Source organism: Methylocella silvestris BL2 (genome assembly GCF_000021745.1).
Lineage (GTDB): Bacteria > Pseudomonadota > Alphaproteobacteria > Rhizobiales > Beijerinckiaceae > Methylocapsa > Methylocapsa silvestris.
In genome coordinates this window covers 1-112,163 of record NC_011666.1, presented here as the reverse complement: position 1 = coordinate 112,163, position 112,163 = coordinate 1, and the positions used below count along the sequence as shown (strand labels likewise).

Below are 112,163 nucleotides of genomic sequence, written 5' to 3'. Positions count from 1 at the left end.
CGCAAAACCTTCTTTTGCCTGTTCGCCTTCATGTGCCTTATCGGGCAGTATGTTTATTATCCGGGAGACATGAGCAGCCTCGCCTTTCTGAGCCTGTCTCTCTACTTCGTCCTGCAGGAAAAATTCATTCCCGCCGCCATATTCATGCTGGCGACCGGGCTCTTTCGGGAGAGCGCCTTCCACGTCGTTTTTTTCGTGGCTGTGTGGGCCGCTTGCGATTGGCGCATGCCGCTGAAAAACCGCGCTGCGCTCGTGCTCGGCTTCGCCGTGCTGTTCATCGTCGAATATAAATTGATCCGATTGTTTTATCCGGCCCCGATCTCTGTCGTTGCGAGCGAGACGGGTATTGAAACCTCGATCACAAAGATCTTTTTCGAGCACGGGCTCTGGTCGCTGACGACGGTCGCCACGCTCGCGCTCCATTTTTTGTTTTTGGCCTATTATTTCGTGACGCGCGACGGGCGAAAACCCCCCTCCTGGCGCGATCGTTTCTTCCTCGTTAACTGCCTCGCCCTGCCCCTGTGGATTATTTTTTATCGGATGTTAGGGGGCAATATCAGTGAGTTTCGGCTGCTGTTTCCGGCTCTGCTGCCGATTGTCTATGGCGTCGCCTACAACGCGCGGAGCGAATGGCCGACCGATACAGCCGCACCGATCGCTACGTCGAAAAGCGCGGCCTGACTCATTTCGGGCGCGATCTTGCTTCGCGAGGATGATCTATCGCGGCCCGGCCAAATTGAAGAAGCGTCTTCGCCTCGCAGCGCAATGCATTGAACGAATTGGCAATCGAAGCGTTACCACAGGCGTCCGGAACATGCGCGGCTTAACAGTCCGCATAGGCCATTCTGGCGGAGGGAAAAGATGAGCACGCTTCTCATAATCATTATTTTAATAATCTTGTTCGGCGGCGGAGGCGGCTATTGGGCCTATGGCTCCTACGGCGGCGCAGGTCTCGGCGGGGTGCTCGGCACCGTCCTGATCATTTTGCTGATCTTGTGGTTGCTCGGCGCTTTGCGTTGAGCGGCGTCTAAGCACAAAAAAATGCCCGGCGTTTTAGCCGGGCATTTTTCGTTAGCGCGAAAATTTCTTGTATTTCATCCGGTGCGGAATGAGGCTTTCCTGGCCGAGGCGGCGTTTCTTGTCCTCCTCATAATCCTGGAAATTCCCCTCAAACCATTCGACATGGCTGTCGCCTTCATAGGCGAGGATGTGGGTGGCGATACGGTCCAAAAAGAAGCGGTCATGCGAGATGATGACCGCGCAGCCGGCGAAATCGGTCAGCGCCTCCTCGAGCGCGCGCAGCGTCTCAATGTCGAGATCATTGGTCGGCTCATCGAGCAGCAGCAGATTGGCGCCTGATTTCAGCATCTTTGCAAGATGCACGCGGTTGCGCTCGCCGCCCGAAAGCTGGCCAACCTTTTTCTGCTGGTCAGGACCCTTGAAATTGAAGGCGCCGGTATAGGCGCGCGAATTGATCTCGCGCTTGCCGAGATAGATCACTTCGGCGCCCTCGGAAATTTCCTCCCAGACGTTCTTCTTGGGGTCGAGCGAATCGCGCGACTGATCGACGTAACCGAGATGGACGGACTCCCCGACCGTCACCGTGCCCTTGTCCGGCTTCTCCTGACCGGTGATCATGCGAAACAGCGTCGTCTTGCCCGCGCCATTCGGGCCGATGACGCCGACGATGCCGCCGGGCGGCAGCTTGAAGGTCAGATCGTCGATCAGCAATTTGTCGCCAAAACCCTTCGACAGATGCTCGAAATTGACCACCGTATTGCCGAGCCGCTCGGCCACGGGAATGACGATCTGTCCGGTCACCGCCTGCTTGTCGTTCTGCTTGTTGACGAGGTCCTCATAGCGCTGAATGCGCGCTTTCGACTTCGCCTGCCGCGCCTTCGGGCTCGACGAAATCCAGCCGGCTTCCGCCTCGATCGCGCGCATGCGCGAGGCGTCCTCGCTCTTTTCCTGCTGCAGGCGCTTTTGCTTCGCCTTCAGCCACGCCGAATAATTGCCCTCGTAAGGAATGCCCCGGCCGCGGTCGAGCTCGAGAATCCAGCCCGTCACATTGTCGAGAAAATAGCGGTCATGGGTCACGATCAGGATCGCGCCCGGATAGGCCCGCAAATGACCTTCGAGCCAATTCACCGTCTCGGCGTCGAGATGGTTGGTCGGCTCGTCGAGCAACAAAAGCTCCGGCTGTTCGAGCAGAAGGCGGCACAGCGCGACGCGGCGGCGCTCGCCGCCGGAGAGCTTGTCGACCGCCCAATCGTCGGGCGGGCAGCCGAGCGCGTCCATGGCGAGCTCCACCTGCGCGTCGAGATCCCACAGGCCCTTGGCCTCGATCTCGTCCTGCAGCGTCGTCATTTCATCCGCCGTCTCGTCAGAATAATTCATGGCGAGGTCGTTGTAGCGTTCGAGGATCGCCGTTTTCGCCGCGACGCCCTGCATGACATTGCCGCGCACGTCGAGCGTGGAATCGAGCTGCGGCTCCTGCGGCAGATAGCCGACGCGGGCGCCTTCGGCGACAAAGCCCTCGCCCGTATATTCCTTGTCGATCCCGGCCATGATCTTCAAAAGCGTCGATTTGCCCGCGCCATTGACGCCGAGCACGCCGATCTTGGCGTCGGGATAAAAGGAGAGATTGACGTTTTCGAGGATCTTCTTGCCGGTCGAAAACGTCTTCGTCAGGCCTTGCATATGATAAATGAATTGCCGCGCCATAAGGGCTCCGCGTCCGCATTCGAAAGTTTCGTGGGTTTGGACGCTATGTAGACGCAGCAGCCCGGTGGGTCCAGATAAATGGGCGACTTTGACGACAGGCCGGCCTTGGAGCGCGGCCGACTGGCGTGACCTTGGCGGCGCAGGCCGCCGCCTGAAACGATCGCCGCGCGTTGCCGGCGCCGGAGCCTCGATGACCGATATCGCTCAAGGATTTCGCGACGCGGACGGCGGAATGCTGCAGGAGCTGACGCATTGCCTCGGTGTCCTGAACGACCTGCCGCTGTTCCGATCGTATAAGGCGCGCACATGGGCGGCGCTCGGCGTCCGGGATGGCGACAAGGTCGTCGACGTCGCCTGCGGGACCGGCTTTGACGTCATCGAAATGGCGAAGCGCTTCCCGGCCGCGGAGATCTTCGGCGTCGACCGGAGCGAGGGCCTTCTTGGCGCCGCGCGCTCCCGCGCGCAGGGACTGGGGAACGTCAGATTCCTGCAGGCGAACGCCGACCGCCTTCCGTTACAGACGGACGCCTTCGATGGCGCGCGGATCGACCGCGCGCTGCAGCACATCGAAGATCCGCGCGCGAGCCTGCGGGAAATGGTTCGCGTGACGCGTCCCGGCGGGCGGATCGTCGCCGCCGAGCCTGACTGGGGAACCTTTGTCCTCTATAATGGCGCTGGCGCCGCGAGCGCAAAAATGAGCGAAGTCTGGCTGCGATCGTTCCGCAACCCGTTCGTCGGGCGCGAGCTCGGCGTCATGCTCGACGAATGCGGCGTCACCGATCTGCAATGCGAAGCCCATGCGCTTGCGACGACCGATCTGGCCTGCGCCGACGCCGTCTTTGACCTGCCGCGCCTTTGCCGCAATTGCGTCGAGGCCGGCGTCCTGACGCCGCAGCAGGCGGACCTCTGGCGCGAGAACGCCTTGGCCGTTTCGGAAAAGGGCGCATTTTTCGCCGGCGTGAATATTCTGACATTCCACGGGACTGTTTCAGCCTAGCGGGCGCGAGACCGGATCAAACAACGGTGAATGTGGCTTTGCCAGCCGGGCGCGACAGTTTTCGTTCGCGGCGCGTATGGGCTAGAACATCCGGGACTCGATAAGGAACATCAGCCTTGCCCGACATCGGATTACGAAATCTCGGATCTCTCATTCCCGGCGCCAAGGCGGAGCCCCCGCCGGCCGCGCCGAAAGCCGGGAGCGTAAAAATCGAGCCCAAACTCAGCGGCGCCCTGCCGCCCGGGCCGACGCCCGCGCCGGCAAAATCCGTCGCTGCGACGACGCGGCCGAAAGGCGAAAGCGCGCTTTTTGCCGCCGACGTCGGCGACGACAGCGCCGCGCTCGGACCGGCCGACGCGCCGCTGGCGTTGCTCGCCGAGCTCGCGCTGCATCGCAGGACGCAGACCCCTTTCTCGATCGGCCTCCTCGGGCCGTCCGGCAGCGGCAAAAGCGTCGCCCTCAGCCGGCTAATCGAGGGCGTCGAACGTCTGGCCGCCGCGGCGCGCGGCGCGACCTCCTCGCCCTTCCTTGCAAATATCCTGACCCTGCGGGTCGACGCCGCCGACCTCGACGGGCCGGCCGCGACCGCCCTCGCCGGCGCCCTTTACGCCCGCCTCGCGCTGGATCAGCCGCAGCTTGCGGTCGAGGCCTCGCACGCCGCGCGCGATCCGGGGCTCGCCACGCGGGAAGCCTTCGAGCGGCTCGACTCCGTCAGCCGCAAGCTTGAATCCGAGCGCCGCCTTCTCGAGGAGGCCGACGGGCGCCGGGCGCGGCTTACCGACACCGTGCTTTACGAGACGCCAGGCTCTAAAATCGACGCCTTTGCGGCGCGGACGCGCGGGCGCATCGCCGCGACCATGTCGCGCTTCGGCGCGCCAGGCGATCCGCTGCTCGCCTATAAGGATAGGGTGCGCACGCTGGCTGACGCGCGCGGCCCGTCGCGGCTCGGCTTTTTCGCCGACGCCTTCTGGGGCCTCAAGGGGCAGTCGAGCCGGATCGTCTGGGCGATCATCTTTGCTTTGGCCGGGTTCGGCCTTGGCGTCGCGCTCGCCCATCAAGCGACATGGCTCGACTGGCTTCGCGCACAGCCGCAAATGGCAGTGGCGGCCGAGTGGATCGCCGCCCATATCGATTGGCTCGCAACATTCCGCGGCGCCTTTTATGTCGGCGCCGGCCTGATGCTGTTGAGCAATCTTTGGCGCGGCCTGCGGCTGCTGCGGCTCGTCTTTCGCGGCGAGCAGCTGCTGAATGCGGACCTGCTCGAACGCCGCCGCGAGGCCGACGCCTTTCTCGGCCATCAGTCGCGCCGCGTGCAGGATCTGGCGAGCGAGGTCGATCGGCTGAGCCGCAAAGCAGCCGAGGCGGAGCGACGCGCGGGCGGCCTCAACATCGCCAATCCGGCGCTGGCCGAACCCTCGCCCTTCGCCGCCGACCTCATCAAGCAGCAGGCGCAGCGCTTCCTCGCCGCCGTTGGGGCGCTCGTGCAAAAACAGGCCGAAGGCGCTGAAGCCAAATCGTCTGGACCGTCCGGCGGCGCGGCGCAGCGAATTATCCTTGCGCTCGATAATCTCGATCTCGTTCCTGCTGCCCGCGCGCTGGAAATTCTAAGCTGCGCGCCCGGACCCGGCTTTGTCAGCCTGATCGCGGTCAACCCGGCCCGATTTGCCGATGCCGAGATCGACCTCGAAAAATGGATTTCAGCGCCCTTTTCGATCGGTGAACTCGCGGCAAGGCGCGATCCCGCCGCTCAGGTCCACAACCTTCTGAGCGCGAGCTCTGAGGCGTCCAATATCGCGGCGCCCGACGCCGCGCGATGCGCGCTCGACGAACCTTTGAGCGATTTTGAGACGCGCCTCCTTGCGGCGCTAGCCCCCGTGGCGGGTCCGTCGGCGCGCAGGCTGAAGCGCTTCGTCAATCTCTATCGCCTCCTGCGCGCGCAATGGCCAAACGACCCCGAAAGGCGCGCCTGCCTCGCCTTGGCTCTGGCTCTCGACGCCGGCGGAACGAAAGAGGATCTCAGCGCGCTGGAGGCGGCGGTTTTGGCGCCGGGCGAGCCAGTATTCGATCACCACCGGGTCAGCCAGCGTCTCGGCCTTGCGCTGCAGGCCGCGGCCACGACGCAGGCGCGGCTCACCAGCGAGGCCCTGTGCGACGCGCTCGACGCCGCGAGGCTGTTTTCCTTCAACGGGTAACTGCTGCGAAGGCGTCCTTTGTGGCGCCTTCTATGCCTGCGAAAAGCCGCGGTCACACAGGGAGGCGATCCGTGAAGCGAGACGAACTCACCGAGAAAATTCTCGACATCAAGCGCGCCAAAGGCTGGAGCTGGAAACATATCACGACAGAGATTGGCGGCATGTCCGAGGTTCTTGTCGTCGGCGCCCTGCTCGGCCAGATGAAGCTCGTCAAGCCCCTGGCGAAGAAGGCGGCGCAGCTGTTCGAGCTTTCCGAGAGCGAAGAGCGCATGCTGAACGAGACGCCCTATCGCGGCTCGCCGATGCCGCCCACCGACCCGCTGCTGTACCGTTTCTATGAGCTCATCATGGTCAACGGGCCGGCGTGGAAGGCGCTGATCGAGGAGGAATTCGGCGACGGCATCATGTCGGCGATCGATTTCGACATGCAGATCGAGCGGGAGCCCAACGCCAAGGGCGACCGCGTCCGCATCTCGATGTCGGGGAAATTCCTGCCCTATAAATATTACGGCGCCGAACAGGGCATTCCCGAGCTCGGTTACAAGGAAGACTGAGCCCAAAAAGAAAGGGCGTCCCGGGGGACGCCCTTGTAATCCAGATCTTAAAATTCGATCAGAACATCTTTGCGGCGCTCTCGAGCGCCTTCCAGACGCCCCACAGAATCGGCAGGCCGACCAGCGCCCATGGAATCGCCGTCGTGGCGCTGAACCCCCCTGGGCCAATGGCCGAAACCGGCGCAGCGACATGCTTCGCGCCAAGGGCCGCCGGCGCGGCCGGCTCGTCTTTCATCAGCCATTTGCTATTGACAGGACGCACCAACGCATTGGCCAAAAACCCGACCGCAAGGAAGCCGGCGAGGATGTACATGGTCCGGTCATAGACAAGCGCGCGCTCGACGCCGGCCGCAATCTGCGCGTCGCGGATATAGCCGACGACGACCGGACCGATGATGCCCGCCGTCGACCAGGCGGTGAGCAAGCGGCCATGAATGGCGCCCACGTAGCGCGTGCCGAAGATGTCGGCGAGATAGGCCGGAACCGTGGCGAAGCCGCCGCCATACATCGAGAGGATGATGCAGAAAGAGGCGACGAACAGCAGCTTCGATCCCATATGGGCGAAGCTCGGGGCCGCGGCGTAAAGCAGAATGCCGAGGCCGAAAAAAGTGAAATAGGTCAGCTTGCGGCCGAGCTTGTCCGAGAGCGAGGCCCAGAAGAACCGGCCGCCGATGTTAAACAGCGACAAGAGGCCGACAAAGCCCGCCGCGACTGTCGCGACCGCCGCCTTCTGGCCCGTGTCGAGCGCCGAAAAGCCGACGTCGGGGCGGCCGACCAAAGAGCCTGCGAAGATTTCCTGCAGCATGGGCGAGGCCATGGCGAGCACGCCGATGCCGGCCGACACGTTCATGCACAACACAATCCAGATCATCCAGAATTGCGGCGTTTTATGCGCGTCCTTGAGGTCGACATTGCCGCTGGTGACAAGGGCGCTCTTGTGCTCCGACGGCGTCCAGCCCCCCGGCAGCCAGTCTTTCGGCGGCACGCGATAGCCGAAGGCGCCGCACAGCATCGCGACGAGATAGATAAGCCCCATCGTCAACAGTGTTTGCGACACGCCGACGTCGGTCGGCGTCTTGAAATTGTTCATGAGGATGTTGGCGAGCGGCGAGCCGATCAGGGCGCCGCCGCCGAATCCCATGATGGCCATGCCGGTCGCCATGCCGCGGCGGTCCGGAAACCATTTGATCAGCGTCGACACGGGGGAAATATAGCCAAGGCCTAGGCCGATGCCGCCGATGACGCCGATGCCGATCCAGAGCAGCCAGAGCTGGTGAATATGGACGGCATAGGCGCCGATGAGGAACCCGCCGCCCCAGCAGACCGCGGACACGAGGCCAGCCTTGCGCGGACCCGCCCGCTCGAGCCAGCCGCCGAACAATGCGGCCGACAATCCGAGGAAGACGATTCCCAGTTCGAACACCACGAGCAGATCGCTGACGCGCCAGTCGCAGCTCGTCGTGAAAAGCGCAGTCGCGATCGACATGTCGGGGCATGCAATCGCCTTGTCGTGTCCCAGCGCGCGCGACAACGGCAGCCAGAATACGCTGAGGCCATAGGCCATGCCGATGCAAAGATGGATGGCGAGGGCGGCGGGAGGCACGAGCCACCGGTTGAAGCCCGGCTTCGCCACCGTGGCTTCGCGCGAAAGAAAACCGGGCGCGGGTCCCCCGCCCTTAAGATCGACTGTTGTAGACATTGGCCCTCCCAAGCCCTGTTTCCGCCGCTCTCGCTGGCGGCTGGACGCAAGTCAAGAGACGCGAAGGGCGAGCCGCAGCCCGCCCCTGGTCATCAGACTTGACGTTTGCATTCCAGCGATTCTAGCGAAGGAGCTAGACCGGCACAACCGGAGTCTTGCTCTGCGCCATTTTGCGCAAGGTATCGACGTCGATATTGAGATGAGCCGACACAAGTTCATGCGGCACATTGTTCATCCATGACGCCAGCGAGATGTCGGCATATTTGGCCGAGGTGAAGACTTCGAGGAAACGCAACGTATCCTTGCCGATGTTTTTGACATAATGGCCGATCGACTGCGGCACGTAGCCGACGTCGCTTGGGTGGAATTCGACGGTGTTGTTGCGTCCCTCGCCGTGGAAAATGCCCATTTGCGCGGTTCCGCTGATGTAATACTGCCATTCGTCCGAAAGCGGATGCCAGTGCAATTCGCGCATGCCGCCGGGCGCGATTTCGACAAGCGCGGCCGCCATTGTAGTTGCCGGAAAATTCTCCGAATCGGCGATGCGGACGGCGCCCCCCGCCGATTGGAACACCGGCGTCTGATCCCCGAGCGGGAACGCGTAGGCGTTCGGCACGAAGGGCTGTTTGCTCTGGGCGAGGTCGGCGGAAAGATCGCCCGGCAGAGGCGCGCCGAAGATCCATAGATCCTTCCGGTTGGTATTGTCGAAGGTCGCGGCGGGGACGCCGAAATTCTTGGCGAGCACGTCTTTTGGCGTGTGGTTGAACCAGTCGGTGATCAGGAAGGTCGAGTCCTCGGAGAAATTGCCGTCATTGAAGACGAGGACGAATTCGCAGCCGTCCGGACCGAGGCCCTGCACCGAATGCGGCACCCCGCCGGGGAAGAACCAGAGGTCGCCCGCCTTCACATCGGCGACGAATCTTTGCGCGCCGGAGTCGACGGCGGTGATGCGGCCTTGTCCATAGGTCACGAAGGCCCATTCGGCCGGAACATGCCAATGCAGCTCGCGCACCGCGCCGGTCGGCAGCCGCATATTGACGCCCGCCATGTTCTTCGAGATCGGGAAATTGCGGACAGTGACCTCGCGCGCCCAGCCGGCGTCCGTATGGCGATTGTGCACCTGCGAAAAAGAATGCCGCAACGTGCCAAGATTGCCATGATCGGTCGGGAGCCCCTGCCACTCGAACGGATTGATGGCTTCTTCGGCGCCGTCGCGCGGGCCTGGGTCGCTCATGGCCGCGGCGGAGTAGGTTTCCGCCGCCGCGCCGCTCGCGGCAGCCGCTGCGATGAGGCCGCCGGCCGCGCTGGTCGCAAGTAGCTTGCGCCGGGAATAGAGCGTCATTTCATCCTCCTTGTCTTTTCTCGTTGGAAGCGCCAACTGCAACGCGCGCATTATCGTCGGCGGCCTCGCCGCGTGAACGCGGATTATCGTGATGAGTGCAATGGCTTTTTCCGATAGCCTCCTGCTGGATCCGGTTTGCCTCAGGACGTTCCTTGTCATCGCCGAGGGCGCCAGCTTTTCGGAGACGAGCCGGCGCCTTGGCCTGGGGCAGCCGACGGTGAGCGAGCATGTGCGCAAGCTCGAGAAGGCGGTCGGGCGCCGCCTGTTCATCCGCGACACTCATTCGATCACGATGACGCCAGAGGGTCAGGCGATGGTGGCCTTCGCCCGCAGCATTCTCGAAACCAATGAGCGGGCGAAGCGCTATTTCGCCGGCGCGAAGCTGCGCGGGCGCCTGCGCTTTGGCGCGTCGGAGGATCTGGTTCTCTCGTGGCTGCCCGAGATCCTCGCCGGGTTCGTGCAAAACCATCCGCTGGTCGATCTCGAATTCACGATCGGCCTCAGCAGCACCCTGATCAATCGCTTCGACGCGGGCGAACTCGACCTTGTGCTGTGCAAGCGCTGGCCGGGCGAGGACCGCGGCGATCTCGTCTGGCGCGACAAGCTCGTCTGGATCAGCGGCGAAAAAGAGCCGCCGTCGCAGACCGACCAGGCGCCGCTCATTCTCTATCCGCCGCCCAGCCTGACGCGCTTTATGGCGATTGCGGCGCTCGAGCGCGCCGGCGCGTCCTGGCGGATCGCCTGTACAAGCGGTAGTCTCTCGGGTCTCGTCGCCGCCGCCGAAGCCGGCCTCGGATTCATGGCGCATTCGCGCAAGCTGATCCCGAAAGGACTCATCGAACGCGCGCCACGTGAGGGCATGCCGCCATTGGGCGAGCTAGAATTCGTGATGCTGCGCTCACGCCGCAGCGCGCAGCCGGCCGTCGCCGAATTGAGCGCGGCGATCGCCGTCAAGGGCGAGAAGTTTTAGGAAAGCGGGCTGCTCGCCGCGTTCCAGCCAGGCGGGCCGGCATCAATGACAGGTGACCGTCATATCACGCAGATTGGCGCGGGACGAAGCCCGCGCCAATGTCAAGGAAATCAGCGGCCCGGGAGCCCCGCCCGTCAGGCCGCGAACCGCCGTCGCATCGGCCGCAGCAGCGCGATCGCCAGCAATGCGGTGATGATGTTCAGCGCCGCGGCGATCCAGAACGTCAAATGCCAACTGCCGGTCGCGGCGGTGAGCATGCTGGAAAAAGGAACCAGCAGAGCGGCTGTTCCCTTCGCTGTGTAGAGCAAACCGGCGTTGGCCGCGGCGAATTTGCCGCCAAAAGTGTCGGCGCAAGTAGCGGGAAACAGGCTGTAGATTTCGCCCCAGGCGAAAAACACAAGGCCAGTCAGCAGAACGAACATTCCCGGCGTGTGGCCGAATTTGCTGAGCGCCAGAATAGCCAGCCCTTCCAGCCCGAAGGCGATAAACATCGTGACTTCGCGCCCGATCTTGTCGGACACCCATCCGAAAAAGGGACGCGTCAGGCCATTGAGCACGCGGTCGATCGAAAGCGCGAAGGTCAGCGCCGGCAAGGTCAATCCGAGAATGCTGACCGGAACGCCGGCGACGCCGAAATCCTTTGCGATCGGCCCGAGTTGCGCCGTCGCCATGAGGCCGCCGGCCGCCATCATGACGAACATGGCGTACATAAGCCAGAACACAGGCGTGCGCGCCATCTCCCAGGGATTATACTGCCGCCGCTCGCCGACGACCGCCATATCGGCGGCTTTTGTGACGTCAATCTTCTCGGGAGCTTTCAGGAAAATCGCGCAAACGCAGAGCACAATTCCCTGTAGCAGACCGAAATATAGGAACGCCTGCTGGAAGCCCTGATTGGCGATAATCGACGCGATCGGGATGATCGTCAGCGCCGAGCCCATTCCGAAACCCGCCGCGGTGACGCCCGCCGCGAAGCCGCGGCGATCCGGGAACCATTTCAAAGCGCTGCCAATGCTTGCCCCGTAGACAGCGCCGGCGCCAACGCCGCCGATCGCCTGAGCAAAATACAGCATGGGCAGGCTTGTCGCCTGCGAATTCAGCACCCAGGCGAGGCCGCACAGCAACCCGGCCAGCAGGACGACGACCTTTGGTCCCATCCTGTCGACGACATACCCGTGCAGCGGCACGAGCCAGGTTTCGGCGACGATGAAAATCGTGAAAGCGATCTGAATAGCGGAGCGGTCCCAGCCGAACTTTTCCTGCATGGGATTGACGAACAGGGTCCAGCCATATTGCAGGTTGGCGATCATGGTCATGCAGAGCACGCCCAAAACAAGCTGCAGCCATCGATTTGGCGCGGCCCGACTTCCAACCAACACAGACTCTTCGGCCACTTGGTCAAATCCTCAGCTGACAACCCAGAGCGCGTCTGGCGCAGAAGTTTTGATTGCCGCAGCAAGTTTGGGCAAGCAATTTTTTCTTGTGAAAGGCCAAGAATATTATGGTTGAAAGAGAATCCCTCTTGGGTGCATTGCGGCATAAACTGCGCGACGATTGAGCGGGGATGGGGAGCGGGCTCCTGAAGCTTCGGGCGCGCCTGAGCGGAAATTTTCGGGATTGACCGAGCGGCCGATTTTTGCGCTTCCTGCGGCGTCGGCGCAGATTTTTGCGATTTCGACCTCTCGGACTGGACATCACGCCGGCGGATCCGGCATGGAACGCGCTTCGCGAAAGCGGCTATTCCCCTGCAAGATAGGACGAATGGAAATCGATCGATGAAAATCTGCGTAATCGGCGCCGGCGCGATCGGCGGCCTCCTCGCCGCCAAACTCGCCCATGCCGGCGAAGAGGTCAGCGTCATTGCGCGTGGCGCGCACCTTCTGGCCATTGCGAAAAATGGGCTGACCCTGATCGAAGAGGGCGACAAGATCGTCGCGCCCGTCGCCGCCTCCGACCGCATCGCCGACCTTCCCCAGCAGGACCTGATCATCCTCGGCATGAAGGCGCATCAGGTCGCGGCCGTCGTCGGCGACTTGCCGGCGATCATGGGCCCGAAGACCACGGTCCTGACGGCGCAGAACGGAATTCCATGGTGGTACTTTTTCGGGCACGGCGGTCCGCATGAAGGCGTGCGCTTGCAGAGCGTCGATCCGGGGGGGATCATCGCCGACAATCTGCCGATCCGCCATGTCATCGGCAGCGTCGTCTATCCGGCGGCCGAAATCGAGAAGCCCGGCGTCATCCGCCATATCGAAGGCAACCGGTTTTCGCTCGGGGAGCTCGACGGCTCCAAAAGCGAGCGGATCACGCAAGTCTCCGAGGCGTTTACGAAAGCCGGCTTCAAGGCGCCGGTGGTCACCGATATTCGCTCCGAGCTCTGGACCAAGCTCTGGGGCAATCTGAGCTTCAATCCGATCAGCGCGCTGACCCATGCGACTCTCGAAGACATTTGCCGCTTTGCGCCGACCCGCGCGCTGGCCGCCGAGATGATGCGCGAGGCGCAGACGGTCGGCGAGGCGCTCGGCATCCGATTCCGCATTTCGCTCGAAAAGCGCATCGCCGGCGCCGAAGCCGTCGGCGCGCACAAAACGTCGATGCTGCAGGACGTCGAAAGCGGACGCGCGATCGAGGCCGACGCGCTGATCGGCTCCGTGATCGAGCTCGGCCGCACAGTCGGCGTCGCGACGCCTCATATGGACGCCGTCTATGCGCTGGTTAAGCTGCTGGGCGAAACGCTGACCCGCGCCAAGGGCAAGCTCGCCGTGACGCCCGTGTGAGGCGGCCGCGGAATTTGAATGGTTTGGGAGTATCTGGAAATGACCTCAGTGCGGACATTCGAGGGATTGTTTGCGGCAGGGCGCGGCGGCGACGTCGCAATCGCGGCCTCCAATGCCGCGCCTTTAACCTTTGACGGCCTCCGAGCGCTTGTCGCGGAAACGATCGCCTCGCTGAACGGCCTCGGGATCGGCCGCAACGACCGCGTCGCCATCGTCCTGCCGAACGGCCCGGAGATGGCGACGGCGTTCATCGCGATCGCCTCCGGCTCGACCTCCGCGCCGCTCAATCCATCCTACAAGATGGACGAGTTCGAATTCTACATGAGCGATCTCAACGCCAAGGCGCTTGTGGTCGAGGCGGGAAGCACGTCGCCGGCGATCGAGGCGGCGAAGAAGCTCAACATTCCGCTGGTGACGCTGACGCCGGATGCAAAACGCGGAGCCGGCTATTTCACGCTCTCAGGCGAAGCGAACGGAACCGCCGCCCTGCCCGGCCGCGCCGAACCCGACGATATCGCCTTGATCCTGCACACCTCCGGCACGACGTCGCGTCCCAAAATCGTGCCGCTGACGCAGGCCAATGTCGCCAAATCGGCGACCAACATCGCGGCGACCGTGGAGTTTTCCGAGAAGGATCGCGGGCTGAATATCATGCCGCTGTTCCACATCCATGGCCTCATCGCCGGCATATTGGCGCCGCTGTCGCGCGGCGGCAGCGTGTTCTGCACGCCGGGCTTCAATGCGCTGAAATTCTTCGCGGCGATGGAAGAAGCAAAGCCCACCTGGTACACGGCGGTTCCGACGATGCATCAGGCGATCCTGACGCGGGCAGCGAACAACAAGGAAATCATCGCGCGCTATCCGCTGCGGTTCATCCGCTCGTCGTCGTCTTCGATGCCGCCGCAGGTCATCACCGAACTCGAGGCGACCTTCCATTCGCCGGTGATCGAATCCTACGGCATGACCGAAGCGGCGCATCAGATGGCGTCGAACCCGTTGCATGGCGTCAGAAAGCCGGGCTCCGTGGGACTTGCCGCGGGGCCTGAAGTCGCCATCATGGATGAGACCGGCGGCTTCCTCCGCGCAGGCGAAATCGGCGAAATCGTCATCCGCGGCGAGAATGTCACCGCGGGCTATGAAAACAACCCGAAAGCCAACGCCGAGGCTTTCACGAACGGCTGGTTCCGCACCGGCGATCAGGGCGTAATGGACGAAGGCGGCTATGTCACTCTGACCGGGCGCCTCAAGGAGATCATCAACCGGGGCGGCGAGAAAGTCTCGCCGCGCGAGGTCGACGAAGCCCTGATGGATCACCCGGCGGTGTTGCAGGTTGTGACATTCGCCGTGCCGCACGACAAGCTCGGCGAGGATGTGGCCGCGGCTGTGGTGTTGCGCGAGGGAACGACGGCGACCGAGCAGGAGCTGCGCGCTTTTCTGTCCGAGCGGATCGCGGCGTTCAAGACGCCGCGCAAGATCCTGTTTTTAGCGGAAATCCCGAAAGGCGCGACGGGAAAGCTGCAGCGCATCGGCCTCGCGCAGAAACTGGGCCTCGCCTGATTTAAACTTCCGCGCCTACGGGTTTTTTCGAACAGGGCGTGGATGCGGCGGCGGTTGCGAAAGCAATTTGCCGCCGCTTCGTATCCAATCGACCCACAAAAAAGCGGACCGTTCGCTAAAGCGATTGGTCCGCTAAAAACTTCGCCGTCTTGCTCAAGGCAAGGCGGCGATCGATGGCGCAGATTTAGCGCGAGTAAAATTCGATCACCAGATTCGGCTCCATCAGAACCGGATAGGGCACGTCCGCCGGCAGCGGAATGCGCGTGATCTTCGCCGTCATCTTATTATGATCGACCTCATAATAATCCGGCACGTCGCGCTCGGCGAGCTGCTTGGCCTCGAGCACGATCAGGATCTCGCGCGAGGATTCCTTGACCTCGATCACATCGCCGACCTTGACGAGGTAGGAAGCGATGTTGACGCGCTTGCCATTGACCTTGACGTGGCCATGGTTGACGAACTGGCGCGCGGCGAACACCGTCGGCACGAATTTGGCGCGGTAGATCACCGCGTCGAGCCGGCGCTCCAGCAACCCGATCAGATTGTCGCCCGAGTCGCCGCGAAGGCGAATGGCTTCGGCGTAATATTTGCGGAACTGCTTTTCCGAAATATTGCCGTAATAGCCTTTGAGCTTCTGCTTGGCCTTGAGCTGCGTGCCGAAGTCGGAGAGCTTGCCCTTGCGGCGCTGGCCGTGCTGACCGGGGCCATATTCGCGGCGGTTGACGGGGCTTTTCGGACGGCCCCAGATATTCTGGCCCATCCTTCGGTCGATTTTATATTTTGCTTCTGCGCGCTTTGTCATCGCGTGTCCTCGATCATCATTGCATCGGCAATGAGGACGCGCGCGCAAACGCCCGGCGCTTTATCGAAAAGCGCGGCGCTCAAAACTCGCGTCCTCCCGCCAATAGGGGGAGGAACGCGCCCTCCTCTGCCCCACCGCTTTTTTGGCGGAGCCGACAGGCGCCTGCTCTTCATGACAGGTCCGGCGAACCGGACCTCGCGAAGAGGCGCCGCGGGTGCGTTAGGACCGGAAAAAACCAGCCCAAAAATTTACCGCGCAAAAGCGCGGCAAGCGGCGTTGGTTAAAGGAGTTTTGCGGGCCCGTCAAGGCGACGCGCTCAAATCGAGTGAAGCCCCACCCGCGCGGCGAGCTTTTCCGCCTCCTCCTTGCGCTCGCTGTAGCGGTCCGTCAGATAGGCGGAGGCGCCGCGGGTCAGAAGCGTAAACTTGACCAATTCCTCCATCACGTCGACCACGCGATCATAGTAAGGCGAGGGAAGCATCCGGCCAGCTTCGTCAAATTGCTCATAGGCCCTGGCCACCGAGGATTGGTTCGGAATGGTGATCATCCGCATCCAGCGGCCAAGGACGCGAAGCTGATTGACCGCATTGAAGGATTGCGAGCCGCCGCTGACCTGCATCAGCGCGAGGGTCTTTCCCTGTGTCGGCCGAACCGCGCCGATCGAGAGCGGAATCCAGTCGATCTGCGCTTTCATGATGGCGGTCATGGCGCCATGCCGCTCGGGCGAGCACCAGACCTGCCCTTCGGACCAGGCCGAAAGGTCGCGCAATTCCTGGACCTTCGGGTGCATTTCGGGCGCATCGTCCGGCAATGGCAATCCGCTTGGATCATAGATCCGGGTTTCCGCGCCAAACGCCTTCAAAAGACGCTCCGCTTCAAGCGTCAGGAAGCGGCTGTAGGACCGCTGCCGCAAGGAGCCATAGAGCAACAGAATGCGCGGCTGGCGTATCTTGCCTGTTTGCAGCCTGTCCGCGTTGGGGATCTCGAAAGCGGAGGGCGAAATATTCGGCAACTCATCCAAACGATTTATCCCTCCGCCCGTCGCGGCGCCGGCGCCGGCTCCGCGCGCTCATACCAGCCGCGGCTGGCGTTGACGATATAGACAAGAGACAGCATCGCCGGGACTTCGATCAGCACGCCGACGACCGTCCCCAGCGCCGCGCCGGACCGGAAGCCAAACAGGCTGATCGCGGCGGCGACGGCGAGCTCAAAAAAATTGCTGGCGCCGATCATCGCGGAGGGCCCGGCGACGCAATGCGGCTCGCCGACGATCCGATTGAGCAGATAGGCAAGCCCCGCGTTGAAATAAACCTGGATCAGGATCGGCGCGGCGAGCATCAAAATAACCAGCGGCTGAGCGGCGATCTGCTCGCCCTGGAACCCGAACAACAGCACCAAGGTCGCGAGCAATGCGGCAAGCGACAATGGCTGTAGAATGGCCAGGACGCGCGCGAAGGCGTCGGCGCCGCCGGCAAGCAGCGCGCGCCGGGCCAATTGCGCTGCAATGACAGGAATCACGATGTAGAGCCCGACAGACAAAGCGAGCGTGTCCCATGGCACGACGATCGCCGACAGGCCGAGCAGAAGCCCGACCAGGGGCGCGAAAGCCACAACCATGATGACGTCATTCAGCGCCACCTGACTCAGGGTGAAATGCGGCTCTCCCTTGACGAGATTGGACCAGACGAAAACCATCGCCGTGCAGGGCGCCGCGGCCAGAAGAATAAGGCCCGCAATATAAGAGTCGATTTGATCGGCCGGTAGAAACGGCCGGAAAAAATGGCCGATAAACAGCCAGCCGAGCGCCGCCATCGAAAAGGGCTTCACCGCCCAATTGATAAACAGCGTCACCCCCATGCCGCGCCAATGACGCCGCACTTCGCCGAGCGCCGCAAAATCGATCCTGAGCAGCATGGGAACGATCATCAGCCAGATCAGCGCCGCAACGGGCAGATTGACCTTGGCGATTTCGATCGCGCCGATAGCCTGGAATAGCCCCGGCGCCAATTGGCCGAGAATGACGCCCGCAACGATGCAGGCGCATACCCACAGGGAGAGCGTGCGTTCAAAAAAGGACATGTTGATGTTCCTGCGGGCGCCCGCGGCGGCGATCCGCGCCGTCAGGCGCTCGCCACGTGGCGTCCCTTTTCATCGACGACGCGCTCGCCGTCTTCCTTGAAGAATTCGCCTTGCTGCGCCGGCAGAAGATCGAGCACGAGTTCGGAGGGGCGGCAGAGCTTCACGCCCTTGGGCGAAACCACGATGGGGCGGTTGAGCAGCACGGGATGCTTTTCGATGGCGTCAAGCAGCGCATCGTCCGACACATCGGGCTTATCGAGGCCAAGGCTCGCGAAGATCGCTTCCTTGTCGCGCAACAAGGCGCGCAGCGGCTGGCCTGTGCGCGCCGCAAGCTGGCTGATCAACAGCCGGGTTGGCGGCGTTTTCAAATATTCAATGACATGCGGCTCTATACCAGCGTTGCGGATGAGGCCAAGCACGTTGCGCGACGTGCCGCATTTGGGGTTGTGGTAGATGATGACATCCATGACGGATTCCTTTGTCGAGGTTGCAACTGTGTCTCAATTTTCAGACGCCTCGAGCCGCGTCAGGTCGGCGAGAAACGGGGCGCAGGCGCCGGGACGCCCGCCGCAGCAATCCTCCACGAGATAGGCGGCCAGGCGCCCAATTGCCCCAAGATCGGCGCGGTAGATGATCGAGCGGCTCTGACGTTCGGAGCGGATCAGCCCCGCCCGCGCGAGAACCGAAAAATGCGTCGAAAGCGTATTATGCGGAACGCCCAGGCGACGAGCGATTTCGCCAGCGGAAAGGCCGTCAGGCTCGTGCCTCACCAACAAGCGAAACACATCAAGACGCGTCGCTTGCGCCAACGCAGCCAGACTTTCAATCGCGGTATCACTCTCCATATGTCGATAATAGCCGACATATAGAAATAAACAAGCGGCAGTCGCCTAGCGCCCTGTTTCGAGCACGATCTTGCCGGTGTGGGCGGACGATTCCATCAATTCATGCGCGGCCCAGGTCTGTTCCAGCGGAAACGTCGCATGAACAAGCGGCCGCACCTTGCCCGCTTCGATCAGCGGCCATACGCGCTCGCGCACGGCAGCGGCGACTGCGGCTTTCTGCGCCAGCGTGCGGGCGCGCAAGGTCGAGCCGGTCAGCGTCAGGCGGCGGATCAGCACGGGCCAGAGATTGAACGCTTCGACGCGCCCGCCGCCGGAGCAGGCGATCTCGACCAGCCGGCCCTCGAAGGCAAGAAGCGATAGGTTTTTGGCGAGATAGGGCGCCCCGACCATGTCCAGAATGACGTCGACGCCGTGCTCTCCGGCAAAAGCCTTCGTCTCGGCCGCGAAATCCTGCGTCTTGTAATTGATGGAGAGATCCGCGCCGAGCGTCCGGCAGAAGGCGCATTTGGCGTCCGAGCCCGCCGTCGCGATGACAATTGCGCCGGAGGCCTTGGCCAGCTGGATCGCGATCGAGCCGATGCCGGAGGAGCCGCCATGGACCAAAAAAGTCTCGCCGGCCGCCAGGCGCCCGCGCGTAAATACATTGTCGTAGACGGTGAAGACATTTTCCGGCAGCGCCGCCGCCTCTTCGAAGCTGAGGCCCTGTGGCGCCGGCAGGCATAGCGGCGCGGCGGCGACGGCGTAATCCGCATAGCCGCCGGAACCAAGCAGCGCGCAGACCGAATCGCCAGCCTCAAAACCGGTCACGCCCTCGCCAAGAGCGACAATGCGGCCGGCGACCTCAAGCCCCGGAATGTTCGATTCGCCCGGCGGCGGCGGATAGGAGCCGGCGCGCTGCATGCAGTCCGGACGGTTGACGCCCGCCGCGACGACTTCGATCAGAACCTCGCCGGGCCCCGGAGCCGGCCTCGCCGCCTCGCCAATCCTGATGACCTCCGGACCGCCTGCTCCGTCGAAATAGGCATAGCGCATGCGAGCCTCGATCTCCGTCCGGCCCTCAAGGCGTCTTGAGAAAGAACAGGACGGTGAGAATCAGCCCTATCATAATGACGAAACCCTTCACAATGCGCGTCGGCAGGCGGCGCGCCGCGTGGATGCCGGCGTAGCCGCCGATGATCGCCGCGACCCCCGCGACGATGGTCAATTGCCAATATACGAGACCGGCGACGATGAAGGTGACGACGGCGGCGGCGTTCATCAGCACGGCGAGCAGGATTTTGAGGCTGTTCATCAGCCAGATGTCGCGCATGCCGTAGAGCGTCAGCGCGGCGAGCATCAAAATGCCGATGCCGCCGCCGAAATAACCGCCGTAGATCGAGACCAACGCCTGCGCGAGATAGATCCCGACCGTATTCAGCTTAAACAGCTTGCTATCTTCGCGGATCGCATTGCCGCCCGCGAAAATGACTGTTGCAAACAGAATGAGCCAGGGAATCAGCCGCGCGAAAATCGCCGGCGGCGTGACAAGCAGCAGCAGGCCCCCAATGAGGCCGCCGATAAGGCTGATCGCCGCGAGGACTGGAGCGTTGATGCGGGGGTCCTTCGCCGCCGCCGCAATGCCGTCGCGCGCGGATAAACCCGTGGCGATCTGGCCGGGAAACAGCGCGACCGTGCTGGAGGCGTTCGCGGCAATCGGCGGAACGCCCGCGGCGATGAAGGCGGGCAGCGTCAGAAAGGAGCCGCCGCCGGCAAGGGCGTTGATGAAGCCGGCCGCAAAGGCCGCGAGCGCGACGATAGCGATTGCGAGCAATAAAAAGGCCCTTTCGATGCGCCAGCGCGCACGAGGATCGCGCAGCCGCCTCAGCGCGGCCTCGGAAGGGCTCTTTCTAGAGCGCGATTGTTTCAGAGGAAAGCCGTCTCGCTTTCAGATCGATCGCCGCCTCTTTTTCAATCGAGCGCCTGAGCGCGCGTGGGATCAGGCGTCCGCCGGCCGGGCGCGATTTAAAATCGGCGGCGTAAGCATGACGAAAAATCAAGCTCCGTCTGGGCCACGTGCCAGAGACGCCAACCGCCCGGAAAGGCGAAGCCTTCCGAGCGGGGCTGCGTTTGCCGATGCCCTGGACTTTCGACGGACGGCTGCGCGGCGCAACCGTCCGGGCGCCGGCCGCTTATTCCGCGGCTTCGACGACGGTTTCGACGGGGGTGAGGCCAGTGGCCTCCCGGATCGAAGCTTCGAGCTGGCGGGAAACTTCGCCAAGAGCGAAATGGATGGAGCCGGCTTCCGCGCTGCGATGACGGCCGAGCACATAATGGCGGACGCCGCATTTGCGATAAACCCGCGCCATCGGCGCCTCATAGATCGCGATCAGCTGCGACACGCCATGCTCGAGACCGAACAGGCATGTTCCAAGCATGATTTCGCAGGCGGCGCGCGACACGCCATTGGGTTGGATGCGCGGGTCGTCCGGCACGGCGAAACGCGTCGCTTCCCAGATCGTGGGCGAGCGAACCGTCAATTCCGGAAACATCTCCTTGAAAGGCCCGTTGGCCATGTGATCGGTCAACGTATTCAAAAGACGGACCGAGCCAGCGAGCGAACCATCCGGCCGCAGGCTGCAGACATAGACCGTATCGTCCCGGTCATATTCGTCGATCTCGAATTCTCCGTCAGTAATCTTTAGATCCCATTTCTTTTCGTCGACGAAGACTTGCTTGCGCTGGCGGAACATTTCCTCGAAGAGATCGCGTCGCTCTTCGCGCTCATAACCATAAACAACAGTAATCATATCAGGGCTCCCGTTCGGGTGGATGCCCAACTATGCTATCGGCAGGAGTTTAAGGATATTCCCCCGATCGGGGATATGCGGCGCACACAGGACGTGCGTTATGAACCGACTCCCGCCGATCCCACGCCCCAGTTCATGCTGAAGGCGTCACCGGATGCTTCGATGATCGAAGAAAATGTCGCCTGTGCGGCAATTTGCTTAGGGCGCGTAACGAACGAGCCTGTTCCGCTCAGCGGCTGGCTTGCGAGTTCGACCCCGCGAGCCCTGAGTGGTCTATCGGATCAGGCCGGCCCGAATCGCCTTGGTCACCGCGTGGACGCGATTCAGCGCGCAGAGCTTGTAGCGCGCCGAATCAAGATGCGCCTTAACGGTTTCGACCGAGATGCGCATCAAAATCGAGATATCGGCGAGCGATTTGCCTTCCGCCGACCATTCGAGCGCCTCGATCTCCCGCTTGGTGATGGCGTTGAGATCGATCTCATCTTCCTTGGCGTGCAGCTTATAGGCCCGCTGATGCACATAATGAGCGATATGCACCATGTCCTTGGTCAGTTCGAATCGGCGGCGCGCCCATTCTGTATCGGCCTCGTCCGAAGTAACGCTGAACAGAGCCCAGAGCCCATTGGTCGGACCGCGGACGGGAATGGTCAGCCCCTGCCTGCCCACCCCGGCGTCGGCGGCTTCGCCGAACATCCGCTGCACTTTCTTCTCGGCGCGCGGCAGCCGCGCCCAGTCGAGCGGCAGAACCGAGCGGGCGCCTATATTATGGACGGGATCAATCAGGCCGTAGCCTTCATCCTTGTAGTGTTCGACCCATTCCTCGCGATATGTCAGCGCCATGAAGGGATCGGCGACCGAGCGGCCGCGGAAGGACGGGCAGAGATAAGCGATATTGGCCAAGCCGTAGTGGTGACGGATATATTCAATGAATCCATCCAGGGTTTCGTCGCTTAGGTCGGTCTCCAGCTGGAGCAACGTCCTGATGTCGACATCCTCTAATCCCTGCATTCCGCACCGCTCCCGAATTTAATCTAACGACTATTTGCACACAGCCGCTCCGCGAACGCCAGAAAAAACCGTCAAATGCGCGGCGACGGGATTGCTGGCTCTCTTGTTGTGATAAGTGAACGTTAAAGAAGCCGCACTGACCAGTGACAAAATAGCGCGTAAAATACTTATCTAGAACAAGTCGGTAGCGAATATTGTAATAAACAATAAATTCTTTTGACAAGCGGCTTTCGCGAGCGCGAAACGCTCGACGCAACAGCTATTTACGGGCATAACGGCGGAAATTCACGATTCGCGCAGATGTGGAAGTCAAACTGCAAAGGTTACGTTAACGTGCATTTGTGTCCCATATAGGTGAAGCTTTTCATGCCGAAGCGTTGTAAGGTCCTCCCTGTCAATTGGGGATAGCGATAGAATGAAAATCGTCAGCGAACAAAAGGAAACCGATCCGCACCAGAATATCGTGGAAGTTGCGGAGCGTTTGTTCAGCCAGATCGGATTTCAGAAGACTACTGTTGCGGACATCGCCCGTGAACTGCGAATGTCGCCTGCCAATGTCTATCGTTTTTTTTCGGCAAAAGCGGAAATAAACGAGGCGGTCGGACGACGACTGCTGACAGAGACTGAAGCCAGTCTCGAGGCCATTTCAACCCAGCCGGGCTCCGCAAGCGAAAAACTCCGCAGCGCCATCGCAGCGCTCGAAAAGGCGAACGCCCAGCGCTTTGTCGCCAACCGCAAGCTGCATGAATTGCTCGAGACGGCGTTCAACGAAAACTGGCCGATCGTGCAAGATCATTCGAAGAAGCTTAACAAGGTGCTGACGAACATCATTTCGGAAGGCAATAGCGCCGGGGAATTCCATGTCAGCGATTGCGAGCTTGCCGCGATTCTGGTGCGCAGCGCCTGCATCCGATTCTGTCACCCGAGACTAATGGTCGAATGCGCGCAGGAGCCGGAGCCGACGCTCGACCAAATGGTCGACTTCTGTCTTGTCGCCCTCGGCTAGGCTAGAGCTGGGTCGACCGGATCATTCGGCCGGAAAGCGCTTCAAGTCTTTGTTTTAAATTATTTTCTCGACAAGACAGTCAACAGCCTTCGCTCAAAGCTCTAAAATAATAATTGTTGCGGAGGATCGTCCTGTTGCGCCGGAGCGGACGGCGGCGCGGCTCCCGCGACTGGCTCCTGCAGCTCCTTATAATCATTCGCGGCTTTGTTGACCTCCGGCCCGATTGCAAAGAATTCGAGCGCGTCATTTTCGGGCGGCCGCAACTGACTCAGGGCGGCCTCAGTCGTCGCCTCGTCCGGGCAAAGCCAGGTCTCAAATGATTCGCGCGCGATGATTGCGGGCAGACGGTCGTGAATGGCGGCGGTCGATCCATTCGCCGCCGTCGTGATGATGCAGGCCGTGTCGAGCTCCTCGCCATTCGGTCCGCACCAGCTTTCCCAAATTCCGCCAAGAGCCAGGGGCGCTCCATCGGCGCGCCGGAACAGATAAGGGCGCGCGCCCCGCCCTCGCGAGCCAGCTTCGCGGCGCCATTCGTAAAACGCGTCGGCGATGAACAGGCAGCGGCGGCGGCGGAATGCGGCGGCGAAACTTGGTTTTTCCAGCAAGGTTTCCGCCCGCGCATTGATGATCAACGGAAAATTTCGCGGATCCTTGGCGAAGCGCGGCAAAAACTCCCACCGTACGAGATCAAAGCAGCGCTCGAGGCGATGGTCGGCGTCGAATCGCCCGCGCACGATCGGCACAGGCTGCGTCGGCGCGATATTGTAGCGCGGCGGAAAGTTAGGCTGCTCCAGATAGCCGAAGAAACGCCGCGTCGCCTCAGGCGGCGAGGTCATGGCGAAGCGACCGCACATCAGGGCTGAGCTTCGGGGAAATGGGTCAGCTTGTGTTGGCCCGCAGGGGCGGATTTGACGCCGGCAGGATCGATCCAGGCGCGAAACTGCTCAAGGCAAGTCTCGCGCGCGAACATCTGCGCAAGACGCCGGCCATCGCCCAGCGCCGGATGCGCGCCGTCGGCCGCGAGCCTGCTGATCTCCGCGGCCATCGCTGCGCTGTCTCCGGCCGGCACCAATATGGCGGCGCCCTGCAGAACCTCGAACAGCTCGGTGCCGGCGTCGGCCGTCGCAAGAACGGGCTTGCCGCTTGCCAGCATGCCGCCAAGCTTTGAGGGTAAGACGAGATCGGCTGCGCCCCGGGCCTGCGGCAAGACATGCAAATCGGCGAGATTAAGCAATTCGCACAGCCGAGCCTCGGGCTGTAACGGCAGAAAATGCACGCCGGGGAGGCCGCCATAGTCGCGCATCAGCCGCGCCTTCTCGGGTCCGTCCCCGGCGATGACAAAATGGATGGCTTTTGCGCCGCCAAGCGCGCGCGCCGCGTCGAGAACCACCTCAAGAGCCTGTTTAGCGCCGATGTTGCCGGCGTAAAGAACAACGAAAGCGGCGCTCAGACCAAGCTCTGCGCGAAAGCCGTTGCTGCCTTCGAGCGGCCGAATCTGGTCAAGATCAACCCAATTGCGGACGATGCCGATACGTTCGGCGGCAACGCCCTTTTCAATAAGGCGCTTGCGCATCTGGCCCGAAATCGTGACCAGGCTGTCGAACCGGCGCAGCAGCCAGGATTCAATTGAGAAGATCGCCTTCTTCAGCGCCCCACCCTGCAAATGGCCGACGGCGAAGGCGGCGTCGACCTCGAGATCCTGCACATGCAGCAGCACGCGGGCCCCGAATATCTTGCCGAGGAGGCCGATCGGCGCGGCGGCGAGGGTTGGCTCGACGCACAGCACGACATCCGGTCGCCGCGTCACGATCTGCCAGAGCGCGACAGGAGCCGCCGTCAACGCAAAGCTCACCGGCGCGATCAACCGCCAGACGCCGCGCATATCCGCGCGAAGCAAGATCGGGCAGCGCAACACCGCGACGCCGTCTCTGGTCTCGCGCGCATAGCGTCCCGCGTGAAAGGGCGGTTTGACGCTCCAGCCCGGATAATGCGGCGGCGCGGCGACCGCCGTGACGTCATAGCCATGCTCGGCAAGATAGGCGCCGATCTCGCCCGTGAATCGGCCAACACCGGTCATCTCAGGCGCGTAATTCTCGCCGATGATCAAGATTTTCAGGCGTTTGTTCGTGTCGGCGGCAGATATCTGCATCGAGTCCCGTCGAAGTGACACGCGGGCTGAAACAGCTCAAGGCGCAAAGGACGAGCTCCCCTTGGCTAGAACATGACGCCGGAAAGCAGCAAGGCTTTCGAACCGACCTCCTGCTCTAACCCCGAAGGATCGATCACGTTTCATGATCCTGGATGGATGAGAATTCAAAATCATCGTGATCGCAGAACAGCTCTGCCAGTCGCTCCATGAGGCCGCAAGCCCTGCGGGGGGGCAAGATCTCAACGGCAAGATCTTCAATCGAGCGGTCAAATGCAAGCGTTGCGCCGAATCTTCCCGTGGACCGGAAGCGCGGCGCTTCGCCTCATGCCTGCGACGCGAGCCGCAGGGCGCTATTGAACGACTGCGGCGCCCGCCAGCGCGTGGCCATGAATCGCCGCCGAAGCTGTCGGCACGCCGACGATGGCCGTGGTCGTGACCGCCGACGCTGAGGCAACCGTATTGACGAAGTTGAAGAATTTGCTGAGATCATTCGACTGGGCGTTGGAGACGTAGATCACGTCGCCGTTGCGCATTTGCGTCCGCGTCGCAATGAAATAGCCGCCCGGATCGCGCAGATTGACCTGGAAGATGACCGGCACCAGATCGCCGGCAAAGCGGCCCGTATCGACGCCGAGCAATTTTGCGACTTCCCTCGGCTCCCTGCGATACAAGAACACGGCGCTCGCATCGGCGCGGGCGTCTTGCAGGCCGCCGGCCTTAGCCACGGCCTCGGCCAGATTGATGCGCCAGGCGTCAAAATTAAACTCGCCCTGGCTACCGATCGCGTCGAGGGCGCCGGTCGCGCCGAAGGCGATGAATTTCTGTTGCTCCTGATAGACGTAAATACGGTCGCCCGGCTGGATATAGATGTTGTTGGACGCATTCATGACCAGATTTTCGAACGGCACGGTGGCGCGTTTACCGCCGCGCTCGAGCATGACCCAGGTTGAGAAGCCCTGCCCCTTGATGCCTCCCGCGCGGGTAATGGCGTCGAGAATGCGATCGCCGGCGCCCGTCGCCGGAACGGCAAAGCGCAGCGGCGTATTTACTTCGCCGATGACGCTGATCAGCGAAGTCCGCTGCTGCGCCAGCGTTATAATGACCTGAGGCTCGATCGCGCGATTTTTGATCCGTTCGACGATCTCATTCTGGATCTCGACGTTGTTGCGGCCTGCGGCGCGTATGACGCCGGCGAAAGGGAACGAAATATTGCCATGGTCGTCCACCGCCTGATCCGGCAGGGTGACGAAATTGCCGGGGCGCGCGCCGGCGTCGAGCGGAATGAATAGGCCGCCGGCGGTCGCCTCGAAAACCGTCGTCGAGACGATATCGCCGACGCCAAATTTGATGTTGGACGCCGGGCGACGGTCCGTGAAGGTGCCGGCGAGGCCCTTCGGCTCATAGGCGGCGAGAATATCCACGGTCTCAGGCGTGAGCTTTACGAGGCCGTAGGGAACAATGTCCGACTTTTGCGACAGCACATCGACCGAAGCCGGCCCGTCCTGGGGGAAGAAGGAACACCCGCCGACGCCGATCAGCGCTGTCGCCAGTAAGGTGATGCCGCTCAATCGCAATCCGGGCATGAACTCTATCCTCTCCGCCTTTCCTGACAGATACCCTGACGGCGTGGATCGGACTAGAGCAACGGGACGATTGCCGCCTTATTGACAGGCAGTATGTCAAAACTTGTTACAAAATTGGCACAGCCGCGGTCGAGCCGGTTCTTCCCAAGTGGACAGCAAAGGGTCGAACGCGCGATGGGCGTAGCGCAGCCGCCGTTCCGAGGAGCGAAGCTGGGCCTGCTTCGCAGCCTCGCCGCAATAGTCGGCCGCTACGATAAGCCGATCCTGTGCGGCTGCGGCAGGACCGGGCCTGGAGGCGCGCCCCCAACCGCCCCGCTGCGGCGGGTGGAGGCAGCAGCCGATGAACCGGATCAAGGGAACGAAGCCAAGGCGCCTCCAGACGCGCGTGGCGTCCAGACGAAGCTCTGGAGTGGAAACGGCGATGCATGCGTTCGCAGTTTCGTACCGAAATGGCTCCCTGAGCAGGACTCGAACCTGCGACCGATCGATTAACAGTCGATTGCTCTACCAGCTGAGCTATCAGGGATCACGCGCCGGCAAGACGCCACGGCGACCGGGCGGCATATAGCAAGCTTGCCGCCCGTTGCAAAGAGCGAATCGCCAGCTTGCCGGCGCAAGACGGCGGGGCGGCCTCGCGCCGGGACGCATGGACGCCAATATTCGGGCGCGACGGGAATCGAAATCGCCCTCTCGCAGCTCCCCTCGCGGCCTTCGCGCCCGCGGTCGAACATTTCTTGCCTCCTAGCCGCTTCCTTTGCTATAGCCGGTGGCGCGCTTTCGACGCGACGGAGGCCTCGTGGCGGAGTGGCTACGCAGAGGACTGCAAATCCTTGCATCCCGGTTCGATTCCGGGCGAGGCCTCCAATTCATCATCAAACCCTTGATATCATTGCATTTTCGAGGCCGCGAGCCTTCGCCGCCGCGCGACGGCCCTTGCGGCGCGCTTCAAGCCAAACCCGGAGTTCATGACATGCCGCCTCGCGCTTTGCCGCTTCTTTGTCTCGCCCTCCTGCTTGGCGGCGCGCCGGCCGGCGTCCTCGCCGCCGAAGAGGCAGGCGGGGTCACGACGCACGACCACGGCGGCATGAAAATGGACGCCCCGGCGACGGGCGCCGGCAAGGACTCGGCCGACGCCGGCTATATGAGGGCCATGAGCAACATGGATAAAACGATGAGCGCTCCGATGACCGGAGACGCGGACGTCGATTTCGTCATCATGATGCTGCCGCACCATCAAGGCGCCGTGGATATGGCGAAGGTCGCGCTGGATCACGCCAAGGATCCGTTCGTGCGCAAGCTCGCCGGCGATGTCGTGCAGTCGCAGGAGGCTGAGATCGCCGCCATGAAACAATGGCTTGCGGCCCATCAGACCAAAGGGAAGGTCCATTGACGCGATCGGCGAGGCTGCGTGCGCCAACGTTGGGCGAAAATTTCGCCGCGATCAAGAAGCGTCGGGAGAGCCGCGGCGCCATCGCGCTGCTGGCGGCGGTCGCTCTTGCCGGTCCGCTGCGCGCCGAGCCGGCCGACCGCGCCATGACGGTCAGCGTCGTCAAGACGAAGACCCAATGCTTTGTCGATTCGATGCGGCTGAACGGCAGGATCGTCGCGCGGGACGAGAGCCTAGTGCGGCCCGACGTCGAGGGGCTGCAAATCGTGCAGGTGCTGGTCGAGGATGGCGCGAGCGTGACCGCCGGCCAGCCGCTGGCGCAGCTCGCCCGGCCCGACTGGCTGCCGGGACTGCCGACGAAGGCGACGATGACCGCGAGCGCAAGCGGCCTCGTCGTCTACGGACGGCTGCCGGTCGGCATGCCGGCGTCCGCACGCGGCGAGCCGATGTTCCGCATCATTCGCGACGGACAGCTCGAACTTTTGGTCGATCTGCCGCTGCCGGCGCTGGCCCGGATCAAACCCGGGCAGATCGCGCAAATCGAGGCTCTCGACGAGAGCGAATTCGCCGGCACCGTGCGGCTCATCCTGCCCGAGGTCGATCCGCTTACGCAGCAGGGCCGCGCGCGCATCCAGCTCAGCTCCAGCGCCGGCCTGAGGCTCGGCGCCTTCGCGACGGCTGCGATCGACGCCGGCCAGAGCTGCGGCCCGGCGGCGCCGCTTTCTTCTATTCTTTACGGGCCGGAAGGCGCTATCGTGCAGGTCGTGCGCGACAATCGCGTCGAGACGCGGCGGGTCAAGGTCGGGCTGTTCGGCGGCGCGGAGGCCGAGATTCGCGAGGGGCTTGCGCCGGGCGACGTCGTCGTCGCGCGCGCCGGCGCGTTTTTGCGCGAAGGGGACATTGTGCGGACAGTTCCCTAGCGCATGATCGTTTCCACGAAAATGCGCCGCGCATTTGAGGCAACAGGCATAAAATTTGAGCGTCCAGACATATGAAGTCGCCGAAGATGAGGATGGGCTGCGCCTCGACCGCTGGTTCAAGCGCCGCATTCCCGCGCTGTCGCTCTCGCATCTAAACAAGATCGTCCGCACGGGACAGGTGCGCGTCGACGGCGCGCGCGTGAAAACTGCGACGCGGCTGGCGCAGGGCCAGAACGTCAGGGTGCCGCCGCTCAACCTCGAAGCCGCGCCGGAAGCCCCAGTGTTCAGGATTTCCGAAGAAGATCAGCGCGATCTGCGCCAGATGATCCTGTTCGAGGACAAGGATCTCATGGTCCTCAACAAGCCCTATGGCCTCGCCGTGCAGGGCGGCTCCGGCATGCGCCGCCACATCGACGGCATGCTCGCCTCCCTGCCCAACGAGCGCGGCGACCGGCCGGTTCTGGTGCATCGGCTCGATCGCGACACCTCCGGCGTGCTGCTGATCGCCAAGACGCGCAAAATGGCCGCCGACCTTGGCGAAATTTTCCGCTCGCGGCAGGCGCAGAAAATCTATTGGGCTCTGGTCGAGGGCGTGCCGAAACCGGCGCAGGGCAAAATCTCGCTTTTTCTCGCCAAGGGCGAGGGCATGGATGCGCGAGGGCCGCGGCGCAGCGACGAAGAGCGCGCTTCCATGGAAAAGATGCGCGTCGCCAAACATGGCGATGAGGACGCGCAGCATTCGGTGACCTATTACGCCACCGTCGATACTTTTTCGCCTCGCGCCGCCTGGCTGTCGATGAAGCCGATCACCGGCCGGACGCATCAGCTGCGCGCCCATGCCGAGGCGATCGGCCATCCGATCATCGGCGATCCCAAATATGGGCTGCGGCCCAAAACCGATCCACGCCGGAACGATCCGCTGCGCGCCATTCCCGAGACCATCGAGCGCAAGCTGCATCTGCTGGCGCGCCGCCTGGTGCTGCCGCATCCGCGCGGCGGCGTTTTGGACGTCACCGCGCCGCTGCCGCCGCATATGGCGAATTCCTTCGAGACGTTCGGCTTCGACGTCAAGCAGTACGACCCGATCGAGGGCGCGCCGGAATAGTTTTTGGACTTGGCGCAGCCCGCCTCCGCCAAACTTACCCGCTCTCCTCTCTGATTTGTTCATGGTCTGTTTTGGCCATGCGGCCGTTTGCGCTTAAGCTGCTGACCCGAATCCCGATCTCGCGAGGGGGAGCATTTGGCAGAGCTGGCGGAGGAAATTTCGCGCGCATTCGAGGAACGGACGCGGGCGGACCGGATCGCGTGTCGGATGGAGATCCGGGACGAGGGAATCGTCCTCGGGCCTCGCGTCATTCTCGCGGGTATGGAAAAACACGCTGGCGGGCGGCTCCCTCGTCCTTGACGAAGCGCGCGCGGCGGCGCTGCTCGCCACGGCCTATCAGCGACCCATCCATCGCGCATTTCTGGCAAAACTGCGGCGCGCCACCGCTCTCTTCAACGCCGGCGATACGAGGTCACTACGCAAGTCGGACCTTATTCCGTGATTGTCAGAGGTCGCGTTCTTGACGGTAAGCGTCGAATCGGATCGGTGTTTATCCCATGGACACACTAAATCAAATTGAATCCGCCATTCTTAAAAAGATGCTAAGCGGAGATGAATCCAATTTCAAAATATTGCGTGAGCAATATATGCCTGCAAAAGTAACTCAAAGAGAGAATGCAGGAGTGGGCTTTTTTACCAACTTTTTTATTCCCCCCGATGCGCCACGCCTTCCTGATTCTGTCGGCCTCGAAATCACAAATGTTTCGGCAGATGTTGAGGGACTCGTAAATGGCGCAGATTTTATCCTTTTCGTCAGGGATGGCGCCATCGCAATGCTTGAAGGCTTCGCCTATGATGGGCCTTGGCCCGAGGATCCAAAGCTGCTTCGATTGTTCTACAATGAACTTTCTTCTCGGAGACTCAATGATGGTCGCAATCCACCAAGTGGATCAGGCAGCTAAGGGACCGTTTGAAAATTCGATCTTCCTTATCGCTGAAGGTTGGTGATCGGCGCCAAGGCGATCGATCATCCGATCATCGGCAATCCGAAATATGGGCTGCGGCCCAAAACCGATCCGCGCCGAAACGATCCGCTGCGCGCCATTCCCGAGACCATCGGACGCAAGCTGCATCTGCTGGCGCGGGGCCTGGCGCCGCCGCATCCGCGCGGCGGCGTTTTGGGCGTCACTGCGCCGCTGCCGCCGCATATGGCGAATTCCTTCGAGACGTTCGGCTTCGACGTCAAGCAGTACGACCCGATCGAGGGGCGCGCCGGAATAGAGGCCGGACGCCGATCCATGCGATTTCAATTCAAATCCGCGGCGAGCCGCCCCACCTCTGACAATACCGCATCGCGTTCGACGGCGGATGCGCGAGCTTCCGTGTAATAGGCAGTCACGATCAGTGGCGCGCGCTGAGGCGGCCAGATGATGGCGATGTCATTCGTCGTATTATTCTCGCCGGAGCCGGTCTTGTCGCCGACCCGCCACCCTTTTGGAGCGCCGGACCGCAAACGTTGACCGCCGGTCGTATTGGCGACGAGCCACGCGATCATTTGTTGACGAGACGGGGCGGATAGCGATGTCCCCAGAACGGTCTTGTGTAGAATCTCGAGCATCGCAAGCGGGGTGGTCGTGTCGCGCGGATCGCCGGGCGCGGCTTCGTTCAGCTCGGTTTCCCGTCGATCGATCCGCGTGAAATTATCCCCAAGCGAACGCACATAGGCGGTCAATCCGGCCGGTCCGCCAAAACTGTCGAGCAGCAGATTGCCCGCCGTATTGTCGCTGACGGTCACCGCGGCCTCGCAGATCTCGCCGACAGTCAGACCATCGCCGCCAACATACTTCCCGGTAATTGGGGAATGCGCCACAAGCACATCGCTCGCATAGATAATCCGGCGCGCAAGGCTTTCCTCTTTGCGATCCACCCGCGCCAGGACAAAGGCGGCGGCAAGAAACTTGAACGTGCTGCAGAGGGGAAAACGCTCGTCGCCGCGACGTGCGATCAGCCGCATCGTTGCGGTATCGAGAATCGCAACGCCAAGGCGCCCGCCATGCTTTTGTTCGAGATCGGCAAGAGCCCCTTGCAGCTCGCCATCGAAATCAAAAGCCGCGGCGCGAAAGCCGAACAGGGCGGCGCCGGCAAATAGCGAGCCGATGAGCAGGTCTCGGCGGGCGATCATGCTCTACCGCCGTCTCGCATATTGACGGGCGAAATCCCGCGCGGCTCCGGCCTGGCAGACGGCCGCGAAACCCTGATACATTGACCCTTCGTTCCGCTCTGCGATCTTGTCGCAGCGCTGTCGCGCCTTTTTATAGGCCTGCTTCGTGGCTGGGCTGGCTCTTACCAGAAACAAGGGCTCGCATTTCGATCGCACGATGTCGGACAGCGCATTGTCCCCCGAGGAGCCGAGCTGACAGGCTGCGAGCGCTTTATATGCCCGCTCGCAATTTGGCGCGTCTTCCAATGCGGCTTTGACGGCGTTCGCATAGCCGCCGGCTTTCTCAGCGGCGATGTCGCCGACCGGACATTTTTCGGCCGCTGTCGCCGGCGCCTCGGCGAATGCAATGAAGCAGGAGGCGAAGGCGGCTATCTTGCGCATTTTCCGCTCGAAGGACGACGTCGGCGCTTGACGGATCAATCGAAGGGCGCCGATCGAAAAAAAGCGCTTGCCGAACGTGCGCCTTCTATTTGTTCTGGCTAACGCCGTAGCAGCTTTTCGGGAGGCTCGGCGTGTTGAACTTGATCGGGTCGCCGCATTTGTCGCATCCGGCGAGCGCGAGACTCGCCAGCATGAGACCGCCAAGCGCCAGACGCGCGGGAGAGACTCCGCGCCGGACTGCATATTGCGAAAACTTCGCTCTCATCGCCGATCCTTAAGCCGATCTGCCGCAGTCAAGCTGGCCGCATCTGGCAAAGCACGCCGAGCCGCCGCAGGCAAGAGGGGCGGCCGCTTGCTTGAGCGGACGCGTCCGTGAGCATGAGGTTGAAATCTTGCTAGACCGTAGCGATCTGGCGAAATCCGCCGCCGCTCCCGTCGAGATCCTCCGGGCCGGCCGGGCTTGCCTCGACGCGCGTGACCCGCGCGGCCCGCGGTCCGCGCCATAATAGCGCGCAAAGCGCATCGACCGCGGCGGCCGAGCCGGCAAGAACGGCCTCGACGTCGCCGTCCCTGCGGTTGCGCACCCAGCCTTTGACGCCGCGCGCCTTGGCTTGGTCCTGCGTCCAGGCGCGATAGCCGACGCCGTGCACGCGGCCGCCGATCCTCACGCGGACGATTCGTTCCGGCGCCGGCGCGCCCTGGCCTTCTGCATCCGTCACGAGCGGCCTTCCCAAATCCGCTGGCCGTTACACGGCGATATTGTCGATGAGCCGCGTCTTGCCGAGTTTTGCGGCGGCAAGCAGGCGGATCGGCTCGTCCGCGACGCCGCGCAAGGGCTCAAGCGTTTCGGCGTTGCGCGCCTCGACATAATCGATGATGAATCCGGCCTTCGCGACGGCGCGCCTTGCGTCATCGAGCGCCGCATCGACGCCGACGCCGGCGCGGATCGACGCGGCGCAGGCGGCAAGGGCGCCGTAAAGGGCCGGAGCCGCCACGCGCTCGGCCGGCGAGAGATAGACGTTGCGCGAGGACATGGCGAGGCCGTCTTTTTCACGCAAGGTCGGCGCCGCGAGGATCTTGACGTCGAGATCGAGATCGCGCGCAAGACGCGTGATGACCTTCAGCTGCTGATAATCCTTCTCGCCGAAGACGGCGATATCGGGCCGGCACTGATTGAGCAGTTTGGCGACCACTGTCGCGACGCCGGAAAAATGCGTCGGCCGCGCGCGGTCTTCGAGCCCCGCAAGCGCCGGCCCGGCGACATGGATTGCGGTGGCGAACCCCGCGCCATACATCGCCTCGACCGCCGGCGCGAAAACGATGTCGCCTCCCGCGGCCTCGAACGCCGCGACGTCGGCCTCGAAGCTGCGCGGATAGGAGCCGAAATCCTCGCCCGCCGCAAATTGCGTCGGATTGACGAAGATCGACATGACGACGCGGCTGGCGTGCCGTTTCGCCATTTCGACCAGCGAGACGTGGCCAGCGTGGAGGGCGCCCATCGTCGGCGTCAGGGCGATGATCTCACCGGAGGCGCGCCATCCGGCGACGGCGAGGCGGAGGGCGCCGATGTCGCGCAGGATCAGCGCGCCTTCTGGTTTTTTGGGCCCCATGGCTCAGTCGTCCGCGCCGGCACAATCAGGCCCGCGTCGCGTCCGCGCGATGAGACTGGAGCAAGGCTGACGCCGGGGCCGGCTCCGCCTGGATTGCGAGGTCCCGCCGATAGACTTCGGCGCGAAGCCAACGTATCTCATATGAAGCCTTGAATGCTCGACGCTCAATCATAAAGTCCGCAAAAAGGACATCCCGAATGGCCCAGCCCATGACGTCGGAACTTGCCTCCAGCGCACTCCATTATCATAGCTCGCCGCGCCCCGGTAAACTCGAAATACGCGCGACCAAGCCGCTCGGCACGCAACACGATCTTTCGCTCGCCTATACGCCCGGCGTCGCCGCGGCCTGTCTCGCCATCGCCGCCGATTCGGCGCAGGCGGCGGAATTGACGGTGCGTCAAAACCTCGTCGCCGTCGTCACCAATGGCACGGCAGTGCTCGGCCTGGGCAATATCGGCCCGCTCGCCGCCAAGCCAGTGATGGAAGGCAAGGCGGTGCTCTTCAAGAAATTCGCCGGCATCGACGTGTTCGATATCGAGATCGCGGAAAACGACGTCGATCGGCTGGTCGATATCGTCGCCTCGCTGGAGCCGACTTTCGGCGGCATCAATCTCGAGGATATCAAGGCGCCGCAATGTTTCGAGGTCGAGCGCAAGCTTCGCGAGCGCATGTCGATCCCCGTATTCCACGACGACCAGCACGGCACCGCGATCATCGTCGGCGCGGCCGTCCTCAACGCCATGGAGCTGTCCGGCAAGACCCTCTCGGAGGTCAAGATCGTCAGTTCGGGCGCCGGGGCGGCGGCGCTCGCCTGCATCGACTTCCTCGTTGAACTTGGCGCCAAGGCCGACAACATCACCATCACCGACGTCGACGGGGTCGTTTATAGGGGACGCCCTTCGATGAACGAGCGCATGGCCGTCTACGCCCGGGACACCAATGCGCGCCGGCTCGCCGACGTGATCGGCGGCGCGGATATTTTCGTCGGCCTTTCGGCGCCCGGCGTGCTGACGCCCGACATGGCGAAGACGATGGCGCCGCGTCCGCTCATCATGGCGCTCGCCAATCCGACCCCGGAGATCGAGCCGGAGGCGGCGCGCGCGGCGCGGCCCGACGCCATGATCTGCACCGGACGGTCGGATTATCCCAATCAGGTCAATAACGTCCTTTGCTTTCCCTTCATCTTCCGCGGCGCGCTCGACGTCGCGGCGACGACCATCAACGAGGCGATGAAGCTCGCGGCGGTCAAAGCCATCGCGCAGCTCGCGCATGAGCCTCCGTCCGATGTCGTGGCGCGCGCCTATGAAGGGGAGTCGCGTCAGTTCGGCGCGCTGAGCCTCATCCCCTCCCCGTTCGATCCCCGCCTCATTTTGCGCATCGCCCCGGCGGTGGCCAAGGCTGCGATGGCGACCGGAGTCGCCAAAAAGCCGATCACCGATTTTGTCGCCTATGAGGAGACGCTGTCGCGCTTCGTCTTCCGCTCCGGCTTTATCATGAAGCCGCTGATGCAGGCGGCCAAAGCCGACCCGCGGCGCGTCATTTACGCCGAGGGCGAGGACGAGCGCGTGCTGCGGGCCGTGCAGACCGTCGTCGAGGAAGGGATCGCCCATCCCATTCTCATCGGCCGCCCGGACGTGGTCGAGACGCGTCTCGAACGCTTCGGCCTGTCGATCAGGCCCGGCCGGGATTTTGAGCTTGTCAATCCGCAGGACGATCCGCGCTACCGCGACTATGTCGCAAGCTACCTCGAAGTCGCCGGCCGGCGCGGCGTGACGCCGGACAATGCGCGCACCAAGGTGCGGACGAATTCGACTGTGATCGCCGCGATCGCCGTCAAGCGCGGCGACGCCGACGCGATGCTCTGCGGGCTGGACGGGCGCTTCAACTCGCGCCTCGCCTATATTCGCGAAATCATCGGCCTCGCGCCGGGCGTCACCGATTTCGCCGCCATGAGCCTCGTCATCACGAGCAAGGGCCCGCTTTTCATTACCGATACGCATGTCCGCCATGATCCCGCCGATTTCGAAATCGCCGAGACGGCGTTGATGTGCGCGCAGCATGTCCGGCGCCTCGGCCTCGAGCCGCGCATCGCCTTTGTGTCGCATTCGGATTTCGGATCGGACGAATCGCCCTCGCCACAGAAGATGCGCCGCGCCCTCGAAATCCTGCGCAAGCGCGCGCCGGACCTTCAGGCGGACGGCGAGATGCAGGCAGATGCGGCGCTGTCGCAGGCGATCCGCGACAACATCCTGCCGTCGTCGACCTTGAAGGGAGAGGCCAATATTCTCGTGATGCCCAATCTCGACGCCGCCAACATCGCCTACTCGATGACGATGATCATCGCGGATGCGCTGCCGGTCGGGCCGGTGCTGCTCGGCGGGGCGCTGCCGGCTCATATCATCCGGCCTTCGACGACGTCGCGCGGCATCGTCAATATGACGGCTTTCGCCGTCGGCGAGGCGCAGAGTCAGAGCCGCGTCGCAAAGACGCAGGCGGCGACTTTGGACCGCGCCATCGCCTCGTAAGGCGCGGCTTTTGCTCGTCTGGCGATGTTGCTCTGGCGGATATTTCAGCGTCTGGCGCCTCCACCAAGACACCAATCGTAAAAGTTGCAAGTTTTAACGATCAGAAATACGATAAAACAATGAGATAAAGTATTTTCGCGGTTTTGCCAGTTGTGCAAACGCCCTAAGCTGGCCAAGACCGCGCGTTTCTGCTATGGCTCCCGCTCTACTTAACTCCCGGATTTGCGCGCGCGATCCGCAAGAGCTCAAAGGTATTCGCCGCTTATGACTGCAAAAAAAGTAGCCTTGATCACCGGCGTCACAGGTCAGGACGGCGCTCTTCTAGCCGAACTTCTGCTTTCCAAAAATTATATAGTTCATGGCGTGAAGCGGCGCTCCTCGCTGATCAACACCGATCGCATCGATCATCTCTATCATGATCCGCATGAAGAGGATGTCGGCTTCTTTCTTCATTATGGCGACCTCACCGATTCAACGAACCTGATCCGCATCGTCCAGGAAGTGCAGCCTGACGAAATCTACAACCTTGCCGCGCAAAGCCATGTGCAGGTCAGCTTCGAGACGCCGGAATATACAGCCAATTCGGACGCGCTCGGCACGCTGCGCATCCTAGAGGCGATGCGCATCCTCGGCCTTGGCGCGAAGTCGCGCTTCTACCAGGCCTCGACTTCCGAGCTCTACGGCAAGGTGCAGGCGATTCCCCAGAGCGAGACGACGCCGTTCTATCCGCGCTCGCCCTACGCGGCGGCAAAGCTTTACGCCTATTGGATCACGGTCAATTACCGCGAAGCCTATGGCATGCACGCCTCGAACGGGATCCTGTTCAACCATGAAGGCCCGACGCGCGCGGAAACCTTTGTGACGCGCAAGATCACCCGCGCCGTCGCGGCCATTCATCTCGGCTTGCAGGACAAGCTGTTCCTCGGCAACCTCGACGCCCAGCGCGACTGGGGCAACGCCAAGGACTATGTCGAAGGCATGTGGCGCATCTTGCAGCAGCCGGAGGCCGATGATTATGTACTGGCCACGGGCGAGATGCATACCGTGCGCGAATTCGTCGAACGCGCCTTCGCTGAAATTGGCGTGACGATTGGCTGGAAGGGCGAAGGCGTAGACGAGCGCGGCTTCGACACCAAGACCGGCAAGGCTCTGGTCGAGATCGATCCGCGCTATTTCCGTCCGACGGAAGTCGAACTTCTGCTTGGGGATCCGACCAAGGCGTTCGAGAAGCTCGGCTGGAAGCACAAGACGACCTTCGCCGAGCTTGTGTCCGACATGGTCGCCAGCGATCTGGTCGTGATGAAGGCGCGCGGGCGGGTCTGACCGCAGCCCGCAGCAAAGAGGGTCGGCGCCGCCGCAGCGACGCGGGCGCTCCGTGCTTCCAACTGCAAGACATAAACACAAGGAGACGTCATGGCCGATGCTTCGACGGGAGCAACCCGCAACAGGCGGATCTGGGTCGCCGGCCATCGCGGCATGGTGGGGTCGGCGATCGTGCGCCGGCTTGCCGGAGATCCGGTCGAGATCCTGACCACCTCGCGCGCGGAGCTCGATCTGCGCGACCAAGCGGCGGTCCGCGCATGGGTCGCCAAAGAGCAGCCCGACGTCATCATACTCGCCGCGGCGAAAGTCGGCGGCATCCTCGCCAACGACACCTATCCGGCGGATTTTCTCGTCGACAACATCGTGATCGAGGCCAATGTCATCGAGGCGGCCCATCGCGCCGGCGTCGAGCGCCTCGTCTTTCTCGGCTCGTCCTGCATCTATCCGAAATTCGCGCCGCAGCCGATCAAGGAAGAATCGCTGCTGACCGGACCGCTTGAGCCGACCAATGAATGGTACGCGATCGCCAAGATCGCCGGCATCAAAATGTGCCAGGCCTATCGGCGCCAGCACGGACGCAACTATATTTCGGTGATGCCGAGCAATCTCTACGGCCTTAACGACAATTTCGACCTCGCCAACAGCCACGTCCTACCCGCGCTTATCCGCAAATTCCATGAGGCGAAACAGGCCGGCCGTTCCGAGGTCGTGGTCTGGGGCACCGGAACGCCGCTGCGGGAGTTCCTTTATGTCGACGATCTCGCCGACGCCGTCGTCTTTCTGATGGATCATTACGACGGCGACGAGCCGATCAATTGCGGCGCGGGCTGCGACGTCACCATTCGCGAACTGGCCGAAATCGTCGGCCGCGTCGTAGGATTTAGCGGCGAACTCGTGTTCGATACGTCAAAGCCCGACGGAACGCCGCGAAAGCTGATGGATTCGGGACGGCTCGCAGCGCTGGGCTGGCAGGCGAAGACCGGCCTTGAAGAGGGCATAACCGAAGTGTACCGCTGGTTCCTGCACGAAAAGGCCGGCGAACTCGCAACCGCATGAGGCGGACGGAAGGCCCGGCCGCAACCTCAAAACAACGAACGTCAGGCATCGCTGCGGCCTCGCGCAGCATGTTCAGATCTATCGCTAAGCGTTTGTTTTATTATGAACGCGGCATCGCAAGCGCCGTCTTGAATATTAGCCAGCGTTGCGATAACAGTCAGGCAATCAACCGAAAGCGATAAAGCTAGATTTATTCAGTTCGGAATTGTAATCGCGATCGATTTCAATAGTCTGCCGTCTGGCTTCAATCCGAAAACGCTGCTGCTTTCGGACGGGCGTCAGGCTCCCGGCTCCGCCCGCCGACGGCAAGACGGGCGGTTATTTCCATCTCTTTTGACAAGCGATCGCCATGTTCGTCGCCCTTGGCTTCCTGCTCGGACTGATCGCCCTCTGCCTCGTGACGCCTTTCGTCGACGGAGCGGCGCTTGCGGCCTTCATCCCGCTTCTGGTCGCGGTGGGCCTCCTCCTCGTCGCCTTGCGGCTGCCGCCGCTGGAGACGGCGCGTTTCGGCGTGCTGGTTACGCCGGTCGTCCTTGGCGCTTTGATTCCGGCGATCTGGATTCTGCTGCAGATGGCGCCGGCTCCGGCTCCGCTGGCCCATCCGGTCTGGGCCAGCGTCAAGGCAGGGTTTCCCACGCCGATCTGGGGGAGCATCAGCGTCGACATCGGCGCGACGGCGCTGGCGCTGGTCCGCTATCTTAGTCTCGTCGGCGCGCTTCTGCTGACGACGGCGCTGACGATCAATCGCGATCGCGCCGAAGTCACTCTCACCGCTCTCACCGCCGCGGCGACGCTGATATCGCTTGCCTTCATCGTGATCGAAGCCGTCGGCGCGCCGAGCAGCGCGGATCTACGCGAAGAGGCGCAGAGCTGCGCCTGTCTCGGCGTCGTTCTCGCCGCCGCCTGCGCCTGTTTGATTTATGAGCGCCATGAGACGCGGCGGGCGAAGCTCGGCTTCAGCAACGCCAAATTCATCTATCCCATGGCCACCGCGCTGATCGCCTTTTTCATTTGCGTAGCCGCCGTCGTGCTCGCCCACTCAGGCTCGCTGATTTTCGCGGCCTCCTGTGGACTCGTCATGTTCGTCGCCGTCTTTAGCGTGCGCCGGCTTAACCTTGGCCGCTGGGGCGCCGGCGCGATCGGCATTACCGGAGCGGTCATTGTCCTGGCTCTCGTCACCGGCGCCGCCGGGAGCAATTCCGATCCGCGCCTGGCTTTCGTCAAGAAGGACACGGCCACGATTGAACTAACTCAGCGCATTCTCGCCGATACGCCCTTTTTCGGCGACGGCGCCGGCGCCTTCAGCTCCATCCTGCCAATCTACCAATTCGGCGACGCCGAGGGTCAGGAGCGGCGCGCCGTCACCGCCGCGGCCAAGCTTTCGATTGAGATGGGACGCGTCATTCTCTGGGGCGCCGTGATCGCGGCTCTTCTCCTCGCGGTGGATTTCATCCGCGCGGCGGGAAAGCGCGGCCGGGACTCCTTTTACTCCGCGGCGGCGGCGTCCTGCCTTGTCTCGCTGGTGATCCTCGCCTTCGTGAATGTCAGCCTGTTCGGCCCGGGGCTGCCGCTGCTCGCCGCGATCATCGTCGGTCTCGGACTCGCGCAATCGCAAGGCCGGTCCGCCTGAGATTTCCGGCCTCGCCGCCCCTTGCGCAAGCCCGCGTCCCATTCCACCTACCCTGACGGCGGCGACTCTGCGCCGTCCTCGCTGCGAAGGATTTAAGGTGGGCGACAAGGACCAGCAGAGACTGGACCGGCATCTCGACGGTTTTCAGGACAAGCTGCCCGAAAGAGCGGCAGGTTGGGTGTCCTGGCTGCGGCGGCCCGCCTCCCGGGCGGTTCGCATCCCCGCGGGTTTCCTTTTAATATCCGGCGGTATTTTTGGTTTTCTGCCGATCCTCGGACTTTGGATGCTGCCGCTCGGCATCCTCCTGCTCGCGATCGACGTCCCCCTCCTGCAGCGGCCAACCGGCCGCGCGCTGGTGCGCGCCCGCCTGCTTTGGAGCAAGTGGCGGAGGCGGCGCTCCGGACAGGGGGTCCCTTGAAGAATTACAATTCGCGGCCCCGTTGATTTTGTCGCGGCGCGCCCATAGAGCAAGGGCGCGCTTGCCGACCTCGGAGACGGTCTCGCCGCAGGGGTCAATTGAAAAAAAGAGGATGACATGTCCGATTTGAATCAGCCGAAATCGCTTGGGTTCGGGTTGGCGCTTGCTTTGGGTCTTGCGCTTCCGCTCGCATCGCCCTTTGCCGCCGTGGCGGAAGGACCTTTCGCCGGGCTCTCAGGCTATTGGACGGGCGGCGGCACCATCAGCCTGGACAATGGCTCCAGCGAACGCATCCGCTGCAAGGCGGTCTATGCCGTCAATGATGCGGGCAATGCGCTCAACCAGAGCCTGCGCTGCGCCAGCGACAGCTACCGCCTCGAAATCAGCGGCAATATCTCCGTCAGCGGCGGTCAGGTCACGGGAACCTGGGGCGAGGCGACGCGGCACGCCAATGGAAATATCTCGGGCCACGCCTCAAATTCCGAGATCCAGGCGCGCGTCGACGGCGCCGGCTTTTCCGCCGGCCTTCAGGTGCGCTTTCGCGGCAACAAGCAGAGCGTCTCGATCCGGCCGACATCCGGGACCGCAATCACCAATGTCGCCATCACCCTCGGCAAGGGCTGAGCAGTCGGCGATGCTTGTGGCCTGAACGACGAGGCGGCCCGACCGGCCGCCTTTTTCGTTGATCTATCGCGGCGCCGCGCCCGCGGCGCCGCCGCGCCGCCACGCCGCCAAACGCTCGGCGGCGCTGTGCAGGAACATCGCGGTCGGCCGTAGAATCAGCAAATCGGCGGTGAGCGCCGCCATCATCGCAAAGGCGCTGAGCCAACCGAACAGGCGCAGCGAGGGCAGGTCGGAAAAGACCGTCACCGCAAGGCCGCAGGCCAGCACGATCGAGGTCAAGATCAACGCCGGACCGACGAGGACTGTCGCCTGCTCGACGGCAAGCGCATAATTCTCGCCGGAATCGCCTTCGATCCGGAGCCGGTTCAGGAAATGAATCGTCGCGCTGAGGCCGAGGCCGAAGGACACGGTAAGCGCGACGACGCTGGCGAATTGAAGCCCCTGCCCTGTGATCGCGAGGAGGGCGCCCGAGGCGACGACAGGAAAAATGCCCGGCAGCACGCAGGCGAGCCCGACGACGACCGAGCGGAACGCCAGCCCAATAAAGGCGGCGACAAAGAAGAATTCGATTGTGAGGCCGCGCGTCAGCTTGTCGATCATGCTGGCGCTATTGCGCGCGGCGATCGCTGAGAGGCCGGTCACCGAAATCGTGTAGCCGGGGTAGGCCGCGCGCAGGCTTTGCAGCGACTGATCGACCGCATCGACCACCGGCAGCAATTTGCTGGCGTCGGCGTCCGGCACGCGGCCCGAGACGACGACGGCGTCCCGCTTGGCGTCGATGAAGCGCTGCGTCAGATGCTCGGGTAGAAGATCGACATATTTTTTCAAAGTGCCGACGTCAGAGGCGCCCATCTTGTCCTGCAGCCAGCGGCGCAGCGTTTCGAGCGACCACACATTGCCGACGCCCTTTTGATGTTCGAGCAGGCTGTGCGTCTTGGCGATGACGGCGAGCGTTTCCGGGGCATAGAGCGAGGCGCCCTGCGGAAATTCGATCAGGACGTCGATCGGATTGGCGCCGGTCAGCTTGGCGTCGAGGCGCCCGCTCGCCGAGACCGCCTGCTCCTTGTCGGGGACCTGGTCGGCCAGACGATAGCGCGGCTCCAGATTGCCGAAGACGGCGCCAAGGGCCGCGACCACGATCAGCCCGACCAGGCTATAGAGGCCGGGATGGCGCACCATGCGGGCGGCGATCCAGAAACAGAAGGCGCGCAGCGCCTCGACGCCAAGATCGCCGCGCCGACCTGTCGCGGCCAACCTCGCCTCGTTGCGCAGCAAAAGCATGCCAAGCAGCGGCAGCAGCAGCAGAACCGTGAAGAGGGCGATCAGCGTCGCGATCAGTCCCGCCTCCCCGAAGGTGCGGATCAGCTCGGAATCGGAAAACAGCAGCGCGACAAAGGACAACGCCGCGGTGGCGTGGGTCAGGACGCAGGCCGGGCCGACGATCAAAATGGCGTTGCGCAGCGCTTCCTGCTTGCTCTGGCCGGCGAGGATTCGGTCGCGCGTCGCAAAGGTCAGCTGCATGCTGTCGGAGAAGCTGATGACCATGATGAGCGGCGTCATCACGTTCAGGAACATGTTCAACCGGAAATCGAGCCAGCCGAGCGTCCCAAGGGCGAGAATGATCGCGAGCAGCGGCGGCCCCGCCGCAATCACCATGAAGGACAGACGGCGAAAAAACAGAATGGCGATCAGGCAGCCGGCGATGAAGCCGGTCGCATTATAGACAAGACGATCGCGCTCCACCGCGGTGCGGATTTCGAGCTGCATGACCGGAACGCCGGAAAGCTCCGCCTTGAGGCCGGTCCTATCCAGATCCTCGGCCATCGTCTTGCGGATCTCGCCGACGGCGGCGTCGAGCCCCTTGCCGCCGACGATTTTCGGATCGAGCGCCAGAACGACAAGGGTCAGCTGACCGTCTTCCGAGAGGATCTTGCCGCGGATGATCTCATTGCTCATGACGCGCTTCACAAGGGCGTCGTAAGCGGCGCCCTCCGGCAGCGGGTCGGGGAAGAGCGGCGCCGGCGTATCGCCGTTTTCCGGCGGCTGGCGCGCCGAATAAAGCGAGATCACGCCTTGAACGCCGTCGATCAGCTGCACGTCGGTGACGAAATTGCGGAGCTTGTCGAGCGAGTCTCGCTCGAGCAGACTTGGCCCTTCGATCACGGCGAGCACGTCATATTCGCTCGACGGGAATTTCCGCGTCACTTCCTCATATTGCCGGAACTCAGGCGTATTGGAGCGAAACAGCTGGCTCAACGAATCATCGACCTTGAGCCGCGTCAGCCCAAACCCGGCCGCGATCACGAGCGCCAGCGCCGCAAGCGCGACAAACAGAGGATAGCGCAGCGAGATCAGCCCGGTCCGCTCGATCCCAAGCGCCAACCCCGCGCGCTTGCCGACGCTCGAAGAGGCGAGGTTCAGATCGGCCGCGTGCTCCTTTTGTCCTTGATCGGTCATCGGCGCAGGCTTCTCCGGAGTTGGCCTTAAGCTTAGGCCATGACGCCCAACGCGATCATGCCCAAATTATCTATAGGAAGCGGACTTTAATTTCAGATGAGCCGCAGGGCGGATTCCTCCAAGATCATCGGCTCCGGCGGCATGGACGCGGACGCCAGATCTCGGAAGGACCGCCCGCTTTCAGGCGTAAGACTCCAGAGCGCCATGGCCTTCGCGCATAATTGCGCCGGAGCTGATGCTTCAAACGCCTGCTCCTGAAAATTGACTAAATGGCGACAAGGCCCTTTGCGTAGCGCCGCCAATTGGCGACGTAACGGTTGGCGCTTTCCTTGAGCCGCGCGACGTCGATCTCGTCGAGTTCGCGAAACAGTTTGGCGGGACTTCCAACGATCAGCGAATTATCGGGAAAAATCTTCCCCTCCGTGACAAGGGCGTTGGCGCCGATAAGGCAATTGCGGCCGATGCGCGCGCCATTCAAAACGGTCGCGCCCATGCCGATCAGGCTGTTATCGCCAATCGCACAGCCATGCAGGATGGCGTTATGCCCGATCGTGCAGCCCTCGCCGATCGAAACCGGCGAGCCCGGATCGGTGTGCAGCACGCTATTATCCTGGATATTGGAGCGGGGCCCGACAAAAATTTCTTCATTGTCGCCGCGCAGCACGACGCCAAACCAGATCGAGGCGTCGACTCCAAGTCGGACCTTGCCAATCACCTGCGCGTCGGGCGCGATCCAGAACGCGCCAATCGGCGGCAATTGCGGCTCAATACCGTCGATCGCGTAAAGCGGCATCGATCAATTCCGGCTTGCCGCGGCGGGGGTCAAACAGCGTCTCCCGCGCGGGTTTCAATAGGCCTCGAGATCGAGGTCGAGAATGGCCATTTGCAGCGTAAAGCTTCGGCCCTTCGGATCGTCGGCCGAAATGACGCCAAGAAAGTCATCGCCGCGGTTGAGCTCGACCGAATCGGTCTTTTTGGCGCGCGGCACGATCTTCAGCTTGTCGGTCTCGAACAGGCGTCGCAGATAATCCTGCAGCACCGGCCGCTCGACAGGAATCGGCATGGCGAAGGCGAAAGACCGGTCGCCATCCTCGTCGTCGACCGTAATCACGCCGATCTGCTTCTGCCCAAAGAACACGTCGGCGTCATCGGGATTGTGTTTGCCCTGCGCGACCTTGATCCCGTCATTGCCGAACGCCTCACGCAGGAAGCCCTGAAGCTTATGCAATTCGGTCTTGTCCAATGCGACTCCTCCTAAAGCCGGGCGGCGCGACGGCCCAGCGCCTGCGCCGGCTTGTGCGGGCCGGTCAATATGTTTCAGGCAGCTGCCTTTGCCAGAAAACGGCGGACCCCGCAACTGCGCGCCGAGGGCGGCCGCGCCCAATCACGGCCGCTCGGCGAGAAAGGCCAGAACGCCCTTCTTGAAGATCGGATCTCCGACCGCGCGATTGTGATCGCGCCCCTTGATGTCGAGCGCCTGCCCGTTCGGAAAAATCGCCGCCAGCTGCTTCGGATCGCCGGCGACATCGTCCTCGCTGCCGGTGGCGACGAGGACGGGGGTTTTGATTTGCCTTGCTTCCGCTTCGCTGATCAATTGCCGCGCGCCGCGGATGCAGGCGGCCATCGCCTTGAGATCGCTTTTGGTCGCTTCCGCGAAGTTGCGGAAAAGGCGCTGATTTGGCGTCATGAGATCGTTCACGGAGGGCGCCTCCATCGCGTCGGCGATGCCGAGCGGAAGGCCGGCGCCGTCGATCAAATGATGGCCGAGCCCGCCAAGAATGATCGATCGCGCCCGCTCCGGGTGGGCCTTGGCGAAGAAGGCGGCGATCCGCGCGCCCATCGAATAGCCCATGATGTCCGCCGTCTCGATGCCGAGATGGTCGAGCAGGCGGCGGCAGTCCTCGGCCATTTTGGGGACGGCGTAGTCCTCGGGCGAATAGAATTTCTGGCTGCGGCCATGGCCGCGATTGTCGAAGGCGACGACGCGCCTGCCGTCCTCGGTCAGCGTCTTGACCCATTGCGGGAAGAACCAGTTGACCGCATGATTCGACGCAAAGCCATGAATGAGAATGATGGGCTCGTTGCGGTCGTGACCGACCGGCGGCTCGTCCACAAAAGCGAGCCGCGCGCTCCCATCGGCAAAATCCAGCATCGGCGCTCCGTCTTCAGGATCACGATAATTTTTGGATTTCAATCAAATCGAAATCGCTTTTTCTAGTCCGCATTGCGTCGCGGCCCGCGGCGCCCCTGCGGACGCTAAGCCCGGCGAACGTAAAGCCCCCGCCTCGAATTGGAAGCGCAATCTTGAAAAATGGCGGAGGCGCAATCGAACGCGGCGCGGGCCTGTTCCGAAGTGCTTGGCGAAACGGCAATAATTGCGTTATGGTTACCGCCGCTTTCGGAAAATTGAGCACGAGATTCATGAACCGTTATGAACGCCGCCCCGTGGCCGCCGGGGAAGCCGAGGTCGAATATCTCGATGGCGAGTTTCGCATTCTGCGGCCGGGCGCTTTCGTGCGTTGCGCGGCGACCGGCGCTGCGATCCGCATCGAGGAGCTGCGCTACTGGAACGTCGATCTGCAGGAGCCTTACGCCAGCCCCGAGGCGAAACTGCTGAGGCTGAAAATGGCGGCCAAGGGCTAAGCCTCCGCCCAGCGTTTCGCCGCGCGTCTTTGGCGCCCCCCGCGCGCGCTTGCGTCAGCTCTCGGCCTCGTCCTCCACGCCCGGCCTCAGGAAAACCTGCGCCAGGAATGGCGACAGCGCCTGCATGATCCGTGTCGAGGCGCCTGACAGGCGCTCGACCTCTTCGGCCGCGGCGCGGCCCATCGCCCGAAGTTCGGCGGCGTCGAAGAGCAGCAGGGTAACCTCCGCCGCGAGCGATTCCGCGTCATGAACCAGCGCGCAGCCGCCGGCCCGATCGAGCGTCTCATAGCTGTCCGCAAAATCGGAAACCTCGGGCCCGCGCAGGATCGCGCAGCCGAGCTTCGCCGCCTCGATCGGATTGAGGCCGCCTCCCCCCGAGGCGACGCCGAGCGACCGGCTTATCGCGTCGCCCAGCGATCGACCGAGGAAGACGACTCCCGCCGCGCGATACAGCGTCCCGGCGTCCGCCCCCGCGAGGATCAAGATCGCGGGCAAAGCTTCGTCGCCGGCGCTGGCCGTCGCAGCCCGCGCGTCCAATCCAAGCTTGCTTGCACGCAGGGCGATCTCGATGGCGCTTTTCGCCCGCCGCGGCGCGATGATGGTCAGGACGCCCGGCAGTTTCGCCGCGATCTTGCGATGCGCGTCGAGAACGACGTCAGCCTCCGCCTGATCGGCCGTGAAAGCCGCCCACACCGGCCGCGCGCCAATGCGCGCCGAGAGCAGCGCGAGCGCCGCGCTGTCGGCAGGTTCCGGCGAAAGATCATAGGCCGGGTCGCCGACAATTTGCGCATAGCCGGCGCCCAAATGCCGCAGCCGCTCCATGTCGGCGGCGCTGCGCGCGAGACAGGCCTCAAATCCGGAAAGAAGAGCGCGCGCCAGTTTTGGCGCTCGGCTTAAAAGGGCAAACGCGCGAGCCGACAGATGCGCGTCGACGAGCGCGACCGGAACGCCGCGCCGGCGCATTTGCCGCGTCAGATTCGGCCAAAATTCGGCGCCGTCCAGCAGAGCGACGTCGGGACGCCAGGACGCAAGAAAGCGGGCGGCGAATTTCGGAACGTCGAGCGGCGCATATTGATGCAGCGCGAAGGGGGGCAACCGCGGCGGCGCGGCCTCGTCATCCCGCGTCGTCACCAGCACATGGAATCCGGCCGCGGCCAGCCTGTCGATCAGCGGCAGGAGGCGCGTGGCGTCAATTGCCGTCGCCGCAGCGACCCAGACAAGCCGGCCTTGCGGACGAGCCGCCGACGGGCTGCCCAGACGCTCGGCTGCGATCCTGCGCTCGTCCTGGCGCGACCGCCCGCCGCGAAGCCGAACCCGCCACCACAGGACAAGCGGAGCAAGCGGTGCGAAGGCGGCGCTGCAGGCCCGATAGAGGGAAAGCAGCATGACTCCCCGTTAAGCCCGATCCAGATCCGGCGCCGACTGTACGCAAAAGGCTCCGGCGCTCAAAGCCGAACTTCTGGCGCAGGCGGACGGGGTTTCAAACGCCAGCAGGAAAGGATCGGAGCGCGCAAAGGGATTTCGGCCGGAGTTTCGCGCGGAGGCCGTTTTTCGGAAGGGCGGCGACTATTCTTCGTCGCCTTCCTCTTCATGATCTCCCGGCTCGATCAGCCGATGGAGATGGGCCACGAAATAACGCATTTGAGCGTTGTCGACCGACGCTTGCGCCTTGGCGCGCCAGGCGGCGACGGCCGAAGCGTGATCCGGGAACAGCCCGACGATTTCGATTTCGTCGAGATTCTTGAATTCAGTGGAATCGAAATCCTTCAGTTCGCCGCCGAAAACAAAGTGCAGAAGCTGCTTCTTGGGGGGAGCAGGGGCGCGTTTCATGATTGTGTCCAGCGTTCTTGAACAAGGGCAGTTCCCTTAGCGCGAGCGGTAAGCATTTTCCAAGCCATGCGCAAGGGCCGGCCGCCGTCGCCTTCAGGGCTCAAAAGCATTTCGCGTGCGCCGCATCGCGTGATTGATCGCCGGGTAGATTTGCAGCGGCGCGGCCGCAAGCAGACCATGCCGCGTCTCCACGCGATTATAGACGAGATCGCAGCCATCGAGGCTGGCAAGCCGTCCCCCTGCCTCCTCCAAAATCAGATCCGCCGCGGCAATGTCCCAATCGTTGGAGTTTTCCGAGGCGAAGCCGGCGTCGAGCGTCCCCGAGGCGACATAGACGATGCGCATCGCGAGCGACGGCACGCGCGGCTGCAGGCTGAATTTCAGACCCGCCAGACGCAATTCCTCGGCAAGGAACATCGGCGCGCCAACTTTAGAGCCGGCTTCGAGCGCGGCGAGCTGCGACACCTGGATCGGCGCGCCGTTGAGGCGAGCGCCCGCGCCGCGGACCGCGACATAGGACTGCTTTAAGGCCGGCGCATGGACGATCCCGATTTGCGGACGCCCGTCGCGGACCAGCGCGGCGGCGACCGCCCAGGTCTTCTCGCCCAGCGCGAAGGCCCGCGTGCCGTCGATCGGATCCAGCACCAAGACTTCGCTGCGCGTGAGCCTGTCCTCGGAATCCTCGGTTTCCTCGGAGAGCCAGCCGGCGTCAGGCAAAAGCCGCGCGAATTCCGTTCTGAGAAAAGCGTCGACGAGAAGATCCGCCTCGGTGACCGGCGAGCCGCCTTCCTTATGCGTGACGCGCGCGGTCGTTCTTTGTCCCGGTCGAAAGAAGCCGAGCGCAATGTCGCCCGCCCGCCGCACGGCTTCGTGAAACGAAGCAACCAGATCGTCGGCGTGCGAAAGAACCGTCAAAACTCTTTCTCGGGAAGGCGGGACGCAAAATGGCTTAGCGCGCTGCAACTGGCGAGACAAGCATTTCTCCGGCCGCGCCAGCGCGCCGATCGACGCGGACGCGGTCTTGGTTAGGGTTCTGCGATTTGTCGAGGGCGGCGTTAGTCTGGCAAAAGCCAAGGTTCTCGGGCCGCGTTTTGGCGCGAAGCCTGGCCGTGAAAAAATCAGGAGACCTTGATGATCGCCGTCGATCCGCTTATCGCCGCGGGCGTGCTGTTCTGCACCGCCGTCACCGACGCGGCCTATGTGCTGTTCACCGCCGCGGTCGCCGGACGGCGGCGATTCTCGGCGGCGAATTGGAGCGGCGTCTGGTATCTTCTCTCCGCTTTCGCGGTGATCAGTTACACGCAGAACGCCGCCTATGTGGTCTTCGCGGCTCTCGGATCGTGGATCGGCGCGTTCTTGTCGGTAACCTGGCTGAAGCGCGGCTCCCCATAAGAAACGGCCGAACTTTCGTTCGGCCGATGAAGGTCGCGGAAGGTTCTAATTCCCGACAGTCTACGGCGTCACCGAGCCTCGAGCGCGTCCGCCGCTGACCTTGCAGGAGCAGCCGATCCCAATGTAGGAGGCGTTAACAAGCTGGCAGGTGCGCACCGGAGTCGTGCAGAAATTGCCGATCCCACCCGTGGCGACGCTGCGGCCGGTCACGACCGGAGCGGCAGGCGCGACATAGGCGTAATTGCCGCCGTAGGGATAGGCATAAGGATAGTCGTAGCTGTAGTCATAGGCCGGATAGGCCCAATCGCTGGCAAGGCCGTAGCCGAGGCCGAGCCCGTAGAGACCGCCGCCCCATCCCCAGCCCCAGCTCGGGCCGTAGTTCCAGCCCCATCCGCGCCGCCACCCGGCCCAACGGTTGCCGTTGCCGGCCCAGCCGCCGTTCCAGCCGTTGCGCCAGCCGCCATTGTTCCAGCCGCCGCCGCGCCAGCCCGCATTGTTAAAGCCGGCGCCGTTCCAGCGCGCGCCGCCGCCCCAACCGCCGCCGCGAAAACCTCCGGCATTGAACGCCCCGCCGCGGAAGCCGCCGCCGCCCCAGCCGCCGCCGTGAAAGCCTCCCCCGCCGAATCCGCCGCCGTGAAAACCGCCGCCGCCAGCGCGGCCAGCCCCGCCATAGCCCCCCGCGAAAGCGGGGGCGGCCGCGATCAGCGCCCCCGTCAAAACCGCAGCCGCGGCTAATTTGCCCAATAGTCTCATCACGCGCTCCTTCGACCGGGCTCGTTCGGCCCTGCCCAAATATAAGGCGAAAGTATGATTCAACGCCTGGCGCACGGGCAGAGTTCCGCCTATTCGCGAAAACAGCCGAGCCGCAGCTATGCCAGGTCGGCCGCGCGCGGACGGTCCGCATCGAGCGCAACGCAGCCAACCTAATGGTCCAAACGCTTGGAATCCATCACGATGTTTTTTGATTGATTCGCCCCAAATCATCGTGATCTAGGAATCGGCAAGGCTTCGGTCTAGACCGTTCGCCATCCCTCCCAGAGCCGCAAGATGATCCTGTTCCGCCCAATCCTCCGCTGCCTGCTCGCCGCCGCATTCCTCGCCTCGGCGACTTTTGCGCGCGCCGCCGATCCGCTCACGATCGGCGCGATCGAAATTTTGAGTGGACCGAACGCCAAATATGGCGTCGCCATCAAGCAGGGCTTCGACCTTGGCCTCGATGAAATCAACCGCGGCGGCGGCGTGCGCGGGGTTCCGCTGGCCATCGCTTACGAGGATTCCGCCGGCAGCAAGGAGCAGGCGATCAACGCCGCGCGCCAGCTGATCGGCCGCGCCAAGGTTCCGCTGCTGCTCGGACCGACGCTCTCGACCGAAATGTTCGCGGTCGGTCCGATCGCCAATCAGCGCCAGACGCCGATCATCGGCACATCGACGACCGCGATTGGGGTCACCGACATCGGTCCTTTCGTGTTCCGCACCTCTTTGCCCGAAGCCGATGTGATCCCCGTGACGCTGCGCGCCGCTCGCGACAAGCTGGGCGTCAAGAAAGTCGCAGTGCTGTACGGCCGTGACGACGCCTTCACCAAATCGGCCTATGACGTCATGAAGGCGGCGCTCGCCGAGCTGGGCTTTGAGGTTCTGACGACGGAGACATTCGGCGCCAAGGACACGGATTTTTCCGCGCAGTTGACCAAGATCGCCAGCCTCAATCCCGACGCGATCGTCATCTCCGCGCTGGCCGACGCCGGGGCCGGCATTCTGCTCGCAAAGCAAGCGCTCGGCCTGCCGCAAACGGTGCGTGCGATCGGCGGCAATGGCATGAATTCACCGAAGGTGCTCGAGATCGCTGGGCCCGCCGCGGATGGGCTTCTCGTCGGCAGCCCGTGGTTCGTCGGCAAGAGCGATCCACTCAATGCAAAGTTCATCGAAGCCTATCGCGCGAAATATGGCTCCGATCCCGACCAATTTGCGGCGCAGGCCTATGACACGATCAAGATCGCGGCGAGCGCGCTGAACGAGGCCAAGGATCTCAGCGGCGAAGCCATCCGCGACGCGCTCCTCAAAACCAAGATCGAGGGCGTCATGGGCCAATTCGCCTTCACGCCGGACCGGAGCCCGGCCGTCGTCTCGGGCGTCCTTGTCCTCGAAGCCGCCGGCGGCAAATTCACGATTTTGAAATAGACTCGCCTTTCCCGGCGCGCCGGATCAACCCATGCTTCTTCAGCAAATCATCAATGGATTCGTCGCCGGCTCGGCCTATGCGCTGTTCGCGCTCGGCTTCACGCTGACCTTCGGCGTCCTGAAGATCGTCAACCTGACCTATGGCTTTTATTTTTCGGCCGGCGCCTATCTCGCGCTGTTTGCGGCGCTGCATGGCGCGCCGATCGCGCTGGCGCTTCCCCTGGCCGCATTCGCGACCGGCCTCATCGCTGTGGTTCTCGACTCTGCGCTGCTGTCGCGGCTGCGCCAACAACAGGCGCCCGAACTCGCGTCGTTGATGATCACGCTTGGGGCGACGCTGTTTCTCTACACCGGCATGACGGCGCTGATCGGCTCGGAGATCCGGCGCTTTCCGATCGGCCTCATCGAGGCCGCTCCGTTCCGTCTCAATGGGGCGAGCATTTCGCTGACGCAGATCATCATCGTCGTCACGGCCGGCCTTCTCGCCGCAGCGCTGATTGGCGTCTTGCGGGCGACGCGGACCGGCCTTGCGATGCGCGCCATGGCCGAAAATCCGCAGGCCGCCGAGCTGATGGGCATCAACACAGGCGCGATCATGCGCCGCGTGTCCTTCCTTTGCGGCGCGATCGCCGGCGCCTCGGGCGTTCTCATCGGCCTCGAGCACAACGCCATTACGCCCTATATGGGCGAGACCATGGCCCTCAAGGGCTTCGCCGTCATCATTCTCGGCGGCCTTGGCGACGTCGGCGGCGCGCTGATCGCGGGGCTGTTGATCGGCCTCCTCGAGGCGCTGACCGCGGGCTATGTCTCATCGGTCTACAAGGACGCCGTCGGTTTTCTATTGCTCGTTTTGACCCTGTGGGCGCGTCCCTTCGGCCTGTTCGGCCGGGCGAGCGTCAGGCGCGCCTGATGCCGGCTGCGCTCGACGATTTTCTATGGACCTATCAGAGCCTGATCGCCTCGCTTGGCGTCAACGGGCTGCTCGCGCTGAGCATGTATGTGGTGCTGGCGATCGGCCAGCTCTCGCTCGGCCAAGCCGCCTTCATGGGCCTTGGCGCCTATGCCTCGGCCCTGCTCAGCCTCCACAGCGGCCTGCCCTTCCCGCTTGTTCTGGCGGCTGCGACGCTGATCCCGGCGGCCTTCGCCCTGGTCATCGGCGCGCCAACCTTGCGCCTGTCCGGCGTCTATCTCGCGCTGGCGACGATCGGTCTTGGCGAGATTTTGCGCATCTTTCTCATTCAATCCGATCTGACGGGAGGCGCCCTCGGCCTTTCAGGGATTCCCGCCAAGGCCGGCTTTGCGTTGATCTACGGTTGCCTCGCGGCGGTGACGCTGGCGCTGATGCTGATTGCGCGCTCGCGCGTCGGCCGGGCGATGGAAGCGATCCGCGAGGACGAGACGGCGGCCGCCGTCAGCGGCGTCGATCTCCCCCGCTACAAAATGGCCGCGCTTGTCGTCTCGGCGATGCTGGCCGGACTCGCCGGCGCGCTGAACGCGCACGCCTCCTCCTTCATCGGCCCGAACGACTATGGGTTTGACGCCGCGGTGACAATTCTGAGCTACGCCCTGCTCGGCGGCGTCGGCTCGCCGTTCGGCCCGCTCGCCGGCGCCCTTGTGTTGACGCTGCTGCCGGAAATTCTGCGTCCGCTGCAGGATTTCCGCCTCGTCGTCAATGGCGCCATCATCGTCATCGCCGTCCTCTACATGCCGCATGGGTTGATCCCGTGGCGTCCCCTGCGCATTGGCGCGCGCCCATGAGCGCCGCGCCGCTGCTCAACATCAAGGGGTTGACGCTGCGCTATGGCGGGCTCGCCGCCGTTGAGGATCTCGATCTCATTGTGGCCGAAGGCGCCCTTGACGCGCTGATCGGACCGAATGGCGCCGGCAAGACAAGCCTGTTTAATCTGATCAGCGGCCTGACGCGTCAGGACGACGGCGAAATATGGCTTGGCGGCGCGCGCATCGACCGGCTCTCGCCGTCGCAGCGGGCGCGACGCGGGCTCGCCCGCACCTTCCAGAATCTGCGCCTGTTCACTGAGACGACGGCGATCGAAAATGTTCTCGTCGGCATGCATCTTCATGTCGGCGGCTCGCTCCTCGAGATTTTGACGCGGTTCGGGCGTTTCCGCCAAGCCGAGCGGGCGGCGGTCGACGCGGCGCGCGAGCTGCTTGCCTTTGTCGGTCTTTCGTCAGTCGAATATGCGCCGGCCGGATCGCTCTCTTATGGCGATCAGCGCCGGCTCGAAATCGCCCGCGCGCTCGCTGCAAAACCGAAGCTGCTGCTTCTCGACGAGCCTGCCGCTGGCATGAATCCCGCGGAGACGGCGGCGCTGCGGCTCCTGCTCGAAAAGCTGCGCGCGCAAAAAATATCCATGCTGCTGGTCGAGCATGACATGAGCCTCGTCATGCGGCTTTGCGACAAGATCACGGTCTTGAATTTCGGCCGCAAGATCGCTGAAGGGCCGCCCGACGCGGTGCGCGCCAATCCCGCCGTGATCGAAGCCTATCTCGGCGTCAAGGGCGCCGCGCATTTTCGGGGCGACGCGGCATGACGGACATCATGCTGGAGGCGCGCGGGCTGACGATCGGCTATGGCGGCAAGCTTGTCGTCCGCGACGTCGACCTCACGGTCCGGCGCGGCGAAATCGCCTGCCTCATTGGCGCCAACGGGGCCGGCAAAACCACCATTTTGCGCGGCCTCTCCGGCCTTTTGAAGCTGCGCGCGGGATCCGTGCGTCTCAACGGGGAGGAGATCGCCAACCGCTCCGCGCACGCCATCGCCGCGCGGGGAATGGCTCATGCCCCAGAGGGGCGGCAGATTTTCGCGGCGATGAGCGTCGCCGACAATCTCCGCGCTGGCGCATATCTCGCGCCCTCGGCGGCGGAGATTGGCCGCAGACGCGACGCCGCGCTCACGCGCTTTCCGCGTCTCAAGGAGAGGTTGACGCAACAGGCGGGACTTCTCTCAGGCGGCGAGCAACAAATGCTGGCGATCGCGCGCGCTCTGATGGCCGATCCGAAGCTGCTATTGCTCGACGAGCCGTCGATGGGCCTTGCGCCGCTGATGGTCGAGGAGATTTTTTCGATCCTCGCGGCGCTCAAAAGCGAAGGGCGCACAATCCTGCTCGTCGAGCAGAACGCCAACGCCGCCCTCGCGCTCTCCGACCAGGCCTATGTGATTGAGGCGGGCCGCATCAGCCTCGAAGGCCCGGCGCGCGATCTCATCGACCATGACGGCGTCTCAGCTGCCTATCTCGGCGGGTGATGCGCTCACCCCGTCGCGGGCGGCGAGGTCGTCCTGCAACTGCGCGATAAAAGCGTCCAGCGTGTCGCGCCGCAATGTGTAGCTCGCAAATTTTCCCTCGCGCGTCACGTCGATGAGGCCCGCGAGCTCGAGCTCCTTCATATGGTGCGACAGGGTCGCCGGATTGACGCCCATGCAATCGCGCACCGACACGCAGGCGAGCGCATCCGTTTGCGCGCCGAGACGTTTCAAAATCTCATAGCGCGTCTTATCGCTCAGCGCCCTGGCGATCAGGAGAACCTGATCGCCGCTTAGCTGTTTGCCGCCAGGTTGCGACACGGTTTTGATCCTTTTGATAGCGTCCCCGCTAAATTTAGCGGGGACGAAGAAAGCAATGCTTTATTTCAGTCCGCCCGACACAACGATAGTCTCGCCGGTGACCCAGCGCGACTCGTCGGAGGCGAGAAACACGGCGACAGCCGCGATATCGTCCGGCTGTCCAACGCGACCAAGCGGGGTCTGCGCCACGAACTGAGCTTCCATATCGCTTCCGGCGATGCCGACGGCTTGGGTGCCCTCGGTTTCGACGATGCCGGGATTGATCGCATTGACCCTGATCTTGCGTGGGCCGAGTTCTTTCGACAGGACGCGGGTGGCGGAATCAACCGCCCCCTTGGTGGCGGTGTAGACAACAGATTGAGGTATGTTCATGGAGGTGACCGCGGAGCTGATGTTGATAATGCTGCCGCCTTCCGGTTTAAATTGCTTGACGGCCTCGCGGGTCGCCAGCAGCAGGCCAAGGACGTTGATGTTGAAATGCCTGTGGAACTCAGCTTCCGCGAGATCGTCGATGGCGCCGAACTGATAGACGCCCGCATTGTTGACGAGAATGTCGGTCGGCCCGAACACGTTCTTGGCTTCCGCAAAAATCTTCAGCACGTCGGCTTCCTTGGCGACGTCGCCCTGCACGGCGATCGCCTTGCCGCCCTTCGCCTTGATGTCGGCGACGACGGCCTGCGCGCCTTCCTTGCTCGACGCATAATTGACGACGACTGCGGCGCCTTCGGCTGCAAGGCTTTTGGCGATCGCCGCGCCTATGCCTTTGGAGGCGCCAGTTACGATGGCTGTTTTGCCGGACAATCTGCTCATGCTTAACCCCTTTTCCGCCTGATACTTCGACAGTTTTACATCTATCGAACAATTGGTTCCGCTTATTTGGGTCGGCGGGATTTGCTTTCAAGGGGCCGCAAGAGAAAGATCGTTCTTTTTTGGCAGGAGCCAAGGCCAGCTGGCGTCGACTTAAGACGACCCATCGACCATGCGCTCGTCAATCGCCGTCGCCTTGATCAACGCAAAAACCCGCGAGCCGGGCTGAAGGCGAAGTTCGTCCACTGCTTGGCGGGTGGCGACGGCGGCAAGATGCTCCGCTCCGTCCAAAGTGATGTCCACGATAGCGAGCGGCCCGACCGCGTAGATGCTCTTGACCGCGCCCGCCAGCACGTTGCGGATGCTCGTTTCCGGCGGGGGCGCGGTCGCGAGAATAACGTCGGTCGCCTTGATGACGATTCGGATCGACCGGCCTCGAGCTCCGGCCGGGCCAACCATCCAGATCGTCCCCGCCGGATGAATCAGGTTGGTGAGCCCATAAACGGCGTCCGCGTCTCCCACGATCACGCTCAGCGCCGAGGACCGGTCAAAACGATCGTCGAGCGCGCTCACATCGGCGCCAAAAACTTCATTCGGACTGCCGATGACCTTGACCTTGCCGGCCTGGAGCACCACCACCCGGTCGGCCAGACGCACGACTTCTTCGATCGCGTGCGAGACATAGACGATCGGGACCTTGAAATCGTCGCGGATGCGCTCGATCAGCGGCATGATCTCGAGCTTGCGCGACATATCGAGCGCCGCCAATGGTTCGTCGAACAGAAGCAGCCTCGGACAGGACAGAAGTGCGCGTCCGATGCCGACGCGCTGGCGCTCTCCGCCGGAGAGGCGCGCCGGCCGCCGGCCCAAAAGCTTGTCGATGCCGAGCGTCGCGATCACGGCGTCGAATTCGATCTCCTTGCGGCCGGGCGGCGCGAACCAGCGCCCATAGAGAAGATTGTGCCGCACGCTCAAATGCGGAAAAAGATAGGAATCCTGGAAAACAAGGCCGATGCGCCGCTTGTAGGGCGGAAGGAAAACGCCCTTCTCGACATCGACGAGCGGCTGCCCATCAAGGTTGATATAGCCGCGGGTCGGACGCGACAGGCCGGCGATTAGACCAAGCGTCAGCGATTTGCCGCATCCGGACGGCCCGAACAGAGCGGTGATCCCCTGCCCGTTGCCGAAGGCGACATCAAGTTTGAACGTTCCAAGATCGAGGCCGACGTCGACTTCGATCATTCGAAACTGGCCACGCGCTTTTCAGCCCAGCGCTGAATGATTTCCGAGGCGATTAGCGCGGCGAGGGCGATGATGATCGAGACGATGGTCAGCCGCAGCGCGCCGGCGTCCCCTCCCGGCGCCTGTGTAAAACTATAGATTGCGGCCGAGATGGTCTGCGTTTCGCCGGGGATGTTAGAGACGAAGGTAATCGTCGCGCCAAACTCGCCAAGCGCGCGCGCAAAACCGAGTATGGAGCCGACGATAATGCCCGGCGCCGCCAGCGGCAAAGTGATCAAGGCGAAGGTCCACAGCTTGCCGGCCCCGAGCGAACCGGACGCAAATTCAAGCCGCCGATCGATTCCCTCGAACGAGAGCCGCATGGCCCGCACCATCAGGGGAAATCCCATGACGGCGCAGGCGAGCGCGGCGCCCGTCCAGCGAAACGACAGAACAATCCCGATGCTCGCCAGGAACGGGCCGAAAACGCCTCTGCGCCCGAACAGGATCAACAGAATGAAGCCTGTGACGACGGGCGGCATCACCAGCGGCAGATGAACCAACCCGTTGAACAGCGTCTTGCCGGGAAAATTCCAACGCGCGAGCGCATAGGCGGTCAGGATGCCGAACGGCAGGCTGGCCACGGTCGCGACGATGGCGATGCGCAAGGAAAGCCAGATCGCGGTCCATTCTTGCGGCGAAAGATCCATCACGCGAACGGCTCCCTGCGGTTTTCTCGTCAAAAATGGCCGCGATTTCGCCCTCGCGCCAAATTCCGCGCGCTATTTCGAGAGGATCGAGAAGCCTTGTTCGAGCAGAATCTTCACAGACGCCTGCGAGGACAGATAGGCGACGAAATTCGCCGCCTCGGGATTTTTAGACTCTTCGAGGATGGCGACCGGATAGACGATCGGGCTGTGCGAAGAGGCCGGGAACACGCCGACAATTCGGACCTTTGGTTCGGCCTTGGCGTCTGTCGCGTAGACAATGCCGAAACGCGCCTCGCCGCGCGCGACGAGGTTGAGCGCGGCGCGAATATTGTCCGATTGCGCCAGTTTGGGTTCGACCTTGTCCCACACGCCGAGCGCGACAAGCGATTCCTTGCCATAGACGCCGCCGGGGCACGACGTGATCGTGCAGACCGCGATCTTGCCCGCGCCCGTCAGACCGGCGAGATCAAAACCGGATTCGATTTTGAGCGTCGTCTTTTGGTCGGCCGGTTCGACCAGCACAAGTTCGTTGCCAAGGAAAGCGCGGCGCGTTCCGGCCCGGAGCAGTTTCGCCTTGTCGAGGTAATCCATCCAATTGAGATCGGCGGAAATGAAGATGTCTGCGGGCGCGCCCTGCTCGATCTGCTTGGCGAGCACGGCCGACGAGCCATAGACGAGCACCGGCGCCTTGCCATTCTGAGCCGTCCAGGACGCCGCGATCGCGTCGAGCGCCGTCTTCATGCTGGCGGCGGCAAAGACCGTCGGCCCGGCCGCGGGCGTCTGCGCCGCAACGGTCAGCGGAGCCAGCCCAACGGCCAGCGTCAAAACAAGCGCCAATGCGTTAAGCGTGCGGCGCGCGATCATTATCATGTCCGAAATTCCTTTGTGGATGACGCAACGCAGAGGCGCTGGACGGATGCGTCAATATATTCCAGTCGATACAGGATGAGCAAGCGAGCTTTGCCGTTACGCGGCGTTCCGTCGCGTAAAATGCCGGCGGTGCAACTTGCCGCGCCGCCAATTGATTGCTGAAACAGCCTCCGGCCGGCCCGGAAGCGCTATCACCGCGACAGGCTTGTTTGGCCTTGGCGACAAAAGTGAAAAATCAAAAAAAGACGTCGCGCTCCATTCGGCGTCTTGTCTTTGCCGGGGTCGGGGGACGCCCCCTCCGCAAGACGAATTCGCTGCAAAACAAAAAATGCAGCGCCGTTAACCAAGATGCTTCGCGTCCTGGACAAGTTGCGCAAACCGCAACGCCGGCGTTTACCACAAGATGAACCTGCAAAAGCGATTGTTCAAACGCAGCCGAAAACGCGGTAGCCTAGCAACCGCTGGAAGCAGAGCGGCCAGCTTTTGAGACCGTTTGAAAATGCTCGCTTCCTCCAAGAGCCCGCGTGATGAGCGGAAGGACGCCCGAGGTTCCGTTGCAAGCGAAGCGGTTCGCAAAGCGAATGCAATGGAAGCGGCGACTGGAGAGAGGGCTCAAAGAGCCCGTCTCCAGCCGCGAGGGCGTTAACGGCCGTGCTCCGAACGCATCCTCTCATCCTGAGCTTGTCGAAGGACGAGACGCCATTTCTGACGAAAGCCTCGTCAGGATGAGGAGGATCGAATTTGCAAACGGTCCCTGAGGATTCGACATGAACAACCGCACGCGCAATCCGCGCGAGGATGACGCCGCCTCCGGACCGCTTTTCGAAGCGGCTCAAGTCACACATCTCGACGACAAGCCAAAAGGTGATTTCGCTTATTGCGTTCGTCGCAATGGCTCCGACAGACGGGGGTGGCCGCGGCGGCGCACCCGCCTGCGGTCCGGCAAGCTGCTTGATCAGAACAATCGCTTCTTGATCGAATGCCAGATCTACGATCGTTCGGACGGCGGCGCGCGCCTGCGGGTCTTCTCTGATGTTCCGCCAGCCCTCACAATCCGGCTCTATGAGGATTGTCCGGAGCGGTTGCTGGAGGCGGAAATCGTCTGGCGCGAAGGCGGCGAGCTCGGACTGCGGTTTATCGCCCGGCGCCCCGCGCGCGCCATCGGCAAGACCATGCTGACGTGCCTCCGCGATCGCTATTACGCGATTGTTGATTAAACGTCTTTCGACTCCCATCGATGTGACGCCTTCACGCCTGGGCTCTCGGTCGCAAAGATCAGTCGCTCGTGGATTAACCTGTGTTCCGCCGAGCGCCTTATGCTCGCGGCGCCCCGTGCCGCCGACGCGGGCAGACAGGCCGGATCCGATGCGCTCCAAATACGGACACAGCTAATAGGCTTCCGTGATCGTTCCCCGTTCCGTGACAACCACCCATCGGCCGTTGCGATTCTCGATCGAGAGGATCCGTCCTGCGTCGGGCAGCGCCGTCCCCGGCGCCGCCGCAAAGCTGCCTTTTGCACTCTGCACCATAATCGCGTCTTTGGCGGAGAAGCTCACCACATACCCTTTGAGGGCTCCCCGCGGCGCCGCCGCGCTCGTCTCTCCGCGTTTTGCCGCCCCCGCCGCCACGTCCATATGGCCAGATTGATCGATCGAACCGGTCGCGCTGTAATCTACAGGATGCTTTTGAGACTCGGCGGGTTCGGAGTGGTTGTGCGATCCTCCAATCGGCTGCGCGAAGATCATCAGATGTTCGACGCCGCCAAAGAGTGGGTGGCTGTTGTCTCTGGAAATCATGACAGCGGCAAAGCTCACCGACCCGACCGCAACGACGACGCCAGCTGCGATCAACCCACGATCGACCGTCTGCGTCGCTGCGCGACTCGTGGAAACTTTCGCTGACGTCGACGCAAAGGATTTTGCGGCGCCAGCAAAGCCGAGTCGAAAACCCGCGCGCCGCCCCGCCCCGTCCGACGCCGGGAACGGGGGGCGCGGCGCCCCGCCCGTTTCCGGTCTCGCCTTTCTCAACAATTTGCCTCTAATCTCCATGACGACGCTCTCCCACCAAATTGACGCTCCAGGCCGTTACCGCGAGCGCCCTCGCCTCCTGTGCACGCGATGACTCTCGCCGGCCCGCGCCACTATCGATCTTAGGCGATGAATTCCTGTGCTTCGTGGAGCGACGAAAACATGCGGCGGCCAAGCAAGGTCTCGACCTCAACGCTGCCATCCCCGAATTGGACATAAGCGCGATCTTTCACCCATCCGCGCTCAAGAATCTTCCTGGCGTTTTCTGGCCTCGCCTTCGCGCTCACGGCCTTTGGCTGAGGCGCAGGTCTCAGCGACGGCTGAAGCGGAGCCGATGCCGAAGGCCGGCCAGCGGAATTTTGTGGGGGCGGAGCAGGCGCCGGAACGCGGCTGCTCGTCAGTTGCGAACGCGCCATGACCGCCTCGAAGAACTTGTTCAAGGCGCCAAATCCCGTCTGCAAAGCGCCGATGATCGCGAGGCCCAGCCCGCAGAAAATGACGCTTTGCGCCACCAGCGCAAAGTCGAGGGCGCCCGACTCGCCGACCTGCCCCGGAAACCGCGGCATGGCATAGTGCAGCTGCGGCGATGAAAACAACAATGCCCATCCCGCGGCCACAATCATGAAGCCAATCCAGGTTAACCGCTCGAACACCATCTCAATCGCCTTTCCATCAACAAGCAGCGCTTTCACTCGCGCCGCCGCAGGAGTCGGATCATTCCATCCGAATAGGAAATTGCCCCGTTTTGACGCGTGGCTCTGTTCCATCATCAAGTTCGAGCGCGCAGAGATCGGCGCGCCGCCAGTTGAGTCCCTCGGATTTGGCGCTGCGCCAGAAGGAAAGCGACAACAGGCGCGTCCGTGATCGTTTCTCATTCGGCGCCATCCTCCGACATTCGAGCCCGCGCTGTCGCGACCGCAACCCTCTACTTTGATATATCGCTTTTGGAAACGAAGTTGAACTGATCCACAAGAATATCCTTGATAATATCGGCGCCGAGCCGCCTGTTCACTTGCGTGGTGAGAAAGCGCGTCAACGCCGGCAGGTCATATTTCTCGAGATGCGCGAAATCGATCTTCTCAACATAGAGTTTCCGAAACGCCTCGTCCGTAATGAAGGCGTCCGGCGCCGCCGCCAAACGATTCAATGCTTCGGGATCGATGAGATAAATGAACTGAGCCACAACATAGCCGGCGACATTTCCGTCGGCGATTACGGGCACGCTGATCGGCTCTGTCTTTTTGCGATCGAGACGTTCGGGCGAATGCGGCGAATCCGTTGATTGCTCCGCGGTCGATTTCCATGTCGCGCCCAGATAGGTCGCGGTCAATGTCACCGTCAAAATCCATGCGCAGCTCGCCGCAATCCGGATCATTGAATTTCGACCTTCGCCTCGCGTATCGCGGTGTAGGTTCCATCGGATTCATGGTCCTCGATCGCGCGCGCTATGATCGATGCAATCTCGCTGACGGCCCGCAACTGCATCCGCAAACCATCCAGATTGCGTTCGAGCTTCGCGCGGAAACCGGCCAGCGCGGCTTTCGCCTCTTCCTCGAAAGTCGCCCGATCAACCGTCTGGCAAGCGTCGATCGCCCGCTTTAGCTCCAAAAGTCCATGGCTCTTCATATGGTTAAATTCATGTAACGCGGCGAGATTGTTCCGGTCTAACGCGCCGGTTTCAAGGGTGATCGTGCGTTCAAGCCTTTCGATTGCGCGCAGAAGGGCCTCCATCGCCAGCCTTTGCTGAGCGTCATCGAGGGCGTTCCCCAGTTCTGCTGTTTGTAAAGGATAGCCGCCAAGAGACGCCGAGGCCTCGCGCGTATGAGCGGCGCCTTGGATTGGCGATTCAAGGTTTTGCGTCGCGGGGGAGCGCGCGCCGGGATCGATCCGGGGTGCAGTTGGGTCCATCGTCAAGACTGTCCCTGACTCGCATCGACAATCGAAGGATGCGCAAATGTTGCGCTCTTTTGCGCCGCAGATGTGGGCGATTTTGATTTCGCCAAGCCGAGATCGATCGATTTTCCGATCTGTTTCGCCAATTGCTCGGCCAACATCGATCGCCACACATCTCCCGCGGTTCCCGCGCCGAACAGGCCCTCCCCTTTGGGCAATAGGGTTTCGACGACGCCTTGCAGAAAGAACTCCTCAAGTGCCTTATATGCTTTCGCGCCTGGGTCCGATTGCGGCGCAGGCGCGCTGAAAGAAGGAGGGTCGCTCCACACGGCGAAGCCGCCTCCGCCGGTCGCTTCGGGCGCCCCCGACGCGATGAATTGAGAAAACTCGCCGCTCGACGCCAAGGAAGGGCGAAGACTCGACAATCGTCCGGCGGCCGCCGCGACCTGAACAGGATTGGCGGCTCTAGCGACGTCGAGCACGATGTCCGAGACCGGCTTGATGGACACGCTTTTCTCCCCTTCCGCGAAAGCCTCTCTAAGATGATCCTTCAAACTTGCCGGGACCTTGCGTCCCGATTTGCGCGAAAGCCTCGATCATCTCTTCAAGCAACGTCCTTTCGTCGCGGCCGCGTTGATCTCGACCAAGATGATCGACAAGCGTCTGCGCCCGACGCAACTGTCCCCTCGCGTCAAGGCGGCGGTCGGTCTCGGCGGCGATCTCCAAGCCCAGACGAACGCGATGCCTCTCGATTTGATCAAAGCGACGCATCATTGCCTCCGCGAAAAGGCCCTCAAAGGAATCCTCGGCCGCCATAAACGCTGTCAGCTCCTCTCGTCTTCGGTTGAGTTCGGCTGCGCGTCGACCGACGTCCGCCATACGCCATTCGGCCAGCCGATCGAACCCGGTAGAAGCCTTGAGTATGCGCTTTGCCTTGCGAAGCCTCTCGTCCACGCCGAATCCATTGCTGCTTGGGAAAAAGCGTAAGATGGGCCAATGCGCCGTTCGCTTAACGCGCGACCGCGGCTATGCTGAAGCCAATCAACCCGAAGCGAGCCAAAGAGAGAACCCTGCGACGAAGAGCTCCAACAGGCTCCTGCAGGTGATGTAAAGGAGGAATAATCCGCCGGCCGCAACGGCGGGAACTGTGATGAAATAGATTGGAATTTGCGGCGCAAATCGAGACGCAATGCCAATCGCGAGATTGACGATCAACGCGTAGACGATGAAGGGACTGCTGACGCGCAGCGCCAGGGCGAAGGAACGCGCCAGGCTATTGCCGATTTCAACAAGCCCCAAGCGCGCTTCGAACAGACCAGATACCGGCCAGACAGAATAGGACGCAAGCAGTCCGCGCAAAACCTCCCAGTGCAGATTGGTGAGGAAAAACAATACCAGAGCCCCGAGCGAAATGAGCGAGACGATTGCCGGGGCCGGCTCATTGTCGTCCGTTGGGGGGGCCAACGGGCTCGAAAGACCGATCGCCATAGCGATGGCGTTCGCCAAGGCGTCGAGGGCCCCGAAAAAAATGCGGCCGAGAAATCCGATAAGCCCCCCGATCAAGCTCTCGCTAAGGATGGTTTGGACCAGGATAAAAGGCGATTCAGCCGATATTTTTGGACCAACCTCGTCCGACAAGATTGGCGTCAGGCCAAGCGTTATAGCAAAGCCGACGAACAGCCTGACCCGGACCGGAATGCGTGCGCTGGATATGCCCGGCATGATCATGAGGCAGGCGCCGATGCGGCAAAAAAGAACGAAGGCAGTCAAGACCGCGTTCGATCCAATCATGGTCAAGAGATGCTGCCCAATGATTTGATCGTCACGCCGCGCGCGATCTCAAGATGGGAAAGGACCGGCAGCGTCGCAAACAGGCGCTCGACAATCATTCGCACATAGGGCCGCGTCTCTGGCGTGGCGACCAGGACGAATTGATGCCCCTGATCCATCCGTTCGCGAATCGCCGTGGAGGCCTCTTTGCCGAAATCTTCGACCATCTGAGGATCGAGATCGAACTCCGTCACATCACCCTTGGAGTCACGCTTCAGGCTTTGGTGGAACGCGAGATCCCAGCGATTGCCAAGCCGCAACACTTTCAACACGCCGCCATCTGTGAGGTCGCCACAGATCTGTTGAGCCATGCGCATGCGAACATGCTCCGCCACCTGCTCCGCTCGGCGGGCGTGCGGCGCGATCTCGGCGATGGCCTCCAGAATGAGATGCAGATTGCGGATCGAGACGCGTTCGGCAAGAAGAAGCTTCAGCACCGCCTGCAGTCCGGAATAGGAAATCTGCGAGGGACAAATGTCGTCGATCAACCGCTTGTATTCCGGCCCCAACCGATCCAGCAGAGTCCGCATATCCTTGTAGGATAAGAGCTGCGGAAGATTGTTGCGAATGACCTCGCTCAGATGAGTCAGCAAAACGGAGACATTGTCGATCGGGCTAAAGCCTTCGCGCTTCAGCTCGTTGGCGAAAGCTTGCGAAACCCACATCGCCTTCATGCCGAACGCCGGCTCCCGGCAGTCTTCCCCGGGTAGATGCGGACGACGGCCATCGTTGACAATGACAAGAAGATCTCCGATCTTCAGCTCATTGGCCGCGGCGATCGTTCCATGTATTCTAATCTGATAAGCTTTGGTCGGCATCGCCAAGCTGTCCGACAGCTTTATCTCCGGGACGACAAAGCCATATTGCTTGGCAAATTTGCGCCGCATTTTGGCGACTCGCGCGGCGAGCTCGTTGTGCGAGGCGACGAGACGCGTCGCGAGTTGCTTGCCAAGACAAAGTTCGATTTCAACGGATCTGATCTGCCCCTTGACCGAGTCCTTCGCCTCGCTCTGCGCCTCTTGCTCCTCCGTCAGCCGCTTCGCGCGCTGGACCTCTTCGTCCCTTGCGATCCGCTTCGGCGCCTCATAGCTGACGAAAGCAAGCACGCCGCCAAGAAGGGCGAATGGAAAGAACGGCAAGCCCGGCGCCAACGCCATCCCGAACATGAGAAGCGCCGCTACGAGAAGCGCGCGCGGATATTTGACGAGCTGACTTAAGACCGCCGCTTCTGTCGCGCCTCGGGTGCCGCCCTTCGACACCAGCAGCGCAGCGGACAAGGAAATGATCAGCGCCGGTATTTGCGACACGAGACCATCGCCGACCGAGAGTTTCGTATAGACGTCGGCCGCCTGCTGCAGCGGCATATTGTGCCGGGTTGCGCCGATGACGATGCCGCCGAAAATATTGACCGCCAGGATGATCAGGCCGGCGATCGCGTCGCCGCGAACGAATTTCGAGGCGCCATCCATCGATCCGAAAAATGAACTTTCTTCCTCAAGTTCGTGTCTGCGCCGCTGCGCCTGCTTGTCGTCGATCAGGCCGGCGGAGAGATCCGCGTCGATCGCCATCTGCTTGCCGGGAATCGCATCGAGCGTGAAGCGCGCCCCGACCTCGGCGATGCGGGTCGCGCCCTTCGTTATAACGACAAAATTCACCGTCATCAGGATTGCAAATACGATAAGCCCAATGACGAAATCGCCGCTCATCACAAGCTTCGAAAAGCCGCCGATGATAAAGCCGGCGGCCGTCAAGCCTTCAGCGCCATTCGACAAAATCAAGCGTGTGGTGGCAATGTTCAGCGCGAGACGCAACAGCGTCGCGACAAGCAACACGGTCGGAAATGCTGAAAAATCGAGCGGCCGCTCGATCCACAAGGCGACCATCAAGATGAGGACAGAAAGCGCTATTGAAAATGCAAGCCCAATGTCAATGAGAACGGCTGGGACCGGCAGAAAAAAGATCGAAAGAATTGCGACGATGCCGGCGGCGAATGCAACGTCGCGGGCGCTCTTTCGCCCGGGGGGAGACGCGCCTCGTAGTGCAATATCCGACATGACGGACTCTTATCAGTTGAAGACTTCTCATATTTATTTGTTCAGCCTTGCGCGAACATCGCCAAATCGCAATTGCGCAAGGGATTTCGTCTCCCGGCGCCGAGTCTTGGCCGAGGCGCGCCGCCGCAAACACCACAGGTTGCGGTAGTGCAGATCAAGCAGATCTTGCAAGAGCTCTATTCTGGCTGGAAGATGCGTCTGACCCCGGTCGGCATTGACACGCGATTGCAAGACCTGCCGCCGGATTCATTGATGAAGTTGTTACTACCGCCAATCGACGCCTCGGCCGGGCGGCGGGTCAAGACTCGCGGCGAGGATAATCACGCGTCGTCTCGCGGTGTCCGCCGATCTCGCTTCGTAAGCCCCACACGCTTAGCTTGCATGACGCCGAGCGCGCAGCCGCTGCGGCCCCCGGGGAACCGCTGCCTGGAAGACTCCAAAGCCGGCGCCTCTCGATTTTCCAAAATCAATCAGTAACCTTTTTCAATACGCCCATAGACATGTTCCGTGAACGCAAAAATCTGAGCGCCGATGAACGGCCCTCCAAAGGACAGGACTAAGAAAATGACGACGATCTTCGGAACAAAGGTCAGCGTCGTTTCCTGGATCTGCGTCAGTGCTTGCAGCAGAGCAATGATCAATCCGACGAACATCGCCGCGGCGACCGGGGGCCCCGATCCGACAATGATCGTCCAGATCGCTGACCGTATCAGCTCAAGCGCGTCCGCCTCGTTCATGTGGCGCTGATCGTGACGCCGGATCCAAGCGTGATCGCGCTTCCATTCTTCAATGTCGCGGTGACGTCGCCGCCCGCGCTCGTCGTCACCGACGCAATCACGCCGCTGATCTTCCCGTCGGCGGAGGTCGCCGTCTTCCCGATCAGCGCTCCTGCTTGCGTCGCCAGAAGCGCATCCAGGGCCGAATTCGTCTTGACCTGCTGCTCGACCGAGGAAAAAGAAGCCAACTGGCTCATATACTGGGTCGGATCGGTCGGGCTCGTTGGATCCTGATTCTTCAGCTCCGTGATCAACAGCTGTAAAAACTGATTATAGTCCACCGTCGCGGAGGTTGCAGCGGAAGTTGACGCATTTGCGCTCGTCCCAGTTGCGTTCGCCACCGAATTGACATTGGCTACCGACATGCTTGCATCCTCTCATACATAGCGCTTACGCCGCCTGAGTCGGCGAGGCCGCGCTGTCGCCGGACATGATTCCGGCTTCAATGGAAAACAGGCTGCGGATTGATCTCAGACCTTCGAAGACCCTGCCGTCCTCCACATGCCCTCTGACGGCGCGCAGGCCCGCCAGAAGCGCTTGATCGTCCGCAATCTCGACGAGACTTCGCATGGATTGCTCGAACATGGCGCGCGCGACGGCGCTGTCCGTCGGATTCATCAGCATGATTTGAACGATGAAGTAGAGTTGCCGCAACGGCGTTGTCGCATTCTCCACTTTCATGACATGGGCTTCCAGCAGGAATGTCGCGTCGTTCAGCAACTCCAAGGATACTTTTCGATCCGCGCAAAGAACCGCGCCATTGATGTATATTTTTTCGCCGGCCCGAAGTGAAATATGCATGCCTGCGTTACCTCAGCCCATTGCGGATCGCGGAGCAGATTTCGATAAGTCCCCGGAAGTTGCTCGACTTTTCCTCCCGAATGGAATCGGCTTCCCGCAGGACCCAAATGCCGACAGAGACAAGGTCGCCGCGCAGCACGTCAGGGAGGTCATTTTCCGGGCTTATCAAATCCTCGATCAGCGCCTTCCACAGTCTACACAGGAAATGCAGGGCTTCCGCAGCTGCAGCGGAGCCGACGCCGTCATGCCTCGCCTTCTCGAGCAATTGCAGCGCGTGATCGAGGGCTCGACGTTCGCGCTCGCGGCATTCGCCTGGAGAGCTTTCGAGGCTTTCAGCGTAGCTTCGCTGGTACATCATGATCCATCGCTTTGGGCGTTATCGCCTCGCCAAACACCAGGACGCCGGCCGCTATCGTCCGGGATGACTTGCTTTCCGACCGTCCTGCGGCGCAAAGCGCCGGTGGAGATCGCGCAAAAGCGTCAAAGATATTTCACGAGGCTCAAGTCCTGCAAATGCGAGGTCAAGGAATATGCTGTCTGAATTTGGGTTTGCAGATCCGAGATGCGAACCTGGACTTCATAGCCGTTAATGCTTTCAAGGTTACCTATTTGCGAAGACAAAATATTCATCTGCAACGACATTTGCGTGTTGGCGTCCGACACGCTTGATTGCGCCACGCCAAGCCCTGCTTGCGCATCCGAAAGCGCGGAGATGCCGTCGGTGAGAAGATCACGCGCCTTGCCGACCAGGACGTCATAGGTCGCCTGGCTATATTTTTCGCCGCCCAGATCAGACAGCATCGTATAGGCTTCAGCAAGATCTCTAAAGGCGGACTGGTTCGCGCTGACCGACGATATGACAGCGCCGCCGGGCGAGATCGAACTGGCGATCGCCTCGTCAGACGCTGACGACCAATCATTTGTCCAATTGGAGCCCTGGAACAAAGCGGCGAAGGGCCCGTCAAGAAAATCCTGCATCGCGCTGGCGCTTATGCCCGCGACGGAGCTGCTCGTCTGCGACATCCCGAACGCGGTCGAAAATGCTGCGTCAACCGCTGTCTTGCTGCTGGCGCCCGTTGCATAATAGTCGGTCAAAGGCGCCGTCGCGGTATTGATCCCCGCGAAGAGATAATCGCCGTTTAGCGTCGAATTCAGGCTGGCGATCAACCCTTTTAAATTGTCCGCGCCAGACGCCTCAATGGTTGCTGCGTTCTGCGCCGAGCCATTCGTTGATAGAAGCGAGTTGAGCAACGACTGGGCGCCGGATTGCAGATCGCCAAGTTGATTTTGGATCATATTCATGCGCGTGAGCGCGATGGAGTTTGTCTCCGATAGAGTCTGCAGCATCGCCGCTTGCGCTTGCAGCGAAACGCTTTGTCCCGTTTTGCTTGCGAGACTCAAGCCAATGTCGGCATGATTGCCCGTCGCCGCCTCGGTCTGGGCTGACGAAAGCTCCGCCTGCATCTTTAGAACGGATTGCCGCAGAGACGAACTGATCGATTGGGTGGAAATATATGAACTCATGAGGCGGCCCCTATATGCCCGACAGGAGAGCGTTGAACATATCGTTGATCGAGCTAAGCAATTTCGCTGAGGCAGCGTAGGACTGCTCGAGATCAAGCATTTTTGACATCTCATCGTTGATATTGACGCCGGTCGCGTTCGACAATGCTGTCGAGGCGGTGCTCAAAAGCGCGCCTTGGTAGCTGCTGCGCGAGGATGCGGCCGACCGTTGCGCCTCCAGCCAACTGACTGACGCGGCGGCATAGCCTCCAACGCTCGCGCTCGTCGTCAGGCTCCCAGACGATGAAAAGCTTTGTGTTGCGGATAGATTGTCGATCAATTCTGAGATGCGGCCCGCAAAGCTCGCGGCGCCGCTTGTGTTGTAAGTGTAATCCGTGCCTGATGGATCGGCGATGCCGCCGTCGCGCAGGAGGGTCAAATCCCCGCCTTGCGAGGGGTCTACCGCTGCGTTAACAATGATCGCGCTCGCCAATCCGGCCGCCGAAGATGGAATTGCTGTTGCGCTCGCCGTTGTAAAGAGCCCAGGCAAATCGGGGCCGACCGCTGCCTGATCGCTTTCCCGAAAAGCGGTGATCAAAGCGCTTGCGACGCCATCGAGCTGCGCCTGATAGGTGACTGCAACGGCGTCCCGGATTGTCGCCAGGCCAGCGATCTTGCCCGAGGCAATCGCCATGGTAGCCGTAGCGCCCGTAATCGCCACGCCGTCGACATAAACAGCCTGTCCCACCGTCGCCGTCACATAAGTGGTTGTCGGCGTGAAGCTGACTGTCCGCGCGCGGCCCCCCTGAAAAAGCGTAACGCCGCTGTCGGTATAGAGGGACATATCGCCATTTCCCGCGGTGACGGTCGATATGCCGATATTCGCGGAAATCTGCTTCAGGATCGTATCGCGCTGATCCTGTAAATCCGTGCTGTCTTTGCCCACGGCCGTAGCCGCGATGATTTTTTCGTTGACTTCTTGGAACTGGGCGAGCTGTGAATTTATATCCGACACGGCGGCCGCAATGTCGGAGTCGGCGGTCGCGCGCGCCTGCTGAATGGCGGCCGAGCCCTGATTGAGCCCCCTTGCCAAAGCATTGGCCGCGGAGACGACATTCGCCGCAGCCGTCATGTCGCTCGGCGACCCGGAATAATATTGCAGCGCATCGGACAATCGGCTGATCAAGGCTGCTGGCGACGTCGCCGTCGAGGTTGCGTCCGCGCCTGCGGCGCTGGCGACATCTCCAACTGTCGTCGCCAGCGCTTCAAGACCTGTCGATACAGCGTCTTCAGCGGCAATGGCAGAGGTCGCATTAAGCACATTCTCGAACACCGCCTGACTCGAGGCGCGGCTGATCGAGGTGACCTGCGAGCCAGAGGCGGTCGATACGACATTGGCGATCTTGCGCGAATAAACCGAGGTGTCGTTAGCGCCGGAAATGTTACGCGACAATGTTGCGATCTCGGTCGTAACCGAAGCTAACCCCGACTGCGCGATCGCCGCCGCATTCGCCAGGCTCATGGCCGTCATCCTTTTCCGTTACAAGTCCCGAGCGTCACTTGAGCATGTTGTTCAACGTCGACAAAAGTTCCGATCCGGTCTGGAACACCTTGGAGTTCGACTCATAGGAACGCTGCGCGACGATCATGTCGGTCAATTGCGAGGCAAGATCGACAGTCGAGGATTCGAGCTTTTCCGACTGGATCGAACCAAAGCCGCCAAGGCCGGGATCTCCGACAAGGATCGGTCCCGAGAGACTATTGTCCGAGAACACGTCACCCGCCAGGGAGGTCATATTGTCGACGCTGGCGACCGTTGCGAGCGGAATTGTGAAGATCGCCTTTTGGGTCCCATTGACAAAAACCTCGGACAAAGTTCCATCGGGGCTTATGCTGACGCTCTGCACAGCGCTTGGCGCATTTCCATTGGTGGTCGCCGCCGAGACTTCGAAAGCGGACGCAAGCTGCGTCGTGCCGGAAAGGTCGATAGCGACGTTCGCTCCGCCCGGAACAGACAGCGAGATGGAGCTCTGTCCGGTCAGACTGCCGTCGCTTGCGCTGAAGTTCAATGTTTGCGTGGCGAGCGCGGCGCCGGAATAGGGAAAGCCGCCGCCGGGCGCGGCGTCCGCCGCGTTGTAAATCGACGCCTCCCAAGTGTTTGTGCCCGTTTTACTGTAGTATACATCGAGCTTAACGGCGTTTCCGAGATTGTCGTATGTCACCAACGACGTCTTGGACGTATAAACTGACCCGGCGACATTGGCGCTCGGCAAGCTCCCCGTGACGATGTCAGCATTGGAGTTGAGATTGGCCGTCAATTTTCCTGTTGTGGAGGGGACGGCTTTGAGACCGTCCCCGAAAATATTGACCGGCTCCAGCCCGCTCAGGCCTGCGCTGGAGGAATTTCCCGACGAAGCGCTGTATCCGAGCAGCGTGAAACCGGCTGCGTTGACGAGATTTCCAGTCGCATCCGGCTTAAAATTGCCCGCGCGCGTCAGAAACACCGAGCCATTTGCATCACCGACTAGAAAGAATCCATTTCCCTGTATGGCAAGATCCGTCGACGACGTCGTCGATTTGAGATTGCCGTGTTCGCTGATATTGTAGCGCACCACAGTGGCGACGCCGCTTGCATTGTAAGACGAGGTTCCGGCCTGGCTAATCAGATTCTCAAACTCCGTCATGGCCTGTTTGTAGCCGGTCGTGTCGGAATTCGCGATATTGTCGGACACCGTCGACAATTTGTTCGCTTGCGCGGCCATGCCGGATACGCTTGCGGTCAATGCGCTAAACAGACTCATCGATGAATCTCCGTATTCGATGGGCAAATCTAAATCCATGGGCCTTGCGCGAAACTGGCCCGGAATCGCGAGGGTTTCGATGGAGAAAACGGAAGCACAAACCGATTGCGCGCCTCGCCATCATTTGACGGAGGTTTGTCGCGCCGGATCTGCGCCAAATAATGAGCTTTTTGTCGAAGGCGGATCTCGGATTTCGGGCGGCGCCCACGCGCAACTGCGGCTTGCGTTGGCGGCTTTGTCGAGGCGGCACAAAATCCCGCTCAGCATCAGACGGATTAGCCGCGGCTCTCGCTGCAGATTTTAGGCGCTCTTAACGGACGCTCGAAAGGCCCCGCGCCGATAACATTGCGAAAAACACATCGCACGTGGGTCGTCGGGGGATATCCAACGAAAAGTGTTGACTGGACTGGCGATTCTTTACCGTTACGCCACAGGATAGATTGCAGCAGCTTCAAATTTTGGGCGCCGCGCGCCTCAGATCGTTCCGTCCAGTCGATATCCGAGATAGCGCACGGAGTTGATCGGATCATAACCGAGCTGGCGGCGCAATTTCTTCCGCAATTTGCTAATGTGGCTTTCAACCACATTCTCTTCGACATTTTCGTCGAAAATTCCATAGATGGAATTAAAGATCTGCGCTTTGCTCACGCGCCGTCCGCGATTGTTGACGAGATATTCCAGGATGCGGCGTTCGCGGCGGGGCAGCGCCAGAACCCGCCCGTTCAATTCGGGATCCCGCCCGTCAAAAAAGACGCGAAGATCGCCGAGCGCAACGGAATCGACTTCGATATCGCATCTGCGCTTGATCGCTCCGACACGGGCAAGTATCTCGCGAACATGGATCGGCTTACGCACCACGTCGTCGACGCCGGCGGCAAAAAGATCGAGCGTCTGCTCCAGACAAGGCGCGTCATTCATCGCGATGACGGGCGCGCGAGAGCGCTCCTTGATCATTTTCGGATAGGCTTGCCTGTCGCGGCAATCACCGAGGAGAAACGCCTCCACGGCGCCCAGATCTCCTTCGGCGACCGTTGCAACCCATTCGCGAAATTCTTCCGGGCAGAACCCCGCCGAAGACACCCCCTCATTGCCAAAGCGGCTGGCGTAGCCAGCTGTCACAATCTCTCTTTCATCAATAATAACAAGCATTTGACGCCCCCTGAATCAAACCGTGTCGTTAACTGAATATTAACAATTATTGGCATCTCGTCAATCGTAATAATCGCAAAACGTGCGTTTATCGCGCTATTTCAATTGATACAACTCACGATTGTATTCATCGTTTCGCCGCAGCGGGACTTCCTAACGGCAGAAGGCGCGCGCGCCCGCCGTCCACGCTCCGAACCCGCTCGCGACCATATTCTCGATGACCTGGCAGACATATTTTTTCTGCGCCGGATTATTGTCCGGCCCGGCGTGATAACGCGCCGCGGCCAAAGTCCAGCTTCCTTCGCTCTCTCGCAAACGCTTCAGGAATTGAGCCGCATAGTCGACATTCTGGCGCGGATCGAAGATCGCTGAAACCGACTGGAATTGGCGGCCATGGAAATGATGATTGATCTGCATGCAGCCGATATCGATGAGTTGTGCGCCGTCGCGCCTCGCCCCGTCGAAGCGCCGCATCGCCTCGTCGCGCGAACTCGGAAAGAATGAGGCTCCCTGTATGTTGAGCGCGAAAGGGCTGAGCGATCCGCGCCGTCCGGATTCCGTCAATCCAACCGCATAAAGAACCCCGAGGGGAATGTTGTATTTTCCCGCCGCGCGGGTCATTTCCCGTTCGCAGAGTTTGGCGTCGCCGGACTCCGCCCGCGCTGACGTTTCAAGGCGCGCGAAATCAAAGATAGAGATCGCCGCCGCGACGAGCATGATCCTCCGCATCATCGCCTTTGCCAAATCCCGTCGTCTGATCTCGCCTGGCGGCCTGCCGATCATTGGCGCCGGACCCCCCTTGCTGCGATAATTCTGACGAGGGCGTGAAATTCCCCGATTGACCATCGAATGTATGACCTTGTCCCGCTTCCGCCCGAGTTTGCGCCGGCCCGATCTGTTGCTCTGCAAGCTTCACCACAAGGTGATCCATTGCATAGCCGGACGACCGCAGCTTGGCGGAAAGCAGATCCTTGTCGTCTCGGATCAGCTTCATCGTTTGAACATGGGACGCCTCGACCTGCACCTCGAGCTGGACGCCGGAAAGGCGCAAGCGAATGGTGACGGCGCCAAGGCTTTCGGGCTCCAGCCTCAGATCGAGAGTTTTCATCACGGGCATCGGTTTTTGCGGGGCCTCCACGCCAGTCGTGGATGCGCCGGCGGGACGCTGTGTCGTGGTTCGGGATTCACTCCCGCCGGCGGATGGCGTCAACAAAAGCGATGCTTCGGTCAGGATCTGATTGCCGATTTGCTCAATTGGCTTTGCCGCCTCGACCACAGGCGGTAGATGAGTCCGCCGCTCAATGACGGAGACCTTGATCTCGCTACCCTGGGATCCAAGCCGCGCGATCTCTCGACCAATATCGGCCTCGCTGCGTGAAGCCGCCAGCGGATCCAGTTGCGTTGCGCCTTCATGTGCCGTTGAATGGGGCGCGAGGTTCGCCACTGTCGGGCGCCTCGCGCGAAGAATCGCCATTGCGCTCGACGATGAGTCCTCCGAAGCGCCCGCGACGATCTGTGTCGCCCTTGAGCCAGACGATTGCTGGAGCAGGCTTTCACGGCGTTGCGCTTTTTCAGCGCCTGGCCCTCGGGCCTCCGACAGTCCGGCCGCCAGCAAGTCGAGATCGCTGGCAGGTTCGGATGCCGCGCGGGCCAGACGCATTTCGCTCGGCAGTGCAAGCGACGGCGCGGCCGGATGTCTGGTCAGCCAGTCGCTCCCAGCGCCCGACAAGGGATCTACAGGCGCGGCGGCTGGATCGGAACGGAGCGACAGCCCGCTCGCAACCCCGGCCGACGGAACGACAGACGCCGAAATCGCGGCGTCTCCGGCGAGGCCGCTTTTTGGCTTTGTCGTAACATGATCTGGCGTCGAAGGATTTGGCGCGGTCTCTTTTGACTCCTTCACGTCGTGAAATTTGTGTCGGCCGCCAGCTCCAAAACACGGCGCCAGATCAGCGTCAATGGCCGGATCGCCGGTGAATTGCGCGGCGACGCCCGCGTCGGCTCGCGTTGGCGACGCGGCCTTCTGACCGACTCCATTAACGATCCCAGCGCCGGAGCCCTCTGCGGTGAAAGCGCGCCGCGCGGCGCCAAAAGCAGCCTCTCCCGGTAGTTGCGGCCCTGCCGCAGACCCGGCGTCGGCCGACGCATCAGACCCGCCTTGGATTGGGTCGGCAGAAGGGCAAGCTTTCTCTCCTTCTTCAAAGCGCGCCGTGATCGGGCGGCTCAATCCCTTCGGCGTTGCGGAGCCTTGAGCAACAGGTCCGTCGGCTTTTGAGATGTCCGCCATAATGTTTCCGAACGCCGCGCCCTGCTCCGCATGGGAAGCTGCGGCGCCGCCGCGCTCCAATGCAGCGCTCGACGGCGATTCGGCAGCGATGGTGCGCGCGCCAAAATGTCCATTGACTACATTCATTGCGCCGACCTCCTCAAGAGCGCGTCCGTTTGCTGCAGCGCAGCCTGCGCCGATTGGATCAGCATGGAGCCGTTCGCGTCATGCGACTCGCCCCCCGACCCCGGCGCGCGATCAATCGAGGAGGCGTCCTGCGCCTGCCCTCCATCGGCCGATCTTTGGATCTGAGTTGCGAGCTGGGCGACCGCCGATTTGAGGTCGCGATCGCCCCTCGGCAAAACGGCGTCATCGATTTGCGCGAGTTCGGTCAAGCCTTCGGCGGGAGAGACGATGAGCACTTTTGCTATCGCTGCGTAAAGCTGTGCGCGCGACCTCGCGGCGCCGCCCTGCTCTGAAAGAGACAGCGCCTTCTCTGCCGCCGCCTTCGCCGGACCGATCTTGCCGTTTCGGACCCCGGCTTGCGCGATGATCAGATAAAGCTCGGCCTGATAAGGACGGTCGAGCTCGCTCAGCAGACCCGTCAATCGCGCCGACGGTCCCGGCTCGTCCTTCAGACCGAAGCGGACGATCGACTCGGCAAAGCGTCGCCGGAAATCATTGGCGTAAAGCGACTTCGAATAGCGACGGAAATATTGGCTCGACGCATTGATAAATCGATCGAAATCCGCGACTTCATCAGCGAGCAACGCCGATCTCCGCAACGCCGCTTCCTCGACGAGCGTGCCTGGCGCGAGAATACGCGCCTCGTCCAGCAGACGCGCCGCGCGGCGCGGATCAATTTTCGAGAGCAGCGCGGCTTGGGCGAGCGCGACAAGGCCGCCGACGGAAGGCGGCAGCTTCGTCGCCTCGATCGGCAGAAGGATCTGTTTCGCTTTTGCCTCCTGTCCTTCGGCATAGGCGAGCGCTCCCGCCATGAGATCGGCCTCCGCGTGCGGGACGGCCCCTGTTTGCAAGACCTTCCGGATTACACGCGGTTGGCCGCCGCTCAGCGTGTAGGCGACGATGGCGTGATCGTTCCGCGCCTCCGCCCATACCGCCGCGCCGCAGGCAAAAAGACGGTCGGAAATCTGGCTGATCAGGAGCGGCAATTTGGCTTTGGCGGCGGCGTCGCCCATGACGATCCGGTCTTGCAGCGCCGCCACCGTGCGGACAAGTTCGAACGGCCGAACGTCGCCCCCCTGCGGCGCCGCGCTATGGCCATCCTGCGCGACCGCGAAGCCCTGAAACAACCAGATCAACGCGCCCGCAAGGAATTCTACTCTTCGCTTCACGACTTCACCTTTCGCAACAAGATTTCGATCCGGCGATTTGCAGCCGCCGTCGGCTCGGCCGCTACTTTCAGGCGATGATCGGCGAAGCCTTCGATCTTTTCGATACGCTTCTCGTCGAGACCGCCGCGCGTCAGCATGTATTGCGCCATATGCGCCCGCGCCGTGGAGAGCCGCCAATTGTCATAGGTCGCGGATTTGAAGGGGCGCGCGTCGGTATGGCCGCGAACAACAACCATGCCGGAGCGCGTCTTCAAGAGATCGCCGATCTTCGCCATCGCCTCAATGGTCTGTGGCAGAGGCGCCGCCGATCCGATCGCGAACATCGAAAATTTGCGATCGTCCGTAAGGCTGATCAGAAGGCCCTCGTCCGTGTTCTCGACTTCGATCCGCGGGCCGTCGCCGAAGCGCCCCTTCTGCGGCGCCAGCGCCGTCAAGCCCGCTTTCAAGCTTGCCGTTTCCGTATCCATGGGCTGCGCGGACGCCATCGCCGCTTCGGTGGCGGCGTCCCCGGTCTTTGTCCCCTTGCCGGCTCCCGCCGGCGGACTCAGTTGCTCCTCCGCGTGCGGCAAAGGTTCGGCGCGTTGCTTCGGACTTGAAGGCGCCTGCTTGTCGCGTTCGGGAATTGCTGGCTTTGCATGGGAAGCCGGTCCGTCGACAGTTGTATCCGCCAGACGAGGCGCCGTCGTAAACGGATCAACGAAAACATCGGATGATTCTACAGAAAATTCGGTCGGTCCGGATTGCGGTTCGCCGGAACTCGGATGCGGCGCCGCCTCGATTGCGTTCGCCGCGATTTCCGCAAGCGCGGCGTAAGGATCGCGAAACAGCTTCGATTCCGAAATAAGCCGAACCTTGGCGCCAGGATGTTCGGCGACCTCCTGCGTTTCGGCGAGATCCTTGTTGCTATCGGCGTCAATTTCCGATTCCGTCGTCTTCGGTCCGGCGCCCATCTCCGTTTTTTTCGGGTCGCGGAATCCCTTTTTCAGGGTTGTCATGTCGACCAGCTTCACCGGATTGAAATATTGGGCGACCGAATGTTTGGTCTTGTCGCTCGTCGAGCTGATCAGCCAAAGCACGAGAAAAAGCGCCATCATGGCGGTCATAAAATCGGCGAAGGCGATCTTCCATGCGCCGCCATGCCTTGCCTCGTCGTCACGGCTGTAGCGCTTTACGATGACGATTTCCTGATGCTCTTTCTCGGCCACGGTTAGGTCACTCCGACGAGAAACTGAGCGCCTCGGCCCACGACCGAATGCGCGATTCGATCAGGGTCTGATCGGCGACGATTCGAATGTCGCATTCATCATTGGCGGCGAAGGCGACGGACGCCGCCGCCTCGCCGAGCCGCAACTTTATCGCCCCGAGAAAATCCGCGCGCCCCGAGATCGCAATCAGCGGCTGATCGCGGCCAAGCATGAGCCGAATGCAGTCGATAAGTTCGCAGACGGCCTTGTCGCGTATCGGGCCTGCAAGCAAGGGACGCAGCACTTGCGCCACGCTCGCGCCGACTCTCTCCTCAAAGTGCGCAAGCATCGCCTCGATCTTTCCGCCGAACGCGGCGCCCTCACTCTTGACCCACGCCTCCCGTTCGCGCCCCATTTGTTGCGCGAGCGCAAGTTTCAGCGCCTGTAGCGTTTCCTCTCCCTCGCGACGCGCGTCAACAAATCCCGCCGCATAGCCTTCTTCGCGTCCCTGCTCCCACACAAGGCGCGCCGACTCCGTGTGATTGTCAGTCAGAACCGCCGTCGGCGCTGCACGAGGCTCTGGCGCGACCTCGCTCTCCAGCGACGGCTGAACGCTGGCGTCAAAGCAAATTAGGTAATGCGACACAGGGCGCGGCGTCACGCATATTCTCCCTGGCTCATCCATTGCTTCAAGATCGCGGCGGCCTGCTCCTCATCGAATTCGACAATCTGCTCGAGCCTCTTTTGCGGGGATCGCCGCGGCGCGCTGGTCAGATCCTCGATGAGATTAACTTCCCCCTGCGGTCCCCAGCCGCCGATTTCCATGTTTGCGTCCCCAGCAGCCCCTTCGCCGGAAAGAGTCTCAAGCTCCGCAACTTCGACCGCCGCCGGAGCCGGGGCCGCAAGAATAGCGCGGGCCGCGGGCCGCAAACCGAACCAGATGAGGAGCAGAGTCACGACAAGAATGGTGACCGCGTTCAGCACATTGCCGGATTGCCGCATCAGCAGTTCCGACACGGGCGGCGGCGGCTGCGGCTCGAGATCGCGCCCTGCGTCGATGAAATCGACCGCGGAGATCTTGATGGCGTCGCCGCGCTCCTTACGAGCGCCTGCCGCGGAAGCAATCAATTGTTCAAGTTCGCCAAGCTGTTTGCCAAGCGCTTCGGGCGCGGGCCTGTCGCCGAGCGAGGCCATGAGGCTGGCCCTGTTGATCAACACAGCCACCGAAATATTGTCGATGGCGAAGCCGCCGCTCGTCGTCGCGATCGTCTTGGACGACACTTCGTAATTGGTCAGCTCTTCGCTCTTCTTGCTCTCCTCGTTCGATTGCTTGCCGTCGTCCGCCTTGACATTTTCCTGCGGCAGATTTCGTTCGACGGTCGTTGGCGATTGCGCCGTGCTGTTTTGCGAGAGCTGGTTCTGCCGCGTCACCTTGACGGACCGCTCGACGCGCGAATCCGGGTTGTAGATCGTCTCGTTGGTCTGCTTCTTGTCCGTATTGAGACGCGTCGCGACGCTGACCTGAAAGTTGCGCAGCCCGAGATAGGGAGTGAGAGTCTTGCGGATATTGTCGAGAATTTCCTGCGAGACGGTTCGCTCCAGCGTCAACATTCCGCCCGGCGCCGAATCGGCAAGATCGTTGCCGGATGCAAGAAGCACCCCTTCCGTATTGAGAACGGTCACTTCCTCCATTGTCATGCCCGGCACCGCAGATGCGACGAGGTGGCGGATCGATTTCGCGGCGCCGACGTCGTCGGCCATTTCCGTGCGGATCACCACGGACGCCGATGGCGGCTCGCGGGTGCGCCGGAACGATCCCTCGTCGGGCATCACAACATGCACGCGCGCCGCCTTGACGCCGCGCATCAGCTGGATCGTGCGGGCGAGCTCCCCCTCGAGCGCGCGCACGCGCGTCACCTCCTGCATGAAGGTGGTGAGGCCGAGCGAGCCCAGCTTGTCAAACAATTCATTGCCGGCGTTGGGACTGTTCGGCAGACCCTTTTCCGCGAGCAGCATGCGCGCCCGCGCCGTCTCGCCGTAGCGCACAAGAATGGTGTTGCCTTCGGCGTTGACGTCGAAGGCGATGTCCGCTTCCTTGAGCGCCGCGCCGATCCGGCTGACATCCTGCCTGTCGAGACCCGCGTAGAGCGTCTCCAGCGCAGGCCTCGACAGGAAATAGCCCGCAAGCCCCGTCATGGCGAATATGCTGACGCCGATCATTGCGAGCGCGATCAGGCGGCGCGAACCAAGCTTGAGCAGATTGGCCCAGATCTGTTCGAGCTGCTTTTGTCCAATCATCCAGCGCCCCAATTATGCTTTGGCAATGCGGTCACTCTAGGCGCCGAAGCTTGCATGGAGATTGCTCTGGACTTGCAAAGAAAAAAGCCGCGCCCAGAGAGGCGCGGCCCGTAGATCGCGGGTATTTCCTTTGAAAATTACTGGAACAGCTTCAGGATCAGCTGCGAATTCGAATTCGAGATGCTGAGGGCCTGAATGCCGAGCTGCTGTTGCACCTGCAACGCCGCAAGCTTCGTCGCCGCCTCGTTCATATTGGCGTCGACGAGCGAACCAACGCCAGTGGTCAGCGAATCGCTGAGGTTCGAAATATAGGTCTGCTGCGTCGCAAGGTTGGTGGTCGTCGCGCCGAGCTCGGAGGCGGCAGTCGTCATCGAGCTGATCGCCGCCTCGACGTCTTTCAGCATATTGGCGATATCGCCAGATGTCGCCGTCGTAACGTCGAGCGTGAGGATCGACGCGGTGGCGTAGTTGGCGCCATTGGCGCCAAGGATGCCGCTGGTCGCGCCTGTGGTCGCGTCGAAAAGGGCCGTGTTGGAGGTATCGACGGTGAGGAAACTGACGCCATTGGTCGAATCATAGGAGGCGACGAGGTTGACCGTTCCGCCGGTCGTCTCGAGATAGTTCTGGCCATTCACAATGGACGACGCGCCAATGCTGATCAAAGACTGCTGCGCGGTCGCGATGGCGGTTTGAATTTTTGCCTTATCGGCGTCTGCCGAGGAGGCGGTGACAAGATTCTTCTGAATTCCCTGGACCACCGAAATCGACTGGTTCAGCGCATTGGTCATGGTGCTGACGATCGAGCCGCTTTCGGCCAGAGCGTCATTGACGGCCCCGAGCGCGCCGATGTTGGATCTCATCTTGGTCGCAATCGACCAATAGGAGGCGTTGTCAGCTGCCGTCGAAATGCGCAGACCGGTTGAGATTTCGTTTTGGACTTTGCTCAGATTCGACTGCGTCATCGTCAGGGCGGCGAGCGCCGTCATTGCGGAAGTGTTGGTCAAAAGGCTCGACATGGGATGTCCCTTGGATTTGGTTTCAGCTGGGGACATACCGGATTTGCGCCGGTACGACAGGACGGCATGATGCCTTTAGATATCTGCGAAGATCCAACCTGACGTGATCACCTAGGTAACAGCGCAAGCTTGCGCAAAGCTTAACCCGATCATCGAGATCTGCAGTCTTATCGCGAATTTATGCATAGGATCGGATGAGGCTGCCAATCAGCAGATTCCATCCATCGATCAGGATGAAAAACAGGATCTTGATCGGAAGCGCGATCACCGAGGGCGGCAACATCATCATGCCCATCGACATCGTCAGCGTCGAGACGATCATATCGATGACGAGAAACGGCAACGCGATCAGAAAGCCGATCTCGAAGCCGCGCCGCAATTCCGAAATCATGAAGGCCGGGATCAGCGTGCGGATCTCGCCGGTCGATTGCGATTTGGTCTTGAACTTCTCGCCCGCGAGATCCTCAAAAAGCTTAAGGTCCTTCTCGCGAACCTGCGACATCATGAAATCACGGAACGGCTCGACGATCTTGCCGAACGCTTGCTCCTCGGTCAGTTTGTTGTCCATCAGCGGCTTGACGCCGGCGTCCCATGCCCGTTCGAACGTCGGGGCCATGACATAAAACGTCATGAAAAGCGAAAGGCTGATCAAAATCAGATTGGCCGGGGTGCTTTGCAGGCCGATGCCCGAACGCAAAAAGGAGAGCGCGACAACAAAACGCGTAAAGCTCGTCGTCATGACAAGAATGCCCGGCGCGATGGACAATACGGTCAGCAAGACGACCAGCTGAATGATGCGGCTCGCCGCCGCGCCGCCTCCTGGAGGGATCAGCGCGCCAAGATCAACCGCCTCCGCAAGGGCCGCGCTGTGCGGCGTGATGATGATCGCCAGCGCAAGAATGGTGATGAGCCGCGTCTTCACTGAACCACCAGAGTTTGAAGGATAAGTTCGCGCACGCGGCCGTCGGAGCGGATCATGGCGCGCTCGTTCAGATCTTCGCGCAAATGCTGAAGGCCGCTCGCCCCCGCAATTTGGGAAAGGGTCGCGGTGCGCATGAAGCCGAGGATGTCTTCGGCAATTTGCGCGGCGAGGACGTCCGGCTTGCCCGACGCCGGGCGGTCGAGAACAAGGGTCGCCTGCAATCGAACCCAGGCGTCCGACGGCTCGGCGAGATTGGCGATGATCGGCGGCAGATCCTGCAGATTGACGCCGCCCGAATAGGCCGATTGGGCGTCGGCGCGCGCGCTCCCGGGCGCGCCGGCGAGTTGGGTCTTAACGACCGCGCCGAGGCGCGCTCCAAGCGCGCCGCCAGATATCATCGCAACAATAGTCAATGCCGCCATCAGGCCGGCGAAGGCGGCCAATGACGCTCCGGCGGGCCGGGTCGAAGCCGCCTCCAGATCATAGTCCTCATCCGTGCTCATGGCGCCGCCGGTTCATTCTTTGAAGTTGAGGCGCGACGGATCGGACCGTCGCTTTGCGCGTCGCGCCAAACATGTCAGCCCCTGCTCCGCTTTAAGGCCGGCGCCGATCGGATCTTGAAGACTGCTTCAACCACGCCGCGCCTTCGCAAACATTCCCCCACTTGGGTCGTATTGCGCCTGCGGCGCCGGATTCCTCCCACGCCAGAGGAAACCTAGAGAGGTTTGAACCAATCATAGACCTGCTGGCCCCAGGCCGGCTGTTGCACTTCCATGATGCGGCCGCGACCGCCATAGGAGATACGCGCCTCGGCCACCTTGTCGTAGGAGATCGTATTCTCCTTTGAGATGTCCCGCGGCCTGACGATGCCGGCGACATTCAACAGCCGCAGCTCGAAATTCACCCGCACTTCTTGCGAGCCGCTGATGATCAGATTTCCGTTCGGCAACACGTCGGTTACGATCGCGGCGACCGACAATTGAATTTTCTCCGCGCGATCCGTGTTGCCTTCGCCTTTCGTTTTCGAAATCGCAGTCGCGAGATATTCCGGCTTGAACTCGTTCCGAGTGTTGTTGAGACCGAGCTTCCAATCAAGGCTAGCGCCGACGGCGGAGTCGAGCGAGCGGTCCGTCGTGTTGCCAAAGCTCGCCCGATCGTTGATGCCAATGTTGATGGTCACCACGTCGCCGATTTTCGCCGCGCGCGGATCGCTGAATATGTCGGCGCGTCCGCCGCTCCAGATGGAGCGGGAGTCCGGCTTCGGCGCGGGCAGGAACAAAGCGCTCGCGGTTGGCTGCACTTCTGCCATGAGGCCTGTTCCAACCGGGCTCATGGAGGGCTCCCGGCCAAGCTCGCGGAGATCGCCGGCGCAGCCGCAAAGACATAACATCGTGAGGATCAAAATGGCGCGCTCCATCTAGGATTTTTTCTCCGTAGACGCATCCGGCCCCGTAATCGACCGCGTCAGCCGCGCTGCGCGGGCAGCCTCCATTTCATTGAGGATCGCGCTCGAGGCACGGGGGGGCAGTTTGGCCAAAATTGCCGCCGCAAGAGGCTCTTCCATGGCCGCCAATTGCAAGGCGGCGGCCTCCGGACGCATTTTTGCATAGATCATGACGACGCCTTCGGCGGCTTGTTTCATCATCTCGTCGCGCTTCTGAAGCCAGGATTCATATTCGGCCTTTTTGGCTTCGAGCTCGGCGAGGCGGCGGCGTATCTGCGCCTCGAGCTCGCCGAGCCGCGCGGTCTGCCAGGCGATGCGCGCATCGCCGATGACGGCGGCGTTATTGCCGCAGAATTGCTGTATCTCCGAGGTCTTTGCTTCCGAAGCCCGGGCGTCTCCGGCCTTGGCGGAGTCCGCCTTTTTCTGTTCGCCAGCGCGAACATTGGCGGGCGAAAAAGCCCCGATCATCAGGCAGCCGACAATCAAGCGGGCAATTTGTCGATTCATCCTTGATCGTCTCCGCAATATCGCGCGCCCCAAGCATGATCGAGCCAGCTTGCGCCGGGGTGTCCAGCGGCGCCGTCACTGGATGACGATGTCGGCGTGGAGAGCCCCCGCCGATTTGATGGCCTGAAGGATCGCAATGACGCCCATCGGCTTCAGCCCGATGCGGTTGAGCCCGGCGACGAGTTCGCGCAGGCTCGCGCCCTTGACGATGCCGATATGTCCGCCTTGCTGGTTGGTGTCGATCTCCGTGCGCGGGACGACAACAGTGCGCCCGTTTGAAAAGGGCGCCGGCTGCGAAACCTCGGGCGTCTCGACGATGCGCACGTTGAGATTGCCATGGGTCACCGCAACGGTCGAAATCTGAACGTCCTGACCGATCACGATCGTGCCGCTGCGCGCGTCTATGACGACGCGCGCCGGCGCGTCGGGATCCACCATGAGATCGCCGATCTCGGCCATGAATCGCGCCGTGCTGATCCCTGGCGGCCTGACGAGGGCGACGGAGTTCAGATCCCTGTCCTGCGCGACGCGCAGCCTGAACCGCCGCATGGAGAATTTGTTGATGACCTCGGCAATCTGGACCGCCGTGTTGAAGTCGGGATTTTTCAGAACAAGCGCAAGCGGCCCGATGTCCCTTAGGTGACCGGGCGCCTCTCGTTCGACAAGCGCGCCGTTGGCGATGCGGCCGGCCGTCGCCACGTTTTGCGTAATCGTCTCGGCCTGCCCCTGGACTGCGAATCCCGCGACCGCGACCTGCCCTTGCGCGATGGCGTAGGTCTGGCCGTCGACGCCCGTCAAAGACGTCAGGATGAGCGTGCCGCCATAAAGGGAGGTCGCATCGCCGAGCGAGGAAACGGTCACGTCCATGCGCGTTCCTGGCTGGATGAAGGGCGGCAGATCCGCCGTCACAAGCACGGCGGCGACATTGCGCGTGCGCAGCGCGAAGGAGCGCACATTGATGCCCATGCGATCCAGCATCGACTGCATCGTCTGTTCGGTAAAGGTCGAGTTGCGCAGCGTGTCGCCCGAGCCCTGAAGACCGACGACGAGCCCGTAGCCGACAAGCTGATTGTCGCGGACATCCTGCAAGGAGGTGATGTCCTTGATGCGCACGGAAGCCGTGGCGGCGCAGCAGAAGATTGCGCTGAAGACGACGATGAGCCCGGCGCGCAGCATCATCCGCCATTCACCCGAACGGAGCCGTCCGCCTGCACCACGCCAGTTACGGTAAGACCGGTCTCGATGTTTCTCAAGGATATCACGTCTCCCAAGGCGCCGTCCTGCAGCGCCGCGCCATAGGTCGCGATTTCGATCCCGGGCTGCTCAAAGACAATCCTGACCTTCGTCCCATTGCCGACAATCTTGCGCTCCGCCACCACATTTGCCGGAATGGGCGCTCCCGGCAGAAGCGTGCGACGCGCAATCTTGCCGATGATGGCGCTTCGGTTCGTGACCACATTGCCGCGCAACGGCGACGTAGCTCCGAAGTCGCGATCAACCAGCCACTCATCCTTGATGGGATCGCCGGGATAGATCGTGATCGCCGGAACCGGCAGGGCATGGGACTCGGCGGCATGTGCCGGTATTCGGCCGAATAGGCAGATTGCGACAAATCCCACCATCCCGAGCAAGCGGGCTTTTGCGCACGACGCCTCAGCTCCACAATTCATCGCTCTACCCCATGTTCTTCGAAACGGTGCTTTCCATCTCGGAGGCCGCCTGGATCACCTTGGAGTTCATCTCATAAGCGCGCTGCGCCGCGATAAGGTCGGTGATCTCCTTGACGGGATCGACGTTCGAGCTTTCAAGATAGGACTGGCTAACTGTCGCAAAGCCCGGATCTCCCGGCACCCCGACGATGGGCGAGCCGGACGCTTCCGTCTGCCTGTAGAGATTGTTCCCCAAAGGCGTCAGCCCCGCTTCATTGGCGAAATTCGCGAGGCTGATTTGACCGAGCTGCTGCGGCGCGGGCTGTCCCGACAGAGTCGCCGAGACCATGCCGGACTGGCTAACGGTAACATCTACGGCATTGGTTGGCACGATCATTGTCGGACTGACGATATAGCCGTCCGACGTCACGATCTGCCCGGTCCCATTGGTATTGAAGGCTCCGGCCCGCGTATAGACGGTGTCGCCGTTGGCGTCCGTCACCTGGAACCAGCCGCGCCCGTTCAGCGCCCAATCGAGCTTGTTGCCGGTGTTCGTCAAGGTTCCCTGGATGTGAAGATTTCGAATTGAAGCTGTGCGCACGCCAAGGCCGAGCTGCGCACCTTCCGGGATGGTGTTGCTTTGTCCGCGACTGGAGACGCCCTGCAGACGCTCCGCCTGATAGAGCAAATCGGTAAACTCCGCACGCGCGCGCTTGAACCCTGTCGTATTGATATTCGCGATATTGTTGGCGATGACCGCAACATTGAGGTCCTGGGCGGCCATGCCCGTGGCGGCGATGGAAAGGGCTTTCATTTTGCTTCCTCGTTCGCCGATTAGATCGCCATCTGGGAAATCGACTGATAGGCCGAGACGGCTTTGTCGCGGATCGCGATCGCCGTATGTAGCGATTGCTCCGCGCTCATCACAGACTCGACGACTTGCTGAACCGAAGCCTTGCCCTCAAGCCCAAGGATCGCGGTCGCTTCGCCGGTCTTCAAACTGTTGACGGCGTCGGACGAAACCTGAGCCAGAACATGGCCAAAACCAGCGTCTCCATCCGTTGCTGCCGCGCTCACGGATGTCGAAGGCGAAACTGCCGCGGCCGCGGGACCGACGATGGAGCCAAGAAGAGAAAGGGCTGGAATCATGACGAACTCCTCAATAAATCGACGGTCATCGACGACAATTCGCGCGTTTGCTTGACGATCTGCAGATTGGCCTCATACGATCGGTTCGCCTCCCGCATATCCGCCATCTCCATGATGACATTGACATTCGGCAGCTTCACGAAACCTTTCGAGTCGGCTGCGGGATTGCCGGGATCCTGCTCTACCCTGAACGGCGCCTTGTCTGCCCCGATACCCTTCACCCGCACCAGGTCGACGCCTGAAGCGCGATCCAATTCGCTTGCAAATGTAATGGTCTTGCGGGCGTAGGGATCGGCGCCGGGCGTCGAACCTGTTGATTGCGCATTCGCCAGATTTTCCGACACGATTCGCAATCGCGCGGATTGCGCTTCAAGACCGGAGCCGGCGACCCGGAGCGAGGCCTCAAGGGGATCGATCATATTTTATCCTTTGACGCTCGCCATCAACATCTGGTTGAAGGATTTCACGATGCTGGAGTTCAACGAAAATGAGCGATTCACCTCGCCCGCCTTCATCATCTCATTTTCGAGACTGACCGAATTGCCGGAATGGGTCGTCTCCCACGCCGCGCCGTCCTTGACGGAGACCTGATCCGACGCCAGCGGGTCGATCCCAATATGGCCAGGATCTGTCGCCGCCAGCCGAATCGAGGCGTCGTTGAACACATCCTCGAAAGGCGTCACGTCGCTTGCCGTAAAGCCCGGCGTGTTTGCATTGGCGACATTCGCGGCAATGACGGACTGGCGCACCGTCAGCCATCGCGCCTGTTGTGAAGAGAGATCGAAAAGGTGAATAGAGCCCATGCCGGCATCCCGAAAACGCCCCGTACCGTCTCGGTGTAGCGGGTCGGCCTTGCACGGGGCTTGTCAGTGCTTCAAAGCATCGAGAATGGCGCTTGAATCATCGGCGTCATGCCTTCGCGGCGCTTCGCTGTGCGATTGTCACGCTTGCGCAGCTTATCCGCGATTCATCCCGGCAGCCGCGCGTCTGTCAAGGCCGTCCGCAGCCGGGCGCAGAGCTCCGCGGCGTCAGCGCTTTCTTCGGCCCCCCAATGCTCTATCGTCACGCGCGGCCGCGACTCGAGAAAAAGCTTGAAGGAGGCAAAAAACTTGAGATGGCGAAATTCAAGCTTGAGCATGACGACCGGCGGCGTTTCCCAGTCCAGCTCATATTCCGCCTCGAAGGCATAGGAGAGCGCGCCCAGCTTGAAGAAAAGCTCAATCGACGATTCAACGATGTCGCGAATATTGGCGAATTGTTCAAAGCGTATGAAGGCGACGTAATCAGCAACGTCGACGAGGCGCAGCTCCGCGATAACCGGCTCGAGCGCGCCGATGAGAATTTCCTCGCCAAGCCTGACCGCGTCGGATTGAGCCGAAGCCATCCGCAAAATCCTACTTCGACGCCAATTTAGCGGCGCTCTTTGAATATAGATAATGGATCAGTTCGGCCACGGCTTTATAAAATTGGGGCGGGATCGGATGGTCGACCTCAACGCTGTCATACATCGAGCGCGCCAAAAGCTTGTCCTCGATGATCGGTATCGAATGGCGTTCAGCCAGCTCCCGAATCTTGAGCGCGATGAGATCCTGCCCCTTGGAAATAACCATGGGGGCGCCGCCCTCCTCCTTCACATAGCGTAGCGCGATCGCGTAATGAGTCGGGTTGGCGATGACCAGCGTCGCTTTCGGCACGGCCGCGATCATGTTCTTGCGGACTCGATCCTGCGCCAGCGATCGGAGCCTCGCCTTGCGGACCGGATCGCCGTCGCTCTGCTTCATCTCATCCTTGATCTCCTGGCGGCTCATGCGCATATCGCGCCGCCAATGAAACCTTGACCAGACGAGATCGATCGCGAGGAGCGCCGCGGTCACGATGCAGACGACCGACATCAGCTTCATCGCAACGGAAAGAATCAATTCCGGCAACGCCTCCGGCTCAAGCGCCACGGCGTTGACCAGCTTGTTTTGCTGCGACTGCAAAACAGCAAGTACAATGACGCTGATGGAAGCCAATTTCACAACGCTCTTCGAAAACTCGGCGTACCCGCGCGCGCCATGCAGACGCTGCCATCCTTCTGTTAAAGAGATGCGCTTGAAATTGGGTAGAATTCGATCGACCACGAGACGCGGCGCGTTCTGAAGAGCCGACGCCAGCACGCCGCCGGCCGCGAAGACAACAAAAGGCGCGATCAACACCTTGAACACGTCCCACGAAACGAGTTTCATCAGCGCGACAGCGTCATTGCCGTTGCGCAGTCTGACGCCGCCGGCGTCATCGAGAAGATGGTGAAGCAGCAAGGTCATCGAGGCGATGCATTGTTGCGCGAAGAAAGCGCCGATGATGAGCATCGCGGAAACCGACGCGAAAAGCGCCGCTTCCCTGGAGAAGGGCGCATTGCCCCGCTCCAATTCGTCGCCGATTTTCTTTTCCGTCGCCTCTTCTGTCCGGCTTTCCGTCGATTCGTCGGCCACGGCGGTTCAACCCAAACTATTCGTAAAGTTCGTCTTCGTCCTCCGGGGAAGTCAGCTCTATTTCGCCCGTATTCGACAGTTCGAGCGCCGTATCGGCGATCATGCGGCGCGCCTTCAGCACGTCGCGCTGCAGCGCGGGGCCGCCATTCGCCAACTCGCTGTCGACAATGCGCCGCGCGCGGGCGGCGAGCGACGACAGGATCGCGTCGCGAAAGCTCGCGTCCGTCCCTTTCAGCGCGAGGACCACGAGCTCTGTCGGGATCTTGTCGAATAGAATGCTCCGCGCTTTGGTCTGAAGCTTGACGATGTCGTCGAAGGTGAACATCAGGCCGCGCAGGACTTCAGCGGCTTTCGGACGCGCGGCCGCCAGGCTTTGCATGACATCCTCCATCTGGTCGCGATCCATCTTGTTGATGATATTCGCGATCCGGGCATTTTGCTCGCTCCCGGACTGGCGCGACAGATTGGATAGGAGATCTTCCTGCAGCTGCGCCTGGATGATTCGCACGGCCCCTTCGGCGACCGGAGCAATAGAGAGCATGCGGCGCATCATCTCATTTCGGAGTTCGCGCGGGAATTGCCCCATCACCTTGGCCGCGCAGACGGGCGTCACCTTTGAAAGGATCAACGCGGCCGTCTGCGGATGCTCCTTCATGAGATAGGAGGAGAATACAGCCTCCGGAACATTGGAGAGCCGTTCCCACATGGCTTCATTGGAATTGCCGGTCACGTCCGACATCACATCGGCGATCTGCTCCGGCGACAGGACGCCGTCGAGCATCTGCTCGACCTCATTCGGCGAGCCGAGGAGATCGACGCCCTTGGCGAATTGGGCGGCGAACTCCTCGACCAAATTTTCCAGCGTCGGCGAGGACACGACGCCGAGATCGGCGACCGATCGGGTGATCTGCTTCAACTCGTCGACGTCGAAATGCTTCAACAGCTGGCTCGCCAGAGGCTTGCCCATCGCGAGCAGGAGAGCTGCGACCTTCTCCGGTCCCCGCAGCAACCGCTGACCGGGGCCGACGGGCTGGGCTAGGATGGCCGCCATCTCAATCCGCCGATCCAACAGGCCCGACGATTTCCGTCAGCGAGACGCCGAAGCGGGAATTATCATCCTCGACAACCACAATTTCGCCCCGGGCGATGATGCGTCCGTTGACGACGACGTCGACTGGCTCCCCTACTCTGTGATCGAGCGGAATGACGGCGCCGCGCCCGAGCTTCAGAAGATGAGACACAGGCATGACCGCGGAGCCGAGCACGACCTGAACGACGACCGGAATACGCAGGATCGTCTCGAGATTGCGGCTTACGTTGGCGCGGCCCGGCGGCTCCTCGCCGCCGCCAACCGTTTCATTCACTTCAATCTGCGCATCAGACATGCTCTGCGACCCCTTTCATATTTTCAATCAGATAGAGCTTTCGCCGCCCTCTGACATGCGGCGGCTCATCGCAGCGCAGCGCAGCGCTCGGCTCGCGCCTGTCGCGAGAGCCATCATCGCGACAACATTTCGTCGACGAACTCCTGTTCGCGACTCATCGATTCATCGATGCGCAGCGTGTAGACTCCGTCGCCCTGGCCAAGATTGCACCAGAACAAAGGCTCCGCATTGCACTCGAGGCGCACGCGCGTCGATGGCGTCGACTTAAGCTGCAGGATGCCGCCGACTTTGAGATCGGCGATATCGCCAAGCAGGAAATGGCGCTCTTCGATGACGCCCCTCACTTCGATTTCCGCGCGGCCGATCTCGCCTTCGATTTGCCGGGTCCAGGCTGGATCGCGAACCGCGGCGTCGTCGGAGAGATTGCGGCCAAGCTGCTGGCGCACCGAATTCAGCGCCGCCTGAGGGATGAGGATGAACATTTCACCGTGGCGACCGAGGATGCGCAGCTTGATTTTAGCGGTCACGCCAAAGGCATTTCTTGGCGCGATCACGGCAAAATCCAGCCTTGTCTCGACCCGCTCCAGTTTGAAGGCTGTATCGCTCACGGTCGAGAAAGCGGATTGCAGGGCGCGACCGAACAGGTCGAGCGCCTTGTGCGCCAGCCTCAGTTCGAGGCTGGACAATTTACGACCCTGCGTGAACGGGGCCTCACCCCCGTCGCCGCCGAACAGCGCCTCGGCCAGCGTAAAAATGAAATCATGATCGAGCCCGATCAGGATGCGGGAATCCCAGGCCAGTGCGTGATAGACTCCAATGGCGACCTTGTTCTCATAGGCGTCGAGCACATCGCCGACGCGCCGCGCCGCCACCGTGTCGACCGAGAAGAAAGCGGGAGGCGCCGACAACTGGCGCAGGTTTTCCGAGCATTGCGCAATCATGCGATCAAGGATCACGTGCAGCATCGGCATGCGGTCGATCGCTATGCCCGGCGCGTCGAGCAGCCGCTCCGACCCCGCGAGGACGCCGCTTGGCGCGCTTTTTTCCGAAACGCCCATTATGCCGCCTGCTGCTGGTTTGGTTTCGATGCGCCGGACACCGTCTCGTTCTCGACCATGTCGATTGACGGACGATCATGCGAGGCGATGGTCTTGCGGCCGTGCTCCAGGGCGATCTGCGGCATCGCGCCATTCATGAACGCCAGAAGCGTCTGTTTGACGATGATGTAGAGGCGGCATCGAACGGCGCGCGCCACTTTGATTTTGTGCGCAAGCGGCGAGACCACGCCGTAGGACACGAAGATGCCGGCGAACGTGCCGATCAGCGCCGCGCCAATGAGGCCGCCCAGAATTTCGGGCGATTGATCGAGGGCGCCCATCGCCTTGACCACGCCAAGCACGGCGGCGACGATCCCGATGGCGGGAAGTCCGTCGGCGACCGACTGCAGCGCATGATAGGGTTTCAGCTTGTCATGCGTGAGCGTGTGGATCTCTTCATCCATCAGCGCCTCGATCTCATGCGTGCGCGCGTTGCCGATGATGATCAGCCGGCAGTAGTCGCAGATAAAGCTGGTCAGATTGACGTCGGCCAGCACTTTCGGGAAATTTTTGAAGATCGCCGATTCTGCCGGGTTATCGACGTGCTGCTCGACTTCGCTGCGCGCCTTGCCGCGGAGCTCGCGCATCAGCGTGTAGAGCACGCCGAGAACGTCAAGGTAGTCGCGCTCGGTGGGACCGCGGTCCAGCACCGCGTCGACGATGGCCGCGCCGGTGTCCTTGATCGTCGCCAGCGAATTGGCGATGATGAAGGTACCCAGCGAGACTCCAAGGATGATGACGAATTCCCAGGGCTGGAAGATGACCGAGAGATGGCCGCCCATCGCGGCGAAGCCGCCGAGCATGCAGCCGAGAGTGACAATCGTGCCGATCAGAAACGCCAAGGCTCGCCCCTTGCCCTCGTCAACCTTGAAAAAATGATTAACGAGCAGGCCTTGCTTCAGGCTGAATTCGATCGCGAGAATTCGACCCAATCGGCGCGATCAGCGGCCTTGCCGCCGCCAATCAGGAGGATGAATTTGGAACCGAGACCGCCTGTAGCGCTTAAACCCGCGCGACCCGCGGGGAAACGATGTCTCGCGGCGGCGCCTACGCGCTTCCCGAAAATTGGAGAGTTTTGATGTTCGTCCCAAAGCTTCTTTTCGCCGCCGCCTGTCTTGCCGGCCTGCCTGCGACGGCGGCGGCGCAGATGGCAAGCTTCGATTGCGCCAGAGCCGAGCTGCCGGCGGAGAAGGCGATCTGCAGCGTTCCCGCTCTCGGCGCCAGGGACATCAAAATGGCCGCCTATTATCAGGTCCTGACGAGCGTCGAACCGGCCTGGAGCGGCATGGCCTATCGCGAATTTCGCGACAATCAGCGGGAGCTTCAGGCCAATTGGGCGTCAAAGATTCGCAACGTCTGCGCGGAGGATGTTGCCTGCCTCAGCGAGGCCTATGACCGGCGCATCGACGAACTGACGTCGACCATCGGGAAAAGCCTCGGTCTGACCTACGGCCGCATGTGCGACTGAGCCTCTAAAAGCCTGCCGCCAGCGTGCCGCGCTGTCTTGTATCGGCTGCCCCCATCAGCATCCCGCCGCCGCGAACAATGCTCTGCGCCGACCCCCACGCCCCGCGCTGCGCAACCTTGTGACCGAGCGCCTCAAGCAGGCGCAATGTGTCGGGCGACAAGCCGCTCTCGACGTCGAGTTGATCGGGCGTTCCCTGATGATGAATGCGCGGCGCCGCCGTCGCCTCGGCGACATTCATATTGAAATCGATGATATCGCTAATGATTTCCGCGACGATCGTGATGATGCGCGATCCGCCCGGCGATCCCGTCACGAGTTCAAGATCATCGCCCTGAAAAACCATGGTCGGCGCCATGGAAGAGAGCGGCCGCTTGCGCGGCGCCGGCGCATTGGCTTCGCCGCCGGTGAGGCCGAACGCGTTGGGCGCCCCGGGCTTGGCGGCGAAATCATCGAGTTCATTGTTCAAAAGAACGCCGGTTCCCTCGGCGACGAGGCCAAGCCCATAGGAGAAATTGAGCGTGTAGGTGTTTGAGACGGCGTTGCCTTCGGCGTCGACGATGGAGAAATGCGTCGTCTGATCGCTCTCATAGGGCGTTGGATCGACAGGAGCGATTTCATTGGCGGGCCTTGCGCGTTGCGTCGAGATCTCGGACCGAAGGCGCGCCGCATAGGCTTTCGACAGCAGCGCCTGGAGCGGAATCGAAACCTGATCCGGATCGCCAAGATAGCGCGCGCGATCGGCATAGACGAGCTTCATCCCCTCCGCGAAAAGATGAATGGTTGCGGCTGAATCCGGCCCAAGGTCAGCCAGCGGAAAGCTTTCGAGAATATTGAGAAGTTCGATGACATGGAGCCCGCCAGAGGATGGCGGCGGCATGGAGATGATTTGACGCCCGCGATATTCCCCGCGCACAGGTTCGCGCTCTACGGCGCGGTAGGATTTGAGATCGTCGCGGGTCATGCGGCCGCCCGCCGCCGCGACGCTCGCCAAGATCTTGTCCGCAACCTCGCCCTCGTAAAAGGCGCGCTCGCCGTCGCGGCCGATCGCCTCGATCACATTCGCCAGATCCGGTTGCAGCAAAAGCTCGCCGGCGCGAAGCGGCGCGCCATCCCCGTGCATAAAAATGCAGGCGCTCGACGGCCAGCGTGCGAGGCGGCGCGCCTGCGACAGGGAATCGGCAAGATCATCGCCGACGATGACGCCCTCCCGCGCAAGGCGCACGGCAGGAGCCGCAAGCTCAGCAAGCGTGAGCTTGCCCGAGCCATAGCGCTGCTCGGCGAGGATCAACCCGGCGACGGTGCCCGGCACGCCCACGGCGAGGCCGGAATTGCGTGATTTGTCGGGGTCGGCGTCGCCGTTTGCGTCAAGGAACATGTCGCGCGTTGCGCCGGCTGGCGCCGTCTCGCGATAATCGATCGCGGTGGTTTTCTTCGACTTTGCAATATGGACCAGCATGAAGCCGCCGCCGCCAAGATTTCCTGCGCGGGGCAGCGTGACGGCGAGCGCCAAAGCGACGGCGACCGCGGCGTCCACCGCATTGCCGCCCTGACGCAATATTTCGACGCCGATCCGCGTCGCCGTCGCCTCCTGCGTGACGACCATCCCATGTTCCGCCAACACAGGCAGAAAACGCGCGCCTTGGCCGATGATGGGCGCCGTCTGCGGCGTCGTATCTGCGAGCGACGCCGGGGCCGCGAAGATCGCGAGAGTCAAAGCGGCGGCGAGGATCCGGCGCGGCAAAAAACAAAGAGATTTTCTTATGATTGACGACATTTTTATATGATGATCGACCATAACATTCTTATCCGCGCTGAATTGCCATGATCTTGCGTGAAACGGCCAATCAGGGTTGTCGCCGATTTTCGGTCCTTAAGAGCGGGATGCAGAACCTCTTGCTCTCCAGCGTCGCCCAATTTATGGCCGTCGCGCGATCGGATCGTCTCTTTGGTCAGGATACATTTCCGGCAAGACCCTGCAAAGGCGCTTCTGCGGAACGCGTTCCGCGTCCCGCCGTCAGCTCGCGCCTTCATCCCCCGCCAGCACGTCGAGAAACGCCGCTCCATAGCGTTGTAGCTTGGTCGGACCGACGCCGTGGATAAGCGCAAGGTCGCCAAGGCTCGCCGGGCGCGCTTTGGCGATCGCGATCAACACGCTGTCGTGAAAAATGACGAAAGGCGGCTGCTTCTGCGCCCTTGCGAGTTCAAGCCGGCGCGCCTTCAGGGCCGAGAGCAGACTCGCCTGCGTCGCCGTCAGATCCGTAGCTGCGTCGGGCGGGCGGATCGCGCGCGGCGTCACGCCTTGTCCATCTGTCTCGGCTTCTTCCGCGGCGACCGCCTCGATCCGCTTGAGCGCCTGCGTCACGCCCACGCGCCGGCCGCTCGGCAGGCCGATCTCGGCGCGAAGCTCAAGCGCCGCGCTCCCAGTCAACACGTCGCGGCCGGCCGGCGTGATGATCCACCGGTCGCGATCGTCGGCCGCCTGCTCGATCAGCTCGGCCGCCTGCAACTGGCGAAAGACGCTGCGCCATTCCGCCGGCGTGAACTCCTTGCCGACGCCGAACGTCGGCAGCAGATCATGACCGTGCCTGACGATCGCCGCGGTGGCGTTGCCGATCAGCAGATTGGTCAGATGGCCGTAAAAGAAGCGCCCCGACGTGCGGTGAATGGCGGAGAGGGCCTTTTTCGCCGCGAGCACGCCGTTATAGAAGGGCCAGCGTCCTTCGCAGATGTCGCAATTGCCGCAAGGCCCGGAGTCTTCGCCGAAAGCCGCAAGCAGCGTGCTGCGGCGGCAGCGCGGCGTCTCGCATAGCGCCAATAGCGCGTTGAGCTTGCGCCGCTCGAGCCGCTTGCGCTCGGGCGCGGCGTCGCCTTCGGCGATCTGGCGCTCGCGCAGCCGAACATCGGCCTCGCCGAACAGGAGCAGCGCATCTGCGGGCTGGCCGTCTCGGCCGGCGCGGCCGATCTCCTGATAATAGGCCTCGACGCTTTGCGGCAGATCCGCGTGGCAGACGAAGCGGACGTTGGGCTTGTCGATGCCCATGCCGAAAGCGATGGTCGCTACGATCACGACGCCCTCACGGTGCAGAAACTCATCCTGATGGGCCGAGCGGATGTCCGGCGCGAGCCCGGCATGATAGGGCAGCGCCGCAACGCCCGCCGCGCGCAGGGTTTCACTGAGCTTTTCGACGCCCTTGCGGGAGGCGCAATAGACGATTCCGGCGTGGCCGCGATGGCGGTCAATCTCGGTTGCGATCTGAGAAACGACATTCGCCTTGCGCCGCATGGCGAGATGAATATTCGGACGATCGAACGAGCGGATGAAAACGCGCGGCTCGGACGGAAACAGCTTTGCGATGATCTCGGCGCGGGTTGGCGGGTCCGCCGTCGCCGTCACGGCGATGAGCTGCAACGCGCCGTCGGGGCCGCCTGCAATGGCCCGCGCGACCGAGGCGAGATCGGCATATTCGGGGCGAAAGTCATGGCCCCATTGCGATACGCAATGGGCTTCGTCGATGGCGAGGACATTGGCGCCGGCTTCACGCAATAGCGCCCGCGTGTCCGCGCGCGCCAGCCGTTCCGGCGCGACATAGACAAGACGGTAGCGGCGCTGCCGCAGTCCGGCTTCGATCTCCGCATTGTCGGCCGAGCTGTTGACCGAATTCAGCGCCGCGGCCGCGATTCCCCGCTCGCGCAGCTGTTGCACCTGATCTCGCATCAGCGCAATCAGCGGCGACACGACGATGGTCAATCCCGGCCGCATCAGAGCGGGCAGCTGATAGCACAGCGATTTGCCCGAGCCGGTCGGCATCACAGCAAGAATGTTTTGGCCTGCGAGCGCGGCGTCGAGAACTTCGCGCTGTCCCGGCCGGAAATCGTCGAAGCCGAAAAATCGCTTGAGCGCGTCCCGCGCTTCGCCCGATCGGCCCGACGCCTCGACCTTGTTGGTCGAAGGCGCGGCTGGAGTACGGGCGTCGGACGCTTGCATTCTGCTCCAAATTCCTCAAGCCGTCCGATTCGTCTTGGGCCTGACGTCGAAAAGCAACACCACTATTACGACCGGCATCAGGCTCCAAACATTTGCAATCGATCCCGGTCATGATTTTGAATCAATTCGATCCAAAATTATCGTGATCTAGCGCGACGCCCCTGCGATCAGCGCCTCGATGTCAATTTTGGCTTGCGCCGCCGCGGCCGGCGTCATGGAAAGACGCGGCGATTCGATGAATTTGTCAGCGACCATCTGGCCCGGCTGCGAGGAGAGAATAATGATGCGATCGGCAAGCGCCACAGCCTCCTCGACGTCATGGGTGACGATCAGCGTCGTGGTCCTTTGCGCCTCCACAAGGGCGACGAGCTCCGCGCGAAGGCGCAGGGCCAGCGCAGCGTCGAGCGAAACAAAAGGCTCGTCAAGCAGGAGAAGCGTCGGGCTGATCGCGAAAGCGCGGGCGATGGCGACGCGGCGGGCGAGGCCAAGCGACAATTCGCCGGGATAATGATCGAGATGGGCGGCGAGCCCGAGCGCAGCGACAATCGAATCGAGCACCGGACCGGCTTCGGCGCCAGCCAGCAGCAGATTCTGCCGCACGGTCCGCCAGGGAAGCAGCCGCGGCTCCTGAAAAACCATGCCGATTTTTCGCGGCGACGGCAGCGTGACATCGCCTTCGAAATCTCGGTCGAGGCCGGCGATGATCCGCAGCAAAGTGGTCTTGCCGCAGCCTGACGGGCCAAGCACGGCGGCGACCTCGCCGGATTTGAGGCCAAAGGCCACCTCGCCCAGAACAGTCCGCCTCTGCCCCGCGGCGGTGCGCAGCGCCTTGCGCGTGACCTTGACGTCAAGCATGCTGCGGCCGCCAGCGCGAGACGCGCCGCTCGATCGGCTGCACGACGAAGGTTTCGATCGCCAGCATGATGGCGACGAAGGGCAGCGCATAGGCGAGCAGGCGCGTCACGTCGAAAAGCTGGAAAGCGGTGCCGATCTCGAAACCAATCCCGTTCGAGCGGCCAAGCAATTCGACCACCAGCACGATTTTCCAGACCAGCGACAGGCCGGATCGCATGGAGGCGGCGAGATAGGGCGCAAGCTGCGGCAGAAGCACATCGAAAATGCGGATCTTCAGGGGCATGCCGAAAATCTCGGCGACCTCGTCGAGGCCGCGGTCGAGCGCCCGCGCCCCCTCGCGAACCGTCGCGGTCGTGTTCGGCAGTTTGTTCAGCGCCACCGCCCCGATCGCCGCCACCTCATTGAGGCCGATCCAGATATAGGCGAGCACGATGACGACGAGCGCCGGAAGGTTCAGCAGCACGATCAGCCAGGGATCGCAAAAGCGGTCGACAGCCTTGCTGCGACCCATGGCGACGCCAAGGGCCGTTTCCCACCGCCATGGCGAGAATGAAGGCGGCGACGACGCGCGCGAGCGTCGCCGCCAGATTGAAGGCCAGAGCGCCGGACGCCGCCTCGGCGCCGACAACGGACAGCACCGCCTGCGGCGAAGGCAGAAGCCGCGAGGCGGCGATCGTCGAAGCCGCCTCCCAAAGCAGCAGCAGCAGAAGGAACGACAGGAGACGAACTGGCACGGCTCAGCGGTCCGCCGGCGTTCGCTCGCCCGCGCCCTTGTAGAAGACGCCCGGATTGAGCGTCGTCGCGGCGCCGACGAGCTCCGGGCCGCCGATTTCGCGCACGATCGCATAGAGGGTGGCGGCGTCCGCTTCCTCATCCGCGACGGAGCGCTTCGGAAAACCATCGACATAGCGCTGCCGGTAAAGCGCCAGCTCCTTCGGGTCGGTCACCCCCAGTTCTTTTCCGATCCGCTGCCAATCGGCGTCGGAGCTGGCGAGCCGCTCGCGCGCCTGATGCGCCACCTGGAAGAACCGCGCAAGCGCGTCGCCATGGGTTTTCGCCAGGCTCTCATCGAAGACATAGCCTGTCATCGCCAGCGGTCCCTTCGCGCCAAGGCTTCGCTCGACCTCATCCATGCCGATCAGCCGGCGAAAACCGCGGGATTCGAGCGCGACGGCATAGTTCCAGAAGGTCAGATTTGCGTCGAGCTCGCCGGCGACGGCTTTTTCATAAAGCAGGGCCGGCGCGCCGAAGACGACGCGGGCGCGCGCTTTAAGATCAAGTCCGCCGCGCTGCGCAAGCGCGCGCAGGAGAAGCCAGCTTTTGTCGATTGGGCCGCCTGCGACGCCAAGGGTCTTGCCACGGAGATCGTCAAGTTTTTGCGCTGCGGAATCGCCCGGAACCATCAAGGCGCCGAGCGCCGTCGAGTAGGGATAGAAGACGAGATTGGTTTCAAGGCCGCGCTCGCGCGCGACCCATAGCCAATCGCTGATGATGAGGTCGACCGAACCGCCGAGCAGCGCGATCTTTCCCGCCTCCGTCGAGGCAAGTTCGGTGACGACGAGGTCAAGATTCGCCTTGGCGTCCAGCTTTTCGGCCTTGATGACCGCGAGCTCCCAGGCGAAGGTGCCGGTCTTCTGCACGCCAAGACGGAGCGTATCGGCGGCCTCCGCCCGGCCGCAGAGGCCGATCATCAGGCTGAGACAAATGACCGCTGCGGCGGTAAGCTCGCCCTTGCGCGCGCGCTGCCTGTTGAATGAAACGTTTCTCCCGATTAGGCGTTTTTCTGCGCTCAAGTTCCGCTCGCTTCCGATTGTTCGGGTTGTCTTTTTTCGCTGCCTTAGGATACATGTTTTTTCGGGCGAGCGACAATCTTAAGGATCGTAAGCTTCATTCAAGCCAGAGGCCGGGGCGACAGCGCATCGCTCAAGGGGAAGGAAACCAGCTATGAATTTCAGATATGCTTCGATCATCGCGGCGCTTGCTTTCATGGGCCCCACAGCGGCCGCCTACGCCGCCGACGCCGCGGCGGGGGAAACCCTCTTCAAGCAGAAATGCGCCGTTTGCCATAAGATTGGCGAAGGGGCCAAGAATTTTGTCGGTCCTGAGCTCAATGGCATCATCGGCCGCGTCGCCGGCGCGGGATCTGCAGGATATTCCTATTCCGACGGCCTCAAGGCCTCGGGCATCACCTGGGATTCGGACAAGCTGCACGCTTGGCTGACCAACCCGAAAGCGCTGGTCCCCGGCACCAAGATGATCTTCGCCGGCCTCCCGAAGGAAGAAGACCGCGACAATGTCGTCGCATTCTTGTCGCAATTCGACGCCGACGGAAAGAAAAAATAAGCTTTCCGTCATCATCTAACCCTCGCGCCGCATCAACATGCCGCGCGAGGGATCATAGGCGATGATGGCGGCGCCGAGGAACAGCGCGGCGCATCCGGCGACCACCGCCAATGACGTAAAATTGACCTGCCCCCAGAAGGCGAAGCGGATCAATTCGACGGCATGCGTAAACGGGTTGATCTCGCAAACGAAGGCGAGCCACGGGCTGCCCTCCCTGACGCGCCATAACGGATAGAGCGCGCTTGAGGCGAAGAACATCGGGAAGATGACGAAATTCATCACGCCCGCAAAATTCTCCAGCTGGCGAATCAGCGAGGACAGCAACATCCCGAGCGCGCCGAACATCAGGCCCGACAGAATCAACGCAGGCAAAATAGTCAGATAGCCCCAAAGCGTCGGCGGCTCGATCTCCCAGAACCAGGCGATCAACAGGAAGGCGTAGACCTGCAAGATCGACACCGAGGCGCCGGCGACGAGCTTTGACGTTAAGAGGTACCAGCGCGGCAGCGGGCTGACCAGCAGCGTGCGCATATTGCCCATCTCTCGATCATAAACCATCGACAGCGACGATTGCATCCCGTTGAAAAGCTGGATCATCGCGATGAGCCCCGGCGTGATGTAGACGTCGTAGAGCACATAGGTTTCGTATGGCGGAATGATCGAGACGCCGAGCACGGAGCGAAAGCCCGCGGCGAAAATGAACAGCCAGACCAGGGGCCGCACCAGCGCCGAGACGAAACGCTCACGTTGATGCAGGAACCGTAGCGCCTCGCGCCAGACGATTCCTTTGAGGCAGACCGCATATTGGACAAGGCTGAAGCCCCGGGGTTCGGCGGGCGCGGCGGACTGAACGCTCATGTCACTGCGCCTCCGTAGCGGCTTCGCCGGTCAGGCTGTTGAACGCCGCGGTCATGTCGGCGGCGCCGGCCCGCGCGCAGACCTCCTCGACCTTGCCGGCGTCGAGCAATTTGCCGCGATGCAACACGACGACATTGTCGCCGGGCAGAATCTCGTCGATGAGATGGGTCGCCCACAAAACGCCAACGCCCTCGGTCGCAACGAGATTGCGCACATGCGCGAGAATGTCCGCGCGGGCCTTGACGTCGAGGCCGACGGTCGGTTCGTCGAGCAGCAGCATGCGCGGCCGGTGCAGCAGGGCGCGAGCGATCTCGACGCGGCGCATCTGCCCCCCGGACAGCGCCCGCGCCTTGTCTTTGAGGCGATCGAGCATGTCGACTTTGGCGAGGACATCGGCGGCGCGCGCTTTCGCCGTCGCGGCTCCAATGCCGTGCAGCGCCGCATGATAGGCAAGGTTTTGCTCAATGGAGAGATCGAGGTCGAGCGTTCGCGCCTGGAACACGACGCCGAGCCGGCGCAGCGCTTCGCCGGGCGTTCGCGCGACATCGAAGCCGAAAATGGAAATCGCTCCGGAGCGCACGCCGAACAGCCGTGTGATCAAGGAAAACAGCGTGCTCTTGCCCGCGCCGTTCAACCCAAGCAGCACGGTGAAGCTCGCCGGACGCACCTCAAAGGAGACATCGTCGAGCGCCTTGCGCTTGCCGTAGAAATGGCTGACCCGGTCAATTTTGAGCGCAGCTTCCGGCGCCTGGTCTTTGGAAGGATCAGTCAAGCTTTGAGGCCTCGTCACGGATCATCTTTCCAACAGGCCGCGCTTGCGACAGGCGCTATGGCGCGATGGCGACGCCCCAGGGGAACGGACCGACGGGAATCGATTTCACGACCTTGAGGCTCGCGGGGTCGATCACGGAAACGTCGTTCGAGACGCCGTTGGTCGCGTAAAGATGGCTGTAGTCGGGCGTGAAGGCCAGTTGCCAGACGCGTTGGCCGACCAGCAGATATTTCGCGACCTTGCGCGAGGCGACATCGATGACGGCGACGCGATTTGCCGGTCCAAGCGCGACAAAGGCCTTCGCGCCGTCCTGGCTGAAGCGGATGCCGACGGGCTGAATCGCCTCCTTGGCGAGACCGGGAATATCGAAGGTGATTTTCTGCAGCACCTTGGCGTCGGCGACGCTGATGACGCTCACCGTGCCGCCGACCTCCGCCGACACCCACAGCTCCTTGCCGTCTGGCGTGAACTGGGCGGAGCGCGGCCGCGCGTCGACGAGGACATTGGCGAAGATCTTGCGCGTCGCCGTATCGATCATGTGGGCCATATTGGTCGTTTCGGAGGTGTTGACGAGAATTTTCCCGTCAGGGCTCAGCGCCATGCCCTCCGGCTCGACTCCAACCGGAATCTGCTCGAGGACCTTGCGCGTCGCCACGTCGATCACGGTGACAAGATTGTTGTTCTCATTCGCGACATAAAGGAGAGCGCCGTCCGGGCTCAGAATCAGCAATTCGGGGTCGGCGCCCGACGGCAGATCGCCGACGATCTTCAAAGTCTTGAGATCGAGAATCTGGATCGTGTCGTCATCGCCGGCGCAGATGAACAGCTGGGTGTTGTCCTTGTTGAGAACAATTCCGCGCGGGCGCCGCCCGACCTTGACGGTGTCGGCGACCGCCAGCTTGGCGTCGTCGATGACGGTGATCGAGTTGCCCTTTTCATTCGAGACATACGCCGTCGCCGCCATCGCGGGAGAGCGCGCGAAGGAAAGCGAGAGCGCTAAGACGACGGCCGCCCTCGCGGAAAATTTCAGCGCAGTTTGCATTTGGTTTCCGGTTGATCGAAGCCGAGGGTGTCAAGTTCCGACGTCTGGTGCAGAAAACCTTCCTGCGGCGAAACAGACACGATCATGCGTCCGTCGCCAAGCAGGATCGGCTGGCGCAGCTGTTGATTCCAGGATCGCAAGGTTTGCTTCTGGCCCTTGAAGGCGGCGATGGAAAACTCAGGGCCGACAATATAGTCGCGCAGCGTTTTTGGATCGTTCGAGCCCGCGCGGGTCGCCGCCTCGCCGATGATGCGGGCGGCGACCCAGGCCTGATTGTCCCGTTCGTTCATCCGTCGCGAAGCCAGCTTGTAGAATCGGTTCTGCAATTGAATTGCGCCCCATTGCTCATGGGTCGCGTCCCAGCTCGTCGGCTTCAGGCCGGCCGAGCCGACGACGGGGCGCGGATCGTAATTGCGATAGGGCAGATAGCCCGCGAACACGTCGGATTCATCGGCGGCGACGAGCACGTCATAGGCCGGGGCGCTTTGCGTTGCGGTCGGGATCAGACGTTGCGTCTGCACGCTGCCGGAATCGGAGCGGCGCCCGCCCCCGGTATCTTCATAGACGCGCTCTTCGACGATCTTGGCGCCGAATTTTTTCGCCGAACGACGCAGCGCGGCCGCGAAAAGCTCGTCCTGAGGATGCGAGCCCTTGATCAGGAGCCAGCGCGGCCAGCGCTTCCAGACAAGATATTGAGCCAGCCCATCGGCCAGCATCGAATGGGTCGGGCCGACATGGATCACATTGGCGCGGCAATCTTCCTCGCGCAGCGAATCCTCCGGCGCGCCGACATTGAACAACAGGATATTCTTGCCATGCGCGGCGTCGGCAAGCGCAAGAAGCTGCGCGGCGGGAACGTCGGCGAGGATCAGGCCAATTCCCTGATCGACAAGCGCGTTCAGCGCGACGACCGGATCTTCGCCCTCCTTCAGCTTGACGTCGGCGATCTCGAATGTCTGGTTGAGGAATTTTCCGGTGGTGTTGTTGTCTTCGATCGCGAGTTTCGCGCCGGCGACGCCATCGTCTTCGGCCGGGATGTCGAGAATCGAAATCGTGTCGCGCGAATGGATGGTGCGGATAACGCCAATCTTGACATTGAGCGGCGCGGCGGCGGCCCCCGTCTGCGGCGCCGCCGTCGCGGCGAAGGCCCATAGCGAGGCGACGAGAAGTGCAAAGGCGCATCCGACCAAAAGCGATCGGACTGTCTTCCTCCCCATTTGGATCGGCGCGTTATCCTCATCCGCGGCGGCAAGCGTTGCGGCGAGAGGCGCCTTTGCGGCGTAGTTCATGGCTTCATGATGGGTTGCGGAAAGGCGCACATCAAGACTTCACATAGTCGGCGCGATCAACACTTTCTTGATGGGCGAGTCCTTGCAGCGCGTCGAGCATGCCTTGCTCATTTGGAATTTCGGCGATGTGGACGGATGGGAAGCGCGCCGCCTTCAAGGGCGCGGCGGCGTCAGCCGAAATCGCCACATGCGGGATGCGCGATATGTCGAGCCCCGTCTCAGCCGCGAGGCGCAGGAAAATATCCGCGCTGCGCCGGGAATAATGCAGGATCGCGCCGATCTGCCCCGCCTCGATCAGAGCCGCGGCTTCCGTGTCGAGCGCGTCGAGCGCCTGCGCCGCATATACTTCGACGACGTCGACGCTATGGCCCGCATCCGTCAGCGCCGCCTCGAGATCCGGCTTGCGGTCGCGGCCGGCGAGATAGACGAACCGCGACGGCGTTCTGCCGGCGAGGGCGCCGATCAGGCTCGAGGCGAGAATTTTGGCGTCGGGGGCGACGCTTGTTCGTCCTTCAAATCCGCGTTCGCGCGCGGCTGCTTTGGTGCGCTCGCCGACGACATGCAGCGGCGTCAGGCGCCGCGCCTCCGGCGAGGGCCAGTCTCCCGACTGGGATAGAAGTTCAAACGCCTGCGTGCTGGTGGCGAGCGCGCCATCGACCACGCATTGCGGCCATTCCGCGCCGGTCGGCGCCATTTCGAGCACCGGCGAGAGAATCGCGTGATGCCCGAGCGCGGTCAGCTTGGCCGCCGTGCGCATCGCCTCATCGAAGGCGCGGGTGAGCAACACCAGCATGATCAATCCTCGAACAGATCGGGCGGAATGCGCGAGATGAGATCGCGGCCGGCGCCTTCGCCGAGCGCTATGGCCTCGCCCGGCTCGCCGCTGACGCGCGCCTCGAAACAGGCCGAGCCGTCCGGCTTCAGCACGAGCGCGTGGAAGACGAGGCGCCCGCCTTCCAGCCGCGCGTAAGCGCCGATGGGCGTTTTGCACGATCCGTCGAGAACGGCGAGGAATGCGCGTTCGGCTGCGAGCGCGAGCCCCGTGTCCAGGTCGAGGATCGGCGAGATCAGCGCGCGCGTGGATTCATCGCCCGTCCGCGCGGTGATCGCGATCGCCCCCTGCCCGGCCGCCGGCACAAATTCTTCCGGGTCCAGCAGCGCGCTCGCCTTGGCTTCAAGGCCGAGGCGCTTCAGTCCGGCGAGGGCGAGCAGAGTCGCGTCGACCTCGCCGCCCGCGAGCTTGGCGAGACGCGTTTCGACGTTGCCCCGCAAAAGCACGACATTGAGGTCCGGCCGCAGCCGCCGCACGATCGCGCCGCGGCGCAGCGATGCCGTGCCGACGACGCTGCCTGCGGCGAGGCCGAGAGGATGCTGCGCGTGCGGTGAAATCCAGGCGTCGCGCACGTCCTCGCGCGGCAGATAGCCGAGAATGGCGATCTCGTCGGGCAGCTGCGTCGGCAGATCCTTGGCCGAGTGAACGGCGATCCCGATCTCGCCGCGCATGAGCGCGAGGTCGAGCTCTTTGGTGAACAGCCCCTTGCCGCCCGCCTCGCTGAGGGCGCGATCGAGGATGACGTCGCCCGTCGTCTTGATGACGACGAGGTCGAGCGCTTCTTCCGAAACATCATGCGCGACGGCAAGACGGCGCCGCAGCTCGCGCGCCTGGGCCAGCGCTAAAGGGCTGCCCCGCGTCCCGATTCTGAGTTTGAGGTCCTGGACCGTGGGGCGGCTCGAACTGAGAATCGCTGATTTCCTTAATGGAACTTATGGTTCTATAGGGTGCATATTAGCTTGGGTAAACTCGCCCGCCAAGACCACCTTTGCCATAGGCCATCTCGCCAAAGACCGACTCACCGGACGCCGCCCGCTACGGACCCGGCCCAATCCCGAGAATTTTTGCAATTCACGAAAGCGTTGAAAGCCGCCATGCGCGTACTTGGCATTGAAACCACCTGTGACGAGACCGCCGCCGCGGTCGTGCAGCTGAACCCCGGCGGCGCCGGCGAGATACTCTCCAATGAAGTCATGAGCCAGATCGCCGAACATGCCGCCTATGGCGGCGTGGTTCCCGAAATCGCCGCGCGCGCCCATATCGAAGTGCTCGACCGGCTAGTCGCCCGCGCCCTGGAAGACGCCAAGATCAAGCTCGCCGAGCTCGACGGGATCGCCGCCGCGGCCGGACCGGGGCTCGTCGGCGGCGTCATCGTTGGCCTCACCACGGCCAAGGCGCTGGCTCTGGCGAGCCACAAGCCCTTTATCGCCGTCAATCATCTCGAGGCGCATGCGTTGACCGCCCGGCTGACCGACGGCGTCGACTTCCCCTACCTGCTCCTGCTGGTCTCGGGCGGCCATACCCAGCTCGTCGCCGTCAAGGGCGTCGGCGACTATCTGAGGCTCGGCTCGACCGTCGACGACGCCGTCGGCGAGGCGTTCGACAAAGTCGCCAAGATGCTTGGCCTCGCCTATCCGGGCGGCCCCGAAGTGGAGCGCATGGCGGCCAAGGGCGATCCAACAAGGTTTGATTTTCCTCGGCCGATGCAAGGACGCGCCAAGCCGGATTTTTCTCTCTCGGGCCTCAAGACCGCCGTCCGGGTGGCGGCGCAGCGCATTCATTCGCCGAGCCAGACGGATGTCGCCGATCTTTGCGCCTCGTTTCAGGCGGCGATCGTCGACACGATGATCGACCGCTCGCGCGCAGGCTTGCGGCTGTTTCGCGAGCGCGTTGGCGACTGCAACGCAATGGTTGTCGCTGGCGGAGTCGGCGCCAATGGCGCGATCCGTCGCGCCTTGAGCCGATTTTGCGCCGAAAGCGGGCTGCGGCTCATTTTGCCGCCGCCGCAGCTTTGCACCGACAATGGCGCGATGATCGCCTGGGCTGGGATCGAGCGGCTGTCGCTCGGCCTCGTCGACGATATGACTTTCGCCGCGCGGCCGCGCTGGCCGCTCGACTCCAACGCCGAAGCCGCACATCACGGCAAGGCTTAAGCTCTTAGCCCGATTGCGCCAGCTCCTGCAGCGCGCGCTTGGCGAGATCGCCAGCGCCGGCGCCCGACCCCAGCGCTTTGCTGGAGGCGGCGACCGCGACCGCCGCTTGCGACCGGCCGAAGCCGAGGTTGACCAGCACCGAGATCGCGTCCGAGACCGCACCGGATGCGGGCGCCTCGACGCCGGCCCCCTCGCTCCCCGCCCCCGCAAGAGTGTGGAGCGAGGCGCCCAATGCCGGCGCCTTGTCCTTCAATTCCGCGAGAATGCGCGCGGCCAGTTTGGCGCCGACACCCGAAGCTCGGGCGAAAGCCGCCCGGTCCTGAGCCGCGATCGCGGTCACGATCTCGCCCGGACGCAGCACGCCCTGGATCGCCAGCGCCACCTTGGCGCCGACGCCCTGCACCGATTGCAGAAGGCGAAACCACTCCCGCTCGGTCTCCGACGCAAAACCGTAGAGTTTAATTGAATCCTCGCGCATCTGCGTATCGATCGCCAGCGCCGTCGCCTGTCCCTGCGGCGGCAGGTTTTGCAGGGTGCGCGACGAGCAATGCACCACATAGCCGACGCCATTGACGTCGAGAATGACGTAATCTTCGCCTTGCGAATCGACGAGGCCTTTCAGCTTGCCGATCATCGCGTCTGCACGCTCATGGAGCTCACGGATTTGAGCAGCGCTCGGCTGGCGCGCAGCTGCGCATGGGTGATCGCCACCGCCAGCGCATCGGCGGCGTCCGCGCTTTTCGCTTCGCTCATCGGCAGGAGAAATTTAACCATCATGGCGATCTGCGCCTTTTCGGCGTGCCCATTGCCGACGACGGTCTTTTTGATGAGGTTTGCGGCATATTCGGCGACCGGCAGGCCGGCCAGCGCCGGGGCGACCAGAGCGACGCCGCGCGCCTGGCCGAGTTTCAGCGCCGATTGGGGATCGCAATTGACGAAAGTCTCCTCGACCGCCGCCTCCATTGGGGAAAGATCGGCGATCACGCCGAGCAGACCTTCATGCAGCGCGCAGAGACGCTCGGCAAGGCTCGAGCCCGCCTGCGAATGGACGCTGCCGCAGGCGATGAAGGACAAACGCGAGCCCGACGCCTCGATGACGCCCCATCCCATGTTGCGCAGTCCAGGATCAATGCCGATGATTCGGATGGCCGCTCGATTCATTGGCCCAGCTTAAACCATGCGCCTTAAAAAGCGCAGCCGCCCTCATTCCATCAGCATGCGCTTCAAAAGCTCGATTTCCTCCGAAAGCGCGCCATCCTTGGCGGCGAGCCCGTCGATCTTGCGCACCGCATGGAGCACGGTGGTATGGTCGCGGCCGCCGAAGCGCCGGCCGATTTCCGGCAGGGATCGCAGCGTCAGCGCCTTCGACAGATACATGGCGATCTGGCGCGGGCGCACGACATTGGCTGTGCGCCGCGAAGACAGGATGTCGGCCCGGCTCACGTTGAAATGGGTCGCGACGAGCTTTTGAATATCCTCGATCTTGATGCGTTTTGGGTCATGCGCCCGCACGAGATCGCGAATCGCGAGCTCCGCCGTCTCGACTTCGAGCGGAGCGCCGTTCAACGAGGCGTGCGCCAGCAGGCGATTGACGGCGCCGTCGAGATCGCGGCCGTTGGTCTGAATCGCATGCGCCACAAACGCCGTCACCGCGGAGGGCACCTCAAAATTGGGGTGGGCGTGTTTCGCCGCGGCGATTCGCCCTTCGAGGATCCTGACCCGAAGCTGCTCGTCGAGGCCGCCGATTTCGACGCAGAGTCCCCCGGCAAGGCGCGACCTCACCCGTTCGTCGAGACTCTCAAGCTCGGACGGCGGCCGGTCGGCGGCGATGACGATCTGGCGATGCGCGTCGATCAGGGCATTGAGCGTGTGGCAGAACTCCTGCTGAATCGATTTGCCCTGCAGGAACTGAATGTCGTCGATGACGAGAATATCGATGCCGCGCAGTTTCTCCTTGAAGGCGATCGCCGTCTGCGCCTTCAGGGCCGAGACGAAGCCATACATGAAGCGCTCCGCCGTCAGATAGATGACGCGGCGCGACATCGTCTGCGCCATATGGGCCACAGCCTGCAACAGATGGGTTTTGCCGAGACCGACGGACGCGTGCAGGTAAAGCGGATTATAGGGCAGCCGCTCCTCTGGCGTCGCGGCGGCGACCCGCTGCGCCGCGGCGAGCGCCAGTTGGTTCGAGCGACCCGCCGCGAAGGTTGAAAAGGTCAGCCGTCCGTCCAGCGGCGAACCGGCGATGATGTCGGCCTCGCCCTCGGCGCGGGTTTTGGCGGTTTGCGGCTCATACGGCCGCTGCGCGGCAAATCCTCTCGCGCCGGAAGCCGCAGCGTCCTGAGTCGGCGTTTTGCGCGCGCCCTGGCTCAAATTCGATCCGGATTCCTCATCCTCGATGTCAGCCCGCGCGGGCGCGCCGAGCGGTGGACGATTGGATGACCGGATCGTGACGACGAGCCGCTTCACCATCGGAAATTCGCTGGTCAGCGCCGCAAGCAGCTTTTCAGCGTAATGCGACTGTATCCAGCTTTTCAGGAATTTCGTCGGCACCGAGAGGGCCGCGGTTCCGTCCGAAAGGCTATCGAGTTCGAGGCGCCCGAACCAGGACGAGAAAACATCTTCTCCCACGTCGGCGCGCAGTCGGCGGCAGATGCGCATCCATGCTTCGCTGTCGCCGCGATCCTGTGATTTGTCGTTGACGGAGGTGCGCAAATTCAGCATCGGCCTTCTTCTGAACGCAGGACATTGGCGGCGGGCCGCGAAAACTCGGCGCCGTGACAAGTCGAAAATTGGGAGATTAAAGAGCCGAGGCTATTTGCGGCGGCGACGGGCCGGCGCGCGCGGCGCTGCTGGCGGGGGCGCCTGGCGATCGGATCGCGGACAATAGTCGCGCTGGAGCTGACGGAGCTGATCTAAGCCAAAACGATTCAAGACCACGGAATCCCCCCTGTCCCGCTACTTCACCCGCGAACGCTATCGTCCGCGGTCCTTCCAGTTAAATGGCACCTTAAGAGTGTCCCCCTCTCATCGCCATGATTTCAAGCAAATCATCCCAAGCATCCATAAGTTCCAGACTGCATAT

Annotated in this window: 117 protein-coding genes, 2 tRNA genes and 1 pseudogene (1 of these 120 running past the window's edge); 32 read left to right on the top strand and 88 right to left on the bottom strand. The window is 62.2% G+C overall.

Annotated elements, in window-relative coordinates; all coding sequences use genetic code 11:
* Nucleotides 1-681, top strand: the 3' portion of a protein-coding gene (locus tag MSIL_RS00605) for a hypothetical protein (protein ID WP_012589169.1). Its footprint begins 456 nt before the window's first position; only the last 681 of its 1,137 coding nucleotides appear in the window; the start codon falls outside the window, past its left edge; its stop codon occupies nt 679-681.
* 180 nt (nt 682-861) lie between these two features.
* On the top strand, nt 862-1,020 hold the full coding sequence (locus tag MSIL_RS20445) for a DUF3309 family protein (protein ID WP_012589168.1): 159 nt from the start codon (nt 862-864) through the stop codon (nt 1,018-1,020).
* A gap of 51 nt (nt 1,021-1,071) precedes the next feature.
* Here MSIL_RS20445 and ettA read toward each other — a convergent pair whose 3' ends face one another.
* Nucleotides 1,072-2,724 carry an energy-dependent translational throttle protein EttA gene (gene ettA, locus MSIL_RS00600; protein ID WP_012589167.1) on the bottom strand — a complete coding sequence of 551 codons (1,653 nt, stop codon included), beginning with the start codon at nt 2,722-2,724 and terminating at the stop codon, nt 1,072-1,074.
* A 190-nt stretch (nt 2,725-2,914) separates the two neighbouring features.
* Between ettA and MSIL_RS00595 the strand changes: the two genes are divergently transcribed.
* From MSIL_RS00595 to cynS, 3 genes are all read left to right on the top strand, one after another.
* Nucleotides 2,915-3,721 carry a class I SAM-dependent methyltransferase gene (locus MSIL_RS00595; RefSeq protein WP_012589166.1) on the top strand — a complete coding sequence of 269 codons (807 nt, stop codon included), beginning with the start codon at nt 2,915-2,917 and terminating at the stop codon, nt 3,719-3,721.
* Nucleotides 3,722-3,837: 116 nt separating this feature from the next.
* Nucleotides 3,838-5,913, top strand: coding sequence for a hypothetical protein (locus tag MSIL_RS00590; RefSeq protein WP_012589165.1), 2,076 nt, complete (start codon nt 3,838-3,840; stop codon nt 5,911-5,913).
* Nucleotides 5,914-5,984: 71 nt separating this feature from the next.
* A complete protein-coding gene (cynS, locus tag MSIL_RS00585; protein ID WP_012589164.1) occupies nt 5,985-6,467 on the top strand; it encodes a cyanase in 483 nt (160 codons plus the stop codon).
* A gap of 58 nt (nt 6,468-6,525) precedes the next feature.
* Here cynS and MSIL_RS00580 read toward each other — a convergent pair whose 3' ends face one another.
* Together MSIL_RS00580 and MSIL_RS00575 are read right to left on the bottom strand one after the other, a co-directional pair.
* Nucleotides 6,526-8,166, bottom strand: coding sequence for an OFA family MFS transporter (locus MSIL_RS00580; protein ID WP_012589163.1), 1,641 nt, complete (start codon nt 8,164-8,166; stop codon nt 6,526-6,528).
* A 133-nt stretch (nt 8,167-8,299) separates the two neighbouring features.
* Entirely contained in the window at nt 8,300-9,508 is a 1,209-nt protein-coding gene (locus tag MSIL_RS00575) for a cupin domain-containing protein (RefSeq protein WP_012589162.1), read from the bottom strand.
* A gap of 91 nt (nt 9,509-9,599) precedes the next feature.
* Here MSIL_RS00575 and MSIL_RS00570 point away from each other — a divergent pair, with 91 nt between their 5' ends.
* Complete coding sequence (locus MSIL_RS00570) at nt 9,600-10,478, top strand: LysR family transcriptional regulator (RefSeq protein ID WP_012589161.1); 879 nt, start codon at nt 9,600-9,602, stop codon at nt 10,476-10,478.
* Nucleotides 10,479-10,612: 134 nt separating this feature from the next.
* On the opposite strand, the gene oxlT is transcribed toward MSIL_RS00570, so the two are convergent.
* On the bottom strand, nt 10,613-11,872 hold the full coding sequence (gene oxlT, locus MSIL_RS00565; RefSeq protein WP_012589160.1) for an oxalate/formate MFS antiporter: 1,260 nt from the start codon (nt 11,870-11,872) through the stop codon (nt 10,613-10,615).
* Nucleotides 11,873-12,253: 381 nt separating this feature from the next.
* On the opposite strand from oxlT, the gene MSIL_RS00560 reads away from it, so the two are divergent.
* Nucleotides 12,254-13,255: a 2-dehydropantoate 2-reductase gene (locus MSIL_RS00560; protein ID WP_012589159.1), complete on the top strand. Its 1,002-nt coding sequence runs from the start codon at nt 12,254-12,256 to the stop codon at nt 13,253-13,255.
* A 39-nt stretch (nt 13,256-13,294) separates the two neighbouring features.
* Nucleotides 13,295-14,812, top strand: coding sequence for an acyl--CoA ligase (locus MSIL_RS00555; RefSeq protein ID WP_041368239.1), 1,518 nt, complete (start codon nt 13,295-13,297; stop codon nt 14,810-14,812).
* A 184-nt stretch (nt 14,813-14,996) separates the two neighbouring features.
* Here the strand turns inward: MSIL_RS00555 and rpsD are convergent, their stop codons facing one another.
* The 9 genes from rpsD to MSIL_RS00510 form a co-directional block, all read right to left on the bottom strand.
* On the bottom strand, nt 14,997-15,614 hold the full coding sequence (rpsD, locus tag MSIL_RS00550) for a 30S ribosomal protein S4 (protein ID WP_012589157.1): 618 nt from the start codon (nt 15,612-15,614) through the stop codon (nt 14,997-14,999).
* Nucleotides 15,615-15,930: 316 nt separating this feature from the next.
* Complete coding sequence (arsH, locus tag MSIL_RS00545; RefSeq protein ID WP_012589156.1) at nt 15,931-16,635, bottom strand: arsenical resistance protein ArsH; 705 nt, start codon at nt 16,633-16,635, stop codon at nt 15,931-15,933.
* A 5-nt stretch (nt 16,636-16,640) separates the two neighbouring features.
* Nucleotides 16,641-17,693 (bottom strand): ACR3 family arsenite efflux transporter, encoded by a 1,053-nt coding sequence (arsB, locus tag MSIL_RS00540; RefSeq protein ID WP_012589155.1) that lies wholly within the window; start codon nt 17,691-17,693, stop codon nt 16,641-16,643.
* Between the two features lie 41 nt (nt 17,694-17,734).
* Nucleotides 17,735-18,160, bottom strand: coding sequence for an arsenate reductase (glutaredoxin) (arsC, locus tag MSIL_RS00535; RefSeq protein ID WP_012589154.1), 426 nt, complete (start codon nt 18,158-18,160; stop codon nt 17,735-17,737).
* A 33-nt stretch (nt 18,161-18,193) separates the two neighbouring features.
* Nucleotides 18,194-18,538 (bottom strand): ArsR/SmtB family transcription factor, encoded by a 345-nt coding sequence (locus MSIL_RS00530; RefSeq protein ID WP_012589153.1) that lies wholly within the window; start codon nt 18,536-18,538, stop codon nt 18,194-18,196.
* 45 nt (nt 18,539-18,583) lie between these two features.
* A complete protein-coding gene (locus MSIL_RS00525) occupies nt 18,584-19,570 on the bottom strand; it encodes an NAD(P)H-quinone oxidoreductase (RefSeq protein WP_012589152.1) in 987 nt (328 codons plus the stop codon).
* 25 nt (nt 19,571-19,595) lie between these two features.
* Nucleotides 19,596-20,348, bottom strand: a complete 753-nt coding sequence (locus MSIL_RS00520) for a sulfite exporter TauE/SafE family protein (protein WP_012589151.1) — start codon at nt 20,346-20,348, stop codon at nt 19,596-19,598.
* 358 nt (nt 20,349-20,706) lie between these two features.
* Nucleotides 20,707-21,324, bottom strand: coding sequence for an acyl-homoserine-lactone synthase (locus MSIL_RS00515; protein ID WP_012589150.1), 618 nt, complete (start codon nt 21,322-21,324; stop codon nt 20,707-20,709).
* Between the two features lie 273 nt (nt 21,325-21,597).
* Entirely contained in the window at nt 21,598-22,332 is a 735-nt protein-coding gene (locus MSIL_RS00510; protein ID WP_012589149.1) for a helix-turn-helix transcriptional regulator, read from the bottom strand.
* Between the two features lie 415 nt (nt 22,333-22,747).
* On the opposite strand from MSIL_RS00510, the gene MSIL_RS00505 reads away from it, so the two are divergent.
* Nucleotides 22,748-23,338: a TetR/AcrR family transcriptional regulator gene (locus tag MSIL_RS00505; RefSeq protein WP_012589148.1), complete on the top strand. Its 591-nt coding sequence runs from the start codon at nt 22,748-22,750 to the stop codon at nt 23,336-23,338.
* Nucleotides 23,339-23,439: 101 nt separating this feature from the next.
* On the opposite strand, the gene MSIL_RS00500 is transcribed toward MSIL_RS00505, so the two are convergent.
* From MSIL_RS00500 to MSIL_RS00485, 4 genes are all read right to left on the bottom strand, one after another.
* On the bottom strand, nt 23,440-24,192 hold the full coding sequence (locus tag MSIL_RS00500) for an SOS response-associated peptidase (RefSeq protein WP_012589147.1): 753 nt from the start codon (nt 24,190-24,192) through the stop codon (nt 23,440-23,442).
* Nucleotides 24,192-25,487: a WcaI family glycosyltransferase gene (locus MSIL_RS00495; protein ID WP_012589146.1), complete on the bottom strand. Its 1,296-nt coding sequence runs from the start codon at nt 25,485-25,487 to the stop codon at nt 24,192-24,194. Before MSIL_RS00495 ends, MSIL_RS00500 begins: the two co-directional genes overlap by 1 nt.
* A 350-nt stretch (nt 25,488-25,837) precedes the next feature.
* The gene (locus tag MSIL_RS00490) at nt 25,838-27,070 is read right to left on the bottom strand and encodes a polysaccharide biosynthesis/export family protein (protein WP_012589145.1); all 1,233 of its coding nucleotides are present in this window, start codon (nt 27,068-27,070) and stop codon (nt 25,838-25,840) included.
* Nucleotides 27,071-27,520: 450 nt separating this feature from the next.
* Nucleotides 27,521-27,596, bottom strand: a tRNA-Asn gene (locus MSIL_RS00485).
* A 264-nt stretch (nt 27,597-27,860) separates the two neighbouring features.
* On the opposite strand from MSIL_RS00485, the gene MSIL_RS00480 reads away from it, so the two are divergent.
* From MSIL_RS00480 to MSIL_RS21125, 6 genes are all read left to right on the top strand, one after another.
* Nucleotides 27,861-27,934, top strand: a tRNA-Cys gene (locus tag MSIL_RS00480).
* A 106-nt stretch (nt 27,935-28,040) separates the two neighbouring features.
* Nucleotides 28,041-28,460: a CopM family metallochaperone gene (copM, locus tag MSIL_RS00475; protein ID WP_012589144.1), complete on the top strand. Its 420-nt coding sequence runs from the start codon at nt 28,041-28,043 to the stop codon at nt 28,458-28,460.
* Nucleotides 28,457-29,377 carry an efflux RND transporter periplasmic adaptor subunit gene (locus tag MSIL_RS00470; RefSeq protein ID WP_012589143.1) on the top strand — a complete coding sequence of 307 codons (921 nt, stop codon included), beginning with the start codon at nt 28,457-28,459 and terminating at the stop codon, nt 29,375-29,377. Before copM ends, MSIL_RS00470 begins: the two co-directional genes overlap by 4 nt.
* A gap of 55 nt (nt 29,378-29,432) precedes the next feature.
* Nucleotides 29,433-30,482, top strand: a complete 1,050-nt coding sequence (locus MSIL_RS00465; RefSeq protein WP_012589142.1) for an RluA family pseudouridine synthase — start codon at nt 29,433-29,435, stop codon at nt 30,480-30,482.
* 497 nt (nt 30,483-30,979) lie between these two features.
* Nucleotides 30,980-31,384, top strand: a complete 405-nt coding sequence (locus MSIL_RS21130) for a hypothetical protein (protein ID WP_148212984.1) — start codon at nt 30,980-30,982, stop codon at nt 31,382-31,384.
* 42 nt (nt 31,385-31,426) lie between these two features.
* On the top strand, nt 31,427-31,810 hold the full coding sequence (locus MSIL_RS21125; protein ID WP_341871984.1) for an RluA family pseudouridine synthase: 384 nt from the start codon (nt 31,427-31,429) through the stop codon (nt 31,808-31,810).
* Here the strand turns inward: MSIL_RS21125 and bla are convergent.
* The 5 genes from bla to panC form a co-directional block, all read right to left on the bottom strand.
* The gene (gene bla / locus MSIL_RS00455) at nt 31,729-32,604 is read right to left on the bottom strand and encodes a class A beta-lactamase (RefSeq protein WP_012589141.1); all 876 of its coding nucleotides are present in this window, start codon (nt 32,602-32,604) and stop codon (nt 31,729-31,731) included. The genes MSIL_RS21125 and bla overlap by 82 nt on opposite strands.
* Nucleotides 32,605-32,607: 3 nt before the next feature.
* Nucleotides 32,608-33,024 (bottom strand): hypothetical protein, encoded by a 417-nt coding sequence (locus MSIL_RS00450; protein WP_012589140.1) that lies wholly within the window; start codon nt 33,022-33,024, stop codon nt 32,608-32,610.
* An 85-nt stretch (nt 33,025-33,109) separates the two neighbouring features.
* A complete protein-coding gene (locus MSIL_RS00445; RefSeq protein WP_012589139.1) occupies nt 33,110-33,289 on the bottom strand; it encodes a hypothetical protein in 180 nt (59 codons plus the stop codon).
* Nucleotides 33,290-33,419: 130 nt separating this feature from the next.
* Nucleotides 33,420-33,743 (bottom strand): acylphosphatase, encoded by a 324-nt coding sequence (locus MSIL_RS00440; protein WP_012589138.1) that lies wholly within the window; start codon nt 33,741-33,743, stop codon nt 33,420-33,422.
* Between the two features lie 27 nt (nt 33,744-33,770).
* Nucleotides 33,771-34,634: a pantoate--beta-alanine ligase gene (gene panC, locus MSIL_RS00435; protein WP_012589137.1), complete on the bottom strand. Its 864-nt coding sequence runs from the start codon at nt 34,632-34,634 to the stop codon at nt 33,771-33,773.
* Between the two features lie 197 nt (nt 34,635-34,831).
* Here panC and MSIL_RS00430 point away from each other — a divergent pair, with 197 nt between their 5' ends.
* The 6 genes from MSIL_RS00430 to MSIL_RS00405 all read left to right on the top strand — a co-directional run bounded on the left by MSIL_RS00430 (nt 34,832) and on the right by MSIL_RS00405 (nt 42,210).
* A complete protein-coding gene (locus tag MSIL_RS00430; RefSeq protein ID WP_012589136.1) occupies nt 34,832-37,159 on the top strand; it encodes an NADP-dependent malic enzyme in 2,328 nt (775 codons plus the stop codon).
* A gap of 264 nt (nt 37,160-37,423) precedes the next feature.
* Nucleotides 37,424-38,482 carry a GDP-mannose 4,6-dehydratase gene (gene gmd, locus MSIL_RS00425; protein ID WP_012589135.1) on the top strand — a complete coding sequence of 353 codons (1,059 nt, stop codon included), beginning with the start codon at nt 37,424-37,426 and terminating at the stop codon, nt 38,480-38,482.
* 90 nt (nt 38,483-38,572) lie between these two features.
* The gene (fcl, locus tag MSIL_RS00420; RefSeq protein ID WP_012589134.1) at nt 38,573-39,538 is read left to right on the top strand and encodes a GDP-L-fucose synthase; all 966 of its coding nucleotides are present in this window, start codon (nt 38,573-38,575) and stop codon (nt 39,536-39,538) included.
* A 349-nt stretch (nt 39,539-39,887) separates the two neighbouring features.
* The gene (locus MSIL_RS00415; RefSeq protein ID WP_012589133.1) at nt 39,888-41,168 is read left to right on the top strand and encodes a hypothetical protein; all 1,281 of its coding nucleotides are present in this window, start codon (nt 39,888-39,890) and stop codon (nt 41,166-41,168) included.
* 97 nt (nt 41,169-41,265) lie between these two features.
* Nucleotides 41,266-41,586 carry a hypothetical protein gene (locus tag MSIL_RS00410; RefSeq protein ID WP_012589132.1) on the top strand — a complete coding sequence of 107 codons (321 nt, stop codon included), beginning with the start codon at nt 41,266-41,268 and terminating at the stop codon, nt 41,584-41,586.
* A gap of 117 nt (nt 41,587-41,703) precedes the next feature.
* Nucleotides 41,704-42,210, top strand: coding sequence for a hypothetical protein (locus MSIL_RS00405; protein WP_012589131.1), 507 nt, complete (start codon nt 41,704-41,706; stop codon nt 42,208-42,210).
* Between the two features lie 63 nt (nt 42,211-42,273).
* Here the strand turns inward: MSIL_RS00405 and MSIL_RS00400 are convergent, their stop codons facing one another.
* From MSIL_RS00400 to MSIL_RS00385, 4 genes are all read right to left on the bottom strand, one after another.
* The gene (locus MSIL_RS00400; RefSeq protein ID WP_012589130.1) at nt 42,274-44,667 is read right to left on the bottom strand and encodes an efflux RND transporter permease subunit; all 2,394 of its coding nucleotides are present in this window, start codon (nt 44,665-44,667) and stop codon (nt 42,274-42,276) included.
* Between the two features lie 265 nt (nt 44,668-44,932).
* Nucleotides 44,933-45,460, bottom strand: coding sequence for a gamma carbonic anhydrase family protein (locus tag MSIL_RS00395; RefSeq protein WP_012589129.1), 528 nt, complete (start codon nt 45,458-45,460; stop codon nt 44,933-44,935).
* A gap of 54 nt (nt 45,461-45,514) precedes the next feature.
* Complete coding sequence (locus MSIL_RS00390; protein WP_012589128.1) at nt 45,515-45,910, bottom strand: DUF3126 family protein; 396 nt, start codon at nt 45,908-45,910, stop codon at nt 45,515-45,517.
* 141 nt (nt 45,911-46,051) lie between these two features.
* Nucleotides 46,052-46,819 carry an alpha/beta fold hydrolase gene (locus tag MSIL_RS00385; RefSeq protein WP_012589127.1) on the bottom strand — a complete coding sequence of 256 codons (768 nt, stop codon included), beginning with the start codon at nt 46,817-46,819 and terminating at the stop codon, nt 46,052-46,054.
* A 269-nt stretch (nt 46,820-47,088) separates the two neighbouring features.
* Between MSIL_RS00385 and MSIL_RS00375 the strand changes: the two genes are divergently transcribed.
* Nucleotides 47,089-47,310 carry a DUF2093 domain-containing protein gene (locus tag MSIL_RS00375; protein ID WP_012589126.1) on the top strand — a complete coding sequence of 74 codons (222 nt, stop codon included), beginning with the start codon at nt 47,089-47,091 and terminating at the stop codon, nt 47,308-47,310.
* Between the two features lie 54 nt (nt 47,311-47,364).
* On the opposite strand, the gene MSIL_RS00370 is transcribed toward MSIL_RS00375, so the two are convergent.
* From MSIL_RS00370 to MSIL_RS00360, 3 genes are all read right to left on the bottom strand, one after another.
* Complete coding sequence (locus MSIL_RS00370) at nt 47,365-48,696, bottom strand: 3-deoxy-D-manno-octulosonic acid transferase (protein ID WP_012589125.1); 1,332 nt, start codon at nt 48,694-48,696, stop codon at nt 47,365-47,367.
* A gap of 180 nt (nt 48,697-48,876) precedes the next feature.
* The gene (locus MSIL_RS00365) at nt 48,877-49,140 is read right to left on the bottom strand and encodes a DUF4170 domain-containing protein (RefSeq protein WP_012589124.1); all 264 of its coding nucleotides are present in this window, start codon (nt 49,138-49,140) and stop codon (nt 48,877-48,879) included.
* A 93-nt stretch (nt 49,141-49,233) separates the two neighbouring features.
* Nucleotides 49,234-50,055: a 3'(2'),5'-bisphosphate nucleotidase CysQ gene (locus tag MSIL_RS00360; RefSeq protein WP_012589123.1), complete on the bottom strand. Its 822-nt coding sequence runs from the start codon at nt 50,053-50,055 to the stop codon at nt 49,234-49,236.
* A 216-nt stretch (nt 50,056-50,271) separates the two neighbouring features.
* On the opposite strand from MSIL_RS00360, the gene MSIL_RS00355 reads away from it, so the two are divergent.
* Nucleotides 50,272-50,532, top strand: coding sequence for a hypothetical protein (locus MSIL_RS00355; RefSeq protein WP_012589122.1), 261 nt, complete (start codon nt 50,272-50,274; stop codon nt 50,530-50,532).
* Between the two features lie 60 nt (nt 50,533-50,592).
* Here MSIL_RS00355 and MSIL_RS21545 read toward each other — a convergent pair whose 3' ends face one another.
* On the bottom strand, nt 50,593-51,285 hold the full coding sequence (locus tag MSIL_RS21545; RefSeq protein ID WP_012589121.1) for a hypothetical protein: 693 nt from the start codon (nt 51,283-51,285) through the stop codon (nt 50,593-50,595).
* 294 nt (nt 51,286-51,579) lie between these two features.
* Here MSIL_RS21545 and MSIL_RS00345 point away from each other — a divergent pair, with 294 nt between their 5' ends.
* The 5 genes from MSIL_RS00345 to MSIL_RS00325 are packed head-to-tail and all read left to right on the top strand — an operon-like array spanning nt 51,580 to nt 55,975.
* Nucleotides 51,580-52,710, top strand: a complete 1,131-nt coding sequence (locus MSIL_RS00345; protein ID WP_012589120.1) for an ABC transporter substrate-binding protein — start codon at nt 51,580-51,582, stop codon at nt 52,708-52,710.
* Between the two features lie 31 nt (nt 52,711-52,741).
* Nucleotides 52,742-53,620, top strand: coding sequence for a branched-chain amino acid ABC transporter permease (locus tag MSIL_RS00340; RefSeq protein ID WP_012589119.1), 879 nt, complete (start codon nt 52,742-52,744; stop codon nt 53,618-53,620).
* Nucleotides 53,620-54,468: a branched-chain amino acid ABC transporter permease gene (locus tag MSIL_RS00335; RefSeq protein ID WP_012589118.1), complete on the top strand. Its 849-nt coding sequence runs from the start codon at nt 53,620-53,622 to the stop codon at nt 54,466-54,468. The genes MSIL_RS00340 and MSIL_RS00335 overlap by 1 nt, the downstream gene beginning before the upstream one ends.
* Nucleotides 54,465-55,262, top strand: coding sequence for an ABC transporter ATP-binding protein (locus tag MSIL_RS00330; RefSeq protein WP_012589117.1), 798 nt, complete (start codon nt 54,465-54,467; stop codon nt 55,260-55,262). The genes MSIL_RS00335 and MSIL_RS00330 overlap by 4 nt, the downstream gene beginning before the upstream one ends.
* Entirely contained in the window at nt 55,259-55,975 is a 717-nt protein-coding gene (locus MSIL_RS00325; RefSeq protein WP_012589116.1) for an ABC transporter ATP-binding protein, read from the top strand. The genes MSIL_RS00330 and MSIL_RS00325 overlap by 4 nt, the downstream gene beginning before the upstream one ends.
* On the opposite strand, the gene MSIL_RS00320 is transcribed toward MSIL_RS00325, so the two are convergent.
* The 5 genes from MSIL_RS00320 to modA all read right to left on the bottom strand — a co-directional run bounded on the left by MSIL_RS00320 (nt 55,952) and on the right by modA (nt 59,901).
* On the bottom strand, nt 55,952-56,293 hold the full coding sequence (locus tag MSIL_RS00320; RefSeq protein WP_012589115.1) for an ArsR/SmtB family transcription factor: 342 nt from the start codon (nt 56,291-56,293) through the stop codon (nt 55,952-55,954). The two genes, MSIL_RS00325 and MSIL_RS00320, sit on opposite strands and share 24 nt — an antisense overlap.
* 60 nt (nt 56,294-56,353) lie before the next feature.
* Nucleotides 56,354-57,103, bottom strand: coding sequence for an SDR family NAD(P)-dependent oxidoreductase (locus MSIL_RS00315; RefSeq protein WP_012589114.1), 750 nt, complete (start codon nt 57,101-57,103; stop codon nt 56,354-56,356).
* A 150-nt stretch (nt 57,104-57,253) separates the two neighbouring features.
* A complete protein-coding gene (gene modC, locus MSIL_RS00310; RefSeq protein WP_012589113.1) occupies nt 57,254-58,342 on the bottom strand; it encodes a molybdenum ABC transporter ATP-binding protein in 1,089 nt (362 codons plus the stop codon).
* Nucleotides 58,339-59,031: a molybdate ABC transporter permease subunit gene (gene modB / locus MSIL_RS00305; RefSeq protein WP_012589112.1), complete on the bottom strand. Its 693-nt coding sequence runs from the start codon at nt 59,029-59,031 to the stop codon at nt 58,339-58,341. Before modB ends, modC begins: the two co-directional genes overlap by 4 nt.
* Nucleotides 59,032-59,103: 72 nt before the next feature.
* Complete coding sequence (gene modA, locus MSIL_RS00300) at nt 59,104-59,901, bottom strand: molybdate ABC transporter substrate-binding protein (RefSeq protein WP_012589111.1); 798 nt, start codon at nt 59,899-59,901, stop codon at nt 59,104-59,106.
* Nucleotides 59,902-60,668: 767 nt separating this feature from the next.
* Between modA and MSIL_RS19925 the strand changes: the two genes are divergently transcribed.
* Nucleotides 60,669-61,118: a type IV pilus assembly PilZ gene (locus tag MSIL_RS19925; protein WP_012589110.1), complete on the top strand. Its 450-nt coding sequence runs from the start codon at nt 60,669-60,671 to the stop codon at nt 61,116-61,118.
* 171 nt (nt 61,119-61,289) lie between these two features.
* Here the strand turns inward: MSIL_RS19925 and MSIL_RS00290 are convergent, their stop codons facing one another.
* The 39 genes from MSIL_RS00290 to motA all read right to left on the bottom strand — a co-directional run bounded on the left by MSIL_RS00290 (nt 61,290) and on the right by motA (nt 94,323).
* Nucleotides 61,290-61,751 carry a hypothetical protein gene (locus MSIL_RS00290; protein ID WP_041367398.1) on the bottom strand — a complete coding sequence of 154 codons (462 nt, stop codon included), beginning with the start codon at nt 61,749-61,751 and terminating at the stop codon, nt 61,290-61,292.
* Nucleotides 61,752-62,050: 299 nt separating this feature from the next.
* Nucleotides 62,051-62,620: a hypothetical protein gene (locus MSIL_RS00285; protein WP_041367396.1), complete on the bottom strand. Its 570-nt coding sequence runs from the start codon at nt 62,618-62,620 to the stop codon at nt 62,051-62,053.
* A gap of 233 nt (nt 62,621-62,853) precedes the next feature.
* Nucleotides 62,854-63,264, bottom strand: coding sequence for a hypothetical protein (locus MSIL_RS00280; RefSeq protein ID WP_148212983.1), 411 nt, complete (start codon nt 63,262-63,264; stop codon nt 62,854-62,856).
* Nucleotides 63,265-63,299: 35 nt separating this feature from the next.
* On the bottom strand, nt 63,300-63,659 hold the full coding sequence (locus MSIL_RS00275; protein WP_012589106.1) for a hypothetical protein: 360 nt from the start codon (nt 63,657-63,659) through the stop codon (nt 63,300-63,302).
* 179 nt (nt 63,660-63,838) lie between these two features.
* Nucleotides 63,839-64,330, bottom strand: a complete 492-nt coding sequence (locus MSIL_RS00270; RefSeq protein WP_012589105.1) for a rod-binding protein — start codon at nt 64,328-64,330, stop codon at nt 63,839-63,841.
* 28 nt (nt 64,331-64,358) lie between these two features.
* Nucleotides 64,359-64,775, bottom strand: a complete 417-nt coding sequence (locus MSIL_RS21120) for a hypothetical protein (RefSeq protein WP_148212982.1) — start codon at nt 64,773-64,775, stop codon at nt 64,359-64,361.
* Nucleotides 64,776-64,862: 87 nt separating this feature from the next.
* Nucleotides 64,863-65,591, bottom strand: coding sequence for a flagellar biosynthetic protein FliR (locus tag MSIL_RS00260; RefSeq protein ID WP_244406187.1), 729 nt, complete (start codon nt 65,589-65,591; stop codon nt 64,863-64,865).
* 23 nt (nt 65,592-65,614) lie between these two features.
* A complete protein-coding gene (flhA, locus tag MSIL_RS00255) occupies nt 65,615-67,705 on the bottom strand; it encodes a flagellar biosynthesis protein FlhA (protein ID WP_012589102.1) in 2,091 nt (696 codons plus the stop codon).
* Between the two features lie 470 nt (nt 67,706-68,175).
* Nucleotides 68,176-68,442 (bottom strand): flagellar biosynthesis protein FliQ, encoded by a 267-nt coding sequence (gene fliQ, locus MSIL_RS00245; RefSeq protein WP_012589101.1) that lies wholly within the window; start codon nt 68,440-68,442, stop codon nt 68,176-68,178.
* The gene (flgD, locus tag MSIL_RS00240; RefSeq protein WP_012589100.1) at nt 68,439-68,846 is read right to left on the bottom strand and encodes a flagellar hook assembly protein FlgD; all 408 of its coding nucleotides are present in this window, start codon (nt 68,844-68,846) and stop codon (nt 68,439-68,441) included. The genes fliQ and flgD overlap by 4 nt, the downstream gene beginning before the upstream one ends.
* A gap of 25 nt (nt 68,847-68,871) precedes the next feature.
* On the bottom strand, nt 68,872-69,282 hold the full coding sequence (gene flbT, locus MSIL_RS00235) for a flagellar biosynthesis repressor FlbT (protein ID WP_012589099.1): 411 nt from the start codon (nt 69,280-69,282) through the stop codon (nt 68,872-68,874).
* Between the two features lie 7 nt (nt 69,283-69,289).
* Nucleotides 69,290-69,640 carry a flagellar biosynthesis regulator FlaF gene (gene flaF, locus MSIL_RS00230; RefSeq protein ID WP_244406186.1) on the bottom strand — a complete coding sequence of 117 codons (351 nt, stop codon included), beginning with the start codon at nt 69,638-69,640 and terminating at the stop codon, nt 69,290-69,292.
* A gap of 122 nt (nt 69,641-69,762) precedes the next feature.
* Nucleotides 69,763-70,806: a flagellar hook-associated family protein gene (locus tag MSIL_RS00225; protein ID WP_012589097.1), complete on the bottom strand. Its 1,044-nt coding sequence runs from the start codon at nt 70,804-70,806 to the stop codon at nt 69,763-69,765.
* Between the two features lie 10 nt (nt 70,807-70,816).
* Complete coding sequence (gene flgK, locus MSIL_RS00220; RefSeq protein ID WP_012589096.1) at nt 70,817-72,307, bottom strand: flagellar hook-associated protein FlgK; 1,491 nt, start codon at nt 72,305-72,307, stop codon at nt 70,817-70,819.
* Between the two features lie 34 nt (nt 72,308-72,341).
* Entirely contained in the window at nt 72,342-73,586 is a 1,245-nt protein-coding gene (locus MSIL_RS00215) for a flagellar hook protein FlgE (RefSeq protein ID WP_012589095.1), read from the bottom strand.
* 474 nt (nt 73,587-74,060) lie between these two features.
* On the bottom strand, nt 74,061-74,735 hold the full coding sequence (locus MSIL_RS00210; protein ID WP_012589094.1) for a response regulator transcription factor: 675 nt from the start codon (nt 74,733-74,735) through the stop codon (nt 74,061-74,063).
* A 153-nt stretch (nt 74,736-74,888) separates the two neighbouring features.
* The gene (locus MSIL_RS00205) at nt 74,889-75,464 is read right to left on the bottom strand and encodes a transglycosylase SLT domain-containing protein (protein ID WP_083772277.1); all 576 of its coding nucleotides are present in this window, start codon (nt 75,462-75,464) and stop codon (nt 74,889-74,891) included.
* Entirely contained in the window at nt 75,421-75,843 is a 423-nt protein-coding gene (gene fliK / locus MSIL_RS21540) for a flagellar hook-length control protein FliK (protein WP_187148685.1), read from the bottom strand. The genes MSIL_RS00205 and fliK overlap by 44 nt, the downstream gene beginning before the upstream one ends.
* Before the next feature lie 1,301 nt (nt 75,844-77,144).
* Nucleotides 77,145-78,356 (bottom strand): chemotaxis protein, encoded by a 1,212-nt coding sequence (locus MSIL_RS00195; RefSeq protein WP_012589091.1) that lies wholly within the window; start codon nt 78,354-78,356, stop codon nt 77,145-77,147.
* Entirely contained in the window at nt 78,353-79,561 is a 1,209-nt protein-coding gene (locus MSIL_RS00190; RefSeq protein ID WP_012589090.1) for a MotB family protein, read from the bottom strand. Before MSIL_RS00190 ends, MSIL_RS00195 begins: the two co-directional genes overlap by 4 nt.
* Nucleotides 79,562-79,568: 7 nt before the next feature.
* Nucleotides 79,569-80,201, bottom strand: a complete 633-nt coding sequence (locus MSIL_RS00185) for a hypothetical protein (RefSeq protein WP_012589089.1) — start codon at nt 80,199-80,201, stop codon at nt 79,569-79,571.
* Nucleotides 80,198-81,838: a flagellar basal-body MS-ring/collar protein FliF gene (gene fliF / locus MSIL_RS00180; RefSeq protein ID WP_012589088.1), complete on the bottom strand. Its 1,641-nt coding sequence runs from the start codon at nt 81,836-81,838 to the stop codon at nt 80,198-80,200. The genes MSIL_RS00185 and fliF overlap by 4 nt, the downstream gene beginning before the upstream one ends.
* 137 nt (nt 81,839-81,975) lie before the next feature.
* Nucleotides 81,976-82,854 (bottom strand): flagellin N-terminal helical domain-containing protein, encoded by an 879-nt coding sequence (locus MSIL_RS00175; RefSeq protein ID WP_012589087.1) that lies wholly within the window; start codon nt 82,852-82,854, stop codon nt 81,976-81,978.
* Between the two features lie 178 nt (nt 82,855-83,032).
* Entirely contained in the window at nt 83,033-83,776 is a 744-nt protein-coding gene (fliP, locus tag MSIL_RS00170; RefSeq protein ID WP_012589086.1) for a flagellar type III secretion system pore protein FliP, read from the bottom strand.
* Nucleotides 83,773-84,279, bottom strand: a complete 507-nt coding sequence (locus MSIL_RS00165) for a flagellar basal body-associated FliL family protein (protein WP_012589085.1) — start codon at nt 84,277-84,279, stop codon at nt 83,773-83,775. The genes fliP and MSIL_RS00165 overlap by 4 nt, the downstream gene beginning before the upstream one ends.
* 212 nt (nt 84,280-84,491) lie before the next feature.
* Complete coding sequence (flgH, locus tag MSIL_RS00160) at nt 84,492-85,193, bottom strand: flagellar basal body L-ring protein FlgH (protein ID WP_012589084.1); 702 nt, start codon at nt 85,191-85,193, stop codon at nt 84,492-84,494.
* Nucleotides 85,194-85,727, bottom strand: coding sequence for a MotE family protein (locus tag MSIL_RS00155; protein WP_012589083.1), 534 nt, complete (start codon nt 85,725-85,727; stop codon nt 85,194-85,196).
* A 75-nt stretch (nt 85,728-85,802) separates the two neighbouring features.
* Complete coding sequence (gene flgI / locus MSIL_RS00150; protein ID WP_012589082.1) at nt 85,803-86,906, bottom strand: flagellar basal body P-ring protein FlgI; 1,104 nt, start codon at nt 86,904-86,906, stop codon at nt 85,803-85,805.
* Nucleotides 86,903-87,349, bottom strand: a complete 447-nt coding sequence (flgA, locus tag MSIL_RS00145) for a flagellar basal body P-ring formation chaperone FlgA (RefSeq protein ID WP_012589081.1) — start codon at nt 87,347-87,349, stop codon at nt 86,903-86,905. The genes flgI and flgA overlap by 4 nt, the downstream gene beginning before the upstream one ends.
* A 52-nt stretch (nt 87,350-87,401) precedes the next feature.
* Nucleotides 87,402-88,190 (bottom strand): flagellar basal-body rod protein FlgG, encoded by a 789-nt coding sequence (gene flgG / locus MSIL_RS00140; RefSeq protein WP_012589080.1) that lies wholly within the window; start codon nt 88,188-88,190, stop codon nt 87,402-87,404.
* A 20-nt stretch (nt 88,191-88,210) separates the two neighbouring features.
* Nucleotides 88,211-88,525: a flagellar hook-basal body complex protein FliE gene (gene fliE, locus MSIL_RS00135; RefSeq protein ID WP_012589079.1), complete on the bottom strand. Its 315-nt coding sequence runs from the start codon at nt 88,523-88,525 to the stop codon at nt 88,211-88,213.
* A complete protein-coding gene (gene flgC / locus MSIL_RS00130; RefSeq protein WP_012589078.1) occupies nt 88,522-88,944 on the bottom strand; it encodes a flagellar basal body rod protein FlgC in 423 nt (140 codons plus the stop codon). Before flgC ends, fliE begins: the two co-directional genes overlap by 4 nt.
* A gap of 3 nt (nt 88,945-88,947) precedes the next feature.
* A complete protein-coding gene (flgB, locus tag MSIL_RS00125; protein WP_012589077.1) occupies nt 88,948-89,328 on the bottom strand; it encodes a flagellar basal body rod protein FlgB in 381 nt (126 codons plus the stop codon).
* Nucleotides 89,329-89,492: 164 nt separating this feature from the next.
* On the bottom strand, nt 89,493-89,909 hold the full coding sequence (locus MSIL_RS00120) for a hypothetical protein (RefSeq protein WP_012589076.1): 417 nt from the start codon (nt 89,907-89,909) through the stop codon (nt 89,493-89,495).
* A gap of 10 nt (nt 89,910-89,919) precedes the next feature.
* On the bottom strand, nt 89,920-90,999 hold the full coding sequence (locus MSIL_RS00115) for an EscU/YscU/HrcU family type III secretion system export apparatus switch protein (protein WP_012589075.1): 1,080 nt from the start codon (nt 90,997-90,999) through the stop codon (nt 89,920-89,922).
* 16 nt (nt 91,000-91,015) lie between these two features.
* A complete protein-coding gene (locus MSIL_RS00110; RefSeq protein WP_012589074.1) occupies nt 91,016-92,050 on the bottom strand; it encodes a flagellar motor switch protein FliG in 1,035 nt (344 codons plus the stop codon).
* 1 nt (nt 92,051) lies between these two features.
* Nucleotides 92,052-92,384 carry a flagellar motor switch protein FliN gene (fliN, locus tag MSIL_RS00105; RefSeq protein WP_012589073.1) on the bottom strand — a complete coding sequence of 111 codons (333 nt, stop codon included), beginning with the start codon at nt 92,382-92,384 and terminating at the stop codon, nt 92,052-92,054.
* A gap of 113 nt (nt 92,385-92,497) precedes the next feature.
* Complete coding sequence (locus MSIL_RS00100) at nt 92,498-93,442, bottom strand: flagellar motor switch protein FliM (protein ID WP_012589072.1); 945 nt, start codon at nt 93,440-93,442, stop codon at nt 92,498-92,500.
* Complete coding sequence (motA, locus tag MSIL_RS00095) at nt 93,442-94,323, bottom strand: flagellar motor stator protein MotA (RefSeq protein ID WP_041368218.1); 882 nt, start codon at nt 94,321-94,323, stop codon at nt 93,442-93,444. Before motA ends, MSIL_RS00100 begins: the two co-directional genes overlap by 1 nt.
* A 236-nt stretch (nt 94,324-94,559) precedes the next feature.
* On the opposite strand from motA, the gene MSIL_RS00090 reads away from it, so the two are divergent.
* Nucleotides 94,560-94,949, top strand: a complete 390-nt coding sequence (locus MSIL_RS00090; RefSeq protein WP_012589070.1) for a lysozyme inhibitor LprI family protein — start codon at nt 94,560-94,562, stop codon at nt 94,947-94,949.
* Between the two features lie 4 nt (nt 94,950-94,953).
* On the opposite strand, the gene ggt is transcribed toward MSIL_RS00090, so the two are convergent.
* The 5 genes and pseudogenes from ggt to MSIL_RS00065 form a co-directional block, all read right to left on the bottom strand.
* Nucleotides 94,954-96,744, bottom strand: coding sequence for a gamma-glutamyltransferase (ggt, locus tag MSIL_RS00085; RefSeq protein WP_012589069.1), 1,791 nt, complete (start codon nt 96,742-96,744; stop codon nt 94,954-94,956).
* A 219-nt stretch (nt 96,745-96,963) separates the two neighbouring features.
* A complete protein-coding gene (gene recQ / locus MSIL_RS00080; RefSeq protein WP_012589068.1) occupies nt 96,964-98,934 on the bottom strand; it encodes a DNA helicase RecQ in 1,971 nt (656 codons plus the stop codon).
* 147 nt (nt 98,935-99,081) lie between these two features.
* Complete coding sequence (locus MSIL_RS00075; RefSeq protein WP_012589067.1) at nt 99,082-99,789, bottom strand: ABC transporter ATP-binding protein; 708 nt, start codon at nt 99,787-99,789, stop codon at nt 99,082-99,084.
* Nucleotides 99,782-100,523: pseudogene (locus MSIL_RS00070) on the bottom strand (ABC transporter permease). Before MSIL_RS00070 ends, MSIL_RS00075 begins: the two are co-directional and overlap by 8 nt.
* Before the next feature lie 3 nt (nt 100,524-100,526).
* Nucleotides 100,527-101,582 carry an ABC transporter substrate-binding protein gene (locus MSIL_RS00065; RefSeq protein WP_012589066.1) on the bottom strand — a complete coding sequence of 352 codons (1,056 nt, stop codon included), beginning with the start codon at nt 101,580-101,582 and terminating at the stop codon, nt 100,527-100,529.
* A 151-nt stretch (nt 101,583-101,733) separates the two neighbouring features.
* On the opposite strand from MSIL_RS00065, the gene MSIL_RS00060 reads away from it, so the two are divergent.
* Nucleotides 101,734-102,132 carry a c-type cytochrome gene (locus tag MSIL_RS00060; RefSeq protein ID WP_012589065.1) on the top strand — a complete coding sequence of 133 codons (399 nt, stop codon included), beginning with the start codon at nt 101,734-101,736 and terminating at the stop codon, nt 102,130-102,132.
* Nucleotides 102,133-102,147: 15 nt separating this feature from the next.
* Here the strand turns inward: MSIL_RS00060 and MSIL_RS00055 are convergent, their stop codons facing one another.
* The 6 genes from MSIL_RS00055 to hemC form a co-directional block, all read right to left on the bottom strand.
* Complete coding sequence (locus tag MSIL_RS00055; RefSeq protein WP_012589064.1) at nt 102,148-102,990, bottom strand: ABC transporter permease; 843 nt, start codon at nt 102,988-102,990, stop codon at nt 102,148-102,150.
* 1 nt (nt 102,991) lies between these two features.
* Nucleotides 102,992-103,780 (bottom strand): ABC transporter ATP-binding protein, encoded by a 789-nt coding sequence (locus tag MSIL_RS00050; protein ID WP_041367387.1) that lies wholly within the window; start codon nt 103,778-103,780, stop codon nt 102,992-102,994.
* Between the two features lie 37 nt (nt 103,781-103,817).
* Nucleotides 103,818-104,804 (bottom strand): YVTN family beta-propeller repeat protein, encoded by a 987-nt coding sequence (locus MSIL_RS00045; protein WP_012589062.1) that lies wholly within the window; start codon nt 104,802-104,804, stop codon nt 103,818-103,820.
* The gene (locus MSIL_RS00040) at nt 104,789-106,021 is read right to left on the bottom strand and encodes an ABC transporter substrate-binding protein (protein WP_012589061.1); all 1,233 of its coding nucleotides are present in this window, start codon (nt 106,019-106,021) and stop codon (nt 104,789-104,791) included. The genes MSIL_RS00045 and MSIL_RS00040 overlap by 16 nt, the downstream gene beginning before the upstream one ends.
* Nucleotides 106,022-106,124: 103 nt before the next feature.
* The gene (locus MSIL_RS00035) at nt 106,125-106,886 is read right to left on the bottom strand and encodes a uroporphyrinogen-III synthase (protein WP_012589060.1); all 762 of its coding nucleotides are present in this window, start codon (nt 106,884-106,886) and stop codon (nt 106,125-106,127) included.
* A gap of 2 nt (nt 106,887-106,888) precedes the next feature.
* Nucleotides 106,889-107,746: a hydroxymethylbilane synthase gene (hemC, locus tag MSIL_RS00030; RefSeq protein ID WP_341871996.1), complete on the bottom strand. Its 858-nt coding sequence runs from the start codon at nt 107,744-107,746 to the stop codon at nt 106,889-106,891.
* A gap of 273 nt (nt 107,747-108,019) precedes the next feature.
* On the opposite strand from hemC, the gene tsaD reads away from it, so the two are divergent.
* Entirely contained in the window at nt 108,020-109,078 is a 1,059-nt protein-coding gene (gene tsaD / locus MSIL_RS00025; RefSeq protein ID WP_012589059.1) for a tRNA (adenosine(37)-N6)-threonylcarbamoyltransferase complex transferase subunit TsaD, read from the top strand.
* A gap of 4 nt (nt 109,079-109,082) precedes the next feature.
* On the opposite strand, the gene ruvA is transcribed toward tsaD, so the two are convergent.
* The 3 genes from ruvA to dnaA are packed head-to-tail and all read right to left on the bottom strand — an operon-like array spanning nt 109,083 to nt 111,802.
* Nucleotides 109,083-109,712, bottom strand: a complete 630-nt coding sequence (gene ruvA, locus MSIL_RS00020; RefSeq protein WP_012589058.1) for a Holliday junction branch migration protein RuvA — start codon at nt 109,710-109,712, stop codon at nt 109,083-109,085.
* On the bottom strand, nt 109,709-110,239 hold the full coding sequence (gene ruvC, locus MSIL_RS00015) for a crossover junction endodeoxyribonuclease RuvC (protein WP_012589057.1): 531 nt from the start codon (nt 110,237-110,239) through the stop codon (nt 109,709-109,711). The genes ruvA and ruvC overlap by 4 nt, the downstream gene beginning before the upstream one ends.
* Nucleotides 110,240-110,281: 42 nt before the next feature.
* Nucleotides 110,282-111,802, bottom strand: a complete 1,521-nt coding sequence (dnaA, locus tag MSIL_RS00010) for a chromosomal replication initiator protein DnaA (RefSeq protein WP_012589056.1) — start codon at nt 111,800-111,802, stop codon at nt 110,282-110,284.
* Nucleotides 111,803-112,163 lie beyond the last annotated feature (361 nt).

Excerpts from the sequence above, each read along its gene's own strand:
- fliF (WP_012589088.1), bottom strand. The coding sequence starts at position 81,838 with ATGATTGGACAAAAGCAGCTCGAACAGATCTGGGCCAATCTGCTCAAG.
- flgB (WP_012589077.1), bottom strand. The coding sequence starts at position 89,328 with ATGGGCTCTATTCACCTTTTCGATCTCTCTTCACAACAGGCGCGATGG.
- arsB (WP_012589155.1), bottom strand. The coding sequence starts at position 17,693 with ATGTCCTTTTTTGAACGCACGCTCTCCCTGTGGGTATGCGCCTGCATC.
- MSIL_RS00175 (WP_012589087.1), bottom strand. The coding sequence starts at position 82,854 with ATGTCGAGCCTTTTGACCAACACTTCCGCAATGACGGCGCTCGCCGCC.
- MSIL_RS00110 (WP_012589074.1), bottom strand. The coding sequence starts at position 92,050 with ATGGCGGCCATCCTAGCCCAGCCCGTCGGCCCCGGTCAGCGGTTGCTG.
- modC (WP_012589113.1), bottom strand. The coding sequence starts at position 58,342 with ATGATCGAAGTCGACGTCGGCCTCGATCTTGGAACGTTCAAACTTGAT.
- ettA (WP_012589167.1), bottom strand. The coding sequence starts at position 2,724 with ATGGCGCGGCAATTCATTTATCATATGCAAGGCCTGACGAAGACGTTT.
- MSIL_RS00370 (WP_012589125.1), bottom strand. The coding sequence starts at position 48,696 with ATGCTGCTTTCCCTCTATCGGGCCTGCAGCGCCGCCTTCGCACCGCTT.
- MSIL_RS00375 (WP_012589126.1), top strand. The coding sequence starts at position 47,089 with ATGAACCGTTATGAACGCCGCCCCGTGGCCGCCGGGGAAGCCGAGGTC.
- MSIL_RS00155 (WP_012589083.1), bottom strand. The coding sequence starts at position 85,727 with ATGAATCGACAAATTGCCCGCTTGATTGTCGGCTGCCTGATGATCGGG.
- MSIL_RS00335 (WP_012589118.1), top strand. The coding sequence starts at position 53,620 with ATGCCGGCTGCGCTCGACGATTTTCTATGGACCTATCAGAGCCTGATC.
- MSIL_RS21545 (WP_012589121.1), bottom strand. The coding sequence starts at position 51,285 with ATGAGACTATTGGGCAAATTAGCCGCGGCTGCGGTTTTGACGGGGGCG.
- MSIL_RS00120 (WP_012589076.1), bottom strand. The coding sequence starts at position 89,909 with ATGGCTTCGGCTCAATCCGACGCGGTCAGGCTTGGCGAGGAAATTCTC.
- MSIL_RS00315 (WP_012589114.1), bottom strand. The coding sequence starts at position 57,103 with ATGAGCAGATTGTCCGGCAAAACAGCCATCGTAACTGGCGCCTCCAAA.
- tsaD (WP_012589059.1), top strand. The coding sequence starts at position 108,020 with ATGCGCGTACTTGGCATTGAAACCACCTGTGACGAGACCGCCGCCGCG.
- ggt (WP_012589069.1), bottom strand. The coding sequence starts at position 96,744 with ATGGTCGATCATCATATAAAAATGTCGTCAATCATAAGAAAATCTCTT.
- arsC (WP_012589154.1), bottom strand. The coding sequence starts at position 18,160 with ATGGATGTCATCATCTACCACAACCCCAAATGCGGCACGTCGCGCAAC.
- MSIL_RS00515 (WP_012589150.1), bottom strand. The coding sequence starts at position 21,324 with ATGATTACTGTTGTTTATGGTTATGAGCGCGAAGAGCGACGCGATCTC.
- flgG (WP_012589080.1), bottom strand. The coding sequence starts at position 88,190 with ATGAAAGCCCTTTCCATCGCCGCCACGGGCATGGCCGCCCAGGACCTC.
- fliK (WP_187148685.1), bottom strand. The coding sequence starts at position 75,843 with ATGAAAACTCTCGATCTGAGGCTGGAGCCCGAAAGCCTTGGCGCCGTC.
- flaF (WP_244406186.1), bottom strand. The coding sequence starts at position 69,640 with ATGATGTACCAGCGAAGCTACGCTGAAAGCCTCGAAAGCTCTCCAGGC.
- MSIL_RS00490 (WP_012589145.1), bottom strand. The coding sequence starts at position 27,070 with ATGCCCGGATTGCGATTGAGCGGCATCACCTTACTGGCGACAGCGCTG.
- MSIL_RS00575 (WP_012589162.1), bottom strand. The coding sequence starts at position 9,508 with ATGACGCTCTATTCCCGGCGCAAGCTACTTGCGACCAGCGCGGCCGGC.
- ruvA (WP_012589058.1), bottom strand. The coding sequence starts at position 109,712 with ATGATCGGCAAGCTGAAAGGCCTCGTCGATTCGCAAGGCGAAGATTAC.
- flbT (WP_012589099.1), bottom strand. The coding sequence starts at position 69,282 with ATGCATATTTCACTTCGGGCCGGCGAAAAAATATACATCAATGGCGCG.
- MSIL_RS00165 (WP_012589085.1), bottom strand. The coding sequence starts at position 84,279 with ATGAGCACGGATGAGGACTATGATCTGGAGGCGGCTTCGACCCGGCCC.
- flgI (WP_012589082.1), bottom strand. The coding sequence starts at position 86,906 with ATGATGCTGCGCGCCGGGCTCATCGTCGTCTTCAGCGCAATCTTCTGC.
- flgC (WP_012589078.1), bottom strand. The coding sequence starts at position 88,944 with ATGATCGATCCCCTTGAGGCCTCGCTCCGGGTCGCCGGCTCCGGTCTT.
- MSIL_RS00510 (WP_012589149.1), bottom strand. The coding sequence starts at position 22,332 with ATGCAGGGATTAGAGGATGTCGACATCAGGACGTTGCTCCAGCTGGAG.
- flgH (WP_012589084.1), bottom strand. The coding sequence starts at position 85,193 with ATGGAGCGCGCCATTTTGATCCTCACGATGTTATGTCTTTGCGGCTGC.
- MSIL_RS00215 (WP_012589095.1), bottom strand. The coding sequence starts at position 73,586 with ATGAGTCTGTTTAGCGCATTGACCGCAAGCGTATCCGGCATGGCCGCG.
- MSIL_RS00570 (WP_012589161.1), top strand. The coding sequence starts at position 9,600 with ATGAGTGCAATGGCTTTTTCCGATAGCCTCCTGCTGGATCCGGTTTGC.
- MSIL_RS00210 (WP_012589094.1), bottom strand. The coding sequence starts at position 74,735 with ATGCTTGTTATTATTGATGAAAGAGAGATTGTGACAGCTGGCTACGCC.
- fliN (WP_012589073.1), bottom strand. The coding sequence starts at position 92,384 with ATGTCTGATGCGCAGATTGAAGTGAATGAAACGGTTGGCGGCGGCGAG.
- rpsD (WP_012589157.1), bottom strand. The coding sequence starts at position 15,614 with ATGACAAAGCGCGCAGAAGCAAAATATAAAATCGACCGAAGGATGGGC.
- MSIL_RS00505 (WP_012589148.1), top strand. The coding sequence starts at position 22,748 with ATGAAAATCGTCAGCGAACAAAAGGAAACCGATCCGCACCAGAATATC.
- fcl (WP_012589134.1), top strand. The coding sequence starts at position 38,573 with ATGGCCGATGCTTCGACGGGAGCAACCCGCAACAGGCGGATCTGGGTC.
- panC (WP_012589137.1), bottom strand. The coding sequence starts at position 34,634 with ATGGGGCCCAAAAAACCAGAAGGCGCGCTGATCCTGCGCGACATCGGC.
- MSIL_RS00035 (WP_012589060.1), bottom strand. The coding sequence starts at position 106,886 with ATGCTGGTGTTGCTCACCCGCGCCTTCGATGAGGCGATGCGCACGGCG.
- ruvC (WP_012589057.1), bottom strand. The coding sequence starts at position 110,239 with ATGAATCGAGCGGCCATCCGAATCATCGGCATTGATCCTGGACTGCGC.
- modA (WP_012589111.1), bottom strand. The coding sequence starts at position 59,901 with ATGATAATGATCGCGCGCCGCACGCTTAACGCATTGGCGCTTGTTTTG.
- MSIL_RS00405 (WP_012589131.1), top strand. The coding sequence starts at position 41,704 with ATGTCCGATTTGAATCAGCCGAAATCGCTTGGGTTCGGGTTGGCGCTT.
- MSIL_RS00445 (WP_012589139.1), bottom strand. The coding sequence starts at position 33,289 with ATGAGAGCGAAGTTTTCGCAATATGCAGTCCGGCGCGGAGTCTCTCCC.
- MSIL_RS21130 (WP_148212984.1), top strand. The coding sequence starts at position 30,980 with ATGGACACACTAAATCAAATTGAATCCGCCATTCTTAAAAAGATGCTA.
- MSIL_RS00415 (WP_012589133.1), top strand. The coding sequence starts at position 39,888 with ATGTTCGTCGCCCTTGGCTTCCTGCTCGGACTGATCGCCCTCTGCCTC.
- MSIL_RS00075 (WP_012589067.1), bottom strand. The coding sequence starts at position 99,789 with ATGCTTGACGTCAAGGTCACGCGCAAGGCGCTGCGCACCGCCGCGGGG.
- modB (WP_012589112.1), bottom strand. The coding sequence starts at position 59,031 with ATGGATCTTTCGCCGCAAGAATGGACCGCGATCTGGCTTTCCTTGCGC.
- bla (WP_012589141.1), bottom strand. The coding sequence starts at position 32,604 with ATGATCGCCCGCCGAGACCTGCTCATCGGCTCGCTATTTGCCGGCGCC.
- MSIL_RS00055 (WP_012589064.1), bottom strand. The coding sequence starts at position 102,990 with ATGAGCGTTCAGTCCGCCGCGCCCGCCGAACCCCGGGGCTTCAGCCTT.
- MSIL_RS00530 (WP_012589153.1), bottom strand. The coding sequence starts at position 18,538 with ATGGAGAGTGATACCGCGATTGAAAGTCTGGCTGCGTTGGCGCAAGCG.
- MSIL_RS19925 (WP_012589110.1), top strand. The coding sequence starts at position 60,669 with ATGAACAACCGCACGCGCAATCCGCGCGAGGATGACGCCGCCTCCGGA.
- fliQ (WP_012589101.1), bottom strand. The coding sequence starts at position 68,442 with ATGAACGAGGCGGACGCGCTTGAGCTGATACGGTCAGCGATCTGGACG.
- MSIL_RS00325 (WP_012589116.1), top strand. The coding sequence starts at position 55,259 with ATGACGGACATCATGCTGGAGGCGCGCGGGCTGACGATCGGCTATGGC.
- MSIL_RS00400 (WP_012589130.1), bottom strand. The coding sequence starts at position 44,667 with ATGACCGATCAAGGACAAAAGGAGCACGCGGCCGATCTGAACCTCGCC.
- MSIL_RS00355 (WP_012589122.1), top strand. The coding sequence starts at position 50,272 with ATGATCGCCGTCGATCCGCTTATCGCCGCGGGCGTGCTGTTCTGCACC.
- MSIL_RS00205 (WP_083772277.1), bottom strand. The coding sequence starts at position 75,464 with ATGCGGAGGATCATGCTCGTCGCGGCGGCGATCTCTATCTTTGATTTC.
- MSIL_RS00090 (WP_012589070.1), top strand. The coding sequence starts at position 94,560 with ATGTTCGTCCCAAAGCTTCTTTTCGCCGCCGCCTGTCTTGCCGGCCTG.
- dnaA (WP_012589056.1), bottom strand. The coding sequence starts at position 111,802 with ATGCTGAATTTGCGCACCTCCGTCAACGACAAATCACAGGATCGCGGC.
- MSIL_RS00525 (WP_012589152.1), bottom strand. The coding sequence starts at position 19,570 with ATGCGCTATGCCTATTTCGACGGAGCAGGCGGTCCGGAGGTCATCAGG.
- MSIL_RS00060 (WP_012589065.1), top strand. The coding sequence starts at position 101,734 with ATGAATTTCAGATATGCTTCGATCATCGCGGCGCTTGCTTTCATGGGC.
- MSIL_RS00430 (WP_012589136.1), top strand. The coding sequence starts at position 34,832 with ATGGCCCAGCCCATGACGTCGGAACTTGCCTCCAGCGCACTCCATTAT.
- flhA (WP_012589102.1), bottom strand. The coding sequence starts at position 67,705 with ATGTCGGATATTGCACTACGAGGCGCGTCTCCCCCCGGGCGAAAGAGC.
- MSIL_RS00225 (WP_012589097.1), bottom strand. The coding sequence starts at position 70,806 with ATGAGTTCATATATTTCCACCCAATCGATCAGTTCGTCTCTGCGGCAA.
- MSIL_RS00340 (WP_012589119.1), top strand. The coding sequence starts at position 52,742 with ATGCTTCTTCAGCAAATCATCAATGGATTCGTCGCCGGCTCGGCCTAT.
- MSIL_RS00500 (WP_012589147.1), bottom strand. The coding sequence starts at position 24,192 with ATGTGCGGTCGCTTCGCCATGACCTCGCCGCCTGAGGCGACGCGGCGT.
- MSIL_RS00560 (WP_012589159.1), top strand. The coding sequence starts at position 12,254 with ATGAAAATCTGCGTAATCGGCGCCGGCGCGATCGGCGGCCTCCTCGCC.
- MSIL_RS00495 (WP_012589146.1), bottom strand. The coding sequence starts at position 25,487 with ATGCAGATATCTGCCGCCGACACGAACAAACGCCTGAAAATCTTGATC.
- copM (WP_012589144.1), top strand. The coding sequence starts at position 28,041 with ATGCCGCCTCGCGCTTTGCCGCTTCTTTGTCTCGCCCTCCTGCTTGGC.
- flgD (WP_012589100.1), bottom strand. The coding sequence starts at position 68,846 with ATGTCGGTAGCCAATGTCAATTCGGTGGCGAACGCAACTGGGACGAGC.
- MSIL_RS00045 (WP_012589062.1), bottom strand. The coding sequence starts at position 104,804 with ATGCAAACTGCGCTGAAATTTTCCGCGAGGGCGGCCGTCGTCTTAGCG.
- MSIL_RS00555 (WP_041368239.1), top strand. The coding sequence starts at position 13,295 with ATGACCTCAGTGCGGACATTCGAGGGATTGTTTGCGGCAGGGCGCGGC.
- MSIL_RS00395 (WP_012589129.1), bottom strand. The coding sequence starts at position 45,460 with ATGCCGCTTTACGCGATCGACGGTATTGAGCCGCAATTGCCGCCGATT.
- MSIL_RS00100 (WP_012589072.1), bottom strand. The coding sequence starts at position 93,442 with ATGGGCGTTTCGGAAAAAAGCGCGCCAAGCGGCGTCCTCGCGGGGTCG.
- MSIL_RS00385 (WP_012589127.1), bottom strand. The coding sequence starts at position 46,819 with ATGCTGGATTTTGCCGATGGGAGCGCGCGGCTCGCTTTTGTGGACGAG.
- flgK (WP_012589096.1), bottom strand. The coding sequence starts at position 72,307 with ATGAGCCTGGCGAATGCGGCGGCGATCGCGCAGTCGGGGTTAGCTTCG.
- MSIL_RS00450 (WP_012589140.1), bottom strand. The coding sequence starts at position 33,024 with ATGCGCAAGATAGCCGCCTTCGCCTCCTGCTTCATTGCATTCGCCGAG.
- MSIL_RS00345 (WP_012589120.1), top strand. The coding sequence starts at position 51,580 with ATGATCCTGTTCCGCCCAATCCTCCGCTGCCTGCTCGCCGCCGCATTC.
- fliE (WP_012589079.1), bottom strand. The coding sequence starts at position 88,525 with ATGATTCCAGCCCTTTCTCTTCTTGGCTCCATCGTCGGTCCCGCGGCC.
- recQ (WP_012589068.1), bottom strand. The coding sequence starts at position 98,934 with ATGCAAGCGTCCGACGCCCGTACTCCAGCCGCGCCTTCGACCAACAAG.
- gmd (WP_012589135.1), top strand. The coding sequence starts at position 37,424 with ATGACTGCAAAAAAAGTAGCCTTGATCACCGGCGTCACAGGTCAGGAC.
- MSIL_RS00275 (WP_012589106.1), bottom strand. The coding sequence starts at position 63,659 with ATGGAGGCCCTTCTGCGCGCAATCGAAAGGCTTGAACGCACGATCACC.
- MSIL_RS00595 (WP_012589166.1), top strand. The coding sequence starts at position 2,915 with ATGACCGATATCGCTCAAGGATTTCGCGACGCGGACGGCGGAATGCTG.
- MSIL_RS00580 (WP_012589163.1), bottom strand. The coding sequence starts at position 8,166 with ATGTCTACAACAGTCGATCTTAAGGGCGGGGGACCCGCGCCCGGTTTT.
- MSIL_RS20445 (WP_012589168.1), top strand. The coding sequence starts at position 862 with ATGAGCACGCTTCTCATAATCATTATTTTAATAATCTTGTTCGGCGGC.
- MSIL_RS00330 (WP_012589117.1), top strand. The coding sequence starts at position 54,465 with ATGAGCGCCGCGCCGCTGCTCAACATCAAGGGGTTGACGCTGCGCTAT.
- MSIL_RS00040 (WP_012589061.1), bottom strand. The coding sequence starts at position 106,021 with ATGGGGAGGAAGACAGTCCGATCGCTTTTGGTCGGATGCGCCTTTGCA.
- MSIL_RS00365 (WP_012589124.1), bottom strand. The coding sequence starts at position 49,140 with ATGAAACGCGCCCCTGCTCCCCCCAAGAAGCAGCTTCTGCACTTTGTT.
- flgA (WP_012589081.1), bottom strand. The coding sequence starts at position 87,349 with ATGGTGGGATTTGTCGCAATCTGCCTATTCGGCCGAATACCGGCACAT.